Below are 112953 nucleotides of genomic sequence, written 5' to 3' on the forward strand. Positions count from 1 at the left end.
AAGGTCGTAGGTTCAAATCCTACTCCCGCAACCAGTCGACCCCATAAATCCAAACACCTACAAGCAGCCAGTCAGGCTGCTTTTTGCGTTTCTGCGGTACCCTTATCGCGCAAACCAAAGAGGCCTGGCTTCTATCGAGCCGCAGAGGCGCGGCCCCTCGTGGTTGTCCTGAAGAGCTTTCGGGAGCTATTTTGATTTGGGTCGATACGACGCCTAGCGCATGGGCGGCGGTGCTGTGCCCGACGGCCCATTTCCTGCATATCTCGGGCTCGATGCCTGCGCTACGCCGCCAAAGGCCTAAGCATATCGAGCCGAATCACCCTTGTTTTCTTGGCCGCAGCACTGAGGCCCAACCCCGGCCCGAGCGACCCATGCACATTTTCCGGGCGGCGCCTTTTGGGGGCCGTTTGCGCGGTTACGGAATTGCAGCAGCCGAGTGAAATCGGCAATTTGATGCGTTTTAAGGCCCGGTTTACGCAGCTTTTCTGCGGGAAGTTGCGCAACGTAACGTCATCACTCGTTGGTGCATTGCGGGCGAGGTTGGGACGGTTATTTTGCCGCAATTCGCATGCCCCGCGGCTTTGGGGCGTGCGGGTCCCGGCGCTGGACGCGCCATCGGGACCGCAGGTTTCATCGTCACAGGGAGAGGACATTGACCCGCATTTCGCGACTGACTTTGACGGCACTTCTTTCGAGCACCATGCTCGCAGGCGCCATGACCCCCGCCACCGCAGCGACCCACCCGGAAACGGGCGAGGAACTGGCGGCGGACCAGACCTTCACTTACCGTCTGCTCGACGACGTAAGCTCGCTCGACCCGCAGATCGTCGAGGATGTCGACGGCGCCGATGTGGTGCGCGACCTGTTCGAAGGCCTGATGAACCAGGATGAGGAAGGCAACCTCGTGCCCGGCGTCGCCACCGGCTATGACGTCAGCGACGACAAGCTGACCTACACGTTCCACCTGCGCGACACCGCGAAATGGTCGAACGGCGATCCGGTGACCGCCGGTGATTTCGCTTATGCATGGCGCCGTGCCGTCGATCCGGCGACCGCATCGCCCTACCAGTGGTATATGGAGCTGATGTCGATCGCCAACGCCAAGGCGATCGTTGCGGGCGACATGGACCCGTCGGAGCTGGGCGTGAAGGCCATCGACGATCATACCTTCGAAGTGACGCTGAGCCAGCCGCTGCCCTATTTCGCGCAGATGACCACCCATGGCACCACCTTCCCGGCACCGCAAAAGGTGATCGAGGAGTTCGGCGGCGAGTGGACCAAGCCCGAGAACATCGTCTCGAACGGCGCCTATGTGCTGACCGAGTACCGTCCGGGCGAGCGTATCGTGCGTGAGCGCAACGAGCAGTATTGGGACAACGAGAACACCATCCTCGACAAGACCGTCGCGCTGGTGATCAACGACGAGAACGTGGCGCTGACCCGTTACCTCGCCGGCGAGCTTGACCGCACCGATGTGCCCGCAGGCCAGTTCCCGCGTCTGAAGAAAGAGCACCCCGAGGAAGCGATCAGCTTCCCGCGTCTGTGCAACTACTACTACACCTTCAACCTGTCCGACTCCGGCCCCGAAGCGTTCAAGGATCCGAAGGTGCGTGAGGCGCTCTCGCTGGCGGTGGACCGCGACATCATCGCCAACAACATCAAGGCCGGTGGCGAGCCGCCCGCCTATAGCTTCACGCCCGAAGCGGTTGCCGGTTTCACCCCGCCGAAGAGCGAGATGGCCGAGATGACCCAGAAGGAGCGTGACGAGAAGGCCAAGGAACTGCTCGCCGAGGCAGGCTATGGCCCCGAGAACCCGCTCAGCTTTGACGTCATCTACAACACCTCCGAGGCGCACGAGAAGATCGCCGTGGTGATGACCCAGATGTGGAAGCAGAAGCTGGGCGTTCAGGCGAACCTCGCCAACATGGAGTGGAAGGTTTTCCTCGACACCCGTGGCCAGCAGAACTTTGATCTGGCGCGCGGTGCATGGTGCGGCGACTACAACGAAGCCTCGACCTTCCTCGATCTGATCCAGAGCGACTCGGGCTACAACGACGGCAAATACGCCAACGAAGAGTATGACGCGCTGCTGGCCGACGCGAAGACCGCCGAGGACACCACGCCGCTTTACACCAAAGCCGAAGCGATCATCGCCACCGACGTGCCGGTGATCCCGATCTACCACTATGCTGGCGTCTACATGATGGACAGCGACGTCGGGAACTGGCCGACCGAGAACGTGGAACAGAACTGGTATTCGAAGAATCTCTACAAGATCGCCGAATAACCACCTGTAACCTGCCGCCCCCGTGCTGCGGGGGCGGCACCCTATCCGGATCCTCCAGAATGCTGAGCTATGTCATTCGCCGCCTGCTGGTCGCGATACCGACGATCCTTTTTCTGGTCGTCGCGTCCTTCCTGATGATGCATGTCGCCCCGGGCGGGCCCTTCACCTCTGAGCGGCCGCTGCCGCCCGAGGTGCTGGCAAACATCAACGCGCAATACGGTCTCGACCAGCCGCTGTGGAAACAGCTCTGGGACTATTTCTACAACATCGTCGTGCATTTCGACTTCGGCCCCTCCTTCGTGCAGAAGGACCGCAGCGTGAATGACGTGATCGCGCAGGGCTTCCCGATCTCGCTGACCTACGGCGCACTGGCCTTCCTGGCCGCCTCGCTGGTGGGCATCAGCCTCGGGATCGCCGCTGCGATCCGCCACAACACGTGGATCGACTATCTGGCCGTGAGCCTCGGCATCGCCGCGCAGGCGCTGCCGAACTTCATCATGGGCCCGATCCTCATCCTGACCTTCACGCTCTGGCTCGGCCTGCTGCCGGGCGGCGGCTGGAACGGCGGGCAGTGGCAGTATCTGATCATGCCGGTGATCGCGCTCTCTACTTCCTACATGGGCTCGATCGCGCGGATCACGCGCTCGTCCATGCTCGAGGTGCTGAACTCGAACTTCATCCGCACCGCCCGCGCCAAGGGCCTGTCGAACAAGGCCATCGTCTGGCGTCACGCGCTGAAGCCGACGCTGCTGCCGGTGATCTCTTACCTTGGCCCGGTGTTCGTCTACGTGCTGACCGGCTCGGTCTTCGTCGATCTTTACTTCTCGACGGGCGGCCTTGGCCAATCCTACGTCAGCTCGGCGCTGACCCGCGACTATGCGGTGCTGCTGGGGGTGACCATCCTCTACGGCGCGCTGACCGTCGTGGTGAACCTTCTGACCGACCTCGCCTATGCGTGGTTCGATCCCAAGATCCGTTACTGAGGAGGCTGACCCCGTGTTCGGAAAATCCGAAAAGGCGGCGGAACTGGCCGCCGATATCACCGATTTCAACGCCGTCCGTGGCCGCTCGCTGTTCCGCGACGCCATGGGCCGCTTCGTGCGCAACAAGGCCGCCATGGCCAGCGTGATCGTTCTGGCGCTGATCGTCGCCTTCGTCATCATCGGGCCGTTCTTCGCGGTCTGGGACAACGAAGAGATCGACTGGGCGCGTATGGGCGACATCCTTGCCCAAGGCGCCCCCTCGATCGAGACCGGCCACTTCTTCGGCCTCGACGAGCTGGGACGTGATCTCTACTCGCGCACCATTCAGGCGACGCAGACCTCGCTGCTGGTGGGCCTCATCGGCGCAGCCATGGCGCTGCTCGTGGGCACTGCATGGGGCGTGATCGCGGGCTTCTACGGCGGCCGGCTCGACAGCGTGATGATGCGCATCGTTGACGTGCTGCTGGCGATCCCGCTGACGCTGATCCTGATCCTCATCCTCGTGGTGGCGGGCCGGAACTTCATCACGCTGTTCATCGCGCTCGGCGCGGTCTCTTGGCTGACCATGGCGCGGATCGTGCGCGGCCAGACGCTGACCCTGAAGACCCGCGAGTTCATCGAGGCGGCGCGCGCCGGCGGTGTGAGCGAAAGCGCGATCATCTTCCGCCACATCCTGCCGAACCTCATCGGCGTGGTCATCGTCTACGCCTCGCTGCTGGTGCCCGAGATGATCCTTGCGGAAAGCTTCATCTCGTTCCTCGGCCTTGGCATCTCCGAGCCGATGACCTCGCTCGGTCGCCTGATCGCCGAAGGCGCGGGCACCATGGGCTATGGCACGCTGTGGCAGCTTCTGTTCCCGCTGTTCTTCTATGTCACCATCATCATCACGATGTTCTTCATCGGCGATGGTCTGCGTGACGCTCTGGACCCGAAGGATCGCTGACATGACCATTCTTTCCGTGAAAGACCTCAAGGTCGGTTTCGAAACGCAGGACGGCCGCGTTCAGGCGGTGAAAGGCGTGTCCTTCGACATCCGCGCGGGCGAATGCCTTGGCATCGTCGGCGAGTCGGGCTCGGGCAAGTCGCAGAGCTTCATGGCCGCCATGGGCCTGCTGCCGCCCAATGGCACGGCGAGCGGCTCGGTGACGCTGCAGGGTTCTGAGATCCTCAACCTGCCGGTCTCCAAGCTCAACAAGGTGCGTGGCGACAAGGTCGGGATGATCTTTCAGGATCCGCTGACGGCGCTGACCCCACATCTCAAGGTGGGCGAGCAGATGGCCGAGGTGCTGAAGGTGCACCGTGGCATGTCGGGCCGCGAGGCGGAAAAGCACTGCCTCGACTGGCTCGAGCGCGTGCGCATCCCCGAAGCGAAGCGCCGTCTCAAGCAGTATCCGCACGAGCTGTCGGGTGGCATGCGCCAGCGCGTGATGATCGCGCAGGCCATGCTCTGCGAGCCCAAGCTGCTGATCGCCGACGAGCCGACCACCGCGCTCGACGTCACCGTGCAGGCCGAGGTGCTCGACCTCATGGACCAGCTCAAGCGCGAACTCGGCACCGCCATTGCCCTCATCACCCATGACATGGGCGTGGTGGCGCGGATGTGCGACCGCATCAAGGTCATGCGCCTTGGTGAGTTCGTCGAGGAAGGCGAGGTGAACGAGATCTTCTCGCAGCCGCGCCACGACTACACCCGCCGCCTGCTCGACTCGATGCCGCGCATCGACAAGGGCGATGCCGGTGGCCGCGTCGAGGGCAAGGAGATCCTGCGCGTCGACGACATGAAGGTACATTTCCCGATCAAACTCGACGGCGGGATCTTCGGCAAAACCGTGCCGCTGAAGGCGGTGAACGGCGTCAGCTTCGGCCTGCGTGCCGGCGAGACGCTGGGCATCGTGGGCGAGTCGGGCTGCGGCAAGTCCACGCTGGCGCGCGCCGTGCTGCGGCTGGTTGAGCCCACCGATGGCAACGTCAGCTGGCTGGGCAAGCCATTGAACACCATGGACAAGCAGGCTCTGAAGAAGGAACGCAAGGACCTTCAGATCGTCTTTCAGGACCCGCTCGCCAGCCTCGATCCGCGGATGACCATCGCCGACTCGATCGCCGAGCCGCTAAAGACCTACCGCCCCGAGCTGACCAAGAGCGAGCGGCGGGACGAGGTGCTGCGGATGATGACCCGCGTGGGTCTGGAGCCGGAGAAATACAACCGCTACCCGCACGAGCTGTCGGGCGGCCAGAACCAGCGCGTGGGCATCGCCCGTGCGATGATCAACCGGCCCAAGCTGATCATCTGTGACGAGGCGGTCTCGGCGCTCGACGTGTCGATTCAGGCGCAGATCGTGAAACTGCTGAAGGAGCTGCAGGCCGAGTTCGGCATGTCGATGCTGTTCATCTCGCACGATCTGTCGGTGGTGCGTGAGATCTCGAATAGGATCATGGTGCTCTACCTTGGCCGCGTGGTCGAGATGGGCGACGCCGAGACGATCTGCTCGAACCCGGCGCATCCCTACACGCAGTCGCTGATCTCGGCGGTGCCGATCCCCGATCCGGTGGCCGAACGCGCGCGCACCCGCATCCGCCTCCCCGGCGAGCTGCCCTCGCCGCTCGACGCCAAGGCGGCGCTGCGCTTCCTGCCCTCGCGGCTGGCGGCGGGCGATGTGGACTACGTGCCGCAACTCGACCAGATCGCGCCGGGTCACTACGTGGCTGAACACGACGATCTCGAACGGATCATGGACGCGGGCGCGGCCTGAAAGAGCCGCTATCGGAACTGACTGGGGCGGGCCTGTGGGCCCGCCCTTTTTTGTTGCGCTGATATGCCCGGCTCGTGTCGCAGGTAGATTTATTAGACGAATCGGTCTACTAAATCTGCATGACCCAAGCCGACTCGCCTCTCCCTCGTTCCGAAAAACCTCGCCGCGGGCGTCCGCGCACCGCTCCGGATGCCTCCGAGGCACGGCGAAAGCTCATTCGCACCGGCCTCGAGCATCTGACCGAGAAGGGCTATTCCGCGGTCGGGGTGGATGAGATCCTCAAGGCGGCGGGCGTGCCCAAGGGCAGTTTTTACCACCACTTCAAGGGCAAGGCAGAGTTCGGCCTCGCGCTCATCCACGCCTATAACGTCTATTTCCTCGAGTTGCTCGACCGCGCCTTCCGCAACGAGGCGCGCCCGCCGCTGGATCGCCTTCGCGATTTCACCAATGAGGCCGAGGCGGGCATGGCGCGGCACGGGTTTCGGCGCGGCTGTCTGGTCGGCAACCTCGGGCAGGAGATGGGCGCGCTGCCGGATGCGTTCCGCGCGGCGCTGACCGAGGTGCTCGAGGGCTGGCAGGCCCGCACCGCCGAGGTGCTGCGGCAGGCGCAGGCGGACGGCGCGCTTGCTGCAGAACAGGACCCGGAGGCGCTCGCCGCCTTCTTCTGGATCGGCTGGGAGGGCGCCGTGCTGCGCGCGAAACTCGAGCTGAGCGCCGAGCCGCTGCGCAGCTTTTCCACCACCTATTTCCACCTGCTCGAACGCTGAGAGGAGCGACAGATGTTCAAGGCAATCCTGATCGAGAAACCCGAGGAAACGCAGAGCGTCTCCATCACCGAGCTGTCTGACGACCAACTGCCCGAGGGCGACGTTCTGGTCGACGTGGCCTATTCGACGCTCAACTACAAGGACGCGCTGGCGCTCACCGGCGCGGCCCCCGTGGTGCGGTGCTTTCCGATGGTGCCGGGGATCGATTTCTCGGGCGTGGTCGCCGAGAGCAACCATCCCGACTTCAAGCCCGGCGACCGCGTCGTGCTGAACGGCTGGGGCGTGGGCGAGACCCATTGGGGCGGCCTTGCCGGGCGCGCGCGGGTCAAGGGCGACTGGCTGGTGCCGCTGCCCGAGGGGATCAGCGCCAAGCAGGCCATGGCGATCGGCACGGCGGGCTACACGGCGATGCTCTGCGTTCTGGCGCTGGAGCGGCACGGGGTGACGCCCGAGGCTGGCGAGATCGTGGTCAGCGGCGCCGCTGGCGGGGTTGGCAGCGTGGCGGTGGCGCTGCTGGCAGCGCGCGGCTTCGATGTGGCGGCTGTTACAGGGCGCGAGGCAGAGGCGGCGTATCTGCGCGATCTGGGGGCAAGCAGCGTGCTCGACCGGTCGGAACTGACCGGCAAGCCACGGCCTTTGAACAAGGAACGCTGGGCCGCAGGCATCGACGTGGCGGGCAGCACGGTGCTGGCGAACATGCTGTCGATGATGAAGTACCGCGGTGTGGTGGCGGCCTGCGGGCTGGCTGCGGGCATGGACCTGCCCGCCAGCGTCGCGCCCTTCATCCTGCGCGGGGTCACGCTTGCGGGCGTCGACAGCGTGATGTGCCCCAAGCCCGACCGGCTGGCGGCGTGGCAGCGTCTGGCCAGCGATCTCGACATGGCCAAGCTCGAGAAGATCACCGTCGAAGTGCCCTTCGAGGAGGTGCCGCAGATCGCGCCGAAATTCCTCGAAGGTGCGGTGCGCGGCCGTATCGTGGTGCCGGTCGCGCCGGAGCTTGGCTGAGCCAGCTGAGCCGCGCGACCTCCGGAAACGCAAAAGGCGCCCCGAGGGGCGCCTTTGCATATTTGGTCGGAGTGAGAGGATTCGAACCTCCGGCCCCTGCCTCCCGAAGACAGTGCTCTACCAGGCTGAGCTACACTCCGACCGTGGAGCGCGGAGTACCCTAGCCTCCGGCCTTTGGCAAGGGCCGATTCACACCCTTTTCGCGTCTTTTCATCGCGCGCAGCAGCGGACCGATGCGCAGCGAGGTCCCGAACTCGATGCGGTTGCGGGTGCGCAGCACCGGGCGATTCTCCGACGCGCTCGACCGGCCCTCGCGCAGCACGATATAGACGCCGCTGCCGATGATCAGCACCGCCCCCATCAGGGTGAAGCTATCGGGATATTCGGCAAAGAAGATCGCGCCGTAGAGCGTGGCCCACAGCAGCTGCGAATATTGCATTGGCGCGACGATCACCGCCTCGCCGGTGCGGTAGGAGGCGATCAGCAACGCCGAGCCGGTGAAGGCGAGAATCGCCATCAGTCCGAACCCGCCCACATGTTCGATCGGCATCGGGCGGTAGACGAAGGGCAGGGCGCAGCCCATCACCACGAAGTTCGTCATCATCGGGTAGAGGAGCAGCACCACCGAGCGTTCCTCATGGCCGATCTTGCGCACGATGATCGCCGAAAGACTGCCAAAGATCGCCGCCGTCAGCGCCGCGAGATGGCCCAGCGTCAGCTCGGTGCTGCCCGGGCGCAGCACCACGATGACCCCGGCAAGGCCGACCAGAACCGCCATCCAGCGGCGCAGCCGAACCTGTTCTCCGAGGATGGGAATCGCCAGCACGGTGATCAGCAGCGGCTGCGCAAAGATGATCGCATAGGTCTGCGCCAGCGGCAGCACCGAGAAGGCGTAGAAGGCACAGACCCCGGTGATCACCGTCGAGATGGTGCGCAGGGCGGTCCACCACGGATGCAGCGGGCGCAGATTGCCCGCCGTGGTGTCGCGGATCAGCATGAGGCTGACCAGCGGAAAGCTCAGCAGCACCGAGAAAAACACGATCTGGAAGGGGCTGTAGGCGGCGCCCAGAACCTTCACGATGACGTCGTGTGTCGAGTAGATGCCGAAGGTGAGGAGCGCCAGCAGCGCGCCTTTCGCGTTCGATCCCATGGGTGCCGTTCCGTTGCTTCTGCCTTGCGCTCAAGGCTTAGCTTTGAGGCAGGGGATTTCAACGTGTCATGCGGCAGAACGTGAAAACGGGGCGACCTGTGGCCGCCCCGCCCAATCATTGACCATCCCTTGGGATCAGAGGCTCTCGTCGAGCGCCTCGAGGATCGCGGTGCCCATCTCGGAGGTCGAGACCGGCTGCTTGCCTTCTTCGCCCAGCAGGTCCGCGGTGCGGTAGCCCTTGGCCAGAACCGCTTCGATCGCCTGCTCGAGGCGGGTGGCCTCGTCGCCCTTGTCGAAGCTGTAGCGCAGCGCCATGGCGAAGCTGAGGATACAGGCGATCGGGTTGGCTTTGCCCTGACCTGCGATGTCGGGCGCAGAGCCGTGCACCGGCTCGTAGAGCGCCTTGGGGCGGCCATTGGCCATCGGGGCGCCCAGCGAGGCCGAGGGCAGCATGCCGAGCGAGCCGGTCAACATCGCGGCGGCATCCGACAGCAGGTCGCCAAAGAGGTTGTCGGTGACGATCACGTCGAACTGCTTGGGCCAGCGGCAAAGCTGCATGGCGCCCGCGTCGGCGTACATGTGCGACAGTTCGACCTCGGGGTAGTCCTTGCCCACCTCGGTGACAACTTCGCGCCACAGGATGCCCGACTCCATCACGTTGGCCTTTTCCATCGAGCACAGCTTCTTGCCGCGGCGCATGGCCAGCTCAAACGCGCTGCGGGCAACGCGGTCGATCTCCGACTCGGTGTAGCGCTGGGTGTTGATGCCCACGCGCTCGTTGCCTTCTTCGATGATGCCGCGCGGCTCGCCGAAGTAGATGCCCGAGGTCAGCTCGCGCACGATGACGATGTCGAGGCCCGCCACCACGTCTTTCTTCAGCGACGAGAAGTCGGCCAGCGCGTCAAAGCACTGCGCCGGGCGCAGGTTGGCGTAAAGGTCCATCTCCTTGCGCAGGCGCAGCAGCCCGCGCTCGGGCTTCACCGAGAAGTCCAGAACGTCGTATTTCGGGCCGCCCACGGCACCGAGCAGAACGGCGTCCACCTCTTGGGCCTTGGCCATGGTCTCGTCGGTCAGCGGCGTGCCATGCGCGTCATAGGCGCTGCCGCCCACGAGGTCTTCGCTGACATCGAATTTCAGGTCGCGCTTGTCGCCGAACCAGTCGATGACGCGGCGAACCTCTGCCATGACCTCGGGGCCGATGCCGTCGCCCGGCAGGATGAGAAGCGAAGGGGTGCTCATGGAAAGTCTCTCCTCGGAATGTTGCGCAATCGCCTAGCCGAGGGGCGAGGAATGGTCAAGAAAACAGGGGTGCGGGCAACTTCATTAACCGCCCATCTGGGTGCTTAGCGTGACGGTGACCAGACGGTGCCGCTGGCCCTCGATGGCGGGATAAACCCGGGCGTCGCCGACGGTGAGCCCCGCGGAGGGCAGCACATAGCTCACGCGGAGCGGGCCGGTGCTGTCCCATTCGGCGGTGGCCTGCTGCGGCAGCGGGTCCTGCAGGCGGGCATCGTCCAGCAGCGCCCGCATCTCGCCGCGTAGCCCCTCGCCGCCTTCGGGGTCAAGATTTGCGTTTCCGATCAGGACGAAAGCCCCCTCCGGCGCTGGCCCGAGCGCGCCGTCTAGGTAGTGCCGCCAAAGCGCAAGCTCGTCGGCATTGCGCCGCCCGTTGCGATCCTCCGGCCCGTCGAACACCGGCGGCGTCGCGGAATAGCACAGCAGCTGCAGCGGTTGGCCGGGGGCGTCGAGCCGCAGCACCCAATGCGCCGTGGACGACAGCCGCTGCACCTCGGGCGCGGGATCGGCGGGGTGCATCCGCGTGCCCGGCAAATCGCGCCAGAGCAGCGCCGAGAAATCCCGCTCCAGTCGCAGCGGGTGCCGGGCCAGCACCGCCATGCCATGCTGGCCCGAGAAAGCGCCATAGCCCTGAGCGTCACGGGGGCCACCAAGCCGCCCGTCAGCGTCCAGATCGGCGCCGCTCTCCATGCCGGAATTGGGTCGCAGGGCAAAGCGGTGGGGGTAGTCCGCGCCGCGCGCTGCAAGCTGATCGGCAAGCGCATCCAGCGCCGCCTGCCCAAGATCGAAATCCATATCGGTGAGCAGCAGCACGTCAGGCCGCGCCTCGGCGATCTGATCGAGTATGGCTGGCAGCGGTGCGCGCGCCTCAAGGATATCGCGCAGCAGCAGGCCCGGCCCTTTACGGCTAAGATGCGCGTGCCAGGTGGCAAGGGTGATCTCGACCGCCCCTGCCGAGGCGGGCAGGGCCAGAACGGCGCAAAGAAACAGCGCCGGGATCAGGCGTGTCAGATGGTCTGCACCTCGGCTTCCGCCTCGGCGTAGGCGCGTTTGCGCTTCTGCTCGATCAGCGCGGCGATGCGCATCAGCGCGACGCCCCGCATCACGAGGCTTGCCGGAAGGAAAGCCCATGCGCTCATCGTCCAGATCAGGGTCTGCGGTTCGGTCAGCGACACGAGGTTGATGGTCTGCGCCGCGAGTTTCATGATTGCCGGGATCAGGAATGGCAGAAGAAACCCTAAGGCGACGTTAACGTTGCCATCGCGATTGAGCCGGTAGAGCACATCCTTGCCGATGGTCGGATCGAAAAGCGGCAGGTTGACCCAGAAGTTGAAGGCCCCGTTGCGCACCGGCCAGCTCAGCAGCCGCACCACCAGAACGAAGGCCAGCATGCTCAGCAGCGAGATCACATAGGCCAGCCCGGCATGGGTGCGGATCCGCTCGACGTCCTGCGCACTCATGTCGTCGGTGGCCAGCAGCACCATCAGCCGCACCGGCGAGAAGGGGAAATCGAGCCAGCCGCCGACCTTGCCGCCGAAAGCGGTGAGCATCTGCGAGACCGCGGTGGGATGGCTCTCGCCGCGGCAGATCAGCGTCAGCACCAAGACCGTCGCAAAAAGCGCGAGAAATCTCAGGCGGTTGAACGGCGGGGCGTCGCGGAACTCGAGGATCGAGGGATAGTCGCCGACATATTCGACAAAGGTCAGCAGCGCCGCGACCAAGGCCAGCAGCGCGGTGATCTGCGCCGCGTCCGCCGCATAGCCGGGCAAGAGCACGGCCGGCATTGCGATCAGCAAGGCCACGGCGACGGCACGGATGCCGGCTTTGACGAAACGTGTGATCACGGCTTCTGCCCTTTCGGTCGTGGGACCCCCGACGCTTTGCTGCGCCTGTGTCGCCCTCTGACCCCGCCGCGCCGGCGGATTGCCTCAATATTGCCCAAATTTTGCCTTCTTCTTGAACGCGCGGCAAGCATGCCCTGAGGGGACGGCGGAAATCTGGCGGTTTCATGGTGGAAAAGGTGCGAATTTGCATCAATTCCCGGTTTCCTTGGCGGGCTGGCGGCATCAGAGCACATGGTTGCCCCGTTTCCGTACCCGTCAAAGCGTCATGTCCCCGCGGGGATAAACAACTTAAACCATGAACAAAAACCCACAGACTCGCCGAAAACTTGTACGAAGAGCCTCCGCGCTTTTACCGATTATTCGCCGGATTTCCAATGAATTTGACCTGACGCAACGCGAGCCGCAGGATTTGCGGGTCTGACTTCGTACAGACGTGAAGGGCGACGCGCCGGGAGGGCAGCATGCATCAGGCAGTGACGATGGACGAAGCGGTGGATCTGATTCCCGATGGTGCGCGGATCATGCTCTCGGGTTTCATGGGGGTCGGCACGCCTGACGGGCTGGTGCGGGCGCTGGCGCAGGCGGGCAAGAAAGATCTGACCGTGATCGTCAACGATGCCGCCCGTCCGCATCTGGGGGTCGGTCCGCTGGTGGCGGCGCGCTGCCTGCGCAAATTCATCGGCAGCCATATCGGCCTCAACCCCGATGTGCAGGAGCAGATGCGGTCGGGCGAGCTTGAGGTGGAATTGGTGCCGCAGGGCACTCTGGTCGAACGCATCCGTGCCGCCGGGGTCGGGCTTGGCGGGGTGCTCACGCCCACCGGGCTGGGCACCAAAGTGGCCGAGGGCAAGCAGGTGATCGAGGTCGAGGGCAAACCCTATCTGCTCGAGCCGCCGCTGCGCGCCGATTTCGCGCTGATCGCGGCGCGCAGCTGCGATTACGTGGGCAATCTGACCTATATGCTCACCGCGACGAACTTCAATCCGATCATGGCGCTGGCGGGCGATGTGGTGATCGCCGAGCCCGAAGAGATCGTGCCGGTGGGGGTGATCCCGCCCGATGCGGTGAAGACGCCCGGCGCGCTCGTCGACCATGTGATCGGGAAGCATTGAACATGGAGATCGCCAGCATGGACCCCAAAGAGATCATCGCCCGCCGCGTCGCCGTCGAGATCAAGCCGCACACTCTGGTGAACCTCGGCATCGGTATTCCGACGCTGGTCTCGGACCATCTGGACGAGAGCCTGGGCGTGTTCTTTCAGGCCGAAAACGGCGTTGTCGGCATGGGCCACCGCCCGCCCGAGGGGATGACCGACCGCCATCTCACCGACGCTGGCGGCAGCTTCGTCTCGGCGGTGCCGGGGGCCTCGACCATCGACAGCGCCTTCTCCTTCGGGCTGATCCGCGGCGGGCATCTGGACCTGACGGTGCTGGGCGGGCTGCAGGTGGACGCGCGCGGGTATCTGGCGAACTGGATGATCCCCGGCCACTATGTGCCGGGAATGGGCGGGGCGATGGATCTGGTCACCGGGGCGAAACGGGTGATCGTGGCGATGATCCACAGCGCCAAGGGCGGCGTGCCGAAAATCGTGCCGGAATGCGCGCTGCCGCTGACCGCCGAGCGGCGGGTGGATCTCATCGTCACCGAAATGGCGGTGATCCGTCCCGAGGACGACGGGCTGCACCTTCTGGAAACCGGCCCCGGAGTGACCGTGGCCGAGGTCCGCGCGGCGACGGCGGCAACCTTGATCGTGACCGGAGACGTGCCGGAGATGGACCTCTCGCGCTCGTGCTGAGGCGGGTGGGGGCGCTGCCCCCGCCGCACGACCTGCGGCAATCGAGGATGAAGGGGGCTCTGCCCCCGCCGCGCTGCGCGCGTCTCCCCCGGGATATTTGTATCTAGACGAAGCAGGGCAGCGGGCTCCTTCGTCTAGATGAAAATATCCCCGCCGGAGGCAGGCCGGACGCCGGGCAGGCGGGCCGTTTCAGAAATGGGCGCGCGCAGCAAAAAGGGCTGTCCCCACGGGGACAGCCCTTCGATGTTCATGCCTGACTGCGGCTCAGTCCCACCTCAGACCCAAGGTCGGGACTGGGCGGCGGCGGTTTCGAACGTGTCGATGGCGCCGGATTTTTCCATGGTCAGGCCAATGTCGTCGAGGCCCTCGAGCAGGCAGTGCTTGCGGAAGGGGTCGATTTCAAAGGAAAATTCCTCTCCGTCGGAGGTGGTGACGACCTGGTTCTCAAGATCAACCGTCATCCGCGCGTTGGAGCCTTTTTCGGCGTCCTTCATCAGCACATCGACCGCCTCTTGCGGCATGACGATGGGCAGCATGCCGTTCTTGAAGCAGTTGTTGTAGAAGATGTCGGCAAAGGAGGTGGAGATCACCACCTTGATGCCGAAGTCGGCGAGCGCCCAAGGGGCGTGTTCGCGCGACGAGCCGCAGCCGAAGTTGTCACCGGCGACGATGACCGAAGCCTCGCGGTAGGCAGGCTGGTTCAGCACGAACTCGGGGTTCTCGGATCCGTCGTCGAGATAGCGCATCTCGTCGAAGGCATGCACGCCGAGGCCCGAGCGTTTGATCGTCTTCAGGAACTGCTTGGGGATGATCATATCGGTGTCGATATTGACCAGCGGCATGGGCGCCGCGATCCCGGTCAGCTTCTCGAATTTTTCCATCTGTCCCTCCTTGGGGATGGGGCAAATCCTTGGGGCACAATCCATGCACAAGCGATGCACATTGCATGCATATGCGGCTGCGCCCGTCCGGAGTGCCGGAACTGGGGGAGGGGCCCCGCGCGGGGCCCCGGGATCGCTTACGCCGGAGCCGGCGCGTCCATGAGCTCACGCACGTCGGTCAGATGACCGGTGACCGCCGCTGCCGCCGCCATCGCCGGCGACATCAGGTGGGTGCGTCCGCCCTTGCCCTGACGGCCTTCGAAGTTGCGGTTCGAGGTGGCGGCGCAGCGCTCGCCCGGTGCCAGCTGGTCGGGGTTCATCGCAAGGCACATGGAGCAGCCCGCAAGCCGCCATTCAAAGCCCGCGTCGATGAAGATCTGCGCAAGGCCTTCTTCCTCGGCCTGAGCGCGGACGAGGCCCGAGCCCGGAACGACCATAGCGCGCATGCCGTCCTTGATCTTCTTGCCCTTGAGGATCTCGGCTGCGGCGCGCAGGTCTTCGATCCGGCCATTGGTGCAGGATCCGATGAACACCGTGTCGATCTTGATGTCGGTCAGCTTCTGACCGGCCTCGAGACCCATATAGGTGAGCGCGCGCTTGGCCGCTTCGACCTTGCCGCCGGCAAAGCTGTCGGGGGCGGGCACCACATCGGTGATCGGCAGCACGTCCTCGGGCGAGGTGCCCCAGGTGACGACGGGGGCGATGTCTTCGCCCTTGATGGTGACGACCTTGTCCCAATGCGCGTCGTCATCGGAGTAGAGCGTCTTCCACCAGTCGAGCGCGGCCTCGAACTGTGCGCCCTTCGGCGCATGCGGGCGGCCCTTCACATATTCGAAGGTGGTCTCGTCGGGGGCGATCAGGCCAGCGCGGGCGCCGCCTTCGATCGCCATGTTGCAGACGGTCATCCGGCCTTCCATCGACAGCGAGCGGATCGCTTCGCCGCAGTATTCGATGACATAGCCGGTGCCGCCGCCGGTGCCGGTGTGACCGATGACCGAGAGCGTGATGTCCTTGGCGGTGACGCCCGGACGCAGCTGGCCGGTGATCTCGACCTTCATGTTCTTCGACTTGGACTGGATCAGCGTCTGGGTGGCGAGCACATGCTCGACCTCCGAGGTGCCGATGCCATGCGCCAGCGCGCCAAAGGCGCCATGGGTGGCGGTGTGGCTGTCGCCGCAGACCACGGTCATGCCCGGAAGGGTCCAGCCCTGCTCGGGGCCGACGATGTGCACGATGCCCTGACGGACGTCGCTGACCGGATAGTAGTTCACGCCGAAGTCGCGGGCGTTCTTGTCGAGCGCCTCGACCTGAATGCGCGATTCCTCGTTCTCGATGCCGTTTTCACGGTCGAGCGTGGTCGGCACGTTGTGGTCGGGCACGGCGATGGTGCGCTGCGGGGCGCGCACTTTGCGGCCGGTCATGCGCAGGCCTTCGAAGGCTTGCGGCGAGGTCACCTCGTGCACGAGGTGGCGGTCGATGTAGAGAAGGCAGGTGCCGTCTTCGTCCTGCTGGACGACGTGGGCATCCCAGATCTTGTCGTAGAGCGTCTTGCCGGACATGGGGGTCCTCTCGGGGTATATGTCTTGGAAGTTGGCTGGGCTTGGCGCAGGTGGAAAGCCCCCGCGCCGGGGCGGGCTGCAAGACAGCCTTATAGGCGCGCCAGAACCGTGAAGTTCGCGCCGTGGAACCGTTCGCGCAGACGCACGCGGTCGCCGAGGTCAAGAAGCCGAGTCATGCGGCGGGGATACTCCTTTGCCGCGTGCCGATCAACCCATCGCAGACACCGGCTTGGAAGGATCGGAACTTTTGGCGGGCTCGGGCGTAGTTTTCTTACCGTCGTGGAGGAGCCAAGATGACCTTGATGAATGCCATGCACCTTGTCCTGATCGCCACACTGCTTTGGGCACTGGTGCTGAGCCTGCCCAATGCCGAAGCGCAGGAGATCAGCGTGACGCTGCCCAAGCACTGAGTGCCCCCGCTTGCGCTCAAGGCCTTGAGCGAAAAAGATTGTGGTGCCACGCTGCCCGCGTGAGGAGCCACGCCAGACGATGAACCCGCATGAGGAACCGACGCCCTTTGAGGCGCTGCAGCAGACCGGGCTGACCCTATGGGGGCAGGTCGACACGTTCCTTGCGATCGTGCTGCGGCCTTGGATGTTCTATCAGCTTGGCATCGCCCTTGGCCTATTTGCGCTGGCGCATCTGCTGCGCGCGTGGCTGGGGCCGAAGCTGCACAATTGGATGCGCGCCCGCGAGGGCTGGCCGAAGTGGCAGATGCGCATTCTCATCGTGCTGCACCGGCGGTTGCGGATGATCATCTTTGTGCTCCTGATCTGGCATGTGATAGGGATCATGCATCAGGTCACATGGCCGTCGCGCACTTATCTTCTTGAAATCATTGCACAGCTGTCGAGCGCTTGGCTGGTCATCGCGCTGATCACGCGGCTCATCGGCAACCCGGCTCTGCGCTCGCTGATGCGCTATGGGGCGTGGGGCTACGTCACCATCTGGATCCTCGGGCTGACCGATGAGGCGCAGGCGCTGCTGGAAAGCGCGGCGGTGAGTTTCGGCGACTCGAAACTGTCGCTCTGGCTGATCCTGCAGGCGGTGGTGATCCTTATCGCGCTGGTGGCGGTGGCGCGATTCCTGACCACGGCGGGGGCGGCGAGCATCCGGCGCAACGAGGGGATCAGCCCCTCGATGCAGGTTCTGGCGGTGAAATTCCTGCAGGTGGCGCTCTATGGCGCGGCCTTCTTCATGGCGCTGAAGCTGGCCGGGGTGGACCTGACGGGCCTCGCGGTGCTGTCGGGCGCCATCGGCGTGGGGCTTGGCTTTGGTCTGCAGAAGGTGGTGTCGAACCTCGTGTCGGGGGTGATCATCTTGCTCGACAAGTCGATCAAGCCGGGCGACGTGATCTCCATCGGCGAGACCTTCGGATGGATCAATGCGCTGGGCGCGCGCTATGTGTCGATCACCACGCGCGACGGCAAGGAATACCTCATCCCCAACGAGGACATGATCACCGGGCAGGTGGTCAACTGGTCGCATTCCAACGAGCTGGTGCGGGTCGACATCCATTTCGGCACCGCCTACGGCGACGACCCGCATCTGGTGCGCAAAGTGGCGATCGAGGCGGCGCAAAGCGTGAAGCGGGTGCTGAGCCACAAGCCGCCGGTCTGCCATATCACCGGATTCGGGGACTCGTCGGTGGATTACATCCTGCGGTTCTGGATCATCGACCCGTCGCAGGGGCTGACCAACATCCGGGGCAATGTCTTCCTCGCGCTTTGGGACGCGTTCAAGGAACATGGCATCTCGATCCCCTTCCCGCAGCGCGAGGTGCGGATGCTGGGCGGGGCGCCGGACGAGGCGAGGGACGCGGAAGGCCCGGAGGAAGGTCCGGTGACGGAACGTCCGGGCTGACAGCGGTGCGGCGCTGCGGCATGGTCCGCGCGACTGTCAGTTGAGAGGAGAGCCGTCATGTCCGCAGCCGATCCCGAAGAGATCGTCATCCTGAGCGGCGCGCGCACCGCCATCGGCACTTTTGGCGGATCGCTGAAATCCGTCCCGCCGATCGAGCTGGGCACGGTGGCGGCCAAGGCGGCGCTGGAGCGCGCCGGTGTCGAAGGCGGGCAGATCGGGCAGGTGGTCTTTGGCCATGTGCTGAACACCGAGCCGCGCGACATGTATCTGTCGCGCGTCGCGGCCATGCAGGCGGGCATTCCCGACACCACCCCGGCGATGAACGTGAACCGGCTTTGCGGCTCTGGCGCGCAGGCGGTGGTTTCGGGCGTGCAGGCGCTGATGCTGGGCGACGCGAATTTCGCGCTGGTGGGCGGCGCCGAGAGTATGAGCCGCGCGCCCTATATCATCCCTGACCAGCGTTGGGGCCAGAAGATGGGCGATATCCGCACCCTCGACATGATGCTGGGCGCGCTAAACTGCCCCTTCGGCACCGGCCACATGGGCATCACCGCCGAGAATGTCGCGAAAGAGAACGACATCTCGCGCGCGGCGCAGGACGCTTTTGCGCTGGAGAGTCAGCAGCGCGCCGCCAAGGCCATCGAGGCGGGGATCTTTGCCGAGCAGATCGTGCCGGTGGAGATCGCCTCGCGCCGCGAGACCGTGGTCTTTGACACCGACGAGCACCCCAAGGCGACGACGCTGGAGAAACTGGCAGGGCTGCGCCCGGCCTTCGACCGCGACGGCTCGGTGACGGCGGGCAACGCTTCGGGCCTCAACGACGGCGCGGCGGCGCTGGTGCTGGCACGCGGCGAGGCCGCGGCGGCGGCGGGGCTGACGCCGCGCGCCCGCGTGCTGGGCTACGCCCATGCCGGTGTGCGCCCCGAGGTCATGGGCATCGGCCCGGTCCCGGCGGTGGAGAACCTGCTGGTCCGCACCGGGCTGTCGCTGGCGGAGTTCGACGTGATCGAAAGCAACGAAGCCTTTGCCGCGCAGGCGCTGGCGGTGAACAAGGGGCTGGGGCTCGACCCGGCGAAGGTGAACCCCAATGGCGGCGCAATCGCGCTCGGCCATCCCATCGGCGCCACCGGCGCGATCCTGATGGTGAAAGCGCTCTACGAGTTGGAGCGTACCGGCGGCCGTAAGGCGCTGATCACCATGTGCATCGGGGGCGGTCAGGGCATCGCGCTGGCTATCGAGCGGGTGTGAGCTGGGGTTGAGGAAGATGCGAGGGGCGCTGCCCCTCGCGCCGGAGGCGTGGCACCAAACTGCGCCGGAGGCGTGGCACCAAACTGCGCCGGAGGCGTGGCACCAAACTGCGCCGGAGGCGCGGCACCAGACTGCGCCGGAGGCGCGGCAAAGGAAGATGCGAGGGGCGCTGCCCCTCGCGCTCCCCGGCGGATTTTTAAAGAGAAGAAGGGCGGACCGCTGGCCTTGGTGGGGCGGGTGGCGCGTCAGACCTCGACCTGTTGCCACAGGCCCGGATAGCGGGTGGGGAAGCCGCAGGGGTCGACGCTGATCTGTGTCTCATAGCCGGTCTGCGCGGCTTGATAGCTGACCAGACCGCCGCGCTCGCGCGTGTAGCTTTGGTCGAGCGGGTCGAGCCGGGGGCCCGGCAGCCGCATCCATGCGGCGCGCACCGGCAGGCGCCCGACCTCGGGCAGGCGGCGCAGCGGCATCAGGTTGGTCGCCGGGGTGAAGGAGAAGTCGATGTCGCTGCAGCCGGAAAGCCCGGGCAGCGCTGCGCCGTTGAGCGCCCAATGCCCGCCCTCGCAGGTGATGCGGCAGCGCATCTCTTCGCCGCCGAGCGTGCCGGTGACATCGGCGCTGCGGGTCAGCCAGTCAGGGCCGCAGCGCACCACGTAATCCAGCGCCGCCCAGCCCGAGCCGTCGCGGAACCGCGCGTGACCGACCAGCATGTAGCCATCCTCGTGCCGCGCGAGGCGGCATTTGTCCTCGCCGTCGCGGTCCAGCGCGCGCCAGTGCATCGTGCCCAGAGTTTCGGTCATCGGCGTGCACCGCAGTTATGTCGGACGCTATGTCGGACCTTATGGTCGCGAACGCGGTCGTTGCGGACCCGGTCATTGCGGACGCAATCGTTGCGGACCCTGTGGGCGCGTGTCGGGAAAACCTGCTGCATGCGCGTCTCCTCCCCGTCGGATGCGGCGATGCCGCATCCCTTGCGGCAAGGCTGTACCATGGTGCCCCTGCCCCTTCGTAAAGGCAAGCGGGCGTTTTGCATCGGTTTTCTTAAGAAGATGTTCACCGTGGCGCGCGCAGTGTGTCCCCGTCGCAGAGGGCATTGGGCATGGAGATCGCGGCACGGCTGGCCGAGGAACGGCGCGCGCGACTGGCGGCGGAGCGTTTGCTTGAGCTCAAGCAGGCGGAGCTTTTTGCCGCCAATCGCAAGCTCAACCTGCACGCGCGGCAGCTGAGCCACGAAATCACCGAGACCCGCGCCGAGGTTGCCACGGTGCGCGACGAGAACCTGCGGGTGAAGACCCAGCTGGGCGCCGCGCATCAGAAGATCGAACTGGTTGAAGGGCAGCTTTGGACCGCGCTGGCCTGCATGCGCGACGGGTTCGCCACCTTCAACGCCGAGCGGCGGATGGAACTGGCCAACCCGGCGTGGCTGGCGCTGTTCGATGGGCTCGACACCATCGGGCCGGGGGCGGGCTATGCGCATGTGCTCGACATGATGGTCGAAGAGGGGATCGTCGATCTGCAGGGCGAGCATGGCGACGACTGGCGCGCCCGTATGGCCGCCCGCTGGGAGGCCGATCCGATCCCGACCGAGACCATCCGCATCTACACCGGGCAGTTTCTGCAGTTGCAGGACCGGCATCTGCCCGATGGAGGCGTGGTGACGCTGAGCTTTGACATCACCGATCTGATGCGCATGTGGTCGGCGCTGGAAGAGCTGCCCGACGGGTTCGTCATCTTCGATGCCGAGGACCGGTTGCTGATGTGCAACGAGACCTACCGCGAGATCTACCACGCCAGCGCCGAGGCGATCCGCCCCGGTGTCAGCTTTGAGGACATCCTGCGCCACGGGCTGGCGCGCGGCCAGTACCGCGAGGCGATGGGCCGCGAGGAGCACTGGCTCGAAGAGCGGCTGAGCGCGCATCGCGGCGCCGAGCGCGAGCTTGAGCAGCAGTTGGGGGACGGGCGCTGGTTGCGGGTCTACGAGCGGCCGCTGACCGATGGCGGGCGGGTCGGGCTGCGCATCGACATCACCGAGGCCAAGCGCATCCAGCAGGAGTTGGAAGAGGCGCGGCAACGGGCCGAGACCGCGAGCCATGCCAAATCCACCTTCCTTGCCAATATGAGCCATGAGATCCGCACGCCGATGAATGGCGTCGTGGGCATGGCGGCGCTGCTGATGGACAGCGCGCTGAGCGAGGAACAGCGGCTCTATGCCGAGACGATCCGCAGTTCCGGCGAGGCGCTGCTGCTGATCATCAACGACATTCTCGACTATTCGAAGATCGAGGCGGACCGCATGGCGCTGTGTGCCGAGGCGTTCGATCTGGAGCGGGCGATCCACGAGGTGGCGCTGCTGCTGCAGCCGGCGGCGCGCGAGAAGGGCGTGGCGCTGCTGGTGGATTATGACCCGAGCCTGCCCGCGGGGCTGGTGGGAGACGCGGGGCGGATCCGGCAGATCCTCACCAATCTTGTGGGCAACGCGGTGAAATTCACCGCCGAGGGCCATGTGTTGATCCGTGTGAGCGGCAGCGCAGAGGCGGGGCGCGCGGCGCTGAGCCTGACGGTGGAGGACACCGGCATCGGCATCGCGCGCGACAAGCTCGACCACATCTTTGGCGAGTTCAATCAGGTGGAGGACGCGCGCAACCGCAGCTTTGAGGGCACCGGGCTGGGGCTGGCGATCACCCGGCGGCTGGTCGAGATGATGGGCGGTGAGCTTTGGGTGGACAGCGAGCTGGGCGAGGGGGCCTGTTTCGGGCTGCGGCTGGATCTGCCTTTGGCCGAGGCGTGGCAGGGCGATCCGCTGGCGCTTCCCCCGGGGCTGCGCCGCGCGCTGGTGGTCGCCGCCATGCCCGAGAGTCGGGCGATCCTGCTGCGGCAGCTGGGCGCGCTGGGGCTGGAGGCGGTCTGGTGCGCCTCGGGCGATGCCGCGCTGGATCATGCACGGGCGGGCGAGGTGGATCTGGTGATCGCCGAACAGGCGCTGCCGGGGCTTGAGGGCGCAGAGTTGGCGCAGGCGCTGGCCGGTGGCGGCCCGCCGGTTTTGCTGCTGTCGCCGCAGCCCGCCTCGGTGCCGCAGGGCTCGGGCGCGTTTGCGGTGGTCCAGATGCCCGCGTCGCGCCGGAGCCTCTGCGCGGCGCTGGCGGGCTGGGACGGGCATGAGAGGCGGCTGTCTCCGCCGCCGCCCGCAGAGCGCGCCGCGCCCGCCACAGGGACGGGCGCGCTCGATCTGCTGCTGGCCGAGGACAACCGCACCAACCAGCTGGTGTTTCGCAAGATGGCCGAGGCGCTGGACCTGCCGTTGCAGCTGCGCTTTGCCTGCGACGGGGCCGAGGCGGTGGGCGAGTTCGAGGCGCGGCGGCCCGATCTCATCTTCATGGACATCTCGATGCCCGGCATGGACGGCAAGGAGGCGACGCGGCGCATCCGCGAGATCGAGGGCGACGGGCCGCGCGTGCCGATCATCGCGGTCACCGCCCATGCGATGACCGGCGATCGCGAGGCGCTGATCGCGGCGGGGCTCGACGACTATCTGACCAAGCCGCTGCGCAAGCCGGACCTTGCGCGGCTGATCGAGAAATGGTCGGGCCCCGCTGCGGCTCAGGTTTCGGGGTGAGTCCGGACGAAGGCGGGCTGATCCTCGGTCGAACGCGCCGCGTCATAGGCGTAGCCGCCCAGATCGAAGTCGCGCAGCCCCTTGGGATCGGTGATCCGGCGGGTGATCATGAAGCGGGCCATCGCGCCGCGGGCGCGCTTGGCGTAGAAGCTGATGACCTTGGGCTCGCCGCCTTTATCCTCGAGGAATTGCGGGGTGATCACCCGCAGGTTCAGTGCCTTGCGGTCGACCGCGCCGAAATATTCCTGACTGGCGCAGTTCACCAGCACATCGGTGCCAAGCGCCTCGCCCTGCGCGTTCAGCGCTTTCGACAGCCGGTCGCCCCAGAAGTCATAGAGCGATTTGCCGCGCTCGGTCTTCAGGCGCGAGCCCATTTCCAGCCGGTAGGGCTGGATCGCATCGAGCGGGCGCAGCACGCCGTAGAGGCCCGAGAGGATCCGCAGGTGATCCTGCGCATAGTCCATTTCCTCGGGTTCGAGCGAGGCGGCGTCGAGCCCCTGATAGGTGTCTCCGGCAAAGGCCAGCGCGGCGGGGCGGGTGGCCTCGACCTCGGGCTCTTGGGCATAATCGCGGAAGCGGTCACGGTTGAGCTCGGCCAGCTTGTCCGACAGATGCATAAGCTTTTTCAGCTCGGGCACCCCGAGCTTGCGCGCGGCTTTCACCAGCCGCATCGCCTCATCGGGGAAATCCATCGCCGTCATCTGCGTGTCGCGCGGCGTCCAGTCCAGTTTTTTCGCAGGCGAAATCACCACGAGCATGCGCGGTTACTCCTTGACCATATCCATCAGTTTGGAATCGTTCTAATCAGCTTCGGCGAGAAGGTCCATAAAGGCCGGACCAAAGCGGTCAAAACGTCGCTCCCCGAGGATCCGCTCGAGATCTTCCGGCGCGGGATCGCGCAGCCCGGCGATCTTGGCGAGCAGCGAGGCAGAGCAGGACAGCGGCTTTTCGGTGCCGTCCTCGCCGCGGATCAGATCGGCCTGCGCGCTCATCAGCCGATCGTAGAGCTCGCCCGAACCGCGCGCGGCGGCGCGCATGCGCTGCGGGTGGGTCTCTTCGGGGGCACCGCCGGTGATCACCGAGAGGAACTCGGCGCCATAACGCTCCAGCTTCTTGGCGCCGACGCCGCTGATCGCCCCCATCTGGTCGAGGCTCTCGGGGCGGCGCTCGGCCATCTCGATCAGCGTGCGGTCGGGGAAGATCATATAGGCGGGCAGAGACGCCGCCTCGGCCAGCGCGCGGCGCTTGGCCTTGAGCGCGGACATCAGCGGGGCGTCCTCTTCGCTGACCAGCGTCTTGACCTGCGGGCGGCGCTGCGCGGCCTTGTCGATCACGTCGCGGCGCAGCTGGATGCTTTCCTCGCCGCGCAGGATCGGGCGGGCGGCCTCGGTCATCACCAGCGCGCCGTGCCGCTCGGGATCGGGGCGGACCAGATCGCGGCCCATCATCTGCCGGAACACCGCCTGCCATTGACCCTTCTTCAGGTCGCGCCCGACGCCGAAGGTGGGCAAACCGTCGTGGCCACGCTGGCGCACCTTGTCGGTTTCATTGCCCAGAAGGATGTCGATCAGATGCCCGGCGCCAAAGTTTTCGCCCGTGCGCAGCGCCGCCGACAGCGCCTTGCGCACCGCCTCGGTGCCGTCGAAAACCTCGGGCGGGCTGTCGCAGAGATCGCAGTTGCCGCAGGGCTCGGACGCCTCGCCAAAGTAGCGCAGCAGGGTCTGGCGGCGGCATCCCAGCGCCTCGGCCAGCCCCAGCAGCGCGTTGAGCCGTCCATGGTCGGCGACCCGGCGCTCTGGCGGGGCCATGCCTTCGTCGATCTGGGCGCGGCGCAGGCGGATGTCGTCGGCGCCATAGAGGGTGAGCGTCTCGGCGGGGGCGCCGTCGCGCCCGGCGCGGCCGATCTCCTGATAATAGGCCTCGATGCTTTTCGGCAGGTCGGCGTGGGCGACCCAGCGGATGTCGGGCTTGTCGACGCCCATGCCGAAGGCGACCGTGGCGCAGACGATCAGCCCGTCCTCGGTGGCGAAACGCTCCTCGACGGCGCGGCGGGCCTCGGCCTCCATGCCGCCGTGATAGAAGCAGGTGGGGTGCCCCTCGTCAGCCAGCGCGCGGGCGAGCCCCTCGGTCTTGGCGCGGGTGCCGCAGTAGACGATGCCCGAGCGGCCGCGCCGCGCGGCGGCAAAGCGCAGGATCTGCTGGCGCGGGCTGTCCTTGGGGGCGAAGGCGAGGTGGATGTTGGGCCGGTCGAAGCCGCGCAGGAAGGTCTCAGGCTGCTCGCCATCGAACAGGCGGGTAACGATCTCGGCCTGAGTTTCCTGATCGGCGGTGGCGGTGAAGGCGGCGATCGGCACATTCAGCGCGCGCCGAAGCTCGCCGATGCGCAGGTAATCGGGGCGGAAATCATGGCCCCATTGGCTGACGCAATGCGCCTCATCCACGGCGATGAGCCCGACGCCCGCCTGCGCCAGCATGCGCTGCGCGCCGCCCGAGGCCAGCCGTTCGGGCGCGAGGTACAAAAGCCGCAGCGAGCCGTCTTCGAGCCCCTGCCAGACCGCGTCGGTCTCTTCTTGCGTGTTGCCGGAGGTCAGCGCGCCGGCGTTCACCCCGGCCTCGCGCAGCCCGCGCACCTGATCGCGCATCAGCGCGATGAGCGGCGAGATCACCACGGTCAGCCCGCCGCGCAGCAGCGCGGGCAGCTGATAGCACAGCGACTTGCCGCCGCCGGTGGGCATGATCGCCAGCACGTTCTGCCCCTCGGCCACCGCCGCGACGATCTCTCCTTGACCGGGACGAAAGGCATCGTAGCCGAAAATGTCCTTCAGCAGCGCCTCGGCGGGCGCGATGTCGCGTGGCATGGGCTGGGGCCTGATTTTTTGATGACTGCTCGGGCCGCAGAATCACACACTAAGATTCGGTTAACAAGGCCTCGCGCCCCGTCCGACGCGGTGTTCCGGGCGGTGGGCGCCGGATATGCGTATTTATCAAAGAGAAGAAGCAGGGGGCGCTTCGTCTAGACGAAAATATCCCGGGGGAGGCGCGCAGCGCCGGGGGCAGAGCCCCCCATGACGCCCCCATGACCCTCAGGACCGTCGCTCAGTCCGGATCGACCTTGCCGCGCATCGCCTTGACCTCGCCGCGCTCTTTCTTGGCCTTGATCCGGCGGTTTTTCGAGCCGAGCGTCGGTTTCGTGGGGATACGGCGGCGCGGCTTTTCCAGCGCTTTGCGGATCAGCTCGGCGAGGCGCTCGCGGGCGATCTCGCGGTTGCGGGCCTGACTGCGGGTCTCTTCGACCTGCAGGATCAGCGCGCCTTCCTTGGTCCAGCGGCGACCGGCGAGGCGCTTGAGCCGCGCCTTCACCGGGCCGGGCAGATTGGGCGAGCGGTCGGCTTCGAAGCGCAGTTCGACGGCGGTCGAGACCTTGTTCACATTCTGCCCGCCGGGCCCGGAGGACCGGATGAACTGTTCGGTGATCTCCCAGTCCTCGATGGCGATATTGTCGTTGATGCGCAGCATGGCCGGGACATTAGCGTGCGCGGCGCGGCTTGCAAGCGGGGCGGTCTCGTACAGCGGGCGCGGCAAAAGCAGACGGCCCGCGCCGGAGGGGCACGGACCGTGACTGAAAGAGACGGGTCTCTCGAAGTTTTCCCCTCTAAGCCAGAGCTCTCGAAAGCCGGAGCTTCTTAAAGGGAAATGGGTCACCCTGCCTGTGGGGTGACCCATTCGAGACGTCAAGGAGGCGGGGCCGGTTAGGTCGCGCCAATTCGGGTTCCTTCACGCCAGGGGTTGCCCTAGCGCACTGCCCTCCGAACTGTTCCGACACCTTTCTCCAATGTTTCTCTAGACACTGGATCACCTCCTTTCAGCTGTTTGAAAAACGCAAGTTCAGCGTGCCACGGAATGTGGACTCCGCAAAGCATTTTTAACAGCTCACGCGAGGGAACGCGCTGCAACTGCCTTCGAAACGATCATTCGGAACGGCACCAGCGCGAGGAGGGCGAGCGAGAGCTTTACCAGCCAGTCCGCCAGCCCCAGCGAGACCCAGAGCGGCACGATCGGCCCGATGCCCAAAAGCGGCAGCGTTTCATTGGCCCAGGACACGTCATTGCCCGGCTCGAGGAAGGTGAAAGCGCCGGAGAACGCCACCGAGAAGAAGATCACCGTGTCGAGCGAGCTGCCCACCAGCGTCGAGGCCAGCGGCGCGCGCCACCATGCGCCGCCGCGCAGTCTGTCGAAGATCGCCACATCCATCAGCTGTGCGGCGAGGAAGGCGGCACCGGAGGCGATGGCCACGCGCAGCGTCACGGCGGGATAGCTGTAGCCGTCGCCCTGCAGGATCACCTGCGTGCCGATCAGCGAGCAGATGACGCCGGTGACGAAGCCTGCCAGCACGACCTTGCGCGCGGCCTGCGCGCCGTAGAGCCGGTTCATCAGGTCGGTGACCAGAAAGGCGATGGGATAGGTGAAGGCCCCCCACGTCAGCCATTGGCCGAAGAGGAACTGCACGAGGATGTTCGAGGCCAGCACGGTGGCGGCCATGGCAAGAATGCCGGGAAGATAGGAGCGTGTCATGATGGTGACCCGTTTTACAAGGTGGCGGGGAACTCGGCCCACCTGACGGGCGGACGGACGGGGGCTTACTGGTTCATCGCCTGCGGATCAAGCGATTCCGGCACGTCCACTTCGACGAACTCCGTCTTCTGGAAGAACTTGAAATTGTCGTCCGAGATCATCGTCAGCCGGATCCGCCCCGGGGCCGAGCGCCAGACAGCGAGGCCTTCGAGATTGTCGAACTCGAAGGCGCCGCTCTCGAACAGCACTTCCTCGTGGCGCACCTTGTCGCCGGTGATGTCGAAGCGGCGCACGCGGCTGCGGAAGGCGTAGCCGGTGAACTCGCGTTCGAGCAGGTAGAACTTGCCGTCGGGTCCGATGTCGGCGCCCACCGCAAGGAAGGTGCCGCTGCGGGGCAGCGAGAAGGGCTGGCTCCAGCGCGTTCCGTCGAAGCGCCAGACCGGGAAGGGTTTGGTCAACTGGCCCGAGCGTTCGGGCAGGGTGAGCAGGCGGCTCTCGGCGTCGATCGCCAGCGCCTCGAGTCCGGAATTGTTCTGCAGGTCGGGGTAGAAATCGCCCTGCGGCAGAACCGTTGCGGGCAGATCGAACCGCTCGGAGGCGTGAATGCGCGGCGGCCCTTCGAAGGAGACATAGATGCGCCCGCCGGGGCCGATGGCCAGCCCCTCGGCATCGTCGATCTCGGGGTTCATGCGCGTGCCGGTCTCATCCAGCAGCTTTTCCACCGGTGTGGCCTCGAGCCCGGTGATCACGCCGTTTTCGCGCTGGAACTGCCCCATGACGATGCTGCCACGGTCGCTGATCGCGGTGAAGCTCTGGCCGTCCTCACTGACCTCGAGCCCCGAGAATCCGCCGAACCGGTCGTGGCTGTTTTTCCAGACATAGGTGCCGACCAGATGACCTGCGCCCGCCTGTGCTGCGCCGCCTTTTTGCAGCGTCCCGGCGCAGGCCGGGAGCGCGCAGAGCGCGGCGAGGCAGACAGGGAGAAGGCCCCGGCGCAGTCCGGCTTTCAGGGACTGTGCCGGGGGAGCCTGTTCTGGGGCCGAGGGCAGGCCGGAATGGGCGGCGCTCAGCGCGCGGCGATGACGGAGGCGCATTGGGCCGGGAGGTCTCCCATCACGAGGTCACGCTTGGGCTTTGGGGTCACCTTGGGCGCGTTGGGGTCGGGCTTCGGCGGGTTGATGATGTTGTTCACCCAAGCCTGCGCATCGGCGCAGCCATCGCCCGGCGGCGGCGGGGTCTGATCGACGCAGGAGGCATCGCCGCGCGGGCAGGAGAGCCGGACGTGGAAATGGTAATGGTGGCCGTACCACGGGCGGATCTTGCGCAGCCAGGCGCGGTCGCCGGTCTCATCGTTGCACATCTGCACCTTGGCGCCGGGGAAGACGAAGATGCGGGCCACGCGCGGGTCTTGCGCGGCGGCCTTCAGCAGCGCGTGGTGCTGCGGCGTCCAGCTGCTGTTCACATAGGCCCCGGCGGCGCGGCGCATGGAGATCGACGAGATGTTCTCGCGCTGCTGGCGGGTCAGGTTGAGATTGTCCGCCGGGAGCATCCAGATATCGGCGTCGAGCCCCATCTGGTGGCTGGCGTGGCCCGAGGTCATCGGGCCGCCGCGCGGCTGGCTCATGTCGCCGACGTAAATGCCGTTCCAGCCGGGCAGCCGCGCGGCCTTGCGCGACAGGTCCTCGACGAAATCGATCAGCTGCGGATGGCCCCAGTTGCGGTTGCGCGACAGGCGCATGGCCTGCCATGTGGCACCGGTTTCGGGTAGTTGCTGTGCGCCCGCGACGCAGCCCTTGGAATAGGAGCCAAAGGCGGCGGGCTGCAGTTGGGCGGACACCTGCTGGGCGCCGAACATCTGCTTGGCACTTTTCGAGGATATCACCCCGGTGACCTTTGGAAGCTGGTCCGTGCTGGTGACTTTGGGCGCGGGTTTGTCCTCGCCGCAGGCGGCAACCGCCAAGGCGAGCGTGAGGCAAATCAGGGTGCGGATCATTCTGCTCGATCTCCGTCTGGTTTCACCCAGAGTAGCAGACCGAGGCCGATTACGAAAAGGAAGATGAGCGGCGTGACGCCGATCCGTTGCGATCCGCTCAGCGCGGTGGCAACGCCGATCAGCAGCGGCGCGAGAAAGGACGTGGCCTTGCCCGAGAGCGCAAAAAGACCAAATGCTTCGGTCATCCGCGCGGGATCGGCCTGCCGCACCATCATGCTGCGCGAGGCCGATTGCAGCACCCCGCCGCAGGCGCCGATGAGGGCCCCGAAGAGGTAAAAGGCCATGTCGGGCAGCTTTGATCCTGCGGCGACCGGCAGGCCGAAGACGGAGCTTCGGTCGACCAGCACGATGGCGATGGCGACCAGCGTCAGCAGCAGGATCATCGCCGCGATCACCGGTTTGGGACCAAAGCGCGTGTCGGCATGGCCGCCGAGCCATGCAAAGAGCGCGCCGGAGATGATCGCGATGATGCCGAAGACCCCGGTGTCGACCACCGACCAGCCGAGCACCCCCGCGGCATAGATGCCGCCAAAGGCATACATCCCGTTGAGCGCGTCGCGGTAGAACATCGACGAGGCGAGATAGGCAAAGAGCGAGGGCCGTTTGGGCAGGTGCCGCAGCGTGTCTTTCAGTTGCGTGAGGCCGCGCCGGACCGCGCCTTTCGGAGAGGCGGCGGCTTTCGGCTCTTTCACCCAGAGGAAGAAGGGGATCATAAAGACCGCATACCAAAGCGCGGTCAGCGGGCCGACGGCGCGGGTGCCCTCGCGCTGCGCCGCGTCGAGGCCAAGCGCCGGATCGAGCCCGAGGAAGGTTTTGCCGGTGGCGGCGCTCTCGGCGAAGAACGCCAGCATCAGCGCCAGAGAGATCAGCCCGCCGAGGTAGCCAAAGGCCCAGCCATTGCCCGAGATGCGACCGATCTGCTCTTTCGGGCCGAGGTCCGGCAGCATGGCGTTGGTGAAGATTGTGGCAAACTCCATGCCCACCAGCCCCAGTGCAAAGAAAAAGAGCGTGAGGATGAGGTTGAAATCCCCCGGCGCGGCGAACCACAGCATGCCCGCGCCGATCACGTAGAGCGCCGAGAAGACCCAAATCCAGCGCAGCCGGTGCCCGCCGCTGTCGGCCATGGCGCCCAGCACCGGGGCCAGCAGGGCGATGACGAGACCCGCCGCGCCGATGCCGAAGCCCCAGGCCGCCTGCGCGGCACTGCCGTCGCCCATCAGCTCTTTGACATAGGGCGCAAAGATGAAGGTGATCAGCAGCGTATTGTAAGGCTGGCTGGCCCAGTCGAAGAAGAACCAGCCCCAGATCCGCCTGCGCCGCGCGCCCGCTGTCGTCATGCCCGTCTCACCCCTCGTCGCTGGCGCTGCCAGTTCTGCTATAGACCTGTGCCGCGATAGAACAGGGCGGTGCGAGGCAAGGCAAGGCCCGGCGGAACTCTGGCCGAAGAACTGGCCAAAGAACTGGGCAGAGTTCAGGCGGCGTTTTCCTCGGCCTGCGCCAGCGGCGCGGGCACCGGATCCTGCATCGGCGGCCAGGGGCGCGCGTCCTCGGCCTCGACCCATTTTGCCACCCAGTCCGGCAATTCCGGCGAGACGCTGGGCTGCCCGAGCAGATCCATCACCCGCGCGGGCGCGATCATCCCAGAGGCCGAGGTGACCGCGGTGCGAAAGACCGCATGGCTGGCGCAGTCGCCGTCGCTCTTCCACATGCTCTGCTCGAGATACATGAAGCGGTGGTCCCAGCCGATCACCCGGCTGCGCATCTCGATCCGGTCGAAAAGCTTCACCCGCTTGCGGTAGCGCACCATCGTCCCGGCGACGGCAAAGCCCCAGCCTTCGCGTTTCATCAGCGCCAGCAGACCGCTGCGCCGCGCCATCGGCATGCGGCCAAGATCGTAAAGCGTCAGCACCCGGCCATTGTTGAGCTCGGCGAACATGTCGAGATCCCACGGCCAGCAGATGTGCCGGGTGACGCTGACCTCCCCGGTGGGCAGCGGCGCGGCGTTGCGCACGAGGAACATTTCTTTGGCGAGGCGGAAGAACGGGTACATTGGGCGCTCCTTTCGGGGCGCAAATGGGCGACAGGGTGACGCGAGCGTCAACCACGACCTCGCGGCACTCTTGAGGTTTGGCGCGACACTGCCTAGGTCTTGGGGCGCTGACACAAACAAAGGGCGCACCCGCATGCAATCGCTGTTCCAGATCCTGATGCTGATCCTCGACGTGATCTGGTTCATCATCATTGCCCATGTGATCATGAGCTGGCTGATCAATTTTCAGGTTCTCAACCTGCGTCAGCCGCTGGTCGCGCAGATCTGGGACGGTCTGAACCGCATTCTCGAGCCGGTCTATTCCACCATCCGCCGGGTGCTGCCGCCGATGGGCGGGCTCGATCTGGCGCCGCTGGTGGCGCTGATCGGCATCTATGCGATCCGCATCATCCTCACCAACAACGCCGGGTTCTTCTACGGCTTCTGAGCCGGGAAGATGTTTGGGTGAGATGGGGGGCGCGCTGCCCCCCTTGGCTCTTCGCGCCTCACCTCCGGCGATTCTTTAAAAAGAATGCGTATTTTTAAAGAGAAGAAGGGACCGGCCGCGCACCCCCTGCTTCTTCTCTTTACAAATACGCCCGCCGGAGGCGGATCCGCGATCGCGGCCGGGCGTCGCGCCGGGTTAGGGCGGCAGGGCTGCCTCTGCGGGTCTTTTGACAGCGACCGTCAGAACCGGTCGAGCAGTCTTTCGAGATATTCGAGTTCTTCCTGCGGGCGTTCGCCCTCGCCCGAGCGGCGGCGGATCTCGTCGAGCAACTCGCGGGCGCGGCGGTAGACGTCCTCGCCCTGCAGCATGGTCTCATCGGTGCCGAACTGGCCGTTGCTGCCGGAGTTGCGGCCCAGCGGGTCGCGCTGCTGGCCGGGCTCGCCACCCTGCGCCATGCCCTGCTGGCCCTGACCCTGCTGCTGTTGCTGCGCCAGCGCCTCGCCGAGGTTGCGCATGCCCTCGCGCAGCGCTTCCATGGCCTGCGACTGCTGATCCAGCGCCTCGGCGAAATCATCCTGCCGCAGCGCCTCCTCGGCACCGTCCATGGCGTCATCGGCGCGGCGCAGCGCATCGCGCGCGGCCTCGCCGGCCTCGGTGCCGGCGCCGGGCAGATTGCCGCGCTGGCGGTTCAGCTCGTCGCGCAGCGCCTGCTGGCGGTCGGCGAGGTTTTCCTCGAGCGTGCCGCCGTCGCCCTGCTGAGAGTTGCCCTGACCCTGACCTTCGCCCTGACCTTGGCTCTGCTGTTGGCCGGGGCCCTGCTGCTGACCCTGCTGACCTTGGCCGGGCTGGCCTTGTTGCTGACCCTGCTGTTGCCCCTGCTGCTGGCCCGGTTGCCCCTGCTGGCCGGGGTTGAACTGATCCTGCAACTGGCGGAACGCCTCGTCCGACAGGCCCTGCTGGTTGCGCAGCGTCTCGCCGAGACCCTCCATCGCCTGCTCGCCGGGGCTCTGGCCCTGACCGGGCTGGCCTTGGGTGACCTGCATGTTCTCCATCATCTGCTGAAGCTGCCGCAGCGCTTCTTGCGCCTCGGCCATGCGGCCCTGTTCCATCAGTTCCTGAATGCGGTCCATCATCCGCTGCAGATCGTTCTGGCTCATCTCGATCATGTTCTGATCCTGAGCCATCTGCTGCTGGTTCTGGTCGGGGTTCTGCTGCGCCTGCCGCGACAGCTGCCGCAGGTAGTCGTCGGTGGCCTCGCGCAGCTCCTGCATCAGCTCGGCGATCTCCTGATCGGAGGCACCGTTCTTCATCGCCTCGGTGAGCCGGTCCTGCGCGCGTTGCAGCCGCTCCAGCGCATCCGACAGATCGCCCTCTTCGAGCAACATCGCCAGATCCCAGAGCGCGCCGGCGATCTCGTCCTGCTGCTCGGCAGTCATGCCATCTGCGGTGAACCCCTCGAGCCGCCGCTGGATCGTGCGCAGGCGCAGGTAGGGCACCGCCGAGCGGAAGATGTCGTCGGGCTGATAGCTGACGGCGCGGAGGATCTGCACCACGTCGCGGGCGTTCGCGCGCGACCACAGCAGGGCGCGGCGCTGTTCGATCAGCGCGGCGGCCAGCGGGTCAAAGAAGCGGCGGCCGGGCAGGGTGATCACCGAGCCGGTGTCGGCACCGGTTTGGCCCGCCTCGTCGGCAACCTCGAAAGAGATGCGCACCGGCAGGTTGGCCCAAGGATGCTCGGAGAAATTCTCGATCAGCGTTTCGGTGAACTCGGTGCGGCTGCCAGCGATGGGCATGGGCAGCGGCAATTCGATCGCGGCGCGTTCCTCGGGGTCGCGGGCGAGCCCGTAGCGGCGGTCGACCTCGCTGAGCGCAAGCTCGATCCGGGCGGTGCCGGAGATCACGCCGTAATCGTCGGAGGCCTGAAAGGGGATTTGCGCGTCGCCCTCGTAGGAGGATTCGATCTCGCCCTGCTGGGCGACGGCGGGCCGCGCGTCGGGGATCACGTTGAGGTCCCAGCCGCGCCCGCCGGGGCCGTCGATCACCAGCCGACCCGATTGCGCGACGGTGAATTCCTGTGCCGTGTCCGCCGGAACCTCGGCGCCCGTAGCAGAATCGGCGGCAGGATCGGGGGTGCGGCCCGAGACGGTCTCGGCGACGCCGAGCGCGCCGATCTCGCCATAAAGCCGCAAGGTGATGCGCGCGCCCTCGGGCACGTCGAGCGATGCGGCGGTGATGTCATTGAGGTAGACCGAGGGCAGCCGGGTGTAGGCGGGCGGCTCCATCCAGCCTTCCCACGTGGGGCCGGAGGCCAGCGCCGCGCCAGAGGGGCCCATGCCGGTGACCGAGCGCATCTGCAGCACCGAGCCAAAGATCAGCGCCACCAAGAGCGCCAGCAGCGCCACATAGCGCAGGGCGAACGGGTCGGATTTCGACACCCGCAGGTCGGGCTGCACGGCGCGGGCCTCGTCAAGGAGGGCGCGCATCCGGGCCTGATGCGCCTGCCACAGCGCCTGCGAGCCGGGATCGTTGCCGCCGATGGCGGGGGTGTCGAGCGTCGCCTGAATGGGATTGCCGCGCAGCGTGCCGTCGAGGCGCAGCAGCGCCTCCTCGCGGCGGGGCCAGCGCATGCGGCGTATCCCGCGCCAGATCGCCCAGCCCCCGGCGCAGAGCGCCAGAGCGCCAGCGGCCCAAACCCATTCCACGGCAACGAGGTCTTGCAGGCCGAGCATCAGCGCCGCGATCACGACGAAGATCACCGACCAGAGCGGCCAGAACGCCCGCACGAGCCGTTCCGCCGCCATGCCCCAGAGGGTCAGGCGGAGCGGCCATCTTACCGGCTTGAGGATGTCGGCGGGCGCGCGGTCCCTTGAGGGCATGCTCGTCTCCCGGTCCTTGCTGCGGGTCTTTCCTGCGGTGCTGGACCGCAGGGGACCCGTCAGGGACGGGGTCTTACAGCCACTCCGGAAGCGTATCGCGGTTTATGATTTCCTCAAAGCTCGGTCTCTGGCGAATGACAGCGAATTGATCTCCATTCACCAGAACTTCGGGGACAAGTGCCCGCGTATTATACTCCGAAGACATGACCGCGCCGTAAGCGCCTGCCGAGCGGAAGGCCACCAGCTCGCCCGGATTGACCTGCGGCATGGTGCGGGCCTTGGCGAATGTGTCGCCGCTCTCGCAGACCGGGCCGACGATGTCGTAGGTGCTTTGCTCTCCGCCGGGGGCGGGTTCGATCACCGGGACGATGTCGTGATGCGCGTCATACATGGCGGGGCGGATGAGATCGTTCATCGCCGCGTCGAGGATCAGGAAATCGCGGCCCTCGCCGTGCTTGAGGTAGATCACCTGCGACACGAGGATACCGGCGTTGCCCGCGATCAGGCGGCCCGGCTCGATCTCGATCTCGCAGCCCAGATCGCCCAGTTCCTCGCGGATCATCTGGCCGTAATCGGTGGGCAGCGGCGGCGCTTCGTTGCTGCGGGTGTAGGGAATGCCGAGCCCGCCGCCGAGGTCGAGCCGTTCGATGCTGTGGCCGTCCTCGCGCAGTGCAAGGGTGAGATCGGCGACTTTGCGATAGGCAAGGCGGAAGGGTTCGAGATCGGTCAGCTGCGAGCCGATGTGCACGTCGATGCCGACCACCTTCAGCCCCGGCAGCGCGGCGGCGCGGGCATAGACCTCGCGGGCGCGGGCGATGGGAATGCCGAATTTATTCTCGGATTTGCCGGTGGCGATCTTGGCGTGGGTCTTGGCGTCGACGTCCGGGTTGACGCGGATGGTGACCGGAGCGGTGACGCCAAGCGCGCTGGCGACCTCCGAGATCACTTCCATCTCGGGCTCGCTCTCGATGTTGAACTGGCGGATGCCGCCCTCGAGCGCGGTGCGGATCTCGGAGCGGGTCTTGCCGACGCCGGAGAAGACGATGCGCTCGCCGGGCACGCCGGCAGCCTTGGCGCGGGCGTATTCGCCGCCCGAGACCACATCCATGCCCGCGCCGGCCTTGGCCAGCGTCTTGAGGATCGCCTGATTGGAGGCGGCCTTCATCGCATAGCACACCAGATGCGGACCCCAGCTCAGCGCCTCGTCGAACAGCAGGAAGTGCCGCAGCAGCGTGGCGGTGGAGTAGACATAGACCGGGCTGCCCACCTGCGAGATGATCTCGGGCAGGGGCACGTCCTCGGCGTGGAGAATGCCGTTGCGATAGAGGAAATGGTCCATGTCGGTCCCCGGATAACTGCTGCCGCCTAAGGGCTTCAGCGCGGGGATAAAGGATAACCCGTGGGAAGGGAACAGGGCGATGCATCGCCCGGAAACGGCGCCAAACCTTTGGGCGGGCGTCTCAGATCGGCCTTGAGCGGAACCACAGGTAGAGCGGCAGGCCGCAGCTGACGCCGATAAGGAAAGTGGCGGGAATCGCCAGCAGCGCGCTCCAGTTGCGGCGCACCGCGACCTCGGCGAGGATCCAGAGCGTCAGGGTGATGGCGGTGATGACCAGATCCCAGCTCAGGCCGGTGACCGCGCCATTGGCCTGCCACGCGGCGATCATGCCGGGCAGCGACCAGTCGTTGCCAGCCAGCCAGCCAAGCATATGCACCATCGGATGCACCGCGCGCCAGAGCGCCAGTGCCAGCCACAGGTGGCGCAGCCTCATTTGCTGGAAATGCCCATCTTCACGGTGCCGTGGATGCTGACGCCGGGCTCGGGCGTGCTGTCCTTGGGCTCGGGCCGGGTCGGGGCGCCATCGGCGCCGCAGGCGGCGAGCAGAAGTGCAAGGCCAAGGGCCTGTGCGCTGCGGATGATCATCGGTAGTCCTCGCATTCCTTGCGATCTTTGCGCGCCCGGATAGGTCGGGGGCAGTCTCGCTCAGGAACCAGTTTCGCTCAGGACGCGGGGCGCGGCAAGTCGGCTGCCGCGCCGGGTACCTGTGTTCAGGTACCAGTCTTGCCGGGCGCCTGTCCTCAGGTGCCGACGCCAACCCGGACCGGGCCGCGTCCGGCGGAGACACCCACATGGGGTTTCACGCCGCCGGGGCCGATCGAAACGCCGGTGTTGACCCTTGGGCCGCGCGTGTTGGGATCCTCGCAGGCGGCGAGAAACATGGTCACGGCGATCAGGGTCAGTCCGGCGAGTCTTGTCATCCGAGGATTTCCTTCCATCGGGCCACCTGCTCGCGCACGCGGGCCGGGGCGGTTCCACCATAGCTCATTCGGCTTGCCACCGAATTATGCACGCCCAGCACATCGAAGATACCCTCGGAGATTGCGTCGTTGACCGATTTCATCTCCTCAAGCGAAAGATCGCTCAGATCGCAGCCTTTTTTCTCGGCCATGGCCACAAGCGCGCCGGTGACATGGTGGGCGTCGCGGAACGGCAGGCCGGTTTCGCGCACCAGCCAATCGGCAAGATCGGTGGCGGTGGAGAAGCCCGAGGCGGCGGCGGCCTCGAGGTTTGCGACATTGCCGGTCATGTCCTTGACCATGCCTTCCATCGCGGCGAGCGCCAGCATCAGGTTGTCGGCGGCGTCGAACACCTGTTCCTTGTCTTCCTGCATGTCCTTCGAATAGGCCAGCGGCAGACCCTTCATCACCATCAGCAGCGCGACATTGGCACCGAAGATGCGGCCGATCTTGGCGCGGATCAGTTCGGCGGCGTCGGGGTTCTTTTTCTGCGGCATGATCGACGAGCCGGTGGAGAAACGGTCCGACAGGGTCACGAAGCGGAACTGGGCCGAGGACCAGATCACCAGCTCTTCGGCAAAGCGCGACAGATGCATGGCGCAGATCGAGGCGGCGGCGAGGAACTCCAGCGCAAAATCGCGGTCCGACACGGCGTCGAGCGAGTTGGCCATGGGCCGGTCGAAGCCAAGCGCCTCGGCGGTCATCTGGCGGTCGATCGGGAAGCCGGTGCCCGCAAGCGCGGCGGCGCCGAGCGGCGATTCGTTCATCCGCTTGCGCGCGTCCCGCATGCGCGACAGATCCCGGGCGAACATCTCGACATAGGCCATCATATGGTGACCCCAGGTGACCGGCTGCGCGGTCTGCAGGTGCGTGAAGCCCGGCATCACCCAATCGGCGCCAGCCTCGGCCTGACCCAGCAGCGCCTTCATCAGCGCCAGAATGCCGCCCTCTGCGGCGTCGCATTGGTCGCGCACCCAGAGGCGGAAGTCGGTCGCCACCTGATCGTTGCGCGAGCGCGCGGTGTGCAGGCGGCCAGCCGGTTCGCCGATGATTTCCTTCAGACGCGCCTCGACGTTCATGTGGATGTCTTCCAGTGCGGTGGAAAACGCGAAGTCACCGCCTTCGATCTCTGACAAGACCGTGAGCAGACCTTCCCGGATCGCTTCGGCGTCGCTAGTCTCGACGATGCCTGTGGCGGCGAGCATGGCCGCATGGGCCCTCGAGCCGGCAATATCCTGCGCCGCCAGCCGCTTGTCGAAGCCGATCGAGGCGTTGATCGCCTCCATGATCGCATCGGGTCCTGCGGCGAAACGGCCGCCCCACATCTGGTTCGAGGTCTTGTCCGACATGTGCTGCCTTTCCGGAGGGAAGATGAAAAAACTGGCCTTGGCGATCCTCTATACCGCCGGTGTTGCGCTTGCAAATCCGGCGCTCGCCGATGTGCAGAGCGCCAGCGCGTTGCGCGAGGGCGAGATGAAGAAGCTGGTGTTCCACCCGGCGCCGAAACCGGCGGGCACCGAGGGGTTCATCGACTTCGAAGGCAACCCCAAGGCGCTGTCCGACCTCGAAGGCAAATGGGCGCTGGTGAACTTCTGGGCCACATGGTGCGCGCCCTGCCGCGAAGAGATGCCCGCGCTTTCGGCGCTGCAAAAGGACATGGGCGGCGACAGCTTTGAGGTGGTGACCATCGCCACGGGGCGCAATCCGCCGCCGGCGATGCAGAGCTTCTTTGACGAGATCGGCGTCGACAATCTGCCGCTGAACCGCGACCCGAAGTCGAAACTGGCGCGGCAGATGGCGGTGCTTGGGTTGCCGGTCTCGGTGATCCTCAACCCCGAGGGCGAGGAGGTGGCGCGGCTGACCGGCGATGTGGACTGGGCATCCGAGAATGCGCGGGCTGTGCTTGCGGCGCTGATCGGCGGCGAGAGCTGACATTCAAACCGGCGGACCTAATAGACTGCCGGGACTAAAACTGGCGGGCCTAAAAAAGCAGAGCCTAAAAAAGCAGGGCGAGACAAGCCCGCCCTGCTGCACTGGTTACCCTATTACCGTCACTGGTTACCGGGGCACTTGTTACTAATTCAATCCAAGTTAAAATTTCATTAGAAAATCATTTGGAAATTGGAGCTGGGTTATTTGGCTCCGTAAGGTCGAAGAGCAATTACCGAAGCGCCAGAGAGACGCGGTGCACCCGCGAGCTGTCGCCGTTCAGCGCGTTCTGCTGCCAGCTTTCGCGCGGCGCGCCGATGTCGTCGAGATCGGTGCCGCCCGTGGCGATCAGCCCGTCGTTGCCCCATTCGGCCCAGGCAAGCCCGGTCGAAGTGCGGCGCGTTTCTCGAATGCGCATCTCGCGGCGGCCGTCGGCGTGCACGATCTCATATTCGCATTCGCCCAGCGTGCGGGCGCAGCTGTCAGGCTCGAACCGCGTGACTGCGCCGTTGGCCGCAACGCTGAGCAGCACCTCGCCGCGCCGGTCCGTGTAATAGCGCCCGGCATAGGGGGCATCGCCGCTTGCGCCGTCGAAGATGTCAAAGCGGAATAGGCCCTGAACTTCGCCGCGCGCCAGATGGCTGACCACCCGGCCTTCCTGATCTTCCATCACCAGCAGCGAGCCCGGCGCGAAGCGCGCGGTTTCCATCTCGACGTCGGCGTGCAAAGGCGACGCGCAGATCGCCGCCAGCAGTGCTGTGAAAAATACGCGCATGGCAGTGCGCTCCTTTTCGATGGGCCCCCACCCGTTAATTAAATCTCGGCGAATTGCGGCGGGAAATCAAATATCAGACAAAAATTCGCCGCAAATTTAGAAAATTCACGGACAGTTCTGGTTTGTGGGTTTGGACTGTTTCTGAAATACGCGCCTATCTGGCGCGAATCGCGGAAGGACGCCGTGAGCGCCTGCCTTTTTTAAGCCAATATTGACGTTCTCAGCGGCAATATGTGCCAGCGCGGTAGCGGGCCGTGTCGAAATGAAAGTGATCTTGGTGGAAACGATCCGACTCCGGGCCCAGAACCGTACCAAAGGGACCGCAGGCGTCGCTGTGCAGGCTGCGCAGGATGCGGCCGCGGCTGCCGCCACCCCAGTCGCGCAGCACAGAGATCTCGCTGCCGTCGCGCAGTTGGATGGCGGAAATGTCGATGGCGCGGCCCTTGCCGTGTTCGCTGATCTTGGCGCCGGGCTGGTTGTTGCGCGCGCGGCAGGCGTAGCTCGCGGCCACGCGCAGACCCTTCACACCGCCGCCGGTGCTGCCGACAGCGGGCTTCACCGCGGTGTCGACCCATGTCTTCAGCGCGCGGGCGGTGGTGCAGTCGATCGTCGCGCGGGTGCTCAGCGACAGGCCGGAAACGCTGCGCAGCTTTATCGCATCGGTGATGCCGCAGCCGTTGATGCGGCCGGGTACATTGCCGATCGGCGTGCCTTGAAGTTCGGGGTCGCCGCAGACCGCGCCGCGCTGCCTTTGCTTGCGCAGCGCCAGCGCCTTTTCGATCACCGCCTGACTGCGCCGCAGCGGGCGCAGCGAATTGCCGATGGCCTGCGGTGACCGCGCTGCGAAGGCGAGGGCTGGCAGGGCAGGGGGGAGGTTGGTGCCCAGAGTGGTGCCCGAATTTGCACCTGCATTCGGAGCTTTCCGCTGGACCGTGCCATTCCCGGTAACCACGGGGGGTGCCGCGGGCTCTGGCGCTTGCCGCAGCATCCGCTCGACCGGACGAAGCGAGGTTTCGGGCGCGGCACCAAGCGGCGATGCCAGAAGCATCAGTGCCGCCAGTGCCATCGCCCGAGCAATCATTTTTCCACCTTCACCCGTCCGAAATCCGGTGCATCCGTGTCCTGACCGGCCTGCAGAATGCCCCGACGAATTTCCCGCGTCCGGGTGAAGTAGTCAAAGAGCAAATCGCCATCGCCGGTGCGGATGGCACGTTGCAGCGCAAAAAGCTCTTCGGTGAAGCGTCCGAGGATCTCCAGCGTGGCCTGTTTGTTGGTCATGAAGACGTCGCGCCACATGGTGGGATCCGAGGCCGCGATACGGGTGAAATCGCGGAAACCGGCGGCGGAGAACTTGATGACCTCCTGATCAGACACGCGGCGCAGGTCGTCGGCCACGCCCACCATCGTATAGGCGATGAGGTGCGGTACATGGCTGACCACGGCGCAGACCAGATCGTGATGCTCGACATCCATGCGCTCGGTCTTGGCGCCGAGCGCCTGCCAGAAGGTCTCGAGCCGGGCCGTGGCATCCTCAGACGCGCCATCCGGCACGATCAGGCACCAGCGGTTGTCGTAAAGCGAGGCGAACCCGGCGTCGGGGCCGGAATGCTCGGTGCCCGCCATCGGGTGGGTGGGGACAAAATCCACGCCCTCGGGCAGATGCGGGCGCACCGCCTCGATGACCTCTTTCTTCACCGAGCCAACGTCGGTGATGGTGCAGCCGGGCTTCAGATGCGGCGCGATGGTCTCGGCGATCGGCCCCATGGCGCCGACCGGCACGGCGAGGATCACCAGATCGGCATCCTTCACCGCCGCCGTCAGATCATCGACGATCTCGTGGCAGAGGCCGAGCCGCCGCGCGGTCTCGCGCGTTTCGGCCGAGCGCGCGTAGCCGGTGACATGGGAGGCCATGCCAGCGCGCTTCATCGCCCAGAAGATCGACGAGGCGATGAGGCCCAGACCGATCAGGGCAACGCGCTGGTAGTCCTGCGTCTCGCTCATCGCGCGCCTGCCTTGAACTGCCCCACCAGATGCGCCACCCGGCGGCACGATGCCTCGTCACCGACGGTGATGCGCAGCGCGTGCGGCAGCTTGTAGCCGGTGGTGCGGCGCACGATCACGCCCTGCGACTGCAGGTAGCTGTCACAGGCCTCGGCTTCGTCCTGCGAGCCGAAGCGGGCGAGGATGAAGTTCGCGGTGGAGGCATCCGAAGACACGCCATGCTCGGCCAGCGCCTCGCCCAGCCATGCGCGCATGCGGGCGTTCTCGGTGCGGCACTTCTCGACATAGGCGGTGTCGCGGATCGCGGCCTCGGCAGCGGCCAGTGTCAGCGCGGTCACGTTGAACGGGCCGCGCACGCGGTTGAGCACGTCGATGATTTCTTGCGGGCCGTAACCCCAGCCGATGCGCATGCCGCCCAGACCGTAGAGCTTCGAGAAGGTGCGGGTCATGAAGACATTGGGCCGGTCGGTGGCCAGTTTGGCGCCGCCGTCATAGCCCTCGACATATTCCGCATAGGCGCTGTCGATCACCAGAATGGCGGTTTCGGGGATGCCGTTCGCCAGCCGCTCCAGCTCCGCCAGCCCGATCATCGTGCCGGTGGGATTGGCGGGGTTGGCGACGAAGACCAGCTTGGTGCGCTCGGTGCAGGCGGCGAGGATATTGTCGACGCTGACCACGCGGTCCTGCTCGGCGACCTCGATGGGGGTGGCACCGGCGGCCATGGCCGAGATCTTGTGCATGGCAAAGCCGTGCTCGGTGTGGATCACCTCGGTGCCCGGACCGGCATAGGCTTGGCACAGAAACGCGATGATCTCGTCCGAGCCGTTGCCGCAGATGACGCGCTGGGGATCAAGGCCCCAGACCTCGCCGATGGCCTCGCGCAGTTCGATGTGATCGGACGAAGGATAGCGGTGCATCTCATGCACAACGCGGCGCACCGCCTCCTGAGTCGCATGCGACGGGCCGAAGGGGTTCTCGTTCGAGCTGAGCTTGATCACGTTCGACACGCCCGCAAGATGGGACTTGCCGCCCACGTAGAGCTCGATGTCCATGATGCCGGGTTGCGGTTCGATGCCAGCCATTGCGGTCTTTCCTCAGCTAAGATGCCGTGTCGTCATAGCGCGGTGGCTTGGCACATGCCAGAGTCGGTGGGCGGCGGTGCGCAGGTCAGACGACCACGTCCATCCGCTGCTGCTCGCCGACCTCGAAAACGCGCTTATAGCGGGCGATCTCGTCCTTGGGGCCCATCGCCTTGTTGGGGTTGTCCGAAAGCTTCACCGTGGGGCGGCCATTGGCGCTCACCGCCTTGCAGACGAGGCTGAAGGGCGCCAGCCGGTCGTCGGGGGTGAGGCCGCGGAAGTCATTGGTCAGCAGCGTGCCCCAGCCGAAGGAGACGCGCACCCGGCCCGAGAACTGGTGATAAAGCTCGAGGATCTTCTCCTCGTCGAGTCCGTCCGAGAAGATCACCAGCTTCTCGCGCGGGTCTTCGCCGCGCTCCTGCCACCAGCGGATGGCGATCTCGGCACCGGTCGCGGGGTCGCCGCTGTCGATGCGGATGCCGGTCCAGCCCGCCAGCCAGTCGGGCGCGTTGCGCAGGAAACCCTCGGTGCCATAGGTGTCGGGCAGGATCATCCGCAGGTTGCCCTCATGCTCGCGGTGCCAGTCGGCCAGCACGTCATAGGGCGCGCGCGCCAGTGCCGCGTCGTCCTCGGCCAGCGCGGCATAGACCATCGGCAGCTCATGGGCGTTGGTGCCGATGGCCTCGAGGTCGCGGTTCTTGGCGATCAGACAGTTCGAGGTGCCGGTGAACCCGTCGCCCAGCCCCTCGACCATCGCCTGAACGCACCAGTCCTGCCACAAAAAGCTGTGGCGGCGGCGGGTGCCGAAATCGGCGATCTTCAGGCCGGGTTGGCCGCGCAGACGCTCGATCTTCTCCCACAGCTTCGTCGCGGCGCGGGCGTAAAGCACCTGAAGCTCGAACTTGCCCATGTGGTTGAGCACCGCGCGCCCGCGCAGTTCCATCAGCACGGCGAGGGCTGGGATCTCCCACAGCATGACCTCGGGCCAGCTGCCTTCGAAGGTCAGCTCATACTGATCGCCGACACGTTCGAGGAAATAGGGCGGCAGGCGCAGGTTCTCGAACCACTCCATGAAGTCGGGCCGGAACATCTGGCGCTTGCCGTAAAAGGTATTGCCGCGCAGCCAAGTGCTCTCGCCGCGGGTCAGGCTGAGCGAGCGGATGTGGTCCAGCTGCTCGCGCAGCTCGCCCTCGTCGATCAGCTTGGCCAGCGGCACGTCGCTGGAGCGGTTGATCAGGCTGAAGGTCACCTGCGTGTCGGGGCGGTTGTGGAACACCGACTGGCACATGAGCAGCTTGTAGAAATCGGTGTCGATCAGCGACCGGACGATCGGGTCGATCTTCCAGCGGTGGTTCCAGACTCGGGTCGCGATTTCCACGGCGCACACTCCTCACGGGCAATCGGTGCCCGTGTTACGCGATTGTCACGGGAAGGGCCAAGGGCTTTCTGCCGTTCATGCAACGGCTTGCGCGGAGGTCTAGCGGAACTGCGGCGCAGCGCATCCGCCGATCAGCCCAAACTGGCCAGACGAACGCCTGCGCCGGTCATGGCGGCGCGCGCCGCCGCCAGCGAGCCGTCGAAGTCGATGGCGCGGCACAGATCCATGCGCACCGAGACGTCGAGCCCCAGCCGCGCCGCGTCCAGCGCCGAGTAATTCACGCAAAAATCCGTCGCCAGACCCACCATGGTGAGCGCCTCGATGCCGCGGCTGCGCAGGTAGCCCTCGAGCCCCGTGGGGGTGCGGCGGTCGTTCTCGAAGAAGGCCGAGTAGCTGTCGATCGCCGGGTCATAGCCCTTGCGGATGATCAGATCGGCCCGGTCGGTGTCGAGCGCGGGGTGAAAGGCCGCGCCCGCGCTGCCGATCACGCAGTGGTCCGGCCAGAGCACCTGCGGGCCATAGGGCATCTCGGTCATCTCCATCGGCGCCTTGCCGGTGTGGCTCGACGCGAAAGAGGAATGGTCCGCGGGATGCCAGTCCTGCGTCAGCACCACCGCCTCGGCCTCGGCCATCAGCGCGTTGATCGGTTCGACGATCTCGTCGCCGCCGGGCACCGCCAGCGCGCCGCCGGGGCAGAAATCGTTCTGGACGTCGATGACGATGAGCGCGTGCATGGGCGGTTCTCCGGGGCAGTCTGCGTGGCTTTCCACAGGCTTAAGGGGGACGGCGCCCGCCCGTCAATGCTGCGGCAATGCTGCCGCTTGCCCGACTCGAACCAAGGGCGTAAATCCGCGCGCATGTTCACCGTCTGCGCCCTCTACCACTTCACCCGTTTCGACGATCCCGCCGCTCTGCGTGGGCCGCTGCTGGACCTGTGCCTTGCGCAGGCTGTCACCGGCACGCTGCTGCTCGCTGGCGAGGGGATCAATGGCACCATCGCCGGCCCGCGCGCCGGCATTGATGCGGTGCTTGCCCATATCCGCGCGCTGCCCGGCTGCGCCGATCTGGAATGGAAAGTCTCGGAGGCGTCGGAGCGGCCCTTCGCGCGCATGAAAGTGCGCCTGAAGAAAGAGATCGTCACCATGGGCCAGCCCGGCGTCGATCCGCGCGCCAAGGTTGGTCATTATGTGGCGCCCGCCGAATGGAACGAGCTGATCCGCTCGCCCGATGTGGCGGTGATCGACACGCGCAACGACTACGAAATCGCCATCGGCACTTTCGAGGGCGCGGTGGACCCGCAGACCACCTCGTTCCGCGAGTTCCCCGAATGGTGGGAGCAGAACAAAGAGCGCTTTCACAACAAGCGCATCGCCATGTTCTGCACCGGCGGCATCCGCTGTGAGAAGTCCACCAACTACCTGCTGAGCCAAGGGGTCGAGGACGTCTATCACCTCAAGGGCGGCATCCTGAAGTACCTCGAAGAGGTGCCCGAGACCGACAGCACGTGGCAGGGCAGCTGCTTTGTCTTCGATGGCCGGGTGTCGGTTGAGCACGGGCTGCGCGAGGGGCCGCATGAGCTCTGCCATGCCTGCCGCCGCCCGATCCTGCCCGAGGATCGCGCCCGTCCCGACTTTGAGGAAGGCGTGTCCTGTCATCAGTGCATCGGCGAGACCTCGGACGAGGACAAAGCGCGCTTCCGCGAGCGGCAGAAGCAGATCGCATTGGCCAAAGCCCGCGGCGAGCGCCACCTGCACGCGGATACGCCGGGCGAGGGTCTCTGAGCAGGGCGCGCGCTTTCGATTGGCGGCGCGCGTTTTCTGGCCAGTCTTGGGACGCGCTTGCGCTGGGCGTCTGGACGGTCTGATGCCGCACGGTTGCATCTTCATCAGAAGTAACTGCGCACTAGGGCGGCAGAGAGCAGCGACCAGCCGTCGGCGATGACGAAGAACGCCAGCTTGAAGGGCAGCGACACGATCGCGGGCGGCACCATCATCATCCCCATGGACATGAGCACCGCCGCGACCACGAGGTCGATGATCAGGAACGGCAGGAACACCAGAAATCCCACCTGAAAGGCCCGCGCGATCTCGGAAAGCATGAAGCTGGGCACCAGCAGCGAGAGCGGTGCCTCTGGCGCGAGCCCCTCGCCCTGCGTGTCGGGGCGCAGATCCGCCATCGCCTCGAAGGTCGCAGGATCGCAGCGCGCGGCCATGAAGCCGCGAAAGGGGATGAGCGTGCGCCTTGTGGCCTCGGTCAGCTCGATCCGCTCGTCGAGAAGCGGCTGCACCCCGCCCTGCCACGCGGCGGTGAAGGTCGGCTCCATCACGAAATAGGTCAAAAAGAGCGCGAGGCTGACGATCAGCATATTGGGCGGCGATTGCTGTAGCCCGAGCGCTTGCCGCAGGATCGCCAGAACGGTGACGATGAACGGAAAGCAGGTCACCATGATGGCGATGCCGGGCGCGAGACTGAGCAGGGTGATTAGCGCAATGAGTTGCAGGCTGACGGCGGAGACCGAGCCACCACCACCGAAGTCCACCGATATCTGCTGCGCAAGCGCGGCATCGGGCGCGAGGCTGAGCATCGACACAAGGCCCGCCAGATGCCACGGGCTGCGACGCATGAACCGGGAGAGGGCGGCGCTGGGCACGGATCAGCCCGGGCTCTGCAGGTCCATGACCTCGATCAGCCGCACGGCAAGCTGGGCATTTTCCCCCTCGCCGGTGACCTCGAGCGCCCCGGTCCCGATGAGCCGGTCGCCAACATAGAGCTCGACCGGATCCTCAAGCCGGCGGTCGAGCGTGAGCACCGATCCCTCCCCGAGCTTGAGCAGATCGCGCACCAGCGGCCGCGCTCGCCCGACCGAGACGGTGATCTCGATCGGCACTGAAGTGAAGGGCGCGTTTTGGCTCGCCGAGGGCCGCTCTGCCGCGGGCTGTCCGTCTGCCGGCTGTTCAGCGATCTCATCCATGGGCTGCCTCCCTGCGGGTGTCATGAGCAAAGCCTTCGACCGCTTGCGTCACCTCCTGCAGCATGCCGCTGAGATCGATCTGCTGCTCGGTCTCGCCAAACCGTAGGTCGGCCTGCCCTTCCGCGAGCGCGGGATCCTCCTGCAGGCGCAGCGGAAATCCAAAGTCCTGCTCAAGCAGCGGGGCCACCTGTTCGGTGGCGCCGGGGGCGACCATGATCACCACTTCGCGCTTGGCGATCTGCTGCGCCATTGCGCTGAGTTGCGCGTGGAGGTGCATGCCCAGTGTGTCGCGCAGCATGGCCGGGAGCAGAGCATGCAGCATCTCTTCGAGCAGCGGTGTGACGCCTTCGAGCAATTGGCGGTACGCCTCTGTGTAAGTGAAGGACAGGTCCTGCAGGTTTTGCGCAAAATCGCTGGCAATTCGGCCCTGATCCTCTGATTGCGCTTTGATCGCGTCGTCCCAGCCGGCGCGATAGCCCGTGTCGAACGACTCCAGTTTGGCCGATTCCACCTGCGCTTCGTCTGGGGCGGCGGGCGTGCCCTGCTGCGGGGGGAAGCCGCGAAATCATCCAGATAAAAGCGCAAATCTGTCATTTCGCCTCTTCCTTCTCATCGAGCCAGCTGCGCAGGATCTCGACGGTCTCGCTCTTGCGCTCCTCGATCAGGTTGCGCAGGCGGTCGACCGGGTCCTCCTCGGCGGGGCTGTCGAAATCGACCATGCCCATGCCGCCAAAATCGCCGCCGCCGCCGAGCGCGGGGAATCCCGCGAAATCGTCGTCTTCCTCGATTTCTCCGGAAAGCGCCTCTGGCGCGCTTCCGGACATCGAACCGCCAGGCAGCGACAGCGGGGCTTCGCCAGTCACAGGCTTTCCAGCGAGGATCGGGCGCACCACAAACAATCCTAGGATCAGCGCCACGGCAGCGAGAATGCCCATTTGGATAAGGCTCATCGGGTCGAGCGGAAGGGTGGACCAGCCGGGCTCGATGGGGCCGGTGCCCAGCCCCTCGGGCCGTTCGAAAGGCAGCGAGCGCAGGGTGATCTCATCGCCGCGCGCTTCGTCGTAGCCGACGGCGGAGGATACAAGGTCCCGCAGGGCGGCCAGTTCGGTCTCGGGCAGCGGCACGAAGCGGGTGCTGCCGTCAGCGGCGGTTTCGAAACGTCCGTTCACCAGCACCGCCACCGTGAGCCGCCGAATTTCGCCGGGCACACGGGTGACCTCGCGCATGGTCTCGGAGACTTCGTAGTTCACCCGTTCACGCGAATCGCTGCTCTGGCTTGAGGAGCTTTGCCCCCCCCCGGCCTGACCGTCGGGGAGGTTGGACGCGACCGTGACATCGGGACTGCCGCTGTTCTGATTGGTGTTGGTCTCTTCTTCCGTGTCGGTCGAGATCACCACGCGGCCCTCGGGGTCGAAGCGCCGTTCGCGGATCGATTCGCTCTCGGTCACCGTGTCGACGCTGACCTCGACCACTGCGTTTCCGGCGCCGACCCGCGCCTCTACAAGGCGTTGGACGCGGTCGCGCAGCTGCAGCGCGCGGTCTTCGGCGCTGGGACCTGCGCCGGGCTCGTCTTCCGCCCCGATGAGCCCGCCCGCGCCGTCGATCACCGCCACGTCCTCAGGGACGAGGCCAGGCACGGCGGAGGCGACGAGATAGCGCAGCGCCCGCGCCTGCGGCGGGGTGATCGCGGCGCCGCTCGCGGTGACCGAGATCGAGGCCGTCGGCGTGACGTCGCGCTGGAACGGATTGGCGCTGGAATTGGCGATATGCACGCGCGCGGTGGCAATATAGGGGCTGGCAACGATGGTGCGCGCCAGTTCACCCTCCTTGGCGCGCCAGTAGGCGGCGTCGAACATCTGCGATGTGGTGCCGAACCCCGACAGCGTGTCGAGCAGTTCGTAGCCTTGAGTGCTGTTGGCGGGCAGCCCCTCGCTCGCGAGGGTCATGCGCAGTGCGTCGCGTTGCGTGTCGGGCACGAAAATGGCGCCGCCGCGCACTTCGAACGGCACGCCGCGCGCTTCCAGCGCCTCGACGACCTCGCCCGCAGCGCCATTCTCGAGCCCAGCGTAAAGCAGCGACATCGACGGGGAGCCGGCGAGTCGCGCCATGCCAAGAACCGCCAGCATCATCGCCAGCGTGGCCCCGAACGCCAGCACCCGTCGGCGCGGCGTCAGCGCGTTCCAGACTGTGGCGAACTGCTCCAACATAGCCTCCGTCGTTTGGTTTTATCCCGGGTCCGGGACCCAGAGAGACATCCTGCGCAGGGCGCCCCGGTGAGCCCTGTTTGGACGATCAGGCTTAAGAATCGGTTAGCCTCTCTGCGCCTATAAACGGGCAAGCCAGACGTGAGGTGCGCCATGACCGACGCCACCGCCGACGCGGCCGGCGAAGAGGAAGCGCCGCGAAAGAAAGGCTCGAAACTGCCGCTTCTGATCGGCCTGCTGCTCGCCCTGCTGGGCGGGGGCGGAGGCTTCTATGCGGCCTTTTCGGGGATGCTGCCCTTTGGTGGCGCTGCGGGCGGCGATGCACATGCCGCTGCCAGGCATGATACTGCGGCTGGGGGTGATGGCGCGCATGGGGGCGAGGATGCTGGGAGCCACGGCGATGGCGGCGCGGCGGTCGGTTTCATCGAATTGCCGCAGCTGATTGCATCGCTGGGACCGGTTTCGGCGCTGCATCACCTGCGATTCTCTGCGCAGCTTGAGGTCGTTCCTGAAAGGCGCGCGCAGGTTGAGCAACTGATGCCGCGCATTTTGGACGTGCTGAACACCTATCTGCGCGCGCTGGAGCCCGGCGATATCGAGGCGCAGGGCGCGCTGATCCGACTTCGCGCGCAGATGTTGCGGCGCATCCAGATGGTCGCCGGGGAGGACAGCGTGCGCGACCTTCTCGTCACCGAATTCGTGCTGAACTGAAGGGGGACGACATGGACTTGATCGCCGATATTCTGCTTGTGGCCGGGGCACTTGGCGCGGGGTTTTACTGCTTTGTCCTGTCACGGCGGCTGACCCGGTTCACCGACCTTGAGAACGGCGTCGGCGGTGCCGTGGCGGTGCTCTCGGCACAGGTCGATGATCTGACACGCTCGCTCGACGCCGCGCAGAAGGCCGCGGGCACCTCGGGCGCGGAATTGAGCGATCTGACAGAGCGCGGCGAGCAGGTCGCGCAGCGGCTGGAATTGCTGATCGCCTCGATGCACGACCTGCCGGAGGGGGACGCGGCCTCAAACCGCAGGGCGTCGGCAGAGCCGGGTGCGGAGCCGGTGTTCCTGCGGCATTCACGCAGCGGCGCCCGGTGATGAAGGCGCTCCTGCGGAACCTGCCGCGAGGCAGGCGCGCCGGGCGCGGACTCGGTGTACTGGCGGTGATCGGCGCGCTGCTTATCGCGTCGGCGCTCGTGCGGTTGGGGGTCGGGGCGGCTCTGGCCCTCAACAATGTGCCCGGGGATGCGACGCCGGAAGGCACCGCCGCTTTGGCGCAGGCTGACCCCAACCCGGGCGCTCATACCGAGGCCAATGCGCCCGGGGTCTGTGTCGGCGAAGAGGATTTGGCGCCTGCGCTTGAGGCGTTGCGCGCGCGCGAAGCGGAGGTGACGCAGCGCGAAGAGGACCTGCGCAGCCGGATGCAGGCGCTGCGCGTCGCCGAGGCGACGATCGAGGAGAAGCTAACCGCCATGCAGGAGACAGAGCAACGTCTGCGCGCCACGCTCGCCATGGCGGAAACCGCGGCAGAACAGGACATTGCGCAGCTGACGCAGGTCTATGCCAACATGAAGCCGCGAGAGGCTGCGGCGCTCTTTGCGCAGATGGAGCCGGATTTCGCTGCCGGGTTTCTTGGGCGAATGCGCCCCGACGCGGCGGCGGCGATCTTATCGGGCATGGACCCTCAGGCCGCTTACACAATCAGCGTGATGCTGGCCGGGCGAAACGCCAACGCGCCGAAGAACTAGAAGGGGGAGACTCAGCGGGCGTGCCACTGGGCGGCACGCCTTTGAGGTCTCTAGGGTGCTGGGACCTTTGGGAAATGAAGCGAGTCGCGCACCTTAAGGCCGCGCGATCCGCACCAGAAAAGGTCCGCGACCCCGCCACCCAGTCAGCCCTTGGCGGCGGGCACTTGGTTGGCAAAGGCCTCGATTTGCGCGGCGGGGAGCGCGCCGGACTGCCGCGCCGCCTCGCGACCCTTGCCGAAGGCGATCAGCGTCGGAATGCCGCGAATTCCGAATTTCGCCGAGGCACGCTGGTGCTGCTCGGTGTTCAGCTTCACCAGCCGCGAGCGGCCTTTCAGCGCGGCGGCGGCCTTGGAATATTCCGGCGCCATCATCCGGCAGGGGCCGCACCACGGCGCCCAGAAATCCACGACCAACGGCACGTCGTCGGTGCGGATCGCCTTTTCGAGCGTCGCATCGTCGATTTCATGGGCCTTCCCATCCATCAGCCCTGCGCCGCAGGTGCCGCATTTCGGGCCGGAGCCAAGTCGGTCTTGCGGGACGCGGTTGGTCTGGCCACAATCGAGGCAGACAAGCTTGACCATTTCGTGATCTCCATACATTCGTTTCGTCTGATATGTGTTCTCTGCGCAATCGTGACAATCCCCTTGAGTCAAACCCATTGAATTCGCGCGTGGCGAGGCCACAATTCCCATGCTCGAAGAACAAACCAAGAGAGGTGCCCATGATCACCCGCCGTACTTTCGTCACCACGGCCACCGCGGGCGCGGCACTGGCCACCGCAGCGCCGGGAGCCGCTTTCGCCCTCGAACAGAAATTCGAGCCGCAATCCGTCGGCATCCGGCAGGACCTCGAACCGGGGCAAATCCTGATCATGCCGCGGGCGCATTTCCTGTACTTCGTGACCGCGCCGGGCCAAGCACTGCGCTATGGCGTGGGCGTCGGCAAGGCCGGCCTCGAGTTCACCGGCAACGCGGTGATTCAGGTCAAAAAGGAATGGCCCACGTGGCGCCCGACCGATGAGATGATCGAGCGCGAGCCGCAGACCTATTCGCGGTTCAGAGACAATGATTATGTCCAGCCCGGCGGTCCGCAGAACCCGCTTGGGGCGCGCGCGCTCTATCTGTTCCAGAACGGCCGCGATACGTTCTTCCGCATCCACGGCACCACCGCGCCGGACTCGATCGGGCGCTCGGTCTCCAACGGCTGCATCCGCATGCTGAACGAGCATGTCATCGACCTTTACCAGCGCGTGCCGATCGGCACCAAGGTCACCGTGCTCTGAGCGCTGTCCGAGCCCGGCGAGCGCCAGCGATCCTCGTGATTGCCGGCGCGACGCGCGTCGATGGGCGGTCCAGATAGGGCCGCCCTCGTTGTTTTTAGACGGTTTACAGCGCCTTCAAAGAAGCGTCGAGCCAGACAAACACCCGCAAATTGCCGCATTTAGACAGTCTGGCCGCCACATTCGAGCCCGAATCCGCTGCCAAAAATTTCCTTGTACCAGCGTGGCCCCGACGAGCCGGGCGCTTTGTAACGAAGGATGAGAGTATGGCGATTGTGGCGATCATGGCCGGCAGCATCTTCGGATTTCTCTGCGGTCTCTTCTCTTGGATCTTCCTCGATACCTCGCTGCTGAACGCAATCGGCCTTTACTTCTCGGTCAGCCTCGTCGTCGGTGTTCTGCCGATCATCTACGCGGGGCTCTGCGGCACCGTGCTGCGCCCGGCAACCGCCGAGACCGTCCGCTCCTGAACTTGACGCAAGCCGTGCGCGGGTGATTCCCTGCACGGATCGGCGCGCCGCCAGCCCGCTCAGTCACAGCGCGCTCAGTCGTCGCCAGTCTGCGCGATAAGCTCCTCGACCTTCGGGCCCAATGCCTCGACCACTTTGACGACGCCGTCGGCATTGGGGTGAATGCCATCCCCCTGCATCATCGCCGTGGCATCTGCGGGCATCTGACCGTCCTCGCGCAGCCCGGCGAAGAAATCCTCGAACAGCAACGTCCCGTACTCCTCGGCCAGCGCGGGATAGATCGCGTCGAACTCGGCCTTGTAGTCGGCCCCGTAGTTGCCCGGCGCGCTCATCCCCACCAGCAGCACCGGCAGGTCCCGCGATTGCGCCTCCTGCAGAATCCCCGCGAGGTTCTTTTTTGCCTCCGCAGGGTCGAGCCCGCGCAGCATGTCGTTGCCGCCCAGCGTGACGATCATCGCATCGATCTCGGGCGTCAGCGACCACGCCACCCGCGACAGCCCGCCCGCAGTTGTATCGCCGGAGACGCCGCCATTGACGATGGTGACCTCATGGCCCTGCGCGCTCAGCCACGCCTGCAGTTGCGGCACCAGCCCGTCGGGCGCGGGCAGACCGTAGCCCTGCGTGAGACTGTCACCGAGCGCGAGCACTTCGGTTGCGAGGGCCGGAATTGGATTTGTCAGAAAAGTGAGGCAGACCGCAGCCTTGCTGAGCAGGGCAAAACCCCCATATGTCTTTGAACGTGCCATTTTCCGCAAAGGCCTTTCCATGACCGATCCTATGATTGCCCTCAATGATGTCACTCTCAGTCTCAGGGGCAATGCCGGTCCGGTCGAAATCCTTCACGGAATCTCGATGGATGTCCGGCGTGGCGAAACGCTGGGGCTGATCGGGCCGTCGGGTTCCGGGAAAAGCTCGCTTCTGATGGTGATGGGCGGTCTGGAAAGCGCGACTTCGGGCCGCGTCGAGGTGCTGGGACAAGATTTGACCGGCATGGACGAGGACCGCATGGCCCGCTTCCGCCGCGATCACATGGGCGTGGTGTTTCAGTCGTTCAATCTCATTCCCACGATGACCGCGCTCGAAAATGTCGCGACGCCGCTGGAGCTTGCGGGGCATAAGGATGCCTTTGCCCGCGCCGAGGCCGAGCTGGAGCGCGTCAACCTCGGGCACCGTGCTGGTCATTACCCTTCGCAGATGTCGGGCGGCGAGCAGCAGCGCGTGGCGCTGGCCCGGGCGTCGGCGCCGCGTCCGCAGATCCTGTTGGCGGACGAGCCGACGGGCAATCTCGACGGCTCCACCGGGCAGGCGATCATGGACCTGCTCTTTGGCCTGCGCGACGAACATGGCGCGACGCTGGTGCTGGTGACCCACTCGAACCGGCTGGCCGAGCTTTGCGACCGCGTGGTGCGGCTGACCGATGGGCGAGTCGATACCGCCCACGCGCGCGGCGCGGAAAGGGCGGCTGAATGAGTCTGGCGACTGCCGCCCGCTTTGCCCGCCGCGAGCTGCGCGGCGGTGTGCATGGGTTTCGCATTTTCATCGCCTGCCTCGCGCTCGGCGTCGCCGCCATCGCGGGCGTCGGCTCGGTGCGCACGGCGATCGAGGCCGGGCTGTCGGATCAGGGCGCGGTGCTGCTTGGCGGCGATGCGCAGGCCGAGTTCACCTACCGTTTCGCCACCGAGGACGAGCTGGACTGGCTCGGCAGCATCTCCACCAAGATTTCCGAGATCACCGATTTCCGATCAATGGCCACGGTGACCCGCGACGGCGAGACCGAGCGCGGTCTGACGCAGGTGAAATCGGTCGATGACGCTTATCCGCTTCTCGGGCAAATGGAATTGGACCCGCCGATGCCGCTGCCGCAGGCGCTGGACGGTGCGGAGGGACGGCCCGGCGCGGTGATGGCTCCGGTGCTGGCCGACCGTCTGGGGCTGCAGCCGGGTGACAGCTTCCGGCTCGGCACGCAGGAGTTCACCCTCTCGGCAGTGATCACCCGCGAGCCGGACGACGCGGGCGACGGCTTTGGCCTTGGCCCACGCACGCTGGTGCGGACCTCCGATCTGCAGGGCAGCGGATTGCTGGCGCCGGGCTCGCTTTACGAATCCGAGTATCGCCTGCTGCTGCCACCGGGCAGCGATCTGGATGCGCTGAAGGCCGAAGCCGAGGCCCGTTACCGCGACACCGGCATTCGCTGGCGCGATGCGCGCAATGGTGCGCCGGGGATTGCCCGCTTTGTCGAGCGGCTTGGGCGGTTTCTTGTGCTGGTGGGGCTTTCGGGGCTTGCCGTGGGGGGCATTGGTGTGTCGGCGGCGGTGCGGGCCTATCTGGCGCGCAAGACCTCGGTCATCGCCACGCTGCGCACGCTGGGCGCGACGCGCGGCACGATCTTTCTGACCTACTTTCTGCAGATCGGCGCGCTGTCATTGGTCGGCATCGCGCTTGGGCTGATCCTCGGCGCGGGTGTGCCGCTGCTCTTTGCGCCGATCATCGCCAGCGCGCTGCCGGTGCCGGTGGTCTTCACCCTTTACCCCGGCCCGCTGGCCGAGGCGGCGCTTTACGGCGCGCTCACCGCGCTGCTTTTTACCCTCTGGCCGCTCGCCCGCACCGAAGAAGTGCGCGCCGCTACGCTGTTCCGCGATGCGCTCGACAGCGCCAAGGGCCTGCCCGCGCCGCGCTATGTGGTCGCGACGCTGCTGCTGCTGGTGGCGCTTGTGGGGGCGGCGACGCTGTTCTCGGGCGACCCGCAGGTCACGCTCTGGACCGCCGCCGGGCTGCTCGCCGCGCTGGTCATTCTCGCGCTTGCCGCCACCGCGATCCGCTGGCTGGCGCATCGCGCCGCGCCGCTGGCGCGCGGCCGCCCGGCGCTGCGATGGGCGCTTTCGGCCATTGGCGGCCCGCGCGAGACCGCGGCCTCGGTGGTGCTGTCGCTGGGGCTTGGCCTGTCGGTGCTGGCCGCCATCGGCCAGATCGACGGCAACCTGCGGGCCTCGATCTCGCGCGATCTGCCCGAGGTGGCGCCGTCGTATTTCTTTGTCGACATCCAGCCGGATCAGATCGAGGGTTTCCGCGCCCGGCTCGCCGATGATCCGGCGGTCAGCCGGGTCGACACTGCGCCGATGCTGCGCGGCGTGGTCACACGGATCAACGGGCAGGATGCGCAGCAGGTGGCGGGCGATCACTGGGTGGTACGAGGGGATCGCGGCATCACCTATGCCGCCGCGCCGGACGAGCGCACCACAATCACCGAAGGCGCATGGTGGCCCGAGGATTACAGCGGCCCGGCGCAGGTCAGCTTTGCCGCTGAGGAAGCCGAGGAACTGGGTCTGAACCTTGGCGATGAGATCACCGTCAACATCCTTGGCCGCGACATCACCGCCGAGATCACCAGCTTTCGCGAGGTGGACTTCTCGACCGCCGGGATCGGCTTTGTCATGACGCTGAACCCCGCTGCGCTGGCCGGGGCGCCGCATACGTGGATTTCCACGGTCTACGCCGAGCCGCAGGCCGAGGCGCAGATCCTGCGCGATCTGGCCGATGCCTATCCCAATATCACCGCGATCCGGGTGCGCGACGCCATCGACCGCGTGTCCGAGCTGCTCGAAGGCGTCGCCGGTGCGATCCGCTGGGGCGCGGGCGCGACGCTGCTCACCGGGTTTCTGGTGCTGATCGGCGCGGCTTCGGCGGGCGAGGCGGCGCGCAGCTACGAGGCGGCCGTGCTCAAGACCCTCGGTGCCTCGCGCGGGCGCATCCTGCGCAGCTTCGCGCTGCGCTCGGCGCTGCTGGGCGCGGCGGCGGGCGTGGTGGCACTGGCCGCGGGCCTCCTTGGGGGCTGGGCGGTGAGTCACTTCCTGATGGAAACGCGGTTCGACGTGATGTGGGGCTCGGCGCTCGGGATCATCCTTGGCGGCGCGCTGGCGACGCTGCTGGCGGGCCTCGCCTTCGCATGGCGGCCGCTCTCGGCACGACCGGCAAGAGTGCTGCGTGCCCGCGAATAGGGGCATTTCGCTGGTGTGCAAACAGCTGGCTTGAACCTCGGGGCAGGGGCTGGCACTTCAATAGCGACCTATGGCTGCAAAGGACGGACCTCCCTCCCATGACCGATTCCCTGCCTATGCCGATCTCGGCCCCGATCTCGCAGGCACAGCGCACCAGCATTCTCAACCTGCTGCGGCGCGCGGCGAAAACCGAGATCCTGCCGCGTTTCCGGTCGCTCGATCCCAGCGAGGTGTCGGAAAAGACCGGCCGTCAGGATCTGGTGACCGCCGCCGACAAGGGTGCCGAGGCGATGATCGCGCGCGGCCTTCAGCGCATGTATCCGCACGCGCTGATCGTCGGTGAAGAGGCGGTGGCGGAACACCCCGAGATCCGTGACAAGATCGGCGATGCGGAGCTGGCCTTCACCATCGACCCGGTGGACGGCACGTGGAACTACGCGCATGGCCTCTCGACCTTCGGCATCATCCTGTCGGCCACGCGCTTTGGCGTGCCGGTCTTCGGGATGATCTACGATCCGATCATGGACGACGTGATGGTGGCCGAGATCGGCGGCGAGGCGAAGATGCTTCTCCCCAAGCGCCGCCTTACCCGCCATGTATCGGTCTCGGCGGGCGGCAAGCTCGAGGAGTTGCAGGGCTTCATCCCCTTCTACCTGATGCCCGAGGACAAGCGCGCGCAGGTCGGCGCGGCGCTGCCGCTGTTCGAGCGCAGCCACACGCTGCGCTGCTCGGCGCATGAGTTCCGGCTCTTCGCGCAAGGCTCGGTGGATTTCCTCTTCTCGGCGCGGCTGACGCCTTGGGACCATGCGGCGGGGGCGCTGATCTCGCGCTGTGCCGGGGGCCATGTGGCGATGCTCGATGGCTCGGAATACAACGCCGCCACGCGCGACGGCGTGCTGCTCTGCGCGTCGAACAAGGAAACATGGGAGCGCATCCGCGATGCCTTCTCCTTCCTGCTCGAGACCCCTGCCGAGGGCTGACCCTGCACCATGCGACGCGAAAAGGGCGGGACCTTAGGTCCCACCCTTTTGCTTTGGACGTGCTTTGGACGCCTGCGGCGTGCCTCCGGCGGGGATATTTTCATCTAGACGAAGAGGGGGGCGCTTGTGCTTCGTCTAGACTTAAATATCCCGGGGAGCGCGAGGGGCAGCGCCCCTCGCTCCTGCCCTCTCCGCCTTACTCCGCCGCCTCGGCGTAATCGCTCATCGGCGGGCAGGTGCAGGTCAGGTTGCGGTCGCCCCAGACGTTGTCGACGCGGTTGACCGGCGGCCAGTATTTGTCGACCCGGAAGGCACCCGGCGGGAAGCAGCCCTGTTCGCGGCTGTAGGGCCGGTCCCAGTCGCGCACGAGGTCTTCCATCGTGTGAGGCGCGTGCTTGAGCGGGTTGTTCTCGGCGTCGGCCTTGCCTTCTTCGATGGCGCGGATCTCCTCGCGGATCGCCAGCATGGCATCGCAGAACCGGTCAAGCTCCGCCTTGGTCTCCGACTCCGTCGGCTCGATCATCAGCGTGCCCGCGACCGGGAAGCTCATGGTCGGCGCGTGGAAGCCGCAGTCGATCAGCCGCTTGGCCACATCGTCCACGGTCACCCCGGCGCTGTCGCCGAAGGGGCGGATGTCGATGATGCACTCATGCGCCACGCGGCCCTCAAGGCCGGTGTAGAGCACCTCATAGGATCCGGCGAGGCGGGTTGCGATGTAGTTGGCGTTGAGGATCGCCACGCGGGTCGCCTGCGTCAGCCCCGCGCCGCCCATCATCTGGATGTAGCCCCAGGAGATCGGCAGCAGCGAGGGCGAGCCGAAGGGCGCGGCGGAGACCGGGCCCGCGATGCCCTCTTCCAGCGGATGCGCCGGAAGATGCGGCACGAGGTGCTCCTTCACGCCGATCGGACCCATGCCGGGGCCGCCGCCGCCATGCGGAATGCAGAAGGTCTTGTGCAGGTTGAGGTGGCTGACGTCGCCGCCCAGATCGCCGGGGCGCGAGAGGCCCACCATGGCGTTCATATTGGCGCCGTCGATATAGACCTGCCCGCCGTGCTCGTGGGTGATCGCGCAGACGTCGCGCACCGTCTCCTCGAAGACGCCGTGGGTCGAAGGGTAGGTGATCATGCAGGCCGCCAGCGTTTCGCTGTACTGCTCGGCCTTGGCGCGGAAGTCCACGAGGTCGATCGAGCCCTTCTCGTCGCATTTCACCGGCACGACCTTCCAGCCGACCATCTGCGCCGAGGCGGGGTTGGTGCCATGGGCGTTGACCGGGATCAGGCAGACGTTGCGCTGGCCCTCGCCGCGCTCGCGCTGCCACGAGGCGATGGTCAGCAGGCCCGCGTATTCGCCCTGCGCGCCGGAGTTCGGCTGCATGGTGAAGGCGTCATAGCCGGTGATCTTGCACAGTTTGTCCGACAGATCGTCGATCATCTGCCTGTACCCAAGCGCCTGATCCTCGGGCACATAGGGGTGCAGCGAGCCGAACTCGGGCCAGCTCACCGGCATCATCTCGGCGGCGGCGTTGAGTTTCATCGTGCAGGAGCCGAGCGGGATCATCGCCCGGTCCAGCGCCAGATCGCGGTCGGCGAGACGGCGCATGTAGCGCATCATCTCGGTCTCGGCACGATTCATGTGAAACACTTCGTGGGTGAGGTAGCTGCTGCTGCGCAGCGAAGCCTCGGGCAGACGGTAGTGCGGGGCGAAATCCTCGTCCTTGCGCAGCAGGCCGAAGGCGCGCCAGACCGCCTCGATGGTGGCCGGGCGGGTGGTCTCGTCAAGCGTGATGCCGACGCGGGTCTCGCCCACCTTGCGCAGGTTGATGCCTTCCTTCACGGCGGCGCGCAGCACGCCCTGCTGCAGCAGGCCGACGTCCACGGTGATCGTGTCGAAGAAAGTCTCGGGCTCGACCTTGAAGCCAGCCTCTTCCAGCCCGCGCGCGAGGCGGGCGGTCTTGCGGTGGATGCGCTGCGCGATGGCCTTCAGCCCCTCGGGGCCGTGGAACACCGCGTAGAAGCCCGCCATCACTGCCAGCAGCGCCTGCGCGGTGCAGACGTTCGAGGTGGCCTTCTCGCGGCGGATGTGCTGCTCGCGGGTTTGCAGGGCGAGGCGGTAGGCGCGGTTGCCGTGGCTGTCGATCGACACGCCGACGATGCGGCCCGGCATCGAGCGTTTGTAGGCGTCCTTGGTGGCCATATAGGCGGCGTGCGGGCCGCCATAGCCGAGCGGCACGCCAAAGCGCTGGGTCGAGCCCACGGCGATATCGGCGCCCATCGCGCCCGGCTCTTTCAGCAGGCAGAGCGCCATCGGGTCGGCGGCGACGATGCCGATCGCCTTGGCGGCGTGCAGCGCCTCCATCTCGGCGGTGAGGTCGCGCACATGACCATAGGTGCCCGGATACTGGAAGATCGCGCCAAAGACCTGTTCGGCGTCCAGCGCATCGGGGCTGCCGATGATGATCTCGATCCCGAGCGGCGCGGCGCGGGTCTGCATCACGGCGATGTTCTGCGGGTGGCAGTTCTCGTCGATGAAGAAGGCCTTGGCCTTCGACTTCGCCACACGCTGCGCCATGGTCATCGCCTCGGCGCAGGCGGTGGCCTCGTCAAGCAGCGAGGCGTTGGCGATCTCGAGGCCGGTCAGGTCCGACACCATGGTCTGGTAGTTCAGAAGCGCCTCGAGGCGGCCCTGCGAGATCTCGGGCTGATAGGGCGTGTAGGCGGTGTACCACGCGGGATTCTCGAAGATGTTGCGCTGGATCGCGGGCGGGGTCACCGTGCCGTGGTAGCCCTGACCGATCAGCGAGGTCAGAACCTTGTTCTTCGATGCGACCTCGCGCATGTGCCAGAGCATCTCGCGCTCGGACATGGGCTTGCCAAGCTCGAGCTCATCCGCCTGCCGGATGCCGGCGGGCACGGTCTGCTTGATCAGCGCGTCGAGGTCCTTGACCCCCAGCACCTCGAACATATCCGCCATCTCCTTGGGCGAGGGCCCGATGTGGCGGCGGTTGGCAAAGTCATACGGCAGGTAGTCTGTGGGCGTGAAGGCCATGTCGATCCGTCCAGAAACAGCAAGGTTCAGCAGGGAAGAGGGGGCAAGGCGCGGCCCTGCCCCTTTCATTGTTCTTCAAATTCGCATCCGCCCGGCAGTGCCGCAGGCGCGGCGCCGGGCAGGGGATCAGCCGATGAAGTTCTTGTAGGCGGCTTCATCCATGAAGTCGTCGAGCGCCGAGAGGTCCTCGATCTTCATCTTGAAGAACCAGGCTTCGCCCTCGGGATCGTCGTTGACCTTCGACGGCTCATCGGCCAGCGGCGCGTTCACCTCGACGATCTCGCCATCGAGCGGGGCGAGGATGTCGGAGGCGGCCTTAACCGACTCGATCACCACCACTTCGTCATCCTTGCTCACCGTGGTGCCCTCGTCGGGCAGTTCCACGAACACCACATCGCCCAGCTGTTCGGCTGCATGCGCGGTGATGCCGACGACGACAACATCGCCCTCGACGCGGAGCCATTCGTGCTCTTCGGTAAATTTCATCGTGCTGTCCCTGTCTGTCTCAGCGTTTGTAGGTCTGGGTCACGAAGGGCATCTCGGCCACTTCGACGGCGAGGCGCTTGCCGCGCACCTCGCCGAATAGCTTGGTGCCGGGGGCGGCGTGGTCAATCCCCACGTAGCCCATGGCGACCGGTGCGCCGACGCTGGGGCCAAAACCGCCCGAGGTGACGTGGCCGATCGGGGTGCCGCCGGTCTCATCTGCATAAATCTCCACCCCTTCGCGCATCGGCGCGCGGCCCTCGGGGCGCAGGCCCACGCGGGCGCGGGGCGCGCCGTTTTCCAGCTCGGATAGGATTTTCTCGGCACCGGGGAAGCCGCCCGCGCGATCGCCGCCGGTGCGGCGGATCTTCTGGATCGCCCAGGGCAGAGCCGCCTCGGCGGGGGTGGTGGTGCTGTCGATGTCATGGCCGTAAAGGCACAGCCCGGCTTCGAGACGCAGCGAGTCGCGCGCGCCAAGGCCGATGGGCTCCACATCCTCATGCGCCAGCAGTGCGCGGGCGAGCTCCTCGGCCTTCTCCTCGGGCACAGAGATCTCGTAGCCATCCTCGCCGGTGTAGCCCGAGCGCGAAATCCAGCACTCGGCGCCGCAAAGCTCGACCGTCGCCACATCCATGAAGCGCATCTCGCGCACCGCCGGGTTCAGCGTGGCTAGCGCCGCCTCGGCAGCCGGGCCCTGCAGCGCCAGCAGCGCGCGGTCGCCGAGCAGCTTGGCGGTGATGCCCTTGGGCTCGAGGCCCGCGCGCATCCGCGCCATATCCTCGGTCTTGCAGGCGGCGTTGACCACGACGAAGAGGTGATCGCCGCGATTGGCGATCATCAGATCGTCTTCGATCCCGCCGTCTTCATTGGTGAAGAAGCCATAGCGCTGGCGGCCTTCCTTCAGCCCGGCGATATTCACCGGCACCAGCGTCTCGAGGCCAAGAGCGATGCTCTCTACATCGGCGCCCGACAGGATCACCTGACCCATATGGCTGACGTCGAACAGCCCGGCCTTGTCGCGCGTGTGGAGATGTTCCTTGAGAACGCCGAGCTTGTATTGCACCGGCATCTCGTAACCGGCGAAGGGCACCATCTTGGCGTCCAGTTCGACGTGCAAATCATGTAGTGGCGTGCGTTTCAGCTCGTCCATGCGCTCCCGATCCCTTCGGCCCGGACAGGCGCAAGGCCCCGGGCATTTCCCGCACGGATCTTCTCCGCGCTCGAAATGCCCCCTCTGTCCTTTCGCCTGAGATCGTTATCCCTTCGGCGGGCGCCGGGGCGCCTCTCTCCAGAGTCTTTCTGCCGTGAAGGTCCTTTGGCCTGAGAGTTTCCGGGGGCGGTTGCTCCTTCGGCACCGGCAAGGCCGGTTCTCCCATCACGGTGGCGGGAGATTACGACAGTTACGCAGTGGCCGCAAGCGCGCCTGCGGTGCGCGGCACCGAACAGGCCTTGCCCGGCACCAGAATGTCGATCAGCGGAGCATTGTCGCACACCAGCGCATCCAGCGTGATCGGATCGAGCGTGGCATAGAAGGCGTTTGCGGCCTCGGTGAGCGCGATGCGCAGGCGGCAGGCCTCGGTCAGCGGGCAAGTGTTGTCGGCGTCGGCAAAGCATTCGGCCAGCGGCACCGGCGATTCGAGTGTGCGGAACACGTCGCCGATCTGGATCTCCGAGGCAGGCCGGGCCAGTTCGAGCCCGCCGTTGCGGCCGCGATGGGTGCTGAGATACCCCAGTTGCGCCAGTTGGTTGATCACCTGCGCGAGGTGATTTTCCGAGGCATTGCAGCACTTTGCAATCTCAGATTTGGTCACAAGGCGGCCAGAATTTGCCGCGCAGTGCATCAGGACACGGATTGCAATATTCGTTCTCTTGGTCACACGCACGGGAAAAGCCCTCGCTTTGAATGATTGCCGGGTTAAATACAGGGCCGGGGAAAAGCGCGGATTGACTCACATCAATTTGAAGAAAGAAAAGACGAGAAATGAGCACATCATTCTTTTTCGGCTACGGCTCGCTGGTCAACCGCAGGACCCACGCTTTCGATCCCGCGCACAAGGCCGTTGCCAAAGGATGGCGCCGGGTCTGGGCGCGGGTGCCGGGCCGTCCGGTCTCGCTGCTGACCGTCTCGCGCGATGCGGGATCCGAGATCGAAGGGCTGATTGCACCGGTCACCGGCGAGGGCTGGGCCGTCCTCGACCAGCGCGAAGCCGATTATGACCGCACCGATGCCCGCGCCGATGTGCGGCATGAGGCTCCCACCGTCGAAGAGCTGGCGATCTACGTGGTGCCCGAGGCGGACCGCCTGCCGCCCGACACCGATCACCCGGTGCTGCTGAGCTATCTCGACGTGGTGCTGCAGGGCTATCTTGGTGAGTTTGGCAAAGAGGGCGCCGAGCGCTTTCTGGCCAGCACCGGCGACTGGCGGGTGCCGTTCCTGAACGACCGCGCCGCACCGCTTTACCCGCGCGCGCAGAGCCTCAGCGACGCCGAGCGCGGCTTTGTCGATGCGGCGCTGCGTGATGTCGGGGCGCAGGTGTTCAGCCGATGACCCCGCGCTGGCTGCTGCTGCTCTACCGGCTGTCGAAGCGGCTTGGGGTGCGGGTGCTCTTCGGGGCGCTTCTGGCGCTGGTCGCGGTGGCGCTGGCGCCAGTGTTGCAGCCGCTGATCCCCGAGGACTGGCAGGATCGCTTCGGAGCCGATGCGGTGACGCCGATCCTGCAGATCCTCGCCACCACCATGCTGACTGTGACCACGTTTTCGCTGTCGGTCATGGTGCAGGCCTTCCAGTCGGCGGCCAGTCAGGCGACGCCGCGCGCCTACCGGCTGCACCTCGAGGACAGCACGGCGCAGACCGCTCTTGCGGCTTTCACCGGAACCTTCCTCTTTTCGCTAACCTCTCTGGTGCTGTTCAACGCGGGCTTCTATTCCGAGGCCTCGGCGGTGGTGATCTTTTTCCTGACCATCGGCAGCATCGTCACGGTGATCGTCGCCATGCTGCGCTGGATCGGCCATCTGAGCGTGATGGGCAGCATGGATCACACGCTGCAGCGGGTCGAAAACAGCGCCTTGCCGCCACTTGAACGCGCAATGAGCCGCCCCTCGCTGGGTGCGGCCCGTCCCGATCACGCGCTGCCGTCGGACGCCCGCGAAGTGCCCGCGACCAAGGCGGGCTACGTGCAATACATCAATCTTGAGGCGCTGGAGGAAAAGCTCTCCGAGCGCGAGGCCATCTTTCGCGTCACCGCCCATCCGGGCGCACATCTCGTGCCGGGGATGCCACTGGGCCAAATCTCCGGCGGGCATGTGGAGGCCGAGGAGATCTGCGAGTGTTTCACCCTCGGCGAAGAGCGCACCATGGAGCAGGACGCCCGCTATGGCGTCATGGTGATGAACGAGATCGCGCTGCGCGCGCTGTCGCCTGCGGTCAACGATCCGGGCACGGCGATCGACGTGGTGCAGCGGCTCGAGCGGATGCTGTTCGGGCTCGGGCGACCGGAGGAGGGACCGCCAGAGTTTCCGCATGTGCAGATGGCGCCGCTCAACCCGGCGCATCTGGTGGAAGACGGGTTCTACCCGCTGATCCGCGACGGCGCGGCCCGGCCCGAGGTGATCGGCTGCGTGCTGACCGCGATGAATGTGCTGCGCCGCGCCGACTGGCCCGCGCTGGCCGCCGCCGCCGAAGACACCCGCGCCTACGCCTTCGCCCATGCCGAGGCCGCCTTCACCGTAGACGCCGACAAGGCGTGGCTGGCGGGAAAGCGGGAGGACGTTTAGCCCGAAATCAAACGCGAAGCCGTAGGGCGAGCGCCTGCCCGTGGGATGGGCAGACGCTGCCCCGCTGCGACTGGTGAGGCTAGGCGTAAAAAGAGAAAAGGCGGACCCGAGGGCCCGCCTTTTTGTATTTCGATGGAGCGGCGCTTACTTCGCCAGATCTTTCGCCGGGATCTTCTCCAGCAGCGGCAGCACGTCGGCCATCTCCGGCCCGCGCTCGAGACCGGTGAGGGCCTTGCGCAGCGGCATGAAGAGCCCCTTGCCCTTGCGGCCCGTCGCCTCTTTCACCGTCTTGGTCCATTCGCCCCACGTGTCGCGTGTGTAGGGCCCCTCGGGCAGCAGCGCCATCGCCTCGGCGATGAAGTCGCGGTCCTCTTCGGCGATCAGCGGCTCGGCACCGTCGCGGAACAGCGCCCACCATCCGGGGATATCCTTGCGGGTGGTGATGTTGTCGCGGGCGACGCCCCAGAACAGCTCTTGCTTCTCGGCGGGCACGCCGATCGCGGTCAGCTCTTCGGCCACATCCTGCAGTGGCAGCTGGTGCAGCTTGCGCGCGGTCAGCGGGTAAAGGTCATGCTCGTCGAACTTCGTCGGGGCCGAGCCGAACTGGCTCAGCTCGAAGCCTTCGGCGATCTCGTCCAGCGAGGTGCGCAGTTCCACCGGCTGGCTCGATCCCAGACGGGCCATCAGCGACAGCAGCGCCTCGGGCTCGACGCCCGCTTCGCGCAGATCGCGGATCGACAGCACGCCAAGACGCTTGGACAGCGACTCGCCCTGTGGACCGGTGAGCAGCGAGTGGTGCGCGAAACCGGGGGCGGTGCCGCCGAGCGCCTCGATGATCTGGATCTGCGTCGCGGTGTTGGTGACGTGGTCCGAGCCGCGCACGATATTGGTGACGCCCATGTCCATGTCGTCGACCACCGAGGCCAGCGTATAGAGGATCTGCCCGTCGCCGCGGATCAGCACCGGGTCCGACACCGAGGCGGCGTCGATTGAGATGTCGCCGAGGATGCCGTCATTCCAGTCGATCCGTTCCTGGATCAGCTTGAAGCGCCACACGCCGTTGCCACGCTCTGCGCGCAGCGCGTCCCTCTCGGACTCGGACAGATCCAGCGCGGCGCGGTCGTAGACCGGCGGCTTGCCCATGTTGAGCAGCTTCTTGCGCTTGAGGTCCAGCTCGGTCGGGGTTTCGAAGGCCTCGTAGAAGCGGCCCATCTCGCGCAGTTCGTCCGCGGCGGCGTGGTAGCGGTCCAGCCGCGCGCTCTGTCGCTCCGTCTTGTCCCAGTGCAGACCGAGCCATTCGAGATCGCGCTTGATGCCGTCGACGTACTCTTCCTTGCTGCGCTCGGCATCGGTGTCATCGATGCGCAGAATGAAGGTGCCGCCGGCTTTGCGCGCGATCAGGTAGTTGAACAGCGCGGTGCGGAGGTTGCCCACATGGATGTGACCGGTGGGCGACGGTGCGAAACGGGTGGTGGTCATGCTAGCCTCCTGCATACGCGGGTGGCAATTTCACAAGCGCGGGCGTTTGTCCAGTTCACCGGCCCTTGGCGGAGCGGGCATCCCGTGTATTCTCCGCCCTATGAGAGATATTCTGACCGTCACGCTCAATCCTGCGCTCGATCTTTCGACCACTGCCGACCGTGTCGAGGCGGGTCCGAAGCTGCGCTGCGATGCGCCCGCGATCGACCCCGGTGGCGGCGGCATCAACGTCGCGCGGCTCGCGGCCGAACTGGGTGGCCCGGCGCGGGCCTTCGTCGCCCTCTCCGGCCCGACCGGAATGCGGCTGGAGGCGGCGCTGGCCGAACTGGGCCTGCCGATGGTGCGGATGAAAGCCCCCGGTGAGACGCGGGAAAGCTTTGCCGTGCATGACCGTCAGACCGGCGCGCAATACCGCTTCGTCATGCCCGGCCCGGTCTGGAGCGCGGGCGACGTGATGGACGCGCTTGATGCCATCTCGAGCACCGTGCCGCAGGGCGGGATCGTCGTGCTCAGCGGCAGCCAGCCGCCGGGGGTGCCCGATGATTTCCCGACCGAGCTGTGCCGGGCGCTGAAGGGCCGCGGCGCTTATGTCATCGTCGACACGTCTGGGCCGGTGCTCGAAGCGCTGGCGCGGGGCACTGATCCGGCACCGGCGGTGCTGCGGATGGACAGTCTGGAGGCCGAAGAACTGGCTGGGCGGCCTTTGATGACCCGTGCCGATTCCGCGGGGTTTGCCGCGGAACTGGTGGCGCGCGGGGCGGCGGAGCGGGTGATCCTTGCGCGCGGGGCCGATGGCTCGGTGATGGCCGGGCCCGATGGGCTCTGGCAGGTCAGCGCGGCCAAGGTTTCGGTGCTCTCGGCGGTGGGGGCGGGCGACAGTTTCGTCGGCGCCTACGCTTTCGGCATTTCCTCTGGCCTGAGCGCGCCCGAAGCGCTGGCGCTCGGGGCGGCGGCGGCCAGCGCTACGGTCACCACGCCGGGCACGAGCCTGTCGACCCGCGCGATGATCCACGACCTGCTGGATCAATGTGGCGCCAGTGCGCTCTGAGCCCGCCAGAAGCCCTGTAAACTAAGAAAACCCCCGGCCAGAGAGAGATGACCGGGGGTGCCGGAGAGGCGCGGCCTTTCAGGCGACCGCGGCTTGGTCCTGCTCGTGCAACTGCAGCCGCACCATGGTCTGGTTGAGCAGGACATAGGCGATCTCGCCAAAGGTGACGGGACCAGTGAAACTGCCGGTGCGCTTGTCCTGAAGCTCACCGAAGAGGAAATTGAGGATGCAATTGCACGAAAGCTCCTGCGCGCCGTCGCCCTGCGCCTGATGGGCGAAGACGGTGGCATAGTCGCCGGGGCTTGCGGCAAGCCGGTAATTGACCCCTTCGATCACCGGCGCGTAGAAGGCCACGCCTTCGGGTCCGACCGACTGGAACGAGACATTGACGAGGGCGCCCGCGTAATTGGCCACCAGCGGCAGCCGGGTGTCGATGCCCTGCGCCTCGACCCATTTGGCGAAATCCACCTCCTTACCGTCGATCCGCGCGGTTTCGGCGGCAAAGCCGGTGGCGGGGAAGGTGATCTCGGGGCCGCTGTCGTCTTGGGTGAAGAGATTGAGGATCTCGACATTCGCACTTCGTCTGGCGGAGAGTTTCACGTGGAGCACCAGCGCGCCCTCTTGGTGCACGCGGCCGGTGGCGCCGTCGATCACCTTCGGCGTGGCGCTGGCAAGCTCATCAAGATGCACCCCGGTGATCCAGCCCATGACCGGCTGATCGAAGAGGCCGGGATATTCCGCGCCGTGGATGGCATAGGCTTCATGCGCCTTGCTGAAAGCGGGGATCAGGATCACCGACAGCCCGTTGTCGAAACGGCCCATGGTCAGGCTCGGCAGGTCCTCGCCTTCATAAAGCACGGCGCGGGCGTCCTCTGCGGCCTCCAGCTCGGTGACAAAGACATTCTCGCGGTCCACATGGCCGCCGGTCTCGGTCATGAAATAGACCGTGGTGCCGCCGATCCAGCGCCCGCGGGGCAGCTTGGTCAGCACCTCCTCGTCGCCCGCGATCACCAGCGTCGCGCCTGCGTCGATCCTTGCGGCGGCCTGCTCGGGGGTCATCATCTGGTTCTTCATCGCGCGTCCTTTCAGAAGAGGGCGATATCCTTCGCCGCAAAGGCGTTCTTTTCGAAATAACCCCGCAGTTCGGCGATCTTGCCGGACATCTGCGCCGGGCTGGCCTTCACCTCGCGGCGCAGCCGGGTGACGAGGATCTTGGTCGCCAGCACCGCGCCCGACAGCTCGGCTTCGGAGCTGAGCACGCGGCGCCAGCAGGGGTTGGATGCGTCGGGGATCATCTTTGGCTCCATCTTCGTTGCGAAAACGGGGCTACGGCGATTCTTCTTAACGGTTTGCAAAACGCGGTTGTGATGAGCTGTGGCGGGCCCGGATGTGGCCTCTTGCGCTGCGCGCGCTACCCTTTCGCACGGGAGAATCCGCCATTCGCATACCCTTGGGCGAAGGCCAAAGCAGGAGAGGATGACGAACATGGAAAAGAACAAGATGACACGCCGCAATGCACTGACCGCCGCCGCGGCGCTGCCGCTCGCCACAGGGCTGACCGGAGCCGGTGCCCGCCCCGCCGCCGCGCAGCCCGCGCAGGGCCCGCAGGTGCCGCGCACCTACCGGGTGCCGCTGGGCGATTTCGAGGTGACCGCAATGATGGCGGGCACACGCACCGTGCCCGAGCCGAAGGGCACCTTCGGCCTCAACGCCAGCGACGAGGAATTCGCCGAGGTCTCGAAGGCCGCGCATATTCCCACCGATAAGGCGCAGTTCTTCTTCACCCCGACGCTGGTCAACACCGGCAGCGCGGTGATCCTGTTCGACACCGGGCTCGATCCTGCGGGCATCACCGCTGCGGTCGAAGCGGCGGGCTATGCGCCTGAGGACGTGACCCATGTGGTGATCACCCACATGCATGGCGACCATATCGGCGGGCTTTCGGACGGCGGCACGCCGACCTTCGCCAATGCCGCGCTGCTGACCGGGCAGGAGGAGTGGAACCATTGGACCGAGGCGGGCAACGACACCTTTGAAAGCAAGGTGCGCCCGCTGGAGGATCAGTTCAGCTTCCTCGGCAATGGCGAGGAAGTGGCGCCGGGCATCACCTCGGTTCTCGCGCCCGGGCATACGCCGGGGCATATGTGCTTCATGCTCGAAAGTGGCGGCCAGAAGCTGATGCTGACCGCCGATCTGGCGAACCACTACGTCTGGTCGGTGGGCAAGCCCGATTGGGAAGTGCGCTTTGATATGGACAAGGAACTGGCCGCCAGTTCGCGGCGCAAGATCTTCGGCACGCTGGCCGAGGATAAGACGCCCTTCATCGGCTACCACATGCCATTCCCGGCGGTGGGCTATGTCGAGGCCGAGGGCGACGGCTTTCGCTACATGCCGCACAGCTACCAACTGCTGATGACCTGAGGCCGCGGGCCTTAGGTTGGGGATGGGTCAGCGGAAGGCTGGCCCATGCGCCCAGATGGTCAGCGAATGGCGCTCGCCGCCGGTCACCGGCGTGACCCGGTGCAGCATATAGGACGGAAAGAGCGTGGCGGTGCCGCGCTCTTTCTTTGCCGCAACCACATGGTTCGAGGGCATCAGTTCCAGCGCGCCGCCTTCATAGGCGCCCTCGTCGGAAAGCTGCACCACCATGGTCAGCTTGCGGCGCGAGGCGAGGCGCCCCTCGCCGATGTCCGAATGCCAGTCGAAATGCCCTTCACGCTCGGCACCATAGCGCGCGACCTGCGCGCTTTCGTCGAAGGCATCCAGCGCGAAGTCATAGGCGGATCGGTTGGCGTCACGCACCAGTTCGATGATCCGATCCATGACCCAGCCGGTGTCTTCCACATCGTCGAGCCACACCAGATCGGCGCGGCGCATATTGTGCGCGCGCTGCTGGCCCACAAGGCGCGCGTCCGAGGCCTCGGCATTGCGCGAGATCTCGATGAGGCGGCTGCAGTCGGCTTCGGAAAAAGCCTGCGGAATGCTGTGGACGGTGATCATGCGCGCGCTCCTGAATGCGGAAGCGCGCCTTTAGGGCGGATAAGATGGGGGATCTGCGCCAAATGCGACGTGGAGGTCGGAAAACGACCTGTCTTTGCGTCACGGCCCCGCTCTACGGCCCGCTGTTTTGCGCGCGCCTTCCAGATCGGGCCGTTTGGGTCTTTTCCCGCCGCCGACGCGGGGCCATATCCCCTGCATGACAGCATCCGATACTGCGCCCGATCTTGCCGCTTTCGAGACCATGGCCCGCGCCGCGGTCGACGCTCTGCCCGAGCCGTTCCGCGCCGCCGCCGCCGAGGTGGTGCTGCAGGTCGAGGACTGGCCACCCGAGGACATTCTGCAAGAGATGCAGATCGACGATCCGCTCGATCTTACCGGGCTCTACGAGGGTGTGCCGATGACCGAAAAGTCGAGCAGCTGGCCCTCGCCCTATCCCGATACCGTCTGGCTGTTCCGCGAGCCGATCCTGCAGGAATGGCGCGACCGGGGCGATGTCGAACTGGATGCGCTGATCGCCCATGTGACGGTGCATGAGTTCGCCCACCATTTCGGCTGGTCCGACGACGATATCGCCAGCATCGACCGTTGGTGGGAGTAGCGGCGGGCCAGATGGCCCGCGCCTTGCCTCAGCCGTTGTCGCGCCAGCGGTTGGCGATGGGATAGCGCCGGTCGAGCCAGAAGGCCTTTTGCGACAGGCGCGCGCCCGGAGCGGCTTGGAAGCGTTTGTATTCCGAGATGTAGAGCAGATGCTCGACCTTCTTGGCATCGGCGCGGTCATAGCCCGCCGCGACGCAATCGGCGATCGAGCCATCGCGGTCCACGAGAATCTCCAGAATACCGTCCAGCACCGGGTAGTCGGGCAGGCTGTCGCTGTCCTTCTGGTCCTCGCGCAGCTCGGCCGAGGGCGGCTTGGTGATGATCCGCTCGGGGATCACCTCGCCGTCGGGGCCGTTCATCCACGGGCGCTGGTTCTCGTTGCGCCAGCGGCAGATGGCGAAGACGCGGGTCTTGTAGAGATCCTTGATCGGATTGTAGCCGCCCGCCATGTCGCCGTAGATCGTGGCATAGCCCACCGCGACCTCGGACTTGTTGCCGGTGGTCAGCAGCATCTCTCCGAACTTGTTGCTCAGCGCCATCAGCAGCAGCCCGCGCAGGCGCGACTGGATGTTCTCTTCGGTGAGATCGGCATCGCGCCCGGCAAAGAGCGGCGCCAGCGTGTTGGTGATCGCCTCGCGCCCTTCGGCGATCGGCACGAAATCATAGTGGCAGCCAAGGTTGGTGGCGCAGGCCTTGGCATCCTCCAGCGAATGCTCGGAGGTGTATTCCGACGGCAGCATCACGCAGCGCACGTTCTCGGCCCCGAGCGCATCGGTGGCGATGGTCGCCACCAGCGCCGAGTCGATGCCGCCCGACATGCCCAGCAGCACTTTGCCGAAGCCGGTCTTGCGGCAATAGTCGCGCAAGCTGAGCACCATGGCGTGGTAATCCTGCTCCATGTCGTCCGGGTGCTGCACAAAGCGCCCGTCCTCGGCGCGCCATCCCTCGGGGGTGCGCACCAAATCGACCTGCGCGATCTCTTCCTCGAAGACCGGCAGTTGCAGTGCCGCCTGTCCGCCGGGGTTCAGCACAAAGGAGCCGCCGTCGAAGATCTGGTCGTCCTGACCGCCCACCATATTGAGGTAGATCAGCGGCAGGCCGGTCTCGACCACGCGGGCGACCATCTTGTTGAGCCGGGTCTCGTGCTTGTTGCGGCGGTAGGGCGAGCCGTTGGGCACCAGCAGGAACTCGGCCCCGGTCTCGGCGTGGGTCTCGGCCACATCCTCATACCATGCGTCCTCGCAGATCGGCGAGCCGATGCGCACGTTGCCCACCGCGTAGGGGCCGCCGATGGCGCCGCTGTCAAAGACCCGCACCTCGTCGAAGACGCCATAGTTCGGCAGGTGGTGCTTGAACACATGGGTGACGATCCGCCCGCCGCGGCAGATGAGATAGGCGTTGTAAAGCTCGGTGCCTTCGATCCACGGGCAGCCGATCGCCAGCGCGGGCCCGTCGGCGCAGGCCTCGGCCAGCGTCTTCGCCGCCTCCATGCAGTCCAGCGTGAAGGCGTGTTTCTTCGGCAGATCCTGCGCGTTGTAGCCAGCGATGAACATCTCGGGCAGGGCAACAAGCTGGGCCCCGGCGTCGCGGCCCTTCTCCCAGGCGTCCTTTGCCTTGGCGGCATTGCCTGCAAGATCGCCCACGGTCGGGTTCAGCTGCGCGATGGTCAGGCGGAAACGGTCGGCCATGAGCCCCATCCTTTCGGTCACATCCGCGTGCCCACATAGCAGAACCACGCCCGAGGGGAAGAAGCTGAGGGCAAAAGAGATTGTCAGCCAAGGGGGTGTTGTTTAGTTTCGCGGCGGCAGAGGGGCCGATTTTCGGCGGAAAACAACAGGCATCCGGCAAAGGTCCGGCAGGGATTTCGCATGAAGCTTTCAGGCAGAACCATCCTCACGGCGGCGGCCATCGGCGCGCTGACATATCCCGCGCTCGCGCAGGTCGAGGATGGCGAGGTGCAGACCAAGCAATATGACGACGGCGGGGTCTATGAGGGCACCTTCCAGGGCGGTCTGCAGCACGGCACGGGCACTTACCGCATGCCCAACGGCTATGAGTACACCGGCGCTTGGGTCGAGGGCGAAATTCGCGGCGAGGGCGTCGCGCGCTTCCCCAATGGGTCGGTCTATGAAGGGCAATTCGCCAAGGGCAAGCCCGAGGGCATTGGCCGCATCGTCTTTGCCGATGGCGGCACCTACGAGGGGTCTTGGCTCGACGGCAAGATCACCGGCAAAGGCGTCATGCAATATGCCAACGGCATGCGCTACGAAGGCTCTTTCCGCAATGCGCTGCACCATGGGCGCGGCGTGATGACCGGCCCCAACGGCTATCGCTACGAGGGCGATTGGGTGAACGGCGTCAAACAAGGCAATGCCGAGATCGCCTATCCCGACGGCTCGGTCTACGAGGGCCGCGTGGCCAATGGGTTGCGCGACGGTCAGGGCAAGCTGACCATGCCCGACGGGCTGATCTACGAGGGCACGTGGCGCGAGGGTCAGATCGACGGCGTCGGCAAGCTCACCCAGCCCAATGGCGACATCTACGAGGGCGAGCTCGTGGACGGCCGCCGCGAAGGGCAGGGCAAGGTGACCTATGCCAATGGCGACATCTACGAGGGCCAGTTCGACAACGACCAGCGGCAGGGCACCGGCACCTTCATCGGCGAGGATGGCTACCGCTACGAGGGCGACTGGGTTTCGGGCCAGATCGAAGGGCAGGGCAAGGTCACCTATCCCGACGGTTCGATCTATGAGGGCGCCTTCCTCGGCGATCTCGCCAATGGCCGGGGCAAGATCACCTATCCCGACGGCTCGACCTATGAGGGCGACTGGGTCGACGGGGTGATCGAAGGCGCGGGCGTCGCGCGCTACGCCAACGGGCTGGTCTATGAGGGCAGCTTCAAGAACGCCCGGAACGACGGCACGGGCGTGATGACCTACCCCGACGGTTACCGCTACGAGGGCGACTGGCAGGACGGTCAGCGCCATGGCGAAGGCACGGCCACCTATCCCGACGGCACGGTTTACACCGGTGCCTTCCGCGATGGCCAGCGCCACGGGCAGGGCAAGATCACCATGCCCGACGGCTTTAGCTACGAGGGTGCGTGGGTCGATGGCGAGATCGAGGGCGAGGGCGTCGCGACCTATGCCAATGGCGATGTCTACGAGGGGCATTTCGCGGGCGGCAAACGGCAGGGCGAGGGCACCATGCGCTATGCCACCGGCGAGCAGAGCACCGGCGACTGGGTCAATGGCGTGCTGACCACCGACACTCCGGTGCAGGACAGCGAGACGCCAGCGGATGCGGCACCGGACGAAGGTGCCGCCGACGAGGCACCGGAGGCGGCAGCCGAAGAGCCCACCGAAGAGTCCACTGCCGAGCCCGCGACCGACTAAGGGAACATCCTCGCGCTCCCGCGTGTTTTCCCTGCGTCAAGCAAGGGAGATCACACGATGAGCAGCTTTCAGGTCGGAGAGATCGTGAAGTGGAACTGGGGCGCGGGCAGCGCCACCGGCAAGATTGCCGAGCGCTTCGAGCGCAAGGTGACCCGGCAGATCTCGGGCGAGAAGATCACCCGCAACGGCTCGTCGGACGCGCCGGCCTTCCTGATCGAGCAGGACGACGGCGGCCGCGTCCTGAAGCTGGAAAGCGAGCTGGAAAAGACCTGACCCCGCGGCTTCGCAGGCGCCGGACCAGCGCGCCCCCGTCCATCTTCTTCTCTTTCCAAATACGCACATCCCGCCCTCACCGCCCCGCGCGGCGCTGGGCTCCCCTGCACGGCGGTCAGACCGTCTCGCCAGCCGACAGCCGTTTCAAAAACGCTTCGGCCTCGGCCAGAACCGTCTCGCGCTTTTCTTCGTCCATGCGGTCCCATGTGCGGTACATATTGCCCATCCGAGGGTTGTTCTCGAACCTCTCGCGGTGCCGGGTCAGAAAGTGCCAATAGAGCAGGTTGAACGGGCAGGCGCCCTCGCCGGTCTTTTGTTTCACCTTGTAGGCGCAGTGGCCGCAATAGTCCGACATGCGGTCGATATAGGCGCCTGAAGAGACATAGGGCTTCGAGGCGATCACCCCGCCGTCGGCGAATTGGCTCATGCCCACGGTGTTGGGCGCTTCGACCCATTCGAAGGCATCGGCGTAGACCGACAGATACCATTCGTGCACCTCCGCCGGGTCGATCCCGGCGATCAGCGCGAAATTCCCGGTCACCATCAGCCGCTGAATGTGATGGGCATAGGCCTCGTCGCGCGTCTGCTCGACGGCTTTCGACAGGCAGCGCATCTTGGTTTCGGCGCCCCAGTAAAGCGACGGCAGCGCGCGCTGCTGGTTGAGGCGGTTGCGGCGCGGATACTCAGGCCCCTCGTGGAAATAGATGCCGCGCACATATTCGCGCCAGCCGATGATCTGACGGATGAATCCCTCAACCGAATTGAGCGGCGCGTCGCCCGCGCGATAGGCCTCCGCCGCCGCCTCGCAGACCTCCAGCGCAGAGAGCAGCCCGATGTTGATGTAAGGCGAGACCAGTGCGTGATTGAGGTATTTATGCTCGTCCAGCATGGCATCCTGATAGGCGCCGAACTCGGGCAGCGCGTGGCGGATGAAATGCGCCAGCGCGCGCTTGGCCTGCCCGCGGTCGGTGGCGAAATGAAAGGGGCGCAGCGTGCCGAAGTTCTTGGGAAACCGCGCTTCGACCAGATCGAGCACCTCTTCCACGGTCTCATCGGGGGTGAAGCTCATCGGACCGCCGTGGCCGATGCCGTCGGGCGGCGGCTTGCGGTTCTCGCTGTCGTAATTCCAGTCGCTGCCCTCGGGCTTGTCGCCGTCCATCAGCAGCCCGGTCTTGCGGCGCATCTCGCGGTAGAAATACTCCATCCGCAGCGCCTTGCGGCCCTTGGCCCAATCCTCGAACTCGGCGTGAGAGGCGAGAAAGCGGTCGTCTTCCAGCAGGGTGATGTCCAGCGGCGTGTCGCGCAAAGCCTCGATCAGCCGCCACTCGCCCGGCTCGGTGGCCAGAACCTCGGTGGCGCCCGTCTCTTCGGCGCGGCGCAGCAACTCGCCGGGGATCGAGCCTGCGTTCTCGGTGTCGTCAAGCTGGGTGTAGCGGACCTCCCAGCCTTCTTTGCGCAGATGGGCGGCGAATTTGCGCATGGCGGCGAAGATCAGCGCGATCTTCTTGGGGTGGTGGGCGGTGTAGTCGGTCTCGGCGGCGACCTCGGCCATGACCACCACGTCGGTCGCCTTGTCGGCGCGGCGCAGGGCAATCAACTCTTCCGAAAGCTGGTCGCCCAGGACCAGCACCAGACGGCTCACCACGCGACCTCCTTGCCTGCCCAGTCGAAAAAGCGCCCGGTCTTTTCGGGGCCGAGCCCGTCCAGCACCGACAGCAGGTTCTGCGCAGCCTCTTCGGGCGGCACGGCGGGGTGGCGGCCAAGGTATTCGGCGGTAAAGGGCGTGGCGACGGTGCCCGGATGCAGCGTGACACAGGCCAATTGCTTGTGGGTGCGCGCCAGTTCCACCGAAGCGGTGCGGATCATCTGGTTCAGCGCCGCCTTGGAGGCGCGGTAGGAATACCAGCCGCCCAGCCGGTTGTCGCCGATCGAGCCCACGCGGGCCGAGAGCGCGGCAAAGACCGCGCGGCGGTCCCTTGGCAGCAGGCGCATGGCGTGTTTCAGCACCAGCGCCGGGCCGAGCGCATTGATCGCCATTTGCTGCATCACCTGCGCCGGGTCGAGCGATTTCAGGGTCTTCTCCGGGGCCGCGCCTTCGGGGCACAGCGCGCCGGTGGCGACGAGGATCAGATCGAAGCTGCCCTCCAGCGCGCCGAGGTGCCGTTCGACCGAGGCCTCGTCGGTGACGTCGAGCCCGTGCTCGCGGCGCGACAGCCGCGTGACCTCGGTGCCACGGGTCTCCAGAGCCGCGGCAAGGGCGCTGCCGATGCCGCCGCTCGATCCTATGACGATTGCGCGTTCCTGAGTTCCGGTCATGTGCGCCGAAATAGCGGCGGCGCGGCCATCGGCAAGCGGGTCAGCCCAGTTCCAGCGTGCCCACCGCGTTCTGGCCGCGTCCGGCAAGCGGCGCCGGACCGCGATACATGCGGGCGGTGTGGAACACCGGCTGCATCCCCATGGCAAGGCAATGCGCCGCCAGCGCGGCGGATTCGGCGGGCAGGTCGATCATCACCTGATCTTCGCCGGTATGCGCCGCAGCGGCCTCGAGCAGCGCCTGCGCCACCGTCAGGTCGGGCGCGCAGAGCGGCCCGATCTTCCAGCCCTCGTGGCAGCCCCGCAGCGTGAGAAAGCCGTTCGGTTTCCCGGCCTCGCGATGCACCAGCGTGAAACGGGTCTGCGCCGGTTCCAGCCAAGCGGCGGTGAACCGGGGCTTGGCGTAGCCGCAGGCCTTGGCCTCCATGGCGATCAGCGCGGCATGCTCGTCGGCGGCGGCGGATTGCACACCCTTGCCGGGACCGCGGCTCAGCCGCCCGGCAAAGCGTTTCGTCTGACCGGCCAGCACGAAGCCGGACTTGCGGTAGTTCTCTTGTTGCGCGGGCACGCCGTCGAGCCCGATGGTGCGGTCGCCGGCATGTTTCATCGCGTGCAGCCAGAGCGCATGGGCGATGCCCTGCCCGCGATAGGCCGGGGCGCAGAGATAGAGCCCGAGGAAGGCAAGGCTGTCGGTATGGTTCACCACCGAGATCGCCGCGGCCATGTTGCCGCCAAGCTCGGCGCAGAAAAAGCCCTCGGGGTCCGCGGCGTAGAACGGATCGAGATCCTCGAGGCCCGGGTTCCAGCCCTCCTTGGCCGCCCAGTCGAGCGCGTGGCCGAGATCGGCCTTGGTCATCGTGCGCAGCATCATGGCCGTAGCGCCTCGCGCAGGCTTTGCGGTGTGGCCGGAGCCTCGCGCAGGTCGAGTGAGGACAGCAGGTCCAATAGGTGCCCTTTCATCAGCTCCTCCGCCGTGGCGCCATCGCCCTCCTCCAGAGCGGTGAGCAGCGCCTCATGTGCATGAGTTTCGCACATTGCCTTGGGTCTGCGCCAGTAGAGTGCGATCACCAGCGACGAACGGGCGATCAGCTGGGTGATGAAATCCGCGATGGTCGACTGATCGGCGATGCGCGCGATCTCGATATGAAACTCACCCGAGAGCCGTACTGCAGTGCCATATTCACCGCGATCAAGCGCCGCATGTTCCTCGGCGTTGTGACGTCGCAGCCTTGCGGCATCCTCGGGGGTCATGCGCTCGGCGGCAGAGCGGGCGGTGCGCGGCTCGAGCAGGGCACGGGCCTCGAACACCTCGCGCGCCTCGCGAATCGATGGTGCCGCAACAAAGGCGCCGCGGTTGGGCTCGATGGTGACAAGCTGGTCATGGGCCAGCATCTGCAGCGCCGAGCGCACGATCGTGCGGCCCACGCCGAAGATCTCGCCGACCTCATCCTCGTTCAGCTTCAGTCCCGGTGCCAGCCGGTGCTCGTGCACGGCAAGGGTCAGCGCGTCGGCCACGGCCCGCGCCTTCGATCCTTTGGAGCCCTTCCCGCGCCCCGCTGGCGCGGCCTCTTTCGCTGTCATCGCGGCCTCTCCCCTTTGGATCACCAATCTTTCCGAGCCGTGCCGGTGGCACAAGCAACGAGGGGATTGCATGTAGAACTTCGTAAGATCGTACACAATCTGAAATCAAAAAGTGCACACGAAGGGGGATTTTTGGTGAAAATTTCAGCGTCACGAAGAATTTGCCCTGCCGCAACGTTGCCCGCGCTTCGTTTTTTACGAGCGCCGGGGACAGGATCGGTCAGCACTCAAGCTGCGGACACACGCGGATCTACGGGGGACATATGCGCCAAGGACTCGATCTCGAACTCGTCGGCCTGACCAAGCGCTACGGCGATACCGTCGCGGTCGACGCGATCAACCATCACTTCGGGTCCGGCGTCTATGCCTGCCTTCTGGGGCCTTCGGGCTGCGGCAAATCCTCGACCCTGCGGATGATCGCCGGGCATGAGACGGTCAGCGACGGCGCGATCGTGCTGGGCGGCAGCGACATCTCGCATCTTCCCCCGGCCAAGCGCGGCACGGCGATGATGTTCCAGAGCTACGCGCTGTTCCCGCATCTTTCGGTGGCGGACAATGTCGCCTTCAGCCTCAAGATGAAGGGCACCGACGCTGCCACCCGCCGCAAGAAGGCGATGGAGATGCTCGCGCTGGTCGACATGACCCAGTTTGCCGAGCGCCTGCCGTCGCAGCTTTCGGGGGGGCAGCAGCAGCGCGTGGCGCTGGCCCGCGCGCTGATCACCGAGCCGCAGATCCTGCTGCTCGACGAGCCGCTTTCGGCGCTCGATCCGTTCCTGCGCATTCGCATGCGCGCCGAGCTCAAGCGCCTGCAGCGCGAGCTTGGCATCACCTTCGTGCATGTCACCCACGGGCAGGACGAGGCGCTGGCGCTGGCCGATGAGATCGTGGTGATGAACAACGCGGTGATCGAGCAGGCGGGCCCGGCCCGCGAGGTGTTCAACAGCCCCAAGACCGAGTTTGTCGCGCGGTTCATGGGCGGGCACAATGTGCTGGCGCTGCCGCAAGGCCATTTTGCCATCCGCAACGACCTGACGCGCATCGCGCCGCAGCAGGGCGCCAAGCTGGATGGCCGCGTCACCTCGGTAGAGTTTCAGGGGGCGCATGTGGCGGTCACCGTGCTTGCCGCGGGCGATCAGGACGTCACCGCCTGGGTGCCCGAAGAGCAATTCTTCTCTGATCCGAAATCCCCCGGCGACGGGGTGGGCCTGGTCTGGGACGACCAGGCGCTGCATCCGCTTTCGGCCTGAAGGGGCCGGGGTGAACAAGGGCCGAAAAGGTCCGGTCAAGACAAGTCCAACACAGGGAGTTAGGACATGACGACGAAGAAACTCAGCCGCCGCGGCCTTCTGAAAGGCGCTGCCGCTGCCGGTGCGGCAACCGCCTTCCCGGCGCCGATGATCTGGGCCCAGAACATCAAGGACGTCACCTTGCGCCAGTTCGGCACCGGCGTGTCGAACCTCAACGAGGTGGCGCAGAAGGTGAAGGAAGACCTCGGCTTCACGCTCGAGATGACCGCGCTCGACTCCGACGCCGTCACCCAGCGCGCCGCCACCCAGCCGGGCAGCTTCGACATCGCCGACATCGAATACTGGATCTGTAAGAAGGTCTGGCCGACCGGCAACCTGCAGGCCATGGATGTCAGCAAGATCAAGAACTACGACAAGATCGTCGGCATCTTCAAAGACGGCAAGCTGACGCCCGAGTCGACCATCGCGCAGGGCACCGCGCCGCACACCGTGGGCTTCACCGACGGTCCCGATGGCACCACCTTCGCCGACCAGCAGACCAACTGGATGACCCTCATCCCGACGATCTACAACGCCGACACGCTGGGCATCCGCCCCGACCTGATCGGCCGTCCGATCGAGACCTGGGCCGAGCTGCTGAACCCCGAGTTCAAGGGCAAGGCGTCGATCCTCGACATCTCGTCGATCGGCATCATGGACGCCGCCATGGTTTGCGAAGCGATGGGCGAGATCGCCTATGGCGACAAGGGCAACATGACCCGCGAAGAGATCGACAAGACCATGGCGATCTTCACCGAAGCCAAGCGCGCCGGTCAGTTCCGCGCCTTCTGGAAGACCTTCGACGAGAGCGTCAACCTGATGGCCTCGGGCGAGGTGGTGATCCAGTCCATGTGGTCGCCCGCCATCACTGCGGTGAAATCGCGCGGCATCGACTGCGTCTACCAGCCGCTGAAGGAAGGCTACCGTTCGTGGGGCGGCGGCATCGGGCTGTCGAAGAACCTCTCGGGCCTCGAGCTGGATGCGGCCTATGAGTACATCAACTGGTACCTCGACGGCTGGGTCGGCGGCTTCCTGATGCGTCAGGGCTATTACTCGGCGGTTCCGGAAACCTCCAAGAACTTCATGTCCGAAAACGAGTGGGGCTATTGGTTCGAGGGCAAGGAAGCCACCGACACCATCACCAACCCGTTCGGCGACGCCATGGCGCAGGCCGGTGAAGTCCGCGACGGCGGCTCGTTCGAAGAGCGCATGGGCTCGGTGGCCTGCTGGAACGCCGTCATGGACGAGAACCAGTACATGGTCCGCAAGTGGAACGAGTTCATCGCAGCCTGATCCTCTCGGGTCTGACCTTATCACCTTGGTCCTGACCGAGATCGCCGCGCCCCGGATGTGCCCGGGGCGCGGCACCCTGATGCGGTGCGCCGCACCACACAAAGACCGGAGGCCGCATGCGCGCTGGCGAAAACAACCGACATCTGACCGGCTGGCTGCTGGCCTCGCCCCTGACTCTCGTGCTGATCTTCTTCCTCGTGCTGCCCATCGCGATGATCGTCGTGGTGAGCTTCTGGAAAGCGACGGAGTTTTCGATCATCCCGGCGTTCAGCTGGGAAAACTACGATTTCCTTTTTGGCTCGCCGGTGACCTACCGGGTGTTCGGCAACACGATCAAATACGCGCTGATCGTCTGGGCCTGCACCTTGCTGATCGGCTTTACGGTGGCCTATTTTCTCGCCTTCCATGTGCGCACGCAGACGTGGCAGATCGCGCTCTTCCTGCTGTGCACCATCCCGTTCTGGACCTCGAACATCATTCGGATGATCTCGTGGATCCCCTTTCTGGGGCGCAACGGGCTGGCCAACTCGGCGCTGATCTCGGCGGGCATCACCGACGAGCCGCTGGAATGGCTGCTCTATTCGGATTTCTCGGTGATCCTCGCCTTCGTGCATCTTTACACGCTGTTCATGGTGGTGCCGATCTTCAACACCATGATGCGCATCGACAAATCGCTGATCGAAGCGGCCTATGACGGCGGCGCTTCGGGCTTCCAGACGCTGACCAACGTGATCATCCCGCTGTGCAAGCCGGGCATCATGATCGGCACGATCTTCGTTGTCACATTGGTGATGGGCGACTTCGTTACGGTGCGCTTCATGTCAGGCTCGCAATCGGCCAACGTCGGCCGCCTCATCCAGAACGACATCGCGCTGCTGCAATATCCCTCGGCCTCGGCCACGGCGGTGGTGCTGCTGATCACCGTGCTGATGGTCATCGGCATCCTTCTGCGCTTCGTCGACATCCGCAAGGAGCTCTGATCCATGGAATCCCGTCCCCGCTCCTTCTACGTGCTCGGCGCCTTCTTCGTGCTGTTCCTGCTGTTCCTCTACGGGCCGACCTTCACCATCGCGATCCTGAGCTTTCAGGGGCCGCAGGGCGGCCTCACCTTCCCGATGCGCGGCGTCTCGCTGCACTGGTTCTTCGATCTCTTCGAGCAGCAGGCGGTGGGCGACATCTGGGGCAGTTTCCGCCGCAGCTTCGCGCTTGGCCTGCTGGTGATGGTCACGACGGTGGTGGTCTCGGTGGCGGGCGGTCTGGCGTTCCGCAAGCGTTTCGCGGGCAACGCGGTGCTGTTCTATCTGGTGATCACCTCGCTGGTGATCCCGTCGATCCTCGTGTCGCTGGGCGTCGGGCTGATCTTCAGCCAGCTTGGCCTGCCGATCCACTGGGCCAGCTCGGGCTTCGGCTCGCAGCTGACATGGACGCTGCCCTTCGGCCTGCTGATCATGTTCGCCGTGTTCAACCGCTTCGACAAATCCTTCGAAGAGGCGGCCCGCGATCAGGGCGCGACCAACTGGCAGACCCTGCAGCATGTGGTGTTGCCGATCATCGCACCCTCGCTGATCGGCGTCGCGCTGTTTGGCTTTACCCTCAGCTACGACGAGTTCGCCCGCACCCTGCTGACCGCGGGCAGCTACAACACGCTGCCGCTCGAAATTTACGGCATGACCACCAATGTCACCACGCCGGTGATCTTTGCCTTGGGCACGCTGACCACCGCCTTTTCGCTGGTGATCATCGGGGTGTTCCTGCTGACCGTCTGGTCGATGAACAAGCGCCGCGCCAAGCAGGGGTCCGACGCCGGTAAGGGAATGGTCTGATGGCCTATGTGATCATCAACCCCAACAGCACCGCCGCGATGACCGAGGGCATGCTGGAGGTCGCCCGCGCCGCGGTGCCGGGGGTGACGCTGGAGGGCTGGACCAACGCGGGCGGCCCGCCCGCCATTCAGGGGCATGAGGACGGTCTGAAAGCCGCGCCGTCGCTGCTGGAGCTGATCGACAAGGCCAATGCCGAGGGGTTCGAGGGCATCATCATCGCCTGTTTCGACGACACCGCGCTGGAGGACGCGCAGGCGCGCTCGGAGGTGCCGGTGATCGGGATCGGTCAGGCGGCCTATCATATCGCCGCGCTGCGCGGCTGGAGCTTTTCCGTGGTCACCACGCTGCCGATCTCGGTGCCGATCATCGAAGGCAACATCATCGGCTACGGGTTCGAGCATCTCATGGGCAAGGTCCGCGCCTCGGACGTGCCGGTGCTGGCGCTCGAAGAAGACCCGGACAAGGCCACCGAGGCGGTGGCGGTGGAGACTGCCCGCGCGATGGCCGGCGACGGCGTGGACTGCGTGATCCTCGGCTGCGCGGGCATGGCCAAGCTGACGGCGCATCTGCGGGGCCGCTTCGACAAGCCGATCCTCGACGGGGTGGAAAGCGCGGCGCGGCTGATCACGGCGCTCTAAGCGGGATTGGGCCGCCAGGCGCTTGCCCGGCGACCGTCGCGAGGCAGGGCTTAAGCGAGGGCTTTCGCCGTCGCGTCCAGCGCCACGCCGGGTTTCGCCATCTTCGGCCAGCTTGCGATGATCGCCGCGCAGCCCTTCACCTTGTGCTGCACGAGCAGCGCCGGAAGGTCCACGAGCCGCCCGGTGATCATCCGCTCGCCGGGTTTGGACACTTCGACCGCGATGGTCAGCGGCGCATCCTCGGGCATCCCGGTCTGGAGCAGCGAGGTGGTGATCCGCGCCGACTGGCCGACCGCCATGTAGAGCGCCAGCGTGACGCCGGGCTTGGCGTGACGCGCGCAGTCGGGCATGGGGTCGCCCTCGCGCGCATGGCCGGTGGCCAGCACCAGCGCGTCGGTTTCGCCGCGCGTCGTCAGCGGCATGCCCGCATGGGCGGCGGCGGCCATGGCGGCGGTGACGCCGGGCACGATCTCGACCTCGATGCCGTGCATCCTTGCCGCCTCCAGTTCTTCAGCGGCGCGCCCAAAGATACCCGGATCGCCGGACTTCAGCCGCACCACCTTTTGCCCGCGCAGGGCGGCGGCGACGATCACCGCGTTGATCTGCTCCTGCGGCCAGGAATGCGCGCCGACCTCCTTGCCGACGAAGACCAGTTCCGTCGTCGGTCCTGCCATGGCCAGCACCTCGGGATCGACCAGCCGGTCGTAAAAGATCACATCCGCCGTGCGCAGCCGCGCGGCGGCGCGCAGGGTCAGCAGGTCCGCCGCACCCGGTCCGGCACCGACCAGCGCAATGGAGCCCTTGGCCGGCATTTCGTGCGGCGCGGCGATCGGAAAGCTGGGAAGAACGCTCATCTCGGGATCCTCATTCTGCGGCTTCGGGAGAGACTTCGGGCGCGGGGGATTTGGCGCGGGCCAGAAGCGCGGCCAGTTCGGGGCGGCAAGAGCCGCAGTTGGTGCCGGCCTGCAGGGCCGCGCCAATGGCGTCGACGTTCATCAGGCCCTGCGTTTCGATGGCGCTGAGGATGGTGTTCACCCCAACGTTGAAACAGGCGCAGACCACCGGGCCCGAATCGGGCTGATCCGCGGGCGCGCGGCCGGTGAGCACATGGGGCGCCTCTTCTCCGGGCAGCGACGCCACATGGCTGCGCATCACCACCACCGGCTCGGGCGAGACGAAGAGTGCGGCCAGCAGCCGGCCCTCGGAATGGAAGGCGATGCGGACGCTGCCACGGCGCGGATCGTGAACCACCTGCGCCTCGGCGCGGGGCAGATCGAACAGGCGGCGCGCCTCGGCTTCCCAATCGGCGGGGACGGTGCTGCCCGCCATCTCCACCTGCCAGCCACTGCGGGTGCGCGCCAGCGCCCAGTAGTCGCTATCGGGCGCCATTTCGGTGCAGGAGACGGCAAAGCCGTACCAGCGCGCCTCGAAGGGCGCGAGCCCGACCACAGCGCCCTTGCTCTCGGGCTGGCCCGAGATCGGGTCGGTGACGGGGGGCACGAGGGCGTCGATGCGGGCGGCGGGCGCGGTCTCGCCGGTCCAATGCATAGGGGCGAAGACTTCACCCTTGTGCACCTTGTCGGTGACCAAGGCGCGCAGCAAGGCGGTGCCTTTGGGCGAGGTGACCCGCACGAGGCTTGCGGGGGTGATGGCCAATGCGGCGGCGTCGGACGGGTGGATTTCCACGAACGGCTCGGCCAGATGCGCAGACAGGCGCGGCGAGCGGCCGGTGCGGGTCATCGTGTGCCACTGGTCGCGGATACGCCCGGTGTTGAAGCGGAAGGGGAAGCGCGGCGCGGTCTTATTGGCGAAGTCCTTCCACTTCACCGGCACCATGCGGGCGCGGCCACTTTCGGTGTAAAAAGCGCCGCTGCCGAAGAACCGCCCGCCCTTGCGCGTCCCGGCGAAAGGCCAGCGGAACGGCGCCAGCGCGAGATACTCGCCATCGGTGAGACCGGCGTGGCCGGAGATGTCGAAATCCTTGCCAAAGCCGCCCGCGATCCCCGAAAGCGCGGCGTATTCGCGAAAGATCTCGGCGGGGGAGGCGTAATCGAACCCCTGCAGCCAGCCCATGCGCTTTCCCACTTCCGAGAGGATTTCCCAGTCAGGCTTCGCCTCACCGGGCGCGGGCAGGGCGGCGCGCTGGCGCGAGATGGTGCGGTCGGAATTGGTGACGGTGCCTTCCTTCTCGCCCCAGGCGGCGGCGGGCAATAGCACATGCGCAAGCCGCGCGGTGTCGGTGGCGGCGGTGATGTCGCTGACCACCACGAAAGGGCAGTCTTTGATGGCATCGCGCACGCGGTCGGCGTCGGGCATGGTCACGGCGGGATTGGTGTGAATTACCCACAGCGCCTTGATCTTGCCCTCGCCCACGGCTTGGAACAGATCGACAGCCTTGAGGCCGGGCGTCTCGGGGATTGTCGGCGAGGACCAGAACTCACGCACCGCCGAGCGATGGGAAACATTCTCGATATCGAGATGGCAGGCCAGCATATTGGCCAGACCGCCCACCTCGCGCCCGCCCATGGCGTTGGGCTGGCCGGTGACCGAAAGCGGCCCCATGCCCGGCTGCCCGATGCGCCCGGTGGCGAGGTGGCAGTTGAGGATGGAGTTTACCTTATCGGTGCCCGAGGAGGATTGGTTCACGCCCTGGCTGAAGACGGTGACGACTTTTTCGGTCCGCACAAACAGATCGTAGAACTTGCGCAGCGTCGCGGCGTCGAGGCCGGTGCGCGCGGGATCATCGTCCGAGGCGCTCTCGAGCGTGGCATCGAAGCCCTCGACATGCGCCATGAAGGCCTCATCCGCCGCCCCCTGCACGGCGATCTCAGTCAGCAGCCCGTTGAACAGCGCCACATCGGTCCCGGCCTTCAGCGGCAGGTGCAGATCGGCGATGTCGCAGGTGGCGGTGCGGCGCGGATCGACGACCACGACCTTCAGGGTCGGGCGGGCCTTTTTGGCGGCAACGACACGCTGATACAGGACCGGGTGGCACCATGCGAGGTTGCTGCCCACCAGAACCACCAGATCGGCCTCTTCGAGATCCTCATAGGTGCCGGGCACGGTGTCGGTGCCGAAGGCGCGCTTGTGCCCCGCCACGGTCGAGGCCATGCAGAGCCGCGAGTTGGTGTCGATATTGGCCGAGCCGATGTAGCCTTTCATCAGCTTGTTGGCGACGTAGTAATCCTCGGTCAGCAGCTGCCCCGAGACGTAGAAGGCCACGCTGTCCGGCCCGTGCTCGGCGATGGTTTCGCGAAAACGCAGGGCAACGAGATCGAGCGCGGCGTCCCAACCCGTCTCGATCCCGTTGACACGAGGCGAGAGCAATCTCCCCTCGAGGCCCAGCGTCTCGCCCAGCTGCGAGCCCTTGGAGCAGAGGCGCCCCTTGTTTGCAGGGTGCGCGGGATCGCCGCGCACATCGAGCCCGCCCGCCCCGTCAGGGCGCAGCAGCACGCCGCAGCCAACGCCGCAATAGGCGCAGGTCGAGCGAATCTCAGGCAGGCCCGTTCCGTCCATCACGCGGCACTCCTCTTTCCGACGGCGACGCCATCGAGCAGGATGCGCTCACCTTCGAGGCGCACCGGATAGGTGGCGATGCGGCCCTCGTCGGCACCCTGCGCCTCGCCGGTGTTCAGATCGAACACCCAGTTGTGCAGCGGACAGGTGACCTTCTGGCCGTGCACGATGCCCTCGGACAGCGGCCCGGCCTTATGCGGGCAGCTGTTGGAGGCGGCAAAGACCTCGGCCTCGGCGGTGCGGAAGATCGCCACGCAGCCCACGGGGGTTTTCACCAGCCGCGCCCCGCGCAGGGGAACGTCGTCGATATGTCCGATGTCGATCCAGCTCATTCCGCAGCCTCCAGCGTGAGATCGGCGAGCGGGTGGAAGCGGCGTGCCACCTCCGGCTTGGCCCGCTCGGCCCATGGGTCCTTTTGGTAAACCGACTGGGAGAGATCGAAACGCTCGACCAGCGCCTGCCGTTCGGCGGCGTCGGCGAGGGTCTCTTTCACCCAGTCGAGCCCGACCTTGGCGACCCATTTGTAGGGCCGGTCGAGGTATTTGGCGTGCTCGCGGTAGAGCTGCACGAAGGCGACGGTCCATTCGATCGCCTCTTCCTCGGTGGGCACGTCGACCAGACGCTCGGTCTCTTTCACGTCCATGCCCGCGGCCCCGGCGACGCCGATCTGGAAGCCGCTGTCGACGCAGACGATACCCACATCCTTGCATGTGGCCTCGGCGCAGTTGCGCGGGCAGCCCGAGACGCCGAGCTTGACCTTATGCGGCGTCCACGATCCCCAGAGCCGCCGCTCGAGCGCGATGCCGAGCCCGGTGCTGTCCTGCGTGCCGAAGCGGCACCATTCGGAACCGACGCAGGTTTTCACCGTGCGCAGACCTTTGGTGTAGGCGTGGCCCGAGACCATGCCAGCCTCGTTCAGATCGTGCCAGATGGCGGGCAGGTCTTCCTTTTTCACGCCCAGAAGGTCGATGCGCTGGCCGCCGGTGACTTTCACGGTGGCGCCGTATTTCTCGGCTGCCTGCGCGATTGCCATCAGTTCCTGCGGCGTGGTCATGCCGCCCCACATGCGGGGCATCACCGAATAGGTGCCATCTTTCTGGATGTTGGCGTGGTTGCGCTCGTTGACGAAGCGGCTTTGCGGGTCGTCCACATAGTCGAGCGGCCAGTCGGCGAGCAGGTAGAAGTTCACCGCCGGGCGGCAGACATGGCAGCCGTTGCGGGTGGTCCAGCCCAGTTCCTGCCAGACCGCGTCCTGGCTTTTCAGCTCCTGCGATTTGATCAGGCGGCGCACGTCCTCATGGCTGAGGTCGGTACAGCCGCAGACCGATTGCGCGGCGGGGATGACGAAGTCATCGCCCAGCGTCACGGCAAGGATCTGCTCGACCAGCCCGGTGCAGGTGCCGCAGGAGGCGCTGGCCTTGGTCGTGGCCCGCACCGCGCCGAGGTCTCCGGCACCGGCATTGATTGCGTCTTCGATCTGTCCCTTGCAGACGCCGTTACAGCCGCAGATCTCCGCGTCACGCGGTAAGGCTGCAACGGCCGCCATAGGGTCCGCAGCGGCCCCCCCTTGGTAGGCCGGTCCGAAGATCAGGGTCTCGCGCATCTCCTCGACGCACTCACCGTCCTTGATGAGCCCGTGGAACCACGCGCCGTCGGCGGTGTCGCCATACATGACCGCGCCGATCAGGCGGTTCCCTTCGAGGATCAGGCGCTTGTAGACGCCGCGCGCCGGGTCGCGGAAGACGATGTCCTCGCGGCCCTCGCCTTCGGCAAAATCGCCCGCCGAGAAGAGATCGCAGCCGGTGACCTTGAGCTTGGTGGCGACCTCCTTCTGCACGAAGCGGGCCTCCTCGCCGAGCAGGGTCTTGGCCAGCACCTTGGCCTGATCGTAGAGCGGCGCGACGAGGCCGAAGATCGCTCTGGCGTGCTCGACGCATTCGCCGAGCGCCAGAACATCGGGGTTCGAGGTGACCATGTGATCATCGACGACGATGCCGCGGTTCACCTCGAGACCCGCTTCCTTGCCAAGCGCGGTGCTGGGGCGGATGCCCACCGCCATGACCAGCAGATCGCACGGGAGTTCGGTGCCGTCGTCGAGTTGCAGGGCGCGGACGTGGCCGTTGTCATCGGCGAGGATCTGTTTGGAGTTGGCCTTGCAGTGGATGCGGATGCCCTTGTCGACCAGCGACTTGCGCAGCAGATAGCCCGCCGCCTCGTCCAGCTGACGCTCCATCAGGTGGCCCATGATGTGCACCACGTCGACCTCGGTGCCGCGTGCGGCCATGCCGGCGGCGGCTTCCAGCCCCAGAAGACCGCCGCCGATGACCACCGCGCGCTTGCCTGCGCCGAGGGCCATCATCGCCTCCGTGTCCTCGAGATCGCGGTAGGGGATCACCCCCTCCAGATCGTGACCCGGAAGCGGGATGATGAACGGGTTCGAGCCGGTGGCGATGACCAGCTTGTCGTAGGGCAGGGCGCCCTTTTCGCCGGTCACGACCTTCTTCTCGGTGTCGATCGCCACGACCTTTTCGCCGAAGCGGCAGGTCACGCCGCGCTCTTCGTACCAAGCGGCGTCATGGGTGACGATCTCTTCGTAGGTCTTCTCGCCCGCCAGCACCGGCGACAGCATTAGGCGGTTGTAGTTGCCGCGCGGCTCGGCGTTGAAGAGGGTGATGTCATAGGCTTCGGGGCTGGCGTCGGTCAGGTGTTCCAGCATGCGGCCAGAGGCCATGCCGGCACCGATCACGATGAGTTTCTTCGCCATCTCGGTCACTCCGCTGCAATCGCCGCGGGGGCGGCTTTGGGTTTGGGCTTGGCGCCGTGCTCGTACTCTTCGAGGAAATCGAGCACCTCTTGGCGGTAGGCGTAATAATCGGGATGCTCGAGCAGCGCCTTGCGGGTGCGCGGGCGGGGCAGGTTCACATCGGTGATCTTGCCGATGGTGGCCTGCGGGCCGTTGGTCATCATCACAACGCGGTCGGCCAGAAGGATCGCCTCGTCGACGTCATGGGTGACGCAGATCGCGGTGACCTTGGTGCGGGACCAGACCTCCATCAGCACCTCCTGAAGCTCCCAGCGGGTGAGGCTGTCGAGCATGCCGAAGGGCTCGTCGAGCAACAGCAGCTTGGGCGAGAGGGCGAAGGCGCGGGCGATGCCGACGCGCTGCTTCATGCCGTTGGACATATCGGCGGCGCCGCGGTCCATGGCATCGGCAAGGCCGACCCGCTCGAGGTAATATTCCACCACGTCCTGACGCTCGGCTTGGCTGGCCTTGGGGTAGACCTTGTCGACCCCGATGGCGCAGTTCTCGCGGGCGGTGAGCCACGGGAAGAGGTTCGGCGACTGGAACACCACGGCGCGCTCGGGATCGGCACCCTCGACGTGGCGGCCATCAAGCTTGATCGCGCCCTTGGAGATGCCGTTGAGCCCTGCCGCCATGGTCAGCACGGTGGATTTGCCGCAGCCCGAGTGGCCGATCAGCGAGATGAACTCGCCGCGGTTGATCTTGAGGTTGAAGTCCTCGACCACCGTGAGCGGACCCTTCGGCGTGGGGTAGATTTTGTGGAGCTGCGAGAAGTCGAGGAAGCGCTCTTCGATCAGCCCTTCCTGCGCCTGCTGCACGGCCAGCGGCACGGCGTGGATCGGGGTGACGTTGGGCAGGATGCGCGAACCTTCGACCTTGCCTTTGATGCCGACGTCCATGAGGTAGCCGGTGACCTCGGCGCGCAGTTTCTTGAACCCCTCGTGGTGGTTCATCTCGCTGCGCTCGCGCGGGCGGGGGATGTCGACGCGGAACTCTGCGCCGAGCGTGCCATCGGGGTTCAGCGCGATGATCCGGTCGGCGAGGGTGATCGCCTCGTCGACGTCATTGGTGATCAGCACGCAGGTTTTCTTGTCCTGCTCCCAGATCGCCTCGATCTCGTCGGCGAGGTTGGCGCGGGTCAGCGCGTCGAGCGCCGACAGCGGCTCGTCGAGCAGCAGCACCTCGGGCGACATGGCGAGCGCACGGGCGACGTTGACCCGCTGGCGCATGCCCCCCGACAGTTCCGCCGGGCGGCGGTGGATGGCGTGGCTCAGGCCGACCATCTTGATGTAGTGGCGGGTTTTGCGGGTCTTTTCGTTCTTGGTCATCTCGGGGAAGACCGCGTCGAGCGCGAGGCGCACGTTGCCCTCGACCGTCAGCCACGGCATCAGCGAGTAGTTCTGGAAGATCACGCCGCGCTCAGGGCCGGGGCCCTCGATGTCGAACCCTTTGAAGGTGACGCGGCCCTTCGTGGGCTTTTCGAGCCCGGCCATCAGGTTGATCAGCGTGGTCTTGCCGGTGCCGGAGAAGCCGAGGATCACGAGGAACTCGCCTTCTTCCACCGAGAGGTTGATGTCCTTCAGCACATGGGTCGCTTGCGTGCCCTCGCCGAAGCTTTTCGAGACGTTCTGGAACTCTAGGATGCTCATCGCATTTCCTTTCGCGCTTTGGCTTCGCTTGCTTGAGCGCCGCTCAGCGGTTGTTCGAGAAGGTGAAGAGGGACTGCAGGGCATACATCACGCGGTCCAGCAGGAAGCCGATGATGCCGATGGTGAAGACCGCGACCATGATCTTGGCCAGCGAGGAGGACGAGCCGTTCTGGAACTCATCCCAGACGAACTTTCCAAGGCCGGGGTTCTGGGCGAGCATCTCGGCGGCGATCAGCACCATCCAGCCCACACCGAGCGACAGGCGCAGACCGGTGAAGATCAGCGGCAGGGCCGAGGGCAGCACCAGCTTGGTGATCTTGGTGTAGGTGTTCATCTTGAGCACCTTCGAGACGTTCACCAGATCCTTGTCGATCGAGGCCACGCCAAGCGCGGTGTTGATCAGCGTCGGCCAGAGCGAGCAGAGCGTCACGGTGATCGCCGAGATCAGGAAGGATTTCGAGAACATGCCGTCGTTGGTGGCATAGGCTGCCGAGACGACCATGGTGACGATCGGCAGCCATGCCAGCGGCGAGACCGGCTTGAAGATCTGCACCAGCGGGTTGATCGCGGCATTGGCGGTGGGCGAGAGGCCCGCGCAGATGCCCAGCGGAATGGCCACGGCGGAGGCGATCAGGAAGCCGAAGAAGACGGTTTTGATCGAGGTCCAGATCTGCTGGTAGTAGCTCGGCGCGCCGGTATAGGCGACCTCCTTGACCTGATCCGCCTTGCCCGCGGCAATCAGCTTTTCGTTGCGCTTGTCGACCATGGCTTCGAATTTGGCTTGCTTGGCCGCCTTGGCCTGCGCATCGGCGTGCAGGTTGACCGCCTCGCTCCAGACCTGCGCCGGGCCGGGGACCGCGCCGAGCGAGGTCTGCACCTGCGGCGCCAGCGTGCCCCAGAGCACGAGGAAGGCGGCGATGGCGACCAGCGGAACACCAAGCAGACGCCAGACATCCTTCATCTGGGCCTTGGGGTTGTCGCCAGCGGCGGCCTTGAGCAGCGGCGTGATCCAGGCAAGGCCGAGGACCTTGAACCATGCATCGGCCTTGTTGATGCGGGTGAACAGACGCGCCCGGCGAGCCTCGCGTTCGGCGTCTCGGGCGAAATCGGGATCGACGGTGGTCATGATGTCCGGTCCTTGATCTGGATGGCGCGGGCGGGAGGGGCGCGCATCGGGAGGAGGAAGAGGTGAGGGTCTGGGTATCTGCCAGGAAAGTGGCCGGGCGTCAGAGGGAGCGCCGCCCGGCCTCAGGTGAGGCTGAAGAGGTCAGCCCTGAACTTCGTTGCCGATGACCTTCTGGTCGCCTTTCAGGCCGATCGGCAGGCTGTCGAGGTAGGCGTTCGGAGCTTTGCCGTCGTAGGCGATGCCGTCGATGATGTCCTCGGCCGGGGTCGGTGCCTTGTAGCCGTCGCTGTCCCACGGGAAGTCGGCTTCATTGGCGAGGCCTTCGTCGACCAGCGCGCGGGCGGCTTCGAGGTAGATCTCGGGCTTGTAGACCGACTTGGCGACCTCGTCGTACCAGCTGTCGGACTTGGCTTCGGCGATCTGGCCCCAGCGGCGCATCTGGGTCAGATACCAGACGGCGTCGGAGTAGAACGGGTAGGTGGCATTGTGGCGGAAGAAGACGTTGAAGTCGGGAACGTCGCGCACGTCGCCTTTTTCATACTCGAAGGTGCCGGTCATCGAGTTGGCGATCACCTCGGCGTCGGCGCCCACGTATTCCGGCTGCGACAGCATCTCGACCGCTTCCATGCGGTTGGCGTTGTCGTTCTCGTCGAGCCACATGGCGGCACGGATCAGCGCCTTGACCACGGCCTTGGTGGTGTTCGGGTTTTCCTCGGCGAACTCGGCGGTGATGCCAAAGACCTTCTCGGGGTTGTTCTTCCACAGCTCGTAATCGGTGACCACGGGCACGCCGATGCCTTTGAACACAGCCTGCTGGTTCCACGGCTCACCCACGCAATAGCCCGAGATGGTGCCGGCCTCGAGGGTGGCGGGCATCTGCGGCGGCGGAGTGACCGAGAGCATCACGTCGGCGCTGATCTGGCCCGAGATGTTCTCGGGGCTGTAGTAGCCCGGGTTCAGGCCGCCCGCGGCGAGCCAGTAGCGCAGCTCGTAGTTGTGGGTCGAAACGGGGAAAACCATGCCCATGTTGAAGGGCTTGCCCTCGGAGTTGAACTTCTCGACGACCGGCACCAAAGCCTCGGCGCTGATCGGGTGCTGCGGAAGCCCGTCGGCGTTTTCCGGGATGTTCGGCTTCATCATCTCCCAGACTTCGTTGCTGACGGTGATGCCGTTGCCGTTCAGGTCCATCGAGAAGGGGGTGATGATATGCGCTTCGGTGCCGTAGCCGATGGTGGCGGCGAGCGGCTGACCTGCCAGCATGTGGGCGCCGTCGAGCTGGCCGCCGATCACACCGTCGAGCAGAACTTTCCAGTTGGCCTGCGCTTCGAGCGTCACAAAGAGGCCCTCGTCCAGGAAATAGCCCTGCTCATAAGCCACCGCGAGCGGCGCCATGTCGGTCAGCTTGATAAAGCCGAAGGTCAGCTCGTCTTTTTCGAGGTCTTGCGCCAGCGCCGGCGAGATAAGCGCGGTCGAGGTGGCGAGAGCGATAAGAAGCTTTTTCATTCGTCGTTCCGTCCCTTGTTGGAGGTCCGGTGCGAGGAGGCGCCCGGACCAAATGCAGAAAAGCCGCTGACACACCGTGACGGTCGTCACAGAGGTCGAGCGGCTTTGCTCATGGATCCCAGGCGTTGGGAGAATTCTTTAGGTCGGGCGCCATTGCCTGACCACGAAAGATTGTTTGCCCTAGCGACAGCGTCCGATCAAAGAAAATTCGCAAGGAAGGGCGCGATTTCGCCCGATACGCGCCTCAGCCTCACCGGCTTGCGCAAAAATTTGGCTTCAGCTGTCGCGTGGCTCAAAAATCCGGCCATCGAAAAACTGATCGGGCCCGAGGAACAGCCGTCCCGCCTCCGAGGCGACGGGAATCGCTGAGGCGAGGGAGCCCTCCAGTTTCGACGACGCGCCGGGCAGATCGGCGTTTGTGCCTTCGAGCGCGGCGCGGTGCAGATCAGAGCGGAAGGTGGCGCGCGCGGCCTGTCCGGCAGCCTCTGGGTCGAGCCCGGTGCGCGCGGCGAGCTGCCGCCCGATCCATTCGGCCTGACTGCGCCAAGGGAAGCTCGCGGCACCGGCGTGGAACTCCAGCATCCGGGGCACCTCGCGTTCCTCGCCCTGCGCCGAGATCACCATGCGCCCGGTCAGCGCCCGGTCGAGCACCTCTGCGGGCACACCGAGATACTGCGGGCGGCTGAGGATTTCGGCGGCCAGCGAGCGCGAGTCGGGCTCGGCCAGCCAGCGCCCGGCGCGCCACGTGGCGCGGATCAGGCGGCCCAGCAGCGACTGTTCGGTCTCGGCCCAGTCGGCGCGCACCGCCAGAACCTTCTCCGGCGCGAAAGACCAGATCGCGGCGCCGGGCAGCAACAGCGTGCCGACGCCGTTTTCCACCGCGATGCTGCCCCATGGCTCGCCGACGCAGAAGGCGTCGATCTCTCCGGCTTCCATGGCGTCGGCCATCAGCGGCGGCGGCACCGTGCGCACCTGCAACGCCTCGGGCACCGACAGGCCAAGGGCCGACAGCCAGTAATACAGCAGTTCCGCATGCATCGAGAAGGGGAAGGGCACGCCGATGCGCAGCGTCTCGTCGGTGGCGGCGATCAGCGCCTTGCCTGCGGCGCTGGCGTCGTCGAAGCCGAAATCGTGCCCCTGCGCGCGCATTTTTTCCGCCAGCGCGTTGCTTACGCCGATGACATTGCCATTGACCGACAGCACCGACACCGCCGAAAGCGCCGTACCCGCACCGCCCAGCCCCAGCGCCGCCGCCACCGGGACGGGCGAGAGCATATGCGCTGCATCCACCCGCCCAAAGCTGAGCATGTCGCGCAGGCTCGACCAAGAGGGCGCGCGCTTGAGGTCGAGCGCGATGCCCTCCTCGGCGGCATAGCCCATTTCCTGCGCGATGATCAGCGGCGCGGAATCGGTGAGCGGGATGAACCCGACAGAAAGTGTGGTGGTCTTCATCCCAGTAGCCCCGCCGCCGTCACCAGCGCCTGCGCCACATCGGCGACGCGCCGTCCCTGATCCATCGCCGCCTTGCGCAGCAGAGCATAAGCCTCGTCTTCGCCGACGCCGCGCGCCTTCATCAGCATGCCCTTGGCGCGGTCGATCACCTTGCGCTCTTCCAGCGCCCGCTTGGTCTCGGCCAGTTCGGTGCGCATGCGCTGGAACATGCGAAAACGCGCGATGGCCGCATCCAGCACCGGCTTCACCCGCTGCGCCTTCAGCCCGTCGACCACATAGGCCGACACCCCCGCCTCGATCGCCGCATCCGTCAGCCCGTCGCCCGAGCGGTCGACGAACATCGCCACCGGCCGCTCCAGCGGACCCGAGGCCAGCGCCAGTTCCTCGAGCGTGTCGCGCGAGGGACTTTCGAGATCGATCAGCACGACATCGGGGTTCAGCGTCTGGATGCGCCGGGCGAGCCCGGTGATCTCCGACACGGTGTGAATCTCGAACTCACCGGCGTCGCGCAGGCTCTGCTCGATCAGCAGGGCGCGCTCGCGGTCGGTCTCGACAATGGCGATAGAAAGCTGGCTGGACATATCCTCTATCGGCCATGCGTCCGGGCACTTGTAAAGCTGCGCCCTGCGCGGCGGGGTTCAAAAATAGGGCATCAGCCCAAAAATTATGCGCGCCCCTGCCCGCCGCGCGCTAGCCCATAGGAAAAGGCCGGAACGCCCCCGCGCCCCGGCCTTTCATTGTTCTCAAAATACGCCGGGGGTGAGCCCGGCACGGGCGAGGGGGCAGCGCCCCCTCTATCACCGTTCAGCGCGTGCCAGCCTGCATCAGCCCCTGCGCCTTCAGCTCCGCATGCGCCTCGTCCAGCGCCTTCCATGCGCGCGAGATCAGCACATCGATCTCTTCTTTCGAGATCACCAGCGGCGGCGAGATGATCATCCGGTCGCCCACATGGCGCATCACCAGATTGTTGGCGAAGCAACGCTCGCGGGTGATGTAACCGGCGGTGCCGGCCTCGGCGGCGAAGGGCGCGCGAGCGGCCTTGTCCGGGGTCAGCGCGATCGAGCCCATCATGCCGGCGATCTTCGCCTCGCCGACCAACGGGTGCTCGGTCAGGCTCTCGAACTTCGCCTTGAGATAGGGGCCGGTGACGTCGCGCACCTGCTCGACGATCTTTTCCTCTTCGAGAATGCGCAGGTTCTCCAGCGCCACGGCGCTGGCCACCGGGTGGCCGGAGTAGGTGTAGCCGTGGTTGAACTCGGTCTTGGCGATGACGCTGGCCACCTCGTCCGACAGGATCGAGCCGCCGATCGGCTGGTAGCCCGACGACAGGCCCTTGGCGATGGTCATGATGTCGGGCTCGATGCCCATGGTCTGCGAGCCGAACCAGTTGCCGGTGCGCCCAAAGCCGCAGATCACCTCGTCGGCGATCAGCAGGATGCCGTATTTCTTCACGATGCGGGTGATTTCCGGCCAGTAGGTCTCGGGCGGGATGATTACGCCGCCAGCGCCCTGAATCGGCTCGGCGATGAAAGCGGCGACGCGGTGCGGGCCGATCTCTTCGATCTTCGCTTCCAGCTGGCGGGCGCGTTCGAGGCCGAACTCCTCGGGGGTCATGTCGCCGCCCTCGGCCCACCAGTTGGGCTGGTCGATATGCTCGATGCCGGGGATCGGCAGACCGCCCTGCATGTGCATGCCCTTCATGCCGCCGAGCGAGCCCGAGCCCACCGACGAGCCGTGATAGGCGTTCCAGCGCGAGATGATCACGTCGCGCTCGGGCTGGCCCTTTTCGGCCCAGTAGGTGCGCACGAGGCGCAGGTTGGTGTCATTGGCCTCCGAGCCCGAGGAGGCATAGAACACGGTGTTCAGATCGCCCGGTGCCAGCTCGGCGATCTTTGCCGAAAGCTGGATGACCGGCACGTGGGTCGTCATGAAGAAGGTGTTGTAATACGGCAGTTCTTCCATCTGGCGCGCGGCTACGGCGGCCAGTTCCTTGCGGCCATAGCCGGCGTTGACGCACCACAGACCGGCCATGCCGTCGAGGATGCGCTCGCCTTCGCTGTCGGTCAGCCAGCAGCCCTCGGCGCGGGTGATCACCCGCGCGCCCTTCCGGGCGAGGTCGGAGCCGGTGGTGAACGGGTGCATATGGTGCGCCGCGTCCAGAGCCTGCAGCTCTTCGGTGGGCGTGTTGACGTTGATCAGGGCCATGGGGAAAGACCTCTCTGCGCTGTACGGAAAGTTGCCGCCCATAATATGATCAAATTATTCGGCGTCAATCGAATCAGGACAGTCCTTCGCGGATCTGTGTCATGCCCTGCACCACGTCGCCTTCCATTGCGGCAGCTGCGGCCTCGGCATCGCGGTTTTCCAGCGCGTCCAGCAGGTCTTTGTGAAGGTCTGGAAGATTGCGCGTGCCGAACATGCCGCAGACCACACGCAGCGACGGGCCAAAGCGCAGCCACAGCCCCTCGACCATCTCGGTAAGGATCGGTGCCTCGGCCAGCGCATTCATCTCGGCATGGAAGCGGTGATTCTCTTCGAGGTAGCCGCGCACGTCGCCGCGGGCGATGGCCAGATCGAGCCGCGCGTCGGTCCCGCGCAGGCCCTCGATCGCCTCTGGGGTGCAGCGCGCGGCGGCACGCCTTGCAAGTTGGGGCTCCAGCGCGACGCGGGCGATAAGCAGCTGTTCCACGGCGGCCGCGTCGAGCACCGGCACAACGATGCGGCGATTGCCCTGAAAGGCCAGCGCGCCAGCGGCGGTCATGCGACGCAGGGCCTCGCGCACCGGGGTCATCCCGGCGCCCAGCCGGTCCACCAGTCCTTGGATCGTCACCGCCTGACCGGGCGCCAGTTCGCCAAAGAGAATCATCTCGCGCAGCTGCCGGTAGACCAGTTCATGTGCCGGCGGTCCGGCGCCCTCTGCCCTCACATTCATCACGTGCCCCTCATTTGATCATTTCCGCAGCGACGCCATCTTGCACGGTTAATCCGCCCATGAAAACATTCCAGCAGTTGCCAAGTGAGGCAACGTTTGATCAAATTCGGGAGATGGGGCGGAAAAGACCCCAAATCCAACGGGAGCGAATTATGAAGACATCTCTGCTGAGTTTCACTGCGGGTCTCGCGCTGGCTGCTGCCGCGGCCCATGCCGAAGAAGTCCGCGTCTACAACTGGTCCGACTACATCGACGAATCGCTGCTCGAGAAATTCGAGGAAGAGACCGGGATCGACCTGATCTACGACGTCTTCGACAGCAACGAAGTGCTGGAGACCAAGATGCTCGCCGGCGGCTCAGGCTATGACGTGGTGGTGCCGACCGGCACTTTCCTGCAACGTCAGATCGCGGCAGGCGCGTTCCAAGCGCTCGACAAGTCGAAGCTGCCGAACATCGACAACATGTGGGATGTGATCTCGGAGCGCACCGCGAAATACGACCCCGGCAACGAATACGCCATCAACTACATGTGGGGCACCACCGGCATTGGCGTGAACGTGCCCAAGGTGAAGGAAATCCTCGGCGAGGACGCCCCGATCGACAGCTGGGACCTCGTGTTCAAGCCCGAGAACATGGAAAAGCTAGCGGAATGCGGCGTCTACTTCCTCGACGCGCCGTCCGAAATGATCCCGGCTGCGCTGCAGTACATCGGCGAGGATCCGGACAGCCACGATCCCGACGTGATCGCCAAGGCCGAAGACGTCTACATGCCGATCCGTCCCTACATCAGCAAGTTCCACTCCTCCGAGTACATCAACGCGCTGGCCAATGGCGACATCTGCGTGGCCGTGGGTTGGTCGGGTGACGTGCTGCAGGCGCGTGACCGCGCCGCCGAGGCCGAAAACGGCGTCGAAGTGGCCTATAACGCGCCCAAGGAAGGCGCGCAGATGTGGTTCGACGAGATGGCCATTCCGGTCGATGCGCCGAACCCCGACGCGGCGCATGTCTTCCTGAACTTCATCATGGACCCCGAGAACATGGCGGCGGCGTCAAACTACGTCTACTACGCCAACGGCAACAAGGCTTCGCAGGAGTTTCTGGCCGAGGACGTGATCGGCGATCCGGCGATCTACCCCTCGGAAGAGGCGCTTGAGAACCTGTTCACCACCACGCCCTACGAGCCCAAGGTGCAGCGCGTCGTGACCCGCCTCTGGACCAAGATCAAGTCGGGCTCCTGAGCCTGAACCGACCGGCCCGTCCCCTTTCGGGGGCGGGCCATTATTCATGACAGGACCCTCCCGCATGGCGCAGACCGCATTCGCTCCCTGGACCGACCCGGAGCAGAAGCCGATCATCGAGTTTCGCAATGTCACCAAAAGCTTCGGCGACTTCACCGCGATCCATGATCTGTCTCTGAACATCTACGAGCGCGAGTTCTTCGCGCTGCTGGGGCCCTCGGGCTGCGGCAAGACCACGATGATGCGGATGCTGGCGGGCTTCGAGACCGCGACCTCGGGGCATATCTTCCTGTCGGGCAAAGACATCGGGCATGTGCCGCCGAACCAGCGCCCGGTGAACATGATGTTCCAGAGCTACGCGCTGTTCCCGCATCTGTCGATCTGGGACAATATCGCCTTTGGCCTCAAACGCGAAAGCAAGGACAAGGCGTTCATCGGCGATCGCGTCGAAGAGATGCTGCGGCTGACCCGGCTGACCAAATTCGCCCGCCGCAAACCCCATCAGATTTCCGGCGGCCAGCGCCAGCGCGTTGCCCTTGCCCGCTCGCTCGCCAAGGCCCCCAAGCTGCTGTTGCTCGACGAGCCGCTCGGCGCGCTCGACCGTAAGCTGCGCGAGCAGACCCAGTTCGAGCTTATGGACATTCAGGAAAAGACCGGCACCACCTTCGTCATCGTCACCCACGATCAGGAAGAGGCGATGACCGTCGCTTCGCGCATCGCGGTGATGGATGAGGGCAATCTGGTGCAGGTCGCCACCCCCGCGCAGATCTACGAGGCGCCGAACTCGGTCTATGTGGCCGACTTCATCGGCGACGTGAACATCATCGAAGGCCGCGCCACCCAGCCCGGTGCCAAGACCGGCATCGCATGGGCCGAGGGCCAGCCGCCGATCCTCGCCACACCCACCAAAAGCCTGCAGGCCGGGCAAAGCGTGCATTTCGCCATCCGCCCCGAGAAGGTCACCATCGACGTCGAAAAGCCCGACCGTCCGAACACCTTCCGCGGCAAGGTGATCGACATCGCCTATCTCGGCAATATCTCGACCTACCACGTCGAGCTTGCCGGCGGTCAGATGATCAAGGCGCAGATGGTCAATGCGCGCCGCCTCGCCAACCGCCCGATCACTTGGGAAGACGAGGTCTGGATCGGCTTCACCGACACCGCCGGTGTCGTGCTCGAGGAGTAAGCCATGCGCCGCTTCGCCCTCATCGCGATCCCCTATCTGTGGCTTCTGGCGCTGTTTCTGGTGCCCTTCATCATCGTCCTGAAGATCTCGCTCTCGGACATCGCGCTGGCCCGGCCGCCCTATATGCCGCAGCTCGATCTTGGCGCGGGCTGGGAGGGGGTGAAAGCCTTCTTCTCCGAGCTCGATTTCGAGAACTTCGTCTTCCTGACCACCGATGACCTCTACTGGAAGGCCTATCTGTCGTCGCTGAAGATCGCCGGGGTTTCGACCCTGCTCACGCTCTGCGTCGGCTACCCCGTGGCCTACGCCATGGCGCGCGCGCCCGAGGAATGGCGCCCGACGCTGCTGATGCTGGTGATCCTGCCGTTCTGGACGTCCTTCCTGATCCGCGTCTACTCGTGGATGGGGATCCTCTCGAACGAAGGGGTGCTCAATCAGCTGCTGATGTGGCTCGGCGTCATCGACGCGCCGCTGCAGATCATGAACACCACCACCGCGGTCTACATCGGCGTGGTCTATACCTATCTGCCGTTCATGATCCTGCCGATCTACTCGGCGCTGGAAAAGCTCGACGGCGCGCTGCTCGAGGCCGCCGAAGACCTCGGCTGCTCGCGGCTCGAAGCGTTCTGGCTGGTCACTTGGCCGCTCTCGCGCAACGGCATCATCGCGGGCTGCTTCCTCGTCTTCATCCCCACCATCGGCGAGTTCGTCATCCCCTCGCTGCTCGGCGGGTCCGATACGCTGATGATCGGCAAGGTGCTGTGGGAAGAGTTCTTCTCCAACCGCGACTGGCCCGTCGCCTCGGCGGTGGCCGTGGTGCTGCTGCTGATCCTGATCATCCCCATCGTGCTCTTCCAGCGCAACGAGCAGAAGCAGCGGGAGGCCGAAGGATGAGCGCCGCCCCCTTCTTCTCTTTCCAAATACGCACCGGCACCGCCGCCGGCCACAAAGCCGGAGGCCGGGCATGAGACGCTTCAGCTGGTTCAACACGGTCTCGCTGACGCTGGGCTTCGCCTTCCTCTATCTGCCGATGGTGCTGCTGGTCTTCTACAGCTTCAACGAAAGCCGTCTGGTCACCGTCTGGGCGGGCTTCTCGACCAAATGGTACGGCGAGCTTTTCCGCGATCAGGCCTTCCTCGATGCCGCATGGGTGACGGTGAAAGTGGCGGTCTTCTCGTCGACCCTCGCCACCATCCTCGGCACCATGGCGGCCTATGTGCTGGTGCGCGCCGGGCGCTTCCATGGCCGGACCCTCTTCTCGGGGATGATCTACGCGCCGCTGGTGATGCCCGAGGTGATCACCGGCCTGTCGCTGCTGCTGCTGTTCATCGGCATCAACCTCGACCGCGGCGTGTTCACCATCGTGCTGGCGCATACGACCTTTTCCATGTGCTACGTCTCGGTGGTGGTCTCCTCGCGGCTCACCACCTTCGACCGCTCGTTGGAAGAGGCGGCGCTGGATCTGGGCTGCTCGCCGTTTGAGGCGTTCCGGCTGGTCACCCTGCCGATCATCGCGCCTGCGGTGATCTCGGGCTGGTTGCTGGCCTTCACCCTCTCGCTCGACGATCTGGTGATCGCCAGCTTCACCACCGGCCCCTCGGCCACGACGCTGCCGATCAAGATCTTCTCGGCGGTGCGTCTTGGCGTCAGCCCGCAGATCAACGCGCTGTCGACGCTGATGATCGGGATCGTCACCTTGGGGGTGATCACCGCGTCGATCATGTCAAAGCGCGCGGCTGTGGCGCAGCGGCGCGACGAGCAGGCGGCGATCCGGGCAGACTGAGGAAGACCCATGAAACGCATCTACGAAGCTGCGGCCTATGGGCCGCAGGGCGCCTGTTTTTGGGCGGACACCGTGCAAGGCGTCGATGCCGGGGCATGGGTTCCGCTCGCCGCGCCGCGCCATGTGGACGTGGCGGTGATCGGCGGCGGCTTCACCGGGCTAGCGGCGGCGCTGCATCTGGCGCAGGACGGCGTGGATGTCGCGGTGCTGGAGGCGGGCCACCCGGGCTATGGCGCGTCGGGGCGCAATGGCGGCTTCTGCTGCCTCGGCGGGGCCAAGGCGCCGCACGGCCTGCTGCGCAAACGATATGGCGAGGACGGGCTGAAAGAGTGGTGCCGCACCGAAAAGGCGGCCATTGACACCGCCGCCGGGCTGATCGCCGAGCATGACATCGACGCCGACACGCATTCCCAAGGCGAGACGCTGCTGGCGCATACGCCGCGCGCCTTTGCCGCGCTGAAGGCCGAGGCCGAGACGCTGCCGCGGCTTTACGGCGTTGAGGGGCGGCTGATCCCACAGGACGCGCTCGCAGGCGAGGGGCTTGCCGGGCCTTTCCATGGTGCGCTCGAAGTGCCGCTGGGTTTCGCGCTCAACCCGCGCAAGTATCACGCCGGACTTGGCCACGCCGCCAGTGCGGCGGGGGCGGCTTTGCATGACGACACGCCGGTCACCGCCTTACGGCAGGAGGGTGGGCGCTGGCATCTCACCACGCCGCAGGCGGTGCTGACCGCGAGCCGTGTGATCCTCGCCACCAATGGCTATTCCTCCGAGGATGTGCCGGATTGGCTGCGCGGGCGCTATCTGCCGGTGCAATCCAGCGTCATCGTCACCGAGCCGCTCAGCGAGATGCAGCGCGCGGCCGCCGGCTGGACCTCGCGCCAGATGGCCTATGACACGCGCCAGCTGCTGCATTACTTCCGCCTGATGCCCGACAACCGCTTCCTTTTCGGGATGCGCGGCGGGCTGACCGCGACGGACCGCGCACAACGCGCCATCAGCAATAAGATCCGCCGCGAATTCATCGAGATGTTCCCGGCGTGGAGCGGTGCCGAGATCACCCATGAATGGGCCGGGCTGGTGTGCCTGATGGCCAATCTCACGCCCTATGTCGGGCCGGTGCCGGAACTGCCGGGGCTGTATGCCGGGCTTGGCTTTCACGGTAACGGCGTGGCCATGGGCACGCATGCGGGGGTGCTGCTGGCCGATCTGGTGCAGGGCAAAGCGCCGCGCGGCAGCTATCCCGCAGCGTTGCAGAGCCGCCCCAAGCGTTTCCCGCTGGGCGGCCTGCGCCGGGCGCTGCTGGCGCCAGCCTATATGGGCGCGTCGCTCTTCGATCTCTGACACCGGCCTGCGAGACAGGCCATCGCAAACGCGAAAAGGGCGTGCCAGTGGCGCGCCTTTTTTGTTTCCCGTGAATCGTTGCGCGCTCTGCGCCGCGATCCGGCAACAAAAAACCCGGGCGCGAACGCCCGGGCCAGTAGGTCAAAAGCTGAAAGGAAGGAGAAAATCAGCCCTTGGAGAATTCGGGGTAGGCTTCCATCCCGAGCTCGGCCATGTCGAGACCGTTGATCTCGTCTTCTTCCGAGACGCGGATGCCGAAGATCATCTTGAGGATGAACCACAGGACCAGCGAGACCACGAAGGTGAAGACGCCGACCACGACGATGCCGTAGATCTGGGTGCCGAAGGATGCGTCACCGTTGGTGAAGGCAACCGCGATGGTGCCCCAGATGCCGCAGACAAGGTGCACCGGGATGGCGCCGACCACGTCGTCGATCTTCAGCTTGTCGAGGAACGGCACAGCGAAGACCACGAGGATGCCGCCGATCATGCCGATGATGGTTGCCGAACCCAGCGTCGGGGTGAGGGGCTCTGCGGTGATCGACACGAGGCCGGCCAGCGCGCCGTTCAGCACCATGGTGAGGTCGGGCTTCTTGTAGAGAAGCTGGGTGACGATCATCGCTGCGACCGAACCGCCGGCTGCTGCCGCGTTGGTGTTGGCGAAGATGCGCGAGACGTCAGCCACGTCGCCCACGGTGCCCATTGCCAGCTGCGAGCCGCCGTTGAAGCCGAACCAGCCGAGCCACAGGATGAACGTGCCGAGGGTTGCGAGCGCCAGGTTGGAGCCCGGGAACGGGGTCACGCGGCCATCTTTGTATTTACCGATACGCGGGCCAAGAACGATGGCACCAGCCAGAGCAGCCCAGCCACCGCAGGAGTGCACGACGGTCGAACCAGCGAAGTCGAGGAAGCCAGCGGCGTCGAGGAAACCACCGCCCCACTTCCAGGAAGCCTGCAGCGGGTAGATGATCGAGGTCAGGATGACGGTGAAGATCAGGAACGGCCACAGCTTGATACGCTCGGCCAGTGCGCCCGAAACGATCGAGGCGGTGGCGGCGCAGAACATCAGCTGGAAGAAGAAGTCCGAACCGGTGGAGGCATAGCCGTAATCGTCAGCCGCGTCGGCGGTCACGCCAACGGCTTCAAGAACGCCCGGGCCCCAGACGCCCGACAGCACGCCTTCGACCGACCAGGTGCCGAGCGGGTACATCAGGTTGTAGCCGATCAGGTAGTAGAAGATCGAAGCGAGCGAGAAGAGGGTGACGTTCTTCATCAGCTGCATGGTGACGTTCTTGGAGCGCACCAGGCCGGCTTCGAGCATGGCAAAGCCCGCGGCCATGAAGAACACCAGGAAGCCGCCCACGAGGAACAGCAGCGAGTTGAAGATGAACACCGAGTCGGTCGAGGCGTTGACCCCGGCCACAGGACCTTCGTCCTGAGCAAGGCCCAGGCTCGGCAGCGCGATCAGCGCGGCGACCGGAGCGAGCGTCTTGAGAAGTTTCATGTCTTGTTTGTCCCTATCTATCGTTCCGCGATCGGCTCAGAGAGCGTCCGCGTTGGTCTCGCCGGTCCGCACGCGCACGGCTTGCTGAACGTCGAGCACGAAAATCTTGCCGTCACCGATCTTGCCGGTCTGGGCGGTGCTGGTGATCGTTTCGACAACCTGGTCGGCCATGGAGCCGGCAACCACGATCTCGAGTTTGATCTTCGGAACGAAGTTCACCGCATATTCAGCGCCGCGATAGATTTCGGTATGACCGGACTGCGAGCCGAAGCCTTTGATTTCCGTGACCATCATGCCGCGCACGCCGATGGCGGTGAGCGCCTCGCGCACCTCCTCGAGCTTGAACGGCTTGATCGTTGCAATGATCAGTTTCACCTTGGTCCCTTTCGGTTCTTGCGGAATGTCGGGACACTCCGCCTCTCCTCGTTTGTGCATGGGCAGAAAGCCGCTGCCCGCCCGCCATTGGAAGGGAAAGCCCCTTGCAATGGGTCGGACGTGCTCCCAAGGAGATCACAAAATGGGCAAAAGATCTGCATTTGATTAAAAAATGGCCCGTTTAAAAAGACAAATATGTGACCGTTTCCCGGTCAACATCGGGCTGCAAACCCGTTATCCTCCGCCAAAACAAACGACAGGCCGGGCAAAGCGAAATGAGTGATTCAGGGCGTGGCAAGGGCCGCTTGGTGGCCGACCGCCGCTATCCCAGGGCAAGCCAGAAATCCACGACAAAGCCGCAGGGCCGCAAGGTCTCTGGTGGCGGTGCAGGCGGTGGCGGCCCGTCCGGGCCCCGTAAAACCGCGCGCAAGCCCGCCCGCAAACCGGCGAAGAAGAGGAATTTTCTGGTGGCTTTCGTGCTTGGCACCTTCTCGTGGATCCTGCGCATCTTCTGGCGCATCACCTGGCGCGTGACGGCTGTCGTCGCGCTGATGCTGGCGCTTGGGGTGGGCTTTTTCTACACCAAACTGCCGCCGGTGACCGATCTGCTGGACGGGCGCGCGCGCGGCTCTGTGACGCTGATCGACCGCAATGGCGCGATCTTTGCATGGCGCGGCGATCAGTTCGGCGGCGCGGTGACGGCAAGCAGCGTCTCCAAGCACCTCAAGAACGCGGTGATCGCGACCGAGGACAAACGCTTCTACCACCATTTCGGCGTCTCGCCGCGCGGCGTCGCCAGCGCCATCCGCATCAACCTTGCCGAGGGGCGCGGGCCGCTGTCGGGCCACGGCGGCTCGACCATCACGCAGCAGACCGCGAAACTGCTCTGTATTGGTGTGGAGTACGACTCCGAGGTCTGGAAGACCGAGGCGGATTATGTGGCCGACTGCCGCGAGTCCTCGCTGCTGCGCAAGGGTAAGGAAGCGCTCTACGCCATGGCGATGGAGCTGAAGTACACCAAGGACGAGATCCTCTCGATCTACCTCAACCGCGCCTATATGGGCGGCGGCGCCTATGGGGCCGAGGCCGCCGCAGAGCGCTACTTCGGCAAGAACGCCGCCACGCTGAACCCGCAGGAATCGGCGATGCTGGCGGGTCTGCTGACCGCGCCCTCCTCGCTGGCGCCGACCAACGACCTCGAGCGTTCGCAGGCGCGCGCGGCCACCGTACTGCGGCTGATGGAAGATCAGGGCTATCTCTCCGATGCGGAGGAAAAAGCGGCGCAGGCCAGCCCCGCGACCCTGTCCGAAGAGGCGCAGCGCAAGACCGGTGGCTATTTTGCCGATTGGGTGATGTCGACCGGCCCCGAGTATTTCACCCGCGACACGATGGAAGACGTGGTGATCCGCACCACGCTTGATCCCAAGCTGCAGCAGGCCGCCGAAGACGCGATGAACTCGGTCTACGAGAGCAAGGTCAAGGAAGGCTCGAAGGCGCAGGCGGCGATTGTGGTCATGTCCTCGGACGGTGCGGTGCGGGCCATGGTCGGCGGGCGCAAGACCGGCGTGTCGGGCGTGTTCAACCGCGCCACGCAGGCCAAGCGGCAGACCGGCTCGGCCTTCAAGCCCTTCGTCTACGCCACCGCGCTGGAACTGGGCTATTCGCCTTATGACACGGTGGTCGACGAGCCCTTCTGCATGAATGTGCCGGGCTCGGGGCAATGGTGTCCGCAGAACTACTCGAAGACCTATAAGGGCAGCGTCACGCTGACGACCGCTCTGGCGCATTCGCTGAACATCCCGGCGGTGAAGATCTCCGAGGCAGTGGGCCGCGATCTGGTGCATAAGGTGGCCTCGGATTTCGGCATCAAATCCGAACTGAACGACGGCCCGGCGATGGCGCTCGGCACCTCCGAGGCCTCGCTGCTCGAAATGTCCGGGGCCTATGCGGGCATTCTGAACGGTGGCTCGGCGGTGACGCCCTACGGGCTCGTCGACCTGCGCCTGAAGGGCGAGGATGAGGTGCTGATGGGCACCGGCGGCGGTATCCGCGAGCGGGTGATCCAGCCCGAGGCGGCGGGCCAACTGGTGTGGATGATGGAGCATGTGGTCTCCGAAGGCACCGGTCGGCGGGCACAGCTGCCCGACCGCGAGGTTGCGGGCAAGACCGGCACCTCCAACGATGCCCGCGACGCGTGGTTCATCGGTTTTACCTCCGACTATGTGGTCGGCGTGTGGATGGGCAATGACGACAACTCGCCGCTGACCGGCGTCACCGGCGGCGGCCTGCCGGCGGAGATCTGGAGAGAGACAATGTTGCGGGTCACCGACGGCACCGAGGCCAAACCGCTTCCGGCCATTGCGCCCGCCGCACCGGAACCGGCGCAGCCGCAGGTGCAGCAGCGCCAGCCCGAGCGCCAGCGCCGCGACAACATCATCCAGCAGGTGATCCGCGATCTTCTGGGGGGCGGCTGAACCCGTCACGGGCGGCAACTTCCTTCGAAGGAAGTTGCAAAAGCCTTCGAAGGCTTTTGGCGCGGGCTTGACCTGAGCGCCCGGCGCGGACATGAGAGGCGAAATCCCGCAAAAGGAGCCGCCCTCATGTCCGCAGCCGTGTCCGATGACCGCCTGATCGTCGCCCTCGACGTGCCCAATGCCCTCGAGGGCTTGAAAATCGCCGAAGAGATCGGCGATGCCGTTTCCTTCTACAAGATCGGCCTCGGGATGCTCACCGGCGGCGGTCTGGCGCTGGCCAATGAGCTCAAGCAGGAGCACGGCAAGCGCATCTTCCTCGACATGAAGTTCTTCGACATCGGCCAGACGGTGGAGAACGCGGTGCGCGGCATCGCGCAGTTCGACCTCGACTTCCTGACGGTTCACGGCGATCCGCATGTGGTCCGCGCGGCCAAGGAAGGCGCGGCGGGCTCGAACCTGAAGATCCTCGCGGTGACCATCCTGACTTCGCTGGATCGCGCCGATCTGGATGACGGGCTGATGCAGAAGGGCAATGTGGCCGATCTGGTGGTGGAACGTGCCGCTCGGGCCTTCGAGGCCGGAGCCGACGGCATCATCGCCTCGCCCATGGAAGCCGCCCGCATCCGCGCGCTGCCCGAGGCCGAGGGCCGCCTTATCGTCACCCCTGGCGTGCGCCCCGTAGGCGCCGCAGACGACGATCAGAAGCGCATCGCCACGCCCGCCAGCGCCATGGCTGCCGGGGTTGACCACATCGTGGTGGGCCGCCCGGTCTGGCGCGCGCCCTCGCCGCGCGATGCCGCGCTGGCGATCAACGCCGAACTGGCATCGCCGCAGGCGCAGCGCCCGAACAAAGCCTGAAAGGCTTGATCTGCGGCGCGCGCGGGGCTAGGCAGTCTGCATGACACGTCCGATGCCCCTTGCGAACCTTTGGTGGCCCGCCTGACATAGGCGGCCGGACATCTCATGTTTTTCAAACAGGCCGCCGCATCGGGCGGCCTTTTTGATGTAACACACCCCATCAAGACACCCATGCGGCGACCTCCTGTTCCACACGGAGACCCACATGGACCAGACCACACTGACCCGCCCCGAGACGGAAACGCCCGCCAAGGCAAAACCCGTCATCCTCACCGGGGACCGCACCACCGGCCCGCTGCATATCGGGCATTATGCTGGCTCGCTGAAGAACCGGCTGGCGCTGCAGGACAGCCACCGGCAGTTCCTGCTGCTGGCCGACACGCAGGCGCTAACCGACAATGCCCATGATATCGGCAAGGTGCGGCGCAACGTGTTGGAGGTGGCCTGCGACTACCTTGCGGTGGGCATCGACCCGGCCAAGACCACGATCTGCCTGCAGTCCCATCTGCCCGCGCTGGCCGAGCTGTCGATGCTCTATCTCAACTTCGTCACCGTCGCCCGGCTGGAGCGCAACCCGACGATCAAGGACGAGATCCGCGCCCGCGGCTTCGGGCGCGACATCCCGGCAGGTTTCCTGTGCTATCCCGCCGCGCAGGCCGCCGACATCACCGCCTTCAAGGCCACCGTCGTGCCGGTGGGCGAGGATCAGGCACCGCTGATCGAACAGTGCAACGAGGTGGTGCGGCGGGTGAACGGCGCGGCGGGCCGCATGGTGCTGCCCGAAGCGCAGGCGCTGATCCCCGAGGCCGGGCGGCTTCCGGGCATCGACGGGCGCGCCAAGATGAGCAAATCGGGCGGCAATGCGATCCCGCTCTCGGCCTCGGAGGATGAGATCAGCCGCGCGGTGCGCGCGATGTTCACCGACCCCGATCACCTGCGCGTCGAAGATCCGGGCCGGGTCGAGGGCAATGTGGTGTTCACCTATCTCGACGCCTTCGACCAGGAGAAGGACGAGATCGCCGCGCTCAAGGAGCATTACAGGCGCGGCGGGCTTGGGGATGCGGTGCTGAAACGGCGGCTCGAGGACATTCTGCAGGCGCTGCTTGCACCGATCCGCGCGCGGCGCACCGAGGCGGCCTCGGACCCGGCAGAGGTGTATCGGATCATCGCCGAGGGCACCCAGACCGCCCGCGAGGTCACCGAGGCGACCAAGCGCGAGGTGATGGATGCGCTGGGGCTGTTCCGGTTGTGACAGAGGCCTGTGCCGAAAGGGGGAGCGCCGCGGCGCTCTCCCTCAGTCCTCGTTGATGTCGCGCGTCCAGATTTTCGTCTGGCCCTTGCGCACGCCCATGAAGCGGCGCAGCAGCGCCCATGCGATCAGCGCGACAACGGCGCAGATCAGCAGCAGCATCGGCCAGCCGGTGGTGAGGCCGAGCAGCTGCAAAACGCCAACCACCGCCGCGCCGATGGCGAAGCCGAGGAACACATAGGCCGGGCTCACCACCTCGAGCACCAGCAGCACCACCGCCGCCGCCATCCAGACCCACCACAGCTGGATCATGGTTTGCGCCCGGTGAGCAGGGTGAAGGCGTCGGCGAAAGCGTCGAGCGCATTGGAGGGCAGCACGATGGTCTGTTTGCCGTCGCCCTGTCCAAGCGCCACCAGCGCCTCGACCTGTTTGAGCGCCACCTGATATTGCGCCGCCTCGAGGCCGTTCTGGGCAATCGCCTCGGCCACCACCTGCGTCGCATAGGCCTCGGCATCGGCAGAGATACGGCGGGCCTTGGCGGTCTGCTCGGCGGCATAGAGGTCGGCGTCGGCGGCCAGTTCGACCGCGCGCTTGCGGCCCTCGGCCTCGGTGACCTGCGCGCGGCGGGCGCGCTCGGCGTTGAGCTGCTGCAGCATGGCGTCGCGGGTCTGCTGGTCGAGGTTCACGTCGAGGATCTCGGCGCGGGTGACCTCGATGCCCCAGTCGTCCACCGCGTCCTCGACGTTGCCCTTGATGGTGGAAATCAGCGCGGCCCGGTTGGACTGCACCTCATCAAGCTCCATCTTGCCGATCTCGGCGCGAACGATGCCCGCGACCGTCGTGGCAATGGCGGCATCCACGTCGCGGATGCGGTAGACGGTCTTTTCCGGCTCGAGGATGCGGTAGAACACCGAGGTTTCCACCTCGACCAGCACGTTGTCGGCGGTGATCGCATCCTGATTGGCGTTGGGCAGTTGCCGCTCGAGGATCGAGACCTTATGGGCGATGCGATCCAGAAACGGCACGATGAAGTTGATCCCCGGCCCGAGCACCGCGCGCAGCCGCCCGAAGCGTTCGACCACATGTTTCTCGGACTGCGGCACGATCCGCACGCCCAGCACGATGCACAGGATCACGAAGCCCGCGAGCAGCAGGATCACGAGGTTGCCCCCGAGCAGGTCGAGTATCACATCTTCCGCGGTCATCGTCTTTTCCCCATCGTGTCTTTTCCCATCCCCTAGAAGCGCGCTGGCGCTTGGTCCCATCCCATGGCAGGGGGCGCTGCCCCCTCGGCGCATGCGCGCCTCACCCCCGGCGTATTTTTAAAGAGAAGAAGGGGCTTGGAGAAATTATGCCCGCAGCTTGACGCGGCGGGAAGCGATTTTGGGCGAAGCATTTCGAGGTGTCGCGTTCGCGCCTCACGCGGCTGTGTAAAGCGCAAAATCGGCGGAATGGAACTGTCTGGCGAATTGTGACGTTTTACCCACAATCAGGAGACAAGCCATGACCGAGATGACCACGCAGATCGGCGAAATGCGCTACAACGCCGCCGAAGGACAGTTCGAAGCCCTCGTGACCTTTCATACCGACGCGGGTCGGCTGCGCGTTGCCAGCAGTTTTGCCGCCCCGGTGACCACCCAGCCCGATGCCGCCGAGCGCGTGCTGATCTCGCGCGCGCTTGCGTCGCTCGACCAAGAGGGCACGCTGCAGGCGCGCACCATGCCGCTGCCGTCGGAGCGCGTGCGGCGCACCCGTGCCGCTGTTGCCGAACGCCGGGGCCTCGGCTGGCTGTCGCTGTTCCGCGCGGCCTGAATGCCTTGCGCCGCGCTGGCGCGGCCTCAGCCCGCCGCGCTTTGCAGGATTGACAGATAGT

At 65.8% G+C, this 112953-nt stretch carries 105 protein-coding genes, 1 tRNA gene and 1 riboswitch (1 of these 107 only partly in view); of the genes, 43 read left to right on the forward strand and 63 right to left on the reverse strand.

Going from position 1 to position 112953, the window contains the following annotated elements; translation table 11 throughout:
* Positions 1-652: 652 nt before the first annotated feature.
* The 6 genes from G0A00_RS06520 to G0A00_RS06545 all read left to right on the forward strand — a co-directional run bounded on the left by G0A00_RS06520 (position 653) and on the right by G0A00_RS06545 (position 7792).
* Positions 653-2287, forward strand: coding sequence for a peptide ABC transporter substrate-binding protein (locus G0A00_RS06520; protein WP_235953338.1), 1635 nt, complete (start codon positions 653-655; stop codon positions 2285-2287).
* A gap of 59 nt (positions 2288-2346) precedes the next feature.
* On the forward strand, positions 2347-3270 hold the full coding sequence (gene oppB / locus G0A00_RS06525) for an oligopeptide ABC transporter permease OppB (protein WP_066103521.1): 924 nt from the start codon (positions 2347-2349) through the stop codon (positions 3268-3270).
* Positions 3271-3283: 13 nt separating this feature from the next.
* Positions 3284-4213 carry an ABC transporter permease subunit gene (locus G0A00_RS06530; protein ID WP_066103522.1) on the forward strand — a complete coding sequence of 310 codons (930 nt, stop codon included), beginning with the start codon at positions 3284-3286 and terminating at the stop codon, positions 4211-4213.
* A gap of 1 nt (position 4214) precedes the next feature.
* Positions 4215-6020, forward strand: coding sequence for an ABC transporter ATP-binding protein (locus G0A00_RS06535; protein ID WP_164185180.1), 1806 nt, complete (start codon positions 4215-4217; stop codon positions 6018-6020).
* A 119-nt stretch (positions 6021-6139) separates the two neighbouring features.
* Positions 6140-6787, forward strand: coding sequence for a TetR/AcrR family transcriptional regulator (locus tag G0A00_RS06540; protein ID WP_164185178.1), 648 nt, complete (start codon positions 6140-6142; stop codon positions 6785-6787).
* 12 nt (positions 6788-6799) lie between these two features.
* Positions 6800-7792: an MDR family oxidoreductase gene (locus G0A00_RS06545; protein ID WP_164185176.1), complete on the forward strand. Its 993-nt coding sequence runs from the start codon at positions 6800-6802 to the stop codon at positions 7790-7792.
* A 63-nt stretch (positions 7793-7855) separates the two neighbouring features.
* On the opposite strand, the gene G0A00_RS06550 is transcribed toward G0A00_RS06545, so the two are convergent.
* The 5 genes from G0A00_RS06550 to G0A00_RS26490 all read right to left on the reverse strand — a co-directional run bounded on the left by G0A00_RS06550 (position 7856) and on the right by G0A00_RS26490 (position 12082).
* A tRNA-Pro gene (locus G0A00_RS06550) sits at positions 7856-7932 on the reverse strand.
* Positions 7933-7952: 20 nt separating this feature from the next.
* Complete coding sequence (locus G0A00_RS06555) at positions 7953-8942, reverse strand: DMT family transporter (protein ID WP_066103530.1); 990 nt, start codon at positions 8940-8942, stop codon at positions 7953-7955.
* Positions 8943-9077: 135 nt separating this feature from the next.
* Positions 9078-10181, reverse strand: coding sequence for a 3-isopropylmalate dehydrogenase (leuB, locus tag G0A00_RS06560; RefSeq protein WP_164185174.1), 1104 nt, complete (start codon positions 10179-10181; stop codon positions 9078-9080).
* Between the two features lie 84 nt (positions 10182-10265).
* Entirely contained in the window at positions 10266-11249 is a 984-nt protein-coding gene (locus G0A00_RS06565; protein ID WP_235956742.1) for an endonuclease/exonuclease/phosphatase family protein, read from the reverse strand.
* Positions 11246-12082, reverse strand: a complete 837-nt coding sequence (locus G0A00_RS26490; RefSeq protein ID WP_368667672.1) for a hypothetical protein — start codon at positions 12080-12082, stop codon at positions 11246-11248. The genes G0A00_RS06565 and G0A00_RS26490 overlap by 4 nt, the downstream gene beginning before the upstream one ends.
* A gap of 461 nt (positions 12083-12543) precedes the next feature.
* Between G0A00_RS26490 and G0A00_RS06575 the strand changes: the two genes are divergently transcribed.
* Both G0A00_RS06575 and G0A00_RS06580 read left to right on the forward strand, forming a co-directional pair.
* Positions 12544-13194 (forward strand): CoA transferase subunit A, encoded by a 651-nt coding sequence (locus G0A00_RS06575; RefSeq protein ID WP_164185170.1) that lies wholly within the window; start codon positions 12544-12546, stop codon positions 13192-13194.
* Positions 13195-13211: 17 nt separating this feature from the next.
* The gene (locus tag G0A00_RS06580) at positions 13212-13877 is read left to right on the forward strand and encodes a 3-oxoacid CoA-transferase subunit B (protein WP_164185184.1); all 666 of its coding nucleotides are present in this window, start codon (positions 13212-13214) and stop codon (positions 13875-13877) included.
* Positions 13878-14152: 275 nt separating this feature from the next.
* On the opposite strand, the gene leuD is transcribed toward G0A00_RS06580, so the two are convergent.
* Positions 14153-14758 carry a 3-isopropylmalate dehydratase small subunit gene (leuD, locus tag G0A00_RS06585; RefSeq protein ID WP_164185168.1) on the reverse strand — a complete coding sequence of 202 codons (606 nt, stop codon included), beginning with the start codon at positions 14756-14758 and terminating at the stop codon, positions 14153-14155.
* 137 nt (positions 14759-14895) lie between these two features.
* Entirely contained in the window at positions 14896-16317 is a 1422-nt protein-coding gene (gene leuC, locus G0A00_RS06590; protein WP_066103541.1) for a 3-isopropylmalate dehydratase large subunit, read from the reverse strand.
* Positions 16318-16806: 489 nt separating this feature from the next.
* Between leuC and G0A00_RS06595 the strand changes: the two genes are divergently transcribed.
* Both G0A00_RS06595 and G0A00_RS06600 read left to right on the forward strand, forming a co-directional pair.
* Positions 16807-18180, forward strand: coding sequence for a mechanosensitive ion channel family protein (locus tag G0A00_RS06595; protein WP_164185166.1), 1374 nt, complete (start codon positions 16807-16809; stop codon positions 18178-18180).
* 57 nt (positions 18181-18237) lie between these two features.
* A complete protein-coding gene (locus tag G0A00_RS06600) occupies positions 18238-19428 on the forward strand; it encodes an acetyl-CoA C-acyltransferase family protein (RefSeq protein WP_164214197.1) in 1191 nt (396 codons plus the stop codon).
* A 245-nt stretch (positions 19429-19673) separates the two neighbouring features.
* Here the strand turns inward: G0A00_RS06600 and G0A00_RS06605 are convergent, their stop codons facing one another.
* A complete protein-coding gene (locus G0A00_RS06605) occupies positions 19674-20228 on the reverse strand; it encodes a putative glycolipid-binding domain-containing protein (protein WP_164179883.1) in 555 nt (184 codons plus the stop codon).
* 299 nt (positions 20229-20527) lie between these two features.
* Here G0A00_RS06605 and G0A00_RS06610 point away from each other — a divergent pair, with 299 nt between their 5' ends.
* Entirely contained in the window at positions 20528-23041 is a 2514-nt protein-coding gene (locus tag G0A00_RS06610; RefSeq protein WP_164179884.1) for a PAS-domain containing protein, read from the forward strand.
* Here G0A00_RS06610 and yaaA read toward each other — a convergent pair.
* The 8 genes from yaaA to G0A00_RS06650 form a co-directional block, all read right to left on the reverse strand.
* Positions 23026-23799: a peroxide stress protein YaaA gene (yaaA, locus tag G0A00_RS06615; RefSeq protein ID WP_164179885.1), complete on the reverse strand. Its 774-nt coding sequence runs from the start codon at positions 23797-23799 to the stop codon at positions 23026-23028. The two genes, G0A00_RS06610 and yaaA, sit on opposite strands and share 16 nt — an antisense overlap.
* A gap of 42 nt (positions 23800-23841) precedes the next feature.
* Positions 23842-25899: a DNA helicase RecQ gene (gene recQ / locus G0A00_RS06620; protein WP_164179886.1), complete on the reverse strand. Its 2058-nt coding sequence runs from the start codon at positions 25897-25899 to the stop codon at positions 23842-23844.
* Positions 25900-26137: 238 nt separating this feature from the next.
* Complete coding sequence (arfB, locus tag G0A00_RS06625; RefSeq protein WP_164179887.1) at positions 26138-26557, reverse strand: alternative ribosome rescue aminoacyl-tRNA hydrolase ArfB; 420 nt, start codon at positions 26555-26557, stop codon at positions 26138-26140.
* 414 nt (positions 26558-26971) lie between these two features.
* Positions 26972-27613 carry a queuosine precursor transporter gene (locus G0A00_RS06630; protein ID WP_164179888.1) on the reverse strand — a complete coding sequence of 214 codons (642 nt, stop codon included), beginning with the start codon at positions 27611-27613 and terminating at the stop codon, positions 26972-26974.
* Positions 27614-27678: 65 nt separating this feature from the next.
* Positions 27679-28707 (reverse strand): esterase-like activity of phytase family protein, encoded by a 1029-nt coding sequence (locus G0A00_RS06635; protein WP_164179889.1) that lies wholly within the window; start codon positions 28705-28707, stop codon positions 27679-27681.
* Positions 28680-29606 carry a penicillin-insensitive murein endopeptidase gene (gene mepA, locus G0A00_RS06640; protein ID WP_066103559.1) on the reverse strand — a complete coding sequence of 309 codons (927 nt, stop codon included), beginning with the start codon at positions 29604-29606 and terminating at the stop codon, positions 28680-28682. The genes G0A00_RS06635 and mepA overlap by 28 nt, the downstream gene beginning before the upstream one ends.
* A complete protein-coding gene (locus tag G0A00_RS06645; RefSeq protein WP_164179890.1) occupies positions 29603-30943 on the reverse strand; it encodes an MFS transporter in 1341 nt (446 codons plus the stop codon). Before G0A00_RS06645 ends, mepA begins: the two co-directional genes overlap by 4 nt.
* A 134-nt stretch (positions 30944-31077) precedes the next feature.
* A complete protein-coding gene (locus G0A00_RS06650; RefSeq protein WP_164179891.1) occupies positions 31078-31656 on the reverse strand; it encodes an acyl-CoA thioesterase in 579 nt (192 codons plus the stop codon).
* A gap of 133 nt (positions 31657-31789) precedes the next feature.
* Here G0A00_RS06650 and G0A00_RS06655 point away from each other — a divergent pair, with 133 nt between their 5' ends.
* Positions 31790-32083: a YggT family protein gene (locus tag G0A00_RS06655; RefSeq protein WP_164179893.1), complete on the forward strand. Its 294-nt coding sequence runs from the start codon at positions 31790-31792 to the stop codon at positions 32081-32083.
* A gap of 239 nt (positions 32084-32322) precedes the next feature.
* On the opposite strand, the gene G0A00_RS06660 is transcribed toward G0A00_RS06655, so the two are convergent.
* The 6 genes from G0A00_RS06660 to argH all read right to left on the reverse strand — a co-directional run bounded on the left by G0A00_RS06660 (position 32323) and on the right by argH (position 38606).
* Positions 32323-34959, reverse strand: a complete 2637-nt coding sequence (locus G0A00_RS06660; protein ID WP_164179894.1) for a TIGR02302 family protein — start codon at positions 34957-34959, stop codon at positions 32323-32325.
* Positions 34960-35032: 73 nt separating this feature from the next.
* A complete protein-coding gene (gene lysA / locus G0A00_RS06665) occupies positions 35033-36298 on the reverse strand; it encodes a diaminopimelate decarboxylase (RefSeq protein WP_164179895.1) in 1266 nt (421 codons plus the stop codon).
* 121 nt (positions 36299-36419) lie between these two features.
* Entirely contained in the window at positions 36420-36731 is a 312-nt protein-coding gene (locus G0A00_RS06670) for a DUF2834 domain-containing protein (protein WP_164179896.1), read from the reverse strand.
* Positions 36728-36898, reverse strand: a complete 171-nt coding sequence (locus G0A00_RS06675) for an argininosuccinate lyase (RefSeq protein WP_224905961.1) — start codon at positions 36896-36898, stop codon at positions 36728-36730. Before G0A00_RS06675 ends, G0A00_RS06670 begins: the two co-directional genes overlap by 4 nt.
* 140 nt (positions 36899-37038) lie before the next feature.
* Positions 37039-37218 (reverse strand): hypothetical protein, encoded by a 180-nt coding sequence (locus G0A00_RS06680; RefSeq protein WP_066103575.1) that lies wholly within the window; start codon positions 37216-37218, stop codon positions 37039-37041.
* Complete coding sequence (gene argH / locus G0A00_RS06685) at positions 37215-38606, reverse strand: argininosuccinate lyase (RefSeq protein WP_164179897.1); 1392 nt, start codon at positions 38604-38606, stop codon at positions 37215-37217. The genes G0A00_RS06680 and argH overlap by 4 nt, the downstream gene beginning before the upstream one ends.
* A gap of 22 nt (positions 38607-38628) precedes the next feature.
* On the opposite strand from argH, the gene G0A00_RS06690 reads away from it, so the two are divergent.
* The gene (locus G0A00_RS06690) at positions 38629-39189 is read left to right on the forward strand and encodes a TlpA disulfide reductase family protein (RefSeq protein WP_164179898.1); all 561 of its coding nucleotides are present in this window, start codon (positions 38629-38631) and stop codon (positions 39187-39189) included.
* 229 nt (positions 39190-39418) lie between these two features.
* Here the strand turns inward: G0A00_RS06690 and G0A00_RS06695 are convergent, their stop codons facing one another.
* The 6 genes from G0A00_RS06695 to pncA form a co-directional block, all read right to left on the reverse strand.
* A complete protein-coding gene (locus G0A00_RS06695) occupies positions 39419-39961 on the reverse strand; it encodes a hypothetical protein (protein WP_164179899.1) in 543 nt (180 codons plus the stop codon).
* 220 nt (positions 39962-40181) lie between these two features.
* Complete coding sequence (locus G0A00_RS06700) at positions 40182-41042, reverse strand: extensin family protein (protein WP_164179900.1); 861 nt, start codon at positions 41040-41042, stop codon at positions 40182-40184.
* On the reverse strand, positions 41039-41962 hold the full coding sequence (locus G0A00_RS06705) for a prephenate/arogenate dehydrogenase family protein (RefSeq protein WP_164179902.1): 924 nt from the start codon (positions 41960-41962) through the stop codon (positions 41039-41041). Before G0A00_RS06705 ends, G0A00_RS06700 begins: the two co-directional genes overlap by 4 nt.
* A complete protein-coding gene (gene hisC, locus G0A00_RS06710) occupies positions 41959-43044 on the reverse strand; it encodes a histidinol-phosphate transaminase (protein WP_164179904.1) in 1086 nt (361 codons plus the stop codon). The genes G0A00_RS06705 and hisC overlap by 4 nt, the downstream gene beginning before the upstream one ends.
* Positions 43045-43129: 85 nt before the next feature.
* The gene (pncB, locus tag G0A00_RS06715) at positions 43130-44419 is read right to left on the reverse strand and encodes a nicotinate phosphoribosyltransferase (protein WP_164179906.1); all 1290 of its coding nucleotides are present in this window, start codon (positions 44417-44419) and stop codon (positions 43130-43132) included.
* A 131-nt stretch (positions 44420-44550) separates the two neighbouring features.
* On the reverse strand, positions 44551-45153 hold the full coding sequence (gene pncA, locus G0A00_RS06720; RefSeq protein ID WP_164179908.1) for a bifunctional nicotinamidase/pyrazinamidase: 603 nt from the start codon (positions 45151-45153) through the stop codon (positions 44551-44553).
* 123 nt (positions 45154-45276) lie between these two features.
* On the opposite strand from pncA, the gene G0A00_RS06725 reads away from it, so the two are divergent.
* Positions 45277-46200 carry a rhodanese-related sulfurtransferase gene (locus tag G0A00_RS06725; RefSeq protein WP_164179910.1) on the forward strand — a complete coding sequence of 308 codons (924 nt, stop codon included), beginning with the start codon at positions 45277-45279 and terminating at the stop codon, positions 46198-46200.
* Between the two features lie 104 nt (positions 46201-46304).
* Here the strand turns inward: G0A00_RS06725 and fliP are convergent, their stop codons facing one another.
* The 4 genes from fliP to fliF form a co-directional block, all read right to left on the reverse strand.
* Entirely contained in the window at positions 46305-47042 is a 738-nt protein-coding gene (fliP, locus tag G0A00_RS06730) for a flagellar type III secretion system pore protein FliP (protein WP_164180190.1), read from the reverse strand.
* 30 nt (positions 47043-47072) lie between these two features.
* Positions 47073-47390, reverse strand: coding sequence for a FliM/FliN family flagellar motor switch protein (locus tag G0A00_RS06735; protein WP_164179912.1), 318 nt, complete (start codon positions 47388-47390; stop codon positions 47073-47075).
* Complete coding sequence (locus G0A00_RS06740) at positions 47383-47901, reverse strand: ABC transporter ATP-binding protein (protein WP_368667673.1); 519 nt, start codon at positions 47899-47901, stop codon at positions 47383-47385. The genes G0A00_RS06735 and G0A00_RS06740 overlap by 8 nt, the downstream gene beginning before the upstream one ends.
* A gap of 79 nt (positions 47902-47980) precedes the next feature.
* Positions 47981-49597, reverse strand: coding sequence for a flagellar basal-body MS-ring/collar protein FliF (fliF, locus tag G0A00_RS06745; RefSeq protein WP_235952953.1), 1617 nt, complete (start codon positions 49595-49597; stop codon positions 47981-47983).
* 150 nt (positions 49598-49747) lie between these two features.
* Between fliF and fliL the strand changes: the two genes are divergently transcribed.
* From fliL to G0A00_RS06760, 3 genes are read left to right on the forward strand one after another with little or no spacing between them, the layout of a single operon-like run.
* Positions 49748-50305 (forward strand): flagellar basal body-associated protein FliL, encoded by a 558-nt coding sequence (fliL, locus tag G0A00_RS06750; RefSeq protein ID WP_164179914.1) that lies wholly within the window; start codon positions 49748-49750, stop codon positions 50303-50305.
* Between the two features lie 11 nt (positions 50306-50316).
* Entirely contained in the window at positions 50317-50688 is a 372-nt protein-coding gene (locus G0A00_RS06755; RefSeq protein ID WP_164179916.1) for a hypothetical protein, read from the forward strand.
* Entirely contained in the window at positions 50688-51338 is a 651-nt protein-coding gene (locus G0A00_RS06760) for a MotE family protein (RefSeq protein WP_164179918.1), read from the forward strand. The genes G0A00_RS06755 and G0A00_RS06760 overlap by 1 nt, the downstream gene beginning before the upstream one ends.
* Positions 51339-51481: 143 nt before the next feature.
* Here G0A00_RS06760 and trxC read toward each other — a convergent pair whose 3' ends face one another.
* The gene (gene trxC / locus G0A00_RS06765) at positions 51482-51919 is read right to left on the reverse strand and encodes a thioredoxin TrxC (RefSeq protein WP_164179920.1); all 438 of its coding nucleotides are present in this window, start codon (positions 51917-51919) and stop codon (positions 51482-51484) included.
* A gap of 140 nt (positions 51920-52059) precedes the next feature.
* On the opposite strand from trxC, the gene G0A00_RS06770 reads away from it, so the two are divergent.
* The gene (locus G0A00_RS06770; protein WP_164179922.1) at positions 52060-52620 is read left to right on the forward strand and encodes a L,D-transpeptidase; all 561 of its coding nucleotides are present in this window, start codon (positions 52060-52062) and stop codon (positions 52618-52620) included.
* A gap of 263 nt (positions 52621-52883) precedes the next feature.
* Entirely contained in the window at positions 52884-53087 is a 204-nt protein-coding gene (locus G0A00_RS06775) for a hypothetical protein (protein WP_164179924.1), read from the forward strand.
* Positions 53088-53161: 74 nt separating this feature from the next.
* Here G0A00_RS06775 and G0A00_RS06780 read toward each other — a convergent pair whose 3' ends face one another.
* Positions 53162-53833 carry an arylesterase gene (locus G0A00_RS06780; protein WP_164179926.1) on the reverse strand — a complete coding sequence of 224 codons (672 nt, stop codon included), beginning with the start codon at positions 53831-53833 and terminating at the stop codon, positions 53162-53164.
* A 19-nt stretch (positions 53834-53852) separates the two neighbouring features.
* Between G0A00_RS06780 and G0A00_RS06785 the strand changes: the two genes are divergently transcribed.
* The 3 genes from G0A00_RS06785 to G0A00_RS06795 all read left to right on the forward strand — a co-directional run bounded on the left by G0A00_RS06785 (position 53853) and on the right by G0A00_RS06795 (position 58062).
* Positions 53853-54557, forward strand: a complete 705-nt coding sequence (locus G0A00_RS06785; RefSeq protein ID WP_164179928.1) for an ABC transporter ATP-binding protein — start codon at positions 53853-53855, stop codon at positions 54555-54557.
* Positions 54554-57082 carry an ABC transporter permease gene (locus tag G0A00_RS06790; protein WP_164179930.1) on the forward strand — a complete coding sequence of 843 codons (2529 nt, stop codon included), beginning with the start codon at positions 54554-54556 and terminating at the stop codon, positions 57080-57082. Before G0A00_RS06785 ends, G0A00_RS06790 begins: the two co-directional genes overlap by 4 nt.
* Positions 57083-57180: 98 nt before the next feature.
* Positions 57181-58062 (forward strand): inositol monophosphatase, encoded by an 882-nt coding sequence (locus G0A00_RS06795; RefSeq protein ID WP_164179932.1) that lies wholly within the window; start codon positions 57181-57183, stop codon positions 58060-58062.
* 196 nt (positions 58063-58258) lie between these two features.
* Here the strand turns inward: G0A00_RS06795 and gcvP are convergent, their stop codons facing one another.
* The 4 genes from gcvP to G0A00_RS06815 all read right to left on the reverse strand — a co-directional run bounded on the left by gcvP (position 58259) and on the right by G0A00_RS06815 (position 63474).
* Positions 58259-61108 (reverse strand): aminomethyl-transferring glycine dehydrogenase, encoded by a 2850-nt coding sequence (gene gcvP / locus G0A00_RS06800; protein ID WP_164179933.1) that lies wholly within the window; start codon positions 61106-61108, stop codon positions 58259-58261.
* 126 nt (positions 61109-61234) lie between these two features.
* Complete coding sequence (gene gcvH / locus G0A00_RS06805; protein WP_066103621.1) at positions 61235-61594, reverse strand: glycine cleavage system protein GcvH; 360 nt, start codon at positions 61592-61594, stop codon at positions 61235-61237.
* A gap of 19 nt (positions 61595-61613) precedes the next feature.
* Positions 61614-62741: a glycine cleavage system aminomethyltransferase GcvT gene (gene gcvT, locus G0A00_RS06810; RefSeq protein WP_164179935.1), complete on the reverse strand. Its 1128-nt coding sequence runs from the start codon at positions 62739-62741 to the stop codon at positions 61614-61616.
* A gap of 148 nt (positions 62742-62889) precedes the next feature.
* A riboswitch (glycine riboswitch) is annotated at positions 62890-62976 on the reverse strand.
* Positions 62977-62991: 15 nt separating this feature from the next.
* On the reverse strand, positions 62992-63474 hold the full coding sequence (locus tag G0A00_RS06815; RefSeq protein WP_066103625.1) for an Rrf2 family transcriptional regulator: 483 nt from the start codon (positions 63472-63474) through the stop codon (positions 62992-62994).
* 98 nt (positions 63475-63572) lie between these two features.
* Between G0A00_RS06815 and G0A00_RS06820 the strand changes: the two genes are divergently transcribed.
* Positions 63573-64139, forward strand: a complete 567-nt coding sequence (locus G0A00_RS06820) for a gamma-glutamylcyclotransferase family protein (RefSeq protein WP_164179937.1) — start codon at positions 63573-63575, stop codon at positions 64137-64139.
* Positions 64136-65365: a DUF2254 domain-containing protein gene (locus tag G0A00_RS06825; protein ID WP_164179939.1), complete on the forward strand. Its 1230-nt coding sequence runs from the start codon at positions 64136-64138 to the stop codon at positions 65363-65365. Before G0A00_RS06820 ends, G0A00_RS06825 begins: the two co-directional genes overlap by 4 nt.
* Positions 65366-65509: 144 nt before the next feature.
* Here G0A00_RS06825 and gltX read toward each other — a convergent pair whose 3' ends face one another.
* Positions 65510-66844, reverse strand: a complete 1335-nt coding sequence (gene gltX / locus G0A00_RS06830; RefSeq protein ID WP_164179941.1) for a glutamate--tRNA ligase — start codon at positions 66842-66844, stop codon at positions 65510-65512.
* A 100-nt stretch (positions 66845-66944) separates the two neighbouring features.
* Here gltX and G0A00_RS06835 point away from each other — a divergent pair, with 100 nt between their 5' ends.
* A complete protein-coding gene (locus G0A00_RS06835; RefSeq protein ID WP_066103632.1) occupies positions 66945-67892 on the forward strand; it encodes a 1-phosphofructokinase family hexose kinase in 948 nt (315 codons plus the stop codon).
* Between the two features lie 78 nt (positions 67893-67970).
* Here G0A00_RS06835 and G0A00_RS06840 read toward each other — a convergent pair whose 3' ends face one another.
* Both G0A00_RS06840 and G0A00_RS06845 read right to left on the reverse strand, forming a co-directional pair.
* Positions 67971-68966, reverse strand: coding sequence for a hypothetical protein (locus tag G0A00_RS06840; RefSeq protein WP_164179943.1), 996 nt, complete (start codon positions 68964-68966; stop codon positions 67971-67973).
* Between the two features lie 11 nt (positions 68967-68977).
* Complete coding sequence (locus G0A00_RS06845) at positions 68978-69187, reverse strand: hypothetical protein (protein WP_164179944.1); 210 nt, start codon at positions 69185-69187, stop codon at positions 68978-68980.
* A gap of 181 nt (positions 69188-69368) precedes the next feature.
* Here G0A00_RS06845 and G0A00_RS06850 point away from each other — a divergent pair, with 181 nt between their 5' ends.
* Positions 69369-70313 (forward strand): MBL fold metallo-hydrolase, encoded by a 945-nt coding sequence (locus tag G0A00_RS06850; protein ID WP_164179946.1) that lies wholly within the window; start codon positions 69369-69371, stop codon positions 70311-70313.
* 27 nt (positions 70314-70340) lie between these two features.
* Here the strand turns inward: G0A00_RS06850 and G0A00_RS06855 are convergent, their stop codons facing one another.
* Positions 70341-70892 carry a 2OG-Fe(II) oxygenase gene (locus tag G0A00_RS06855; RefSeq protein ID WP_164179948.1) on the reverse strand — a complete coding sequence of 184 codons (552 nt, stop codon included), beginning with the start codon at positions 70890-70892 and terminating at the stop codon, positions 70341-70343.
* 196 nt (positions 70893-71088) lie between these two features.
* Between G0A00_RS06855 and G0A00_RS06860 the strand changes: the two genes are divergently transcribed.
* On the forward strand, positions 71089-71490 hold the full coding sequence (locus G0A00_RS06860; RefSeq protein ID WP_164179950.1) for a metallopeptidase family protein: 402 nt from the start codon (positions 71089-71091) through the stop codon (positions 71488-71490).
* Between the two features lie 28 nt (positions 71491-71518).
* On the opposite strand, the gene G0A00_RS06865 is transcribed toward G0A00_RS06860, so the two are convergent.
* Positions 71519-73177: an NAD+ synthase gene (locus G0A00_RS06865; RefSeq protein WP_164179952.1), complete on the reverse strand. Its 1659-nt coding sequence runs from the start codon at positions 73175-73177 to the stop codon at positions 71519-71521.
* Positions 73178-73357: 180 nt separating this feature from the next.
* Between G0A00_RS06865 and G0A00_RS06870 the strand changes: the two genes are divergently transcribed.
* Both G0A00_RS06870 and G0A00_RS06875 read left to right on the forward strand, forming a co-directional pair.
* Positions 73358-74884, forward strand: a complete 1527-nt coding sequence (locus tag G0A00_RS06870) for an MORN repeat-containing protein (RefSeq protein ID WP_164179954.1) — start codon at positions 73358-73360, stop codon at positions 74882-74884.
* Between the two features lie 57 nt (positions 74885-74941).
* Positions 74942-75157, forward strand: coding sequence for a DUF2945 domain-containing protein (locus G0A00_RS06875; protein WP_164179956.1), 216 nt, complete (start codon positions 74942-74944; stop codon positions 75155-75157).
* 115 nt (positions 75158-75272) lie between these two features.
* Here G0A00_RS06875 and G0A00_RS06880 read toward each other — a convergent pair whose 3' ends face one another.
* From G0A00_RS06880 to G0A00_RS06895, 4 genes are read right to left on the reverse strand one after another with little or no spacing between them, the layout of a single operon-like run.
* On the reverse strand, positions 75273-76799 hold the full coding sequence (locus G0A00_RS06880) for a cryptochrome/photolyase family protein (protein ID WP_368667674.1): 1527 nt from the start codon (positions 76797-76799) through the stop codon (positions 75273-75275).
* On the reverse strand, positions 76796-77473 hold the full coding sequence (locus G0A00_RS06885; protein WP_164179961.1) for an SDR family NAD(P)-dependent oxidoreductase: 678 nt from the start codon (positions 77471-77473) through the stop codon (positions 76796-76798). The genes G0A00_RS06880 and G0A00_RS06885 overlap by 4 nt, the downstream gene beginning before the upstream one ends.
* 40 nt (positions 77474-77513) lie before the next feature.
* Positions 77514-78341 carry a GNAT family N-acetyltransferase gene (locus G0A00_RS06890; RefSeq protein ID WP_235952957.1) on the reverse strand — a complete coding sequence of 276 codons (828 nt, stop codon included), beginning with the start codon at positions 78339-78341 and terminating at the stop codon, positions 77514-77516.
* Positions 78338-79051 carry a GntR family transcriptional regulator gene (locus G0A00_RS06895; protein WP_083191191.1) on the reverse strand — a complete coding sequence of 238 codons (714 nt, stop codon included), beginning with the start codon at positions 79049-79051 and terminating at the stop codon, positions 78338-78340. Before G0A00_RS06895 ends, G0A00_RS06890 begins: the two co-directional genes overlap by 4 nt.
* A 263-nt stretch (positions 79052-79314) precedes the next feature.
* Here G0A00_RS06895 and G0A00_RS06900 point away from each other — a divergent pair, with 263 nt between their 5' ends.
* The 5 genes from G0A00_RS06900 to G0A00_RS06920 all read left to right on the forward strand — a co-directional run bounded on the left by G0A00_RS06900 (position 79315) and on the right by G0A00_RS06920 (position 84091).
* A complete protein-coding gene (locus tag G0A00_RS06900) occupies positions 79315-80298 on the forward strand; it encodes an ABC transporter ATP-binding protein (protein ID WP_066103646.1) in 984 nt (327 codons plus the stop codon).
* 66 nt (positions 80299-80364) lie between these two features.
* Positions 80365-81630, forward strand: coding sequence for a PotD/PotF family extracellular solute-binding protein (locus G0A00_RS06905; protein ID WP_164179963.1), 1266 nt, complete (start codon positions 80365-80367; stop codon positions 81628-81630).
* Between the two features lie 116 nt (positions 81631-81746).
* Entirely contained in the window at positions 81747-82610 is an 864-nt protein-coding gene (locus tag G0A00_RS06910; RefSeq protein ID WP_066103650.1) for an ABC transporter permease, read from the forward strand.
* A gap of 3 nt (positions 82611-82613) precedes the next feature.
* Positions 82614-83453 (forward strand): ABC transporter permease, encoded by an 840-nt coding sequence (locus tag G0A00_RS06915; RefSeq protein ID WP_066103652.1) that lies wholly within the window; start codon positions 82614-82616, stop codon positions 83451-83453.
* Positions 83453-84091 carry an aspartate/glutamate racemase family protein gene (locus G0A00_RS06920; RefSeq protein WP_164179966.1) on the forward strand — a complete coding sequence of 213 codons (639 nt, stop codon included), beginning with the start codon at positions 83453-83455 and terminating at the stop codon, positions 84089-84091. The genes G0A00_RS06915 and G0A00_RS06920 overlap by 1 nt, the downstream gene beginning before the upstream one ends.
* A 50-nt stretch (positions 84092-84141) precedes the next feature.
* Here the strand turns inward: G0A00_RS06920 and cobA are convergent, their stop codons facing one another.
* The 11 genes from cobA to G0A00_RS06975 all read right to left on the reverse strand — a co-directional run bounded on the left by cobA (position 84142) and on the right by G0A00_RS06975 (position 99072).
* Positions 84142-84945, reverse strand: coding sequence for a uroporphyrinogen-III C-methyltransferase (cobA, locus tag G0A00_RS06925; protein ID WP_164179968.1), 804 nt, complete (start codon positions 84943-84945; stop codon positions 84142-84144).
* Positions 84946-84955: 10 nt separating this feature from the next.
* Positions 84956-87607: a nitrate reductase gene (locus tag G0A00_RS06930; protein ID WP_164180196.1), complete on the reverse strand. Its 2652-nt coding sequence runs from the start codon at positions 87605-87607 to the stop codon at positions 84956-84958.
* The gene (gene nirD, locus G0A00_RS06935; RefSeq protein ID WP_066103660.1) at positions 87607-87939 is read right to left on the reverse strand and encodes a nitrite reductase small subunit NirD; all 333 of its coding nucleotides are present in this window, start codon (positions 87937-87939) and stop codon (positions 87607-87609) included. The genes G0A00_RS06930 and nirD overlap by 1 nt, the downstream gene beginning before the upstream one ends.
* On the reverse strand, positions 87936-90371 hold the full coding sequence (nirB, locus tag G0A00_RS06940) for a nitrite reductase large subunit NirB (RefSeq protein WP_164179970.1): 2436 nt from the start codon (positions 90369-90371) through the stop codon (positions 87936-87938). The genes nirD and nirB overlap by 4 nt, the downstream gene beginning before the upstream one ends.
* Positions 90372-90376: 5 nt before the next feature.
* Positions 90377-92059, reverse strand: coding sequence for an ABC transporter ATP-binding protein (locus tag G0A00_RS06945; RefSeq protein WP_164179971.1), 1683 nt, complete (start codon positions 92057-92059; stop codon positions 90377-90379).
* A gap of 43 nt (positions 92060-92102) precedes the next feature.
* Positions 92103-93185: an ABC transporter permease gene (locus G0A00_RS06950; protein ID WP_164179973.1), complete on the reverse strand. Its 1083-nt coding sequence runs from the start codon at positions 93183-93185 to the stop codon at positions 92103-92105.
* Between the two features lie 141 nt (positions 93186-93326).
* Positions 93327-94688 (reverse strand): CmpA/NrtA family ABC transporter substrate-binding protein, encoded by a 1362-nt coding sequence (locus G0A00_RS06955; protein ID WP_164179975.1) that lies wholly within the window; start codon positions 94686-94688, stop codon positions 93327-93329.
* 276 nt (positions 94689-94964) lie between these two features.
* Positions 94965-96140: a CmpA/NrtA family ABC transporter substrate-binding protein gene (locus tag G0A00_RS06960; RefSeq protein WP_164179977.1), complete on the reverse strand. Its 1176-nt coding sequence runs from the start codon at positions 96138-96140 to the stop codon at positions 94965-94967.
* Positions 96137-96721: an ANTAR domain-containing response regulator gene (locus G0A00_RS06965; protein ID WP_066103671.1), complete on the reverse strand. Its 585-nt coding sequence runs from the start codon at positions 96719-96721 to the stop codon at positions 96137-96139. The genes G0A00_RS06960 and G0A00_RS06965 overlap by 4 nt, the downstream gene beginning before the upstream one ends.
* 223 nt (positions 96722-96944) lie before the next feature.
* Positions 96945-98345 (reverse strand): aspartate aminotransferase family protein, encoded by a 1401-nt coding sequence (locus tag G0A00_RS06970; protein WP_164179979.1) that lies wholly within the window; start codon positions 98343-98345, stop codon positions 96945-96947.
* Positions 98346-98418: 73 nt separating this feature from the next.
* Positions 98419-99072, reverse strand: a complete 654-nt coding sequence (locus G0A00_RS06975; RefSeq protein ID WP_164179981.1) for a GntR family transcriptional regulator — start codon at positions 99070-99072, stop codon at positions 98419-98421.
* A gap of 152 nt (positions 99073-99224) precedes the next feature.
* On the opposite strand from G0A00_RS06975, the gene G0A00_RS06980 reads away from it, so the two are divergent.
* The 5 genes from G0A00_RS06980 to G0A00_RS07000 all read left to right on the forward strand — a co-directional run bounded on the left by G0A00_RS06980 (position 99225) and on the right by G0A00_RS07000 (position 104620).
* The gene (locus G0A00_RS06980) at positions 99225-100310 is read left to right on the forward strand and encodes a polyamine ABC transporter substrate-binding protein (protein ID WP_164179983.1); all 1086 of its coding nucleotides are present in this window, start codon (positions 99225-99227) and stop codon (positions 100308-100310) included.
* 64 nt (positions 100311-100374) lie between these two features.
* Positions 100375-101496 (forward strand): ABC transporter ATP-binding protein, encoded by a 1122-nt coding sequence (locus G0A00_RS06985; RefSeq protein ID WP_164179985.1) that lies wholly within the window; start codon positions 100375-100377, stop codon positions 101494-101496.
* A gap of 3 nt (positions 101497-101499) precedes the next feature.
* On the forward strand, positions 101500-102390 hold the full coding sequence (locus tag G0A00_RS06990; protein ID WP_164179987.1) for an ABC transporter permease subunit: 891 nt from the start codon (positions 101500-101502) through the stop codon (positions 102388-102390).
* Positions 102391-102460: 70 nt separating this feature from the next.
* Positions 102461-103279, forward strand: a complete 819-nt coding sequence (locus tag G0A00_RS06995; protein WP_066103683.1) for an ABC transporter permease — start codon at positions 102461-102463, stop codon at positions 103277-103279.
* A 9-nt stretch (positions 103280-103288) separates the two neighbouring features.
* Positions 103289-104620: an FAD-binding oxidoreductase gene (locus tag G0A00_RS07000; RefSeq protein WP_164179989.1), complete on the forward strand. Its 1332-nt coding sequence runs from the start codon at positions 103289-103291 to the stop codon at positions 104618-104620.
* A 166-nt stretch (positions 104621-104786) separates the two neighbouring features.
* Here G0A00_RS07000 and G0A00_RS07005 read toward each other — a convergent pair whose 3' ends face one another.
* Positions 104787-106124, reverse strand: coding sequence for an ammonium transporter (locus G0A00_RS07005; RefSeq protein ID WP_164179991.1), 1338 nt, complete (start codon positions 106122-106124; stop codon positions 104787-104789).
* A 36-nt stretch (positions 106125-106160) separates the two neighbouring features.
* Positions 106161-106499 carry a P-II family nitrogen regulator gene (locus G0A00_RS07010; protein ID WP_066103691.1) on the reverse strand — a complete coding sequence of 113 codons (339 nt, stop codon included), beginning with the start codon at positions 106497-106499 and terminating at the stop codon, positions 106161-106163.
* Between the two features lie 275 nt (positions 106500-106774).
* Here G0A00_RS07010 and G0A00_RS07015 point away from each other — a divergent pair, with 275 nt between their 5' ends.
* From G0A00_RS07015 to trpS, 3 genes are all read left to right on the forward strand, one after another.
* Positions 106775-108973 (forward strand): transglycosylase domain-containing protein, encoded by a 2199-nt coding sequence (locus G0A00_RS07015; protein WP_164179993.1) that lies wholly within the window; start codon positions 106775-106777, stop codon positions 108971-108973.
* A 126-nt stretch (positions 108974-109099) separates the two neighbouring features.
* Positions 109100-109831 (forward strand): orotidine-5'-phosphate decarboxylase, encoded by a 732-nt coding sequence (gene pyrF, locus G0A00_RS07020; protein WP_164179995.1) that lies wholly within the window; start codon positions 109100-109102, stop codon positions 109829-109831.
* A gap of 205 nt (positions 109832-110036) precedes the next feature.
* A complete protein-coding gene (gene trpS / locus G0A00_RS07025; RefSeq protein WP_164179997.1) occupies positions 110037-111083 on the forward strand; it encodes a tryptophan--tRNA ligase in 1047 nt (348 codons plus the stop codon).
* A gap of 42 nt (positions 111084-111125) precedes the next feature.
* On the opposite strand, the gene G0A00_RS07030 is transcribed toward trpS, so the two are convergent.
* Complete coding sequence (locus tag G0A00_RS07030; RefSeq protein WP_164179999.1) at positions 111126-111392, reverse strand: NfeD family protein; 267 nt, start codon at positions 111390-111392, stop codon at positions 111126-111128.
* Positions 111389-112285 carry an SPFH domain-containing protein gene (locus tag G0A00_RS07035; RefSeq protein ID WP_066103701.1) on the reverse strand — a complete coding sequence of 299 codons (897 nt, stop codon included), beginning with the start codon at positions 112283-112285 and terminating at the stop codon, positions 111389-111391. The genes G0A00_RS07030 and G0A00_RS07035 overlap by 4 nt, the downstream gene beginning before the upstream one ends.
* A 298-nt stretch (positions 112286-112583) precedes the next feature.
* Between G0A00_RS07035 and G0A00_RS07040 the strand changes: the two genes are divergently transcribed.
* Positions 112584-112892 carry a hypothetical protein gene (locus G0A00_RS07040; RefSeq protein ID WP_164180001.1) on the forward strand — a complete coding sequence of 103 codons (309 nt, stop codon included), beginning with the start codon at positions 112584-112586 and terminating at the stop codon, positions 112890-112892.
* 26 nt (positions 112893-112918) lie between these two features.
* Here the strand turns inward: G0A00_RS07040 and G0A00_RS07045 are convergent, their stop codons facing one another.
* Positions 112919-112953, reverse strand: the 3' portion of a protein-coding gene (locus G0A00_RS07045; RefSeq protein WP_164180003.1) for an NUDIX domain-containing protein. 403 nt of this gene lie beyond the right edge of the window; only the last 35 of its 438 coding nucleotides appear in the window; the start codon falls outside the window, past its right edge — the gene reads right to left on this strand; its stop codon occupies positions 112919-112921.

Source organism: Salipiger sp. PrR002 (assembly GCF_010500775.1).
Taxonomy (GTDB): domain Bacteria; phylum Pseudomonadota; class Alphaproteobacteria; order Rhodobacterales; family Rhodobacteraceae; genus Salipiger.

Coding starts and splice junctions, on each gene's coding strand:
- G0A00_RS06910 (WP_066103650.1), top strand. CDS start 81,747: ATGCGCGCTGGCGAAAACAACCGACATCTGACCGGCTGGCTGCTGGCC.
- G0A00_RS06660 (WP_164179894.1), bottom strand. CDS start 34,959: ATGCCCTCAAGGGACCGCGCGCCCGCCGACATCCTCAAGCCGGTAAGA.
- pyrF (WP_164179995.1), top strand. CDS start 109,100: ATGTCCGCAGCCGTGTCCGATGACCGCCTGATCGTCGCCCTCGACGTG.
- G0A00_RS06705 (WP_164179902.1), bottom strand. CDS start 41,962: ATGAGCGAGACGCAGGACTACCAGCGCGTTGCCCTGATCGGTCTGGGC.
- leuD (WP_164185168.1), bottom strand. CDS start 14,758: ATGGAAAAATTCGAGAAGCTGACCGGGATCGCGGCGCCCATGCCGCTG.
- G0A00_RS07000 (WP_164179989.1), top strand. CDS start 103,289: ATGAAACGCATCTACGAAGCTGCGGCCTATGGGCCGCAGGGCGCCTGT.
- G0A00_RS06595 (WP_164185166.1), top strand. CDS start 16,807: ATGAACCCGCATGAGGAACCGACGCCCTTTGAGGCGCTGCAGCAGACC.
- G0A00_RS06540 (WP_164185178.1), top strand. CDS start 6,140: ATGACCCAAGCCGACTCGCCTCTCCCTCGTTCCGAAAAACCTCGCCGC.
- G0A00_RS06965 (WP_066103671.1), bottom strand. CDS start 96,721: ATGTCCAGCCAGCTTTCTATCGCCATTGTCGAGACCGACCGCGAGCGC.
- fliP (WP_164180190.1), bottom strand. CDS start 47,042: ATGCGTCGCAGCCCGTGGCATCTGGCGGGCCTTGTGTCGATGCTCAGC.
- G0A00_RS06900 (WP_066103646.1), top strand. CDS start 79,315: ATGCGCCAAGGACTCGATCTCGAACTCGTCGGCCTGACCAAGCGCTAC.
- G0A00_RS06825 (WP_164179939.1), top strand. CDS start 64,136: ATGACCCCGCGCTGGCTGCTGCTGCTCTACCGGCTGTCGAAGCGGCTT.
- G0A00_RS06930 (WP_164180196.1), bottom strand. CDS start 87,607: ATGGACGGAACGGGCCTGCCTGAGATTCGCTCGACCTGCGCCTATTGC.
- G0A00_RS06855 (WP_164179948.1), bottom strand. CDS start 70,892: ATGATCACCGTCCACAGCATTCCGCAGGCTTTTTCCGAAGCCGACTGC.
- G0A00_RS06870 (WP_164179954.1), top strand. CDS start 73,358: ATGAAGCTTTCAGGCAGAACCATCCTCACGGCGGCGGCCATCGGCGCG.
- G0A00_RS06545 (WP_164185176.1), top strand. CDS start 6,800: ATGTTCAAGGCAATCCTGATCGAGAAACCCGAGGAAACGCAGAGCGTC.
- G0A00_RS06695 (WP_164179899.1), bottom strand. CDS start 39,961: ATGCGCGTATTTTTCACAGCACTGCTGGCGGCGATCTGCGCGTCGCCT.
- argH (WP_164179897.1), bottom strand. CDS start 38,606: ATGTCGGACAAGACCTCGAACCAGATGTGGGGCGGCCGTTTCGCCGCA.
- G0A00_RS06975 (WP_164179981.1), bottom strand. CDS start 99,072: ATGAATGTGAGGGCAGAGGGCGCCGGACCGCCGGCACATGAACTGGTC.
- G0A00_RS06775 (WP_164179924.1), top strand. CDS start 52,884: ATGGCGATTGTGGCGATCATGGCCGGCAGCATCTTCGGATTTCTCTGC.
- G0A00_RS06610 (WP_164179884.1), top strand. CDS start 20,528: ATGGAGATCGCGGCACGGCTGGCCGAGGAACGGCGCGCGCGACTGGCG.
- G0A00_RS06980 (WP_164179983.1), top strand. CDS start 99,225: ATGAAGACATCTCTGCTGAGTTTCACTGCGGGTCTCGCGCTGGCTGCT.
- G0A00_RS07005 (WP_164179991.1), bottom strand. CDS start 106,124: ATGAAACTTCTCAAGACGCTCGCTCCGGTCGCCGCGCTGATCGCGCTG.
- G0A00_RS06995 (WP_066103683.1), top strand. CDS start 102,461: ATGAGACGCTTCAGCTGGTTCAACACGGTCTCGCTGACGCTGGGCTTC.
- G0A00_RS06835 (WP_066103632.1), top strand. CDS start 66,945: ATGAGAGATATTCTGACCGTCACGCTCAATCCTGCGCTCGATCTTTCG.
- G0A00_RS06650 (WP_164179891.1), bottom strand. CDS start 31,656: ATGTACCCGTTCTTCCGCCTCGCCAAAGAAATGTTCCTCGTGCGCAAC.
- G0A00_RS07040 (WP_164180001.1), top strand. CDS start 112,584: ATGACCGAGATGACCACGCAGATCGGCGAAATGCGCTACAACGCCGCC.
- gcvT (WP_164179935.1), bottom strand. CDS start 62,741: ATGGACGAGCTGAAACGCACGCCACTACATGATTTGCACGTCGAACTG.
- G0A00_RS06635 (WP_164179889.1), bottom strand. CDS start 28,707: ATGCGCCTCCGTCATCGCCGCGCGCTGAGCGCCGCCCATTCCGGCCTG.
- leuB (WP_164185174.1), bottom strand. CDS start 10,181: ATGAGCACCCCTTCGCTTCTCATCCTGCCGGGCGACGGCATCGGCCCC.
- G0A00_RS06600 (WP_164214197.1), top strand. CDS start 18,238: ATGTCCGCAGCCGATCCCGAAGAGATCGTCATCCTGAGCGGCGCGCGC.
- G0A00_RS06895 (WP_083191191.1), bottom strand. CDS start 79,051: ATGACAGCGAAAGAGGCCGCGCCAGCGGGGCGCGGGAAGGGCTCCAAA.
- pncA (WP_164179908.1), bottom strand. CDS start 45,153: ATGCACGCGCTCATCGTCATCGACGTCCAGAACGATTTCTGCCCCGGC.
- trxC (WP_164179920.1), bottom strand. CDS start 51,919: ATGGTCAAGCTTGTCTGCCTCGATTGTGGCCAGACCAACCGCGTCCCG.
- G0A00_RS06675 (WP_224905961.1), bottom strand. CDS start 36,898: ATGCGAGGACTACCGATGATCATCCGCAGCGCACAGGCCCTTGGCCTT.
- G0A00_RS06735 (WP_164179912.1), bottom strand. CDS start 47,390: ATGGATGAGATCGCTGAACAGCCGGCAGACGGACAGCCCGCGGCAGAG.
- G0A00_RS06670 (WP_164179896.1), bottom strand. CDS start 36,731: ATGAGGCTGCGCCACCTGTGGCTGGCACTGGCGCTCTGGCGCGCGGTG.
- G0A00_RS07035 (WP_066103701.1), bottom strand. CDS start 112,285: ATGACCGCGGAAGATGTGATACTCGACCTGCTCGGGGGCAACCTCGTG.
- gcvH (WP_066103621.1), bottom strand. CDS start 61,594: ATGAAATTTACCGAAGAGCACGAATGGCTCCGCGTCGAGGGCGATGTT.
- lysA (WP_164179895.1), bottom strand. CDS start 36,298: ATGGACCATTTCCTCTATCGCAACGGCATTCTCCACGCCGAGGACGTG.
- nirB (WP_164179970.1), bottom strand. CDS start 90,371: ATGGCGAAGAAACTCATCGTGATCGGTGCCGGCATGGCCTCTGGCCGC.
- leuC (WP_066103541.1), bottom strand. CDS start 16,317: ATGTCCGGCAAGACGCTCTACGACAAGATCTGGGATGCCCACGTCGTC.
- G0A00_RS06760 (WP_164179918.1), top strand. CDS start 50,688: ATGAAGGCGCTCCTGCGGAACCTGCCGCGAGGCAGGCGCGCCGGGCGC.
- G0A00_RS06945 (WP_164179971.1), bottom strand. CDS start 92,059: ATGAGCATCCTAGAGTTCCAGAACGTCTCGAAAAGCTTCGGCGAGGGC.
- G0A00_RS06845 (WP_164179944.1), bottom strand. CDS start 69,187: ATGATCCCCGACGCATCCAACCCCTGCTGGCGCCGCGTGCTCAGCTCC.
- G0A00_RS07030 (WP_164179999.1), bottom strand. CDS start 111,392: ATGATCCAGCTGTGGTGGGTCTGGATGGCGGCGGCGGTGGTGCTGCTG.
- G0A00_RS06575 (WP_164185170.1), top strand. CDS start 12,544: ATGCATCAGGCAGTGACGATGGACGAAGCGGTGGATCTGATTCCCGAT.
- G0A00_RS06850 (WP_164179946.1), top strand. CDS start 69,369: ATGACGAACATGGAAAAGAACAAGATGACACGCCGCAATGCACTGACC.
- G0A00_RS06960 (WP_164179977.1), bottom strand. CDS start 96,140: ATGAAGACCACCACACTTTCTGTCGGGTTCATCCCGCTCACCGATTCC.
- hisC (WP_164179904.1), bottom strand. CDS start 43,044: ATGGCTGGCATCGAACCGCAACCCGGCATCATGGACATCGAGCTCTAC.
- G0A00_RS06755 (WP_164179916.1), top strand. CDS start 50,317: ATGGACTTGATCGCCGATATTCTGCTTGTGGCCGGGGCACTTGGCGCG.
- G0A00_RS06700 (WP_164179900.1), bottom strand. CDS start 41,042: ATGATTGCTCGGGCGATGGCACTGGCGGCACTGATGCTTCTGGCATCG.
- yaaA (WP_164179885.1), bottom strand. CDS start 23,799: ATGCTCGTGGTGATTTCGCCTGCGAAAAAACTGGACTGGACGCCGCGC.
- G0A00_RS06875 (WP_164179956.1), top strand. CDS start 74,942: ATGAGCAGCTTTCAGGTCGGAGAGATCGTGAAGTGGAACTGGGGCGCG.
- G0A00_RS06535 (WP_164185180.1), top strand. CDS start 4,215: ATGACCATTCTTTCCGTGAAAGACCTCAAGGTCGGTTTCGAAACGCAG.
- arfB (WP_164179887.1), bottom strand. CDS start 26,557: ATGCTGCGCATCAACGACAATATCGCCATCGAGGACTGGGAGATCACC.
- G0A00_RS06860 (WP_164179950.1), top strand. CDS start 71,089: ATGACAGCATCCGATACTGCGCCCGATCTTGCCGCTTTCGAGACCATG.
- G0A00_RS06770 (WP_164179922.1), top strand. CDS start 52,060: ATGATCACCCGCCGTACTTTCGTCACCACGGCCACCGCGGGCGCGGCA.
- G0A00_RS06680 (WP_066103575.1), bottom strand. CDS start 37,218: ATGACAAGACTCGCCGGACTGACCCTGATCGCCGTGACCATGTTTCTC.
- G0A00_RS06580 (WP_164185184.1), top strand. CDS start 13,212: ATGGACCCCAAAGAGATCATCGCCCGCCGCGTCGCCGTCGAGATCAAG.
- G0A00_RS06630 (WP_164179888.1), bottom strand. CDS start 27,613: ATGACACGCTCCTATCTTCCCGGCATTCTTGCCATGGCCGCCACCGTG.
- G0A00_RS06950 (WP_164179973.1), bottom strand. CDS start 93,185: ATGACCACCGTCGATCCCGATTTCGCCCGAGACGCCGAACGCGAGGCT.
- G0A00_RS06655 (WP_164179893.1), top strand. CDS start 31,790: ATGCAATCGCTGTTCCAGATCCTGATGCTGATCCTCGACGTGATCTGG.
- G0A00_RS06780 (WP_164179926.1), bottom strand. CDS start 53,833: ATGGCACGTTCAAAGACATATGGGGGTTTTGCCCTGCTCAGCAAGGCT.
- G0A00_RS06955 (WP_164179975.1), bottom strand. CDS start 94,688: ATGAAAAAGCTTCTTATCGCTCTCGCCACCTCGACCGCGCTTATCTCG.
- trpS (WP_164179997.1), top strand. CDS start 110,037: ATGGACCAGACCACACTGACCCGCCCCGAGACGGAAACGCCCGCCAAG.
- cobA (WP_164179968.1), bottom strand. CDS start 84,945: ATGAGCGTTCTTCCCAGCTTTCCGATCGCCGCGCCGCACGAAATGCCG.
- G0A00_RS06820 (WP_164179937.1), top strand. CDS start 63,573: ATGAGCACATCATTCTTTTTCGGCTACGGCTCGCTGGTCAACCGCAGG.
- G0A00_RS07015 (WP_164179993.1), top strand. CDS start 106,775: ATGAGTGATTCAGGGCGTGGCAAGGGCCGCTTGGTGGCCGACCGCCGC.
- recQ (WP_164179886.1), bottom strand. CDS start 25,899: ATGCCACGCGACATCGCGCCCGCCGAGGCGCTGCTGAAGGACATTTTC.
- mepA (WP_066103559.1), bottom strand. CDS start 29,606: ATGATCCGCACCCTGATTTGCCTCACGCTCGCCTTGGCGGTTGCCGCC.
- G0A00_RS06905 (WP_164179963.1), top strand. CDS start 80,365: ATGACGACGAAGAAACTCAGCCGCCGCGGCCTTCTGAAAGGCGCTGCC.
- gltX (WP_164179941.1), bottom strand. CDS start 66,844: ATGACCACCACCCGTTTCGCACCGTCGCCCACCGGTCACATCCATGTG.
- G0A00_RS06725 (WP_164179910.1), top strand. CDS start 45,277: ATGTTCACCGTCTGCGCCCTCTACCACTTCACCCGTTTCGACGATCCC.
- G0A00_RS06795 (WP_164179932.1), top strand. CDS start 57,181: ATGACCGATTCCCTGCCTATGCCGATCTCGGCCCCGATCTCGCAGGCA.
- G0A00_RS06690 (WP_164179898.1), top strand. CDS start 38,629: ATGAAAAAACTGGCCTTGGCGATCCTCTATACCGCCGGTGTTGCGCTT.
- oppB (WP_066103521.1), top strand. CDS start 2,347: ATGCTGAGCTATGTCATTCGCCGCCTGCTGGTCGCGATACCGACGATC.
- G0A00_RS06555 (WP_066103530.1), bottom strand. CDS start 8,942: ATGGGATCGAACGCGAAAGGCGCGCTGCTGGCGCTCCTCACCTTCGGC.
- fliF (WP_235952953.1), bottom strand. CDS start 49,597: ATGTTGGAGCAGTTCGCCACAGTCTGGAACGCGCTGACGCCGCGCCGA.
- G0A00_RS06915 (WP_066103652.1), top strand. CDS start 82,614: ATGGAATCCCGTCCCCGCTCCTTCTACGTGCTCGGCGCCTTCTTCGTG.
- G0A00_RS06890 (WP_235952957.1), bottom strand. CDS start 78,341: ATGATGCTGCGCACGATGACCAAGGCCGATCTCGGCCACGCGCTCGAC.
- G0A00_RS06985 (WP_164179985.1), top strand. CDS start 100,375: ATGGCGCAGACCGCATTCGCTCCCTGGACCGACCCGGAGCAGAAGCCG.
- G0A00_RS06990 (WP_164179987.1), top strand. CDS start 101,500: ATGCGCCGCTTCGCCCTCATCGCGATCCCCTATCTGTGGCTTCTGGCG.
- G0A00_RS06840 (WP_164179943.1), bottom strand. CDS start 68,966: ATGAAGAACCAGATGATGACCCCCGAGCAGGCCGCCGCAAGGATCGAC.
- G0A00_RS06785 (WP_164179928.1), top strand. CDS start 53,853: ATGACCGATCCTATGATTGCCCTCAATGATGTCACTCTCAGTCTCAGG.
- gcvP (WP_164179933.1), bottom strand. CDS start 61,108: ATGGCCTTCACGCCCACAGACTACCTGCCGTATGACTTTGCCAACCGC.
- G0A00_RS06920 (WP_164179966.1), top strand. CDS start 83,453: ATGGCCTATGTGATCATCAACCCCAACAGCACCGCCGCGATGACCGAG.
- G0A00_RS06970 (WP_164179979.1), bottom strand. CDS start 98,345: ATGGCCCTGATCAACGTCAACACGCCCACCGAAGAGCTGCAGGCTCTG.
- fliL (WP_164179914.1), top strand. CDS start 49,748: ATGACCGACGCCACCGCCGACGCGGCCGGCGAAGAGGAAGCGCCGCGA.
- G0A00_RS06645 (WP_164179890.1), bottom strand. CDS start 30,943: ATGACGACAGCGGGCGCGCGGCGCAGGCGGATCTGGGGCTGGTTCTTC.
- G0A00_RS06790 (WP_164179930.1), top strand. CDS start 54,554: ATGAGTCTGGCGACTGCCGCCCGCTTTGCCCGCCGCGAGCTGCGCGGC.
- G0A00_RS06605 (WP_164179883.1), bottom strand. CDS start 20,228: ATGACCGAAACTCTGGGCACGATGCACTGGCGCGCGCTGGACCGCGAC.
- nirD (WP_066103660.1), bottom strand. CDS start 87,939: ATGAGCTGGATCGACATCGGACATATCGACGACGTTCCCCTGCGCGGG.
- G0A00_RS06865 (WP_164179952.1), bottom strand. CDS start 73,177: ATGGCCGACCGTTTCCGCCTGACCATCGCGCAGCTGAACCCGACCGTG.
- G0A00_RS06885 (WP_164179961.1), bottom strand. CDS start 77,473: ATGACCGGAACTCAGGAACGCGCAATCGTCATAGGATCGAGCGGCGGC.